Genomic DNA, 115,343 nt, shown 5'->3' on the forward strand with positions numbered 1-115,343 from the left:
CGCTCCCTCGAAAATAATTTAACAAATGAGGAGGGAAAAAGCTCATGAGTCTCGAAAAGTTCCTTAATAAGGCTGTAAGCTCTTGGATGTGTGCAGAAGGTCCAGATTCTGATGTGATCCTTAGTTCACGCATTAGGCTAGCAAGAAATCTCCGTAATTATAAATTTCCTACATTGTTTACAAATGAAGATGCTAAAAAAGTAATCAACGATATACAGGAGATTTTACACCATGGCGATTTTCAGCAATATGGTTCGATGGAATTATTAGTAGTGGATGAGTTAAAATCATTGCAAAAAAGAGTGCTTGTTGAAAAGCACTTAATTAGTCCTCGTCTTGCAGAGCATGCTTCTCATGGAGCGGTGCTCTTATCCGACAATGAGGACATAAGTATTATGATTAATGAAGAAGACCATATTAGAATACAATGCCTTTATCCTGGATTACAAATAAAAGAGGCGTTGGACAGAGCGAATGCGATTGATGACGTTTTAGAAGCTAAGGTAGATTTTGCCTTTGATGAGGATCTTGGGTATTTAACAAGTTGTCCGACTAACGTAGGAACGGGTCTAAGAGCTTCTGTAATGGTCCACTTACCAGCCCTAATTTTAACTAGCCAAATGAATCGGATTATTCCAGCCATTAATCAGTTAGGTCTTGTAGTGAGAGGCATGTACGGCGAAGGTAGCGAGGCTTTGGGAAATATTTTCCAAATTTCTAATCAAATTACATTAGGAAAGTCGGAAGAGGATATTGTTGGTGATTTAACAAGTGTGGTGCAGCAAATTATTGGACAGGAAAGATCTGCACGGGAAGCATTAGTAAAAACATCGAACATACAATTAGAGGATAGGGTTTTCCGATCATTGGGTATACTTGCTAATAGCAGAATAATTGAGACTAAAGAAGCGGCAGAATGTTTGTCAGATGTACGGTTAGGCATAGATACAGGATATATTAAGCATCTGTCGAAAAATATTTTAAATGAACTAATGATTTTAATGCAGCCGGGATTTCTACAGCAATATGCAGGAGGACCTCTCCGTCCTACTGAGCGCGACATAAAGAGAGCAGCGTTTATTCGAGAACGTTTAAAACTAGATGAAAGAGACTGTTAGGAGGAGATTATATGATGTTTGGTCGTTTTACAGAGAGAGCACAGAAAGTATTGGCATTATCGCAGGAGGAAGCGATTCGATTAGGACATAATAATATTGGTACTGAACATATATTGTTAGGGCTTGTCAGTGAAGGCGATGGAATTGCGGCGAAAGCTTTGTATGCTCTTGCACTTAGTCCAGAAATGATCCAAAAAGAAGTAGAAACATTAATTGGACGTGGGCAGGATAAAGCAGAGTCTATTAACTATACCCCGCGTGCAAAAAAAGTGATTGAGTTATCCATGGATGAGGCTCGTAAACTAGGTCATTCCTATGTCGGTACGGAGCATATTCTTTTAGGATTGATTCGTGAAGGAGAAGGAGTCGCCGCTCGTGTATTAAATAATCTTGGAGTTAATTTAAATAAAGCACGTCAGCAGGTACTTCAACTGCTTGGAAGTAACGAAGTAAATAATCATTCAGGTAGTGGTGGTTCACAAGGTGCAAGCACACCTACATTAGATAGTCTTGCCAGGGACTTAACTGCGGTCGCAAAAGAAGGAACCTTAGATCCGGTAATTGGCCGGAATAAAGAAATCCAAAGAGTGATTGAAGTGCTGAGCAGACGTACTAAAAACAATCCAGTGCTCATTGGAGAGCCAGGTGTAGGGAAAACTGCTATTGCCGAAGGGTTAGCACAGCAAGTGATAAACAATGAAGTTCCTGAGACATTGCGTGGTAAGCGAGTAATGACACTTGATATGGGGACTGTTGTGGCGGGAACAAAATATCGTGGTGAATTCGAAGATCGCTTAAAGAAAGTGATGGATGAAATCAGACAGGCGGGTAATATTATCCTGTTTATAGATGAACTTCATACCTTAATAGGTGCAGGTGGAGCAGAAGGAGCCATTGATGCTTCTAATATATTAAAGCCATCGCTAGCTCGGGGAGAACTGCAATGTATTGGTGCGACAACACTTGACGAGTACCGAAAATATATCGAAAAAGATGCAGCACTTGAACGCAGGTTCCAGCCGATTCAAGTGGATGAACCGACAGCAGAAGAATCAGTTCAAATTTTACAAGGACTTCGTGATCGCTATGAAGCTCATCACCGTGTATCGATTACAGACGATGCGATCGATGCAGCCGTAAAATTATCTGATCGTTATATTTCTGATCGGTTTTTGCCAGATAAAGCGATTGATTTAATTGATGAAGCTGGTTCCAAAGTGAGATTGCGATCTTATACGACACCTCCAAATTTAAAAGAGCTTGAATTGAAACTAGATTCTATTCGTAAAGAAAAGGATGCTGCAGTACAAAGTCAAGAGTTTGAAAAAGCAGCGTCCTTACGCGACTCAGAACAACGTCTTCGTGAAGAATTAGAAGAAACGAAGAAAACATGGAAAGAAAAGCAAGGACAAGAAAACACAGAAGTCACTGTAGAGGATATTGCATCAGTTGTGTCTAGTTGGACTGGAATCCCAGTTTCCAAACTTGCATCTACTGAAACAGAAAGGCTGCTGAAATTAGAAGAAATTTTACATTCGAGAGTGATTGGTCAAGAAGAAGCCGTGAAATCCATTGCGAAAGCAGTGAGACGTGCTCGCGCTGGGTTGAAGGATCCGAAGCGTCCGATTGGCTCATTCATATTCCTTGGGCCAACTGGTGTCGGTAAAACAGAATTAGGAAGAGCGCTTGCTGAATCTATGTTTGGTGATGAGGATGCGATGATTCGAATTGACATGTCAGAGTATATGGAGAAGCACTCAACTTCAAGACTTGTCGGATCACCTCCTGGATATGTTGGTTTCGAAGAAGGTGGGCAGTTAACTGAAAAGGTTAGACGTAAACCTTATTCCGTTATCTTGCTCGATGAAATTGAGAAAGCACATCCGGATGTTTTTAACATCCTATTACAAGTTTTAGAAGATGGTCGTTTGACGGATTCAAAAGGAAGAACAGTTGATTTTCGTAATACTGTACTGATATTGACATCAAACGTTGGTGCGCAAGCATTGCAACGTAATAAGTATGTTGGTTTTAGTATCCAAGACGGTGCACAAGATTATAAAGATATGAAAAGTAAAGTAATGGAAGAACTGAAAAAAGCATTTCGTCCGGAGTTCTTGAACCGGATTGACGAAATTATTGTTTTCCATGCACTTGAAAAACTTCATTTAAAAGAAATTGTGACTCTAATGGCAGATCAATTAATAAAACGACTGAAAGAACAAGAAATGGATCTTGAACTGACAGAGGCAGCGAAAGAGAAAATTACAGAAGAGGGATATGATCCGGAATATGGAGCAAGGCCTTTGAGAAGATCACTTCAAAAATTTGTTGAAGATCGCCTATCCGAGGAATTACTTAAAGGAAATATCGCTGCAGGGCACAAAATTGTGATTGATGTGGAGAATGGGGAATTTACAGTAAAGACGACTGAAACATCGGTTTCTTGATAATAAGAGTAAATTATATTGGCTAAAATGAAGATAGGTAGCTACTTCGACATTTTCACACTTTGTGGCAATGTCGAGGTAAACTACTTCAAATAGTTCAATATAAGTAGAGAGTTGAGAAATTTGAATTAAAATAGATGGAAAGGTTGTTGGGGATTGTCAAAGAAAAAAACAAAATTCATGTGTCAAGATTGCGGTTATGAATCCCCCAAATGGATGGGACGTTGTCCAGGGTGTGGAGAATGGAATAAAATGGTGGAGGAAACTGCGATTGTAGGCAAACAGCCGAAGCGTTCTTTTCAGCATTCAGCACCGGGTACACCTTCAAAAGCAGCCGCTATTACAACGATTGAAACAGATCAAGAACCACGTGTTACGACAAAAATGCAAGAGTTAAATCGAGTACTTGGTGGTGGTGTAGTACCGGGGTCATTAATTTTAATTGGTGGCGACCCAGGGATTGGAAAGTCAACATTGCTTTTACAAGTATCCGCTCAATTAGCGGTTTCGAGTCAAAAAGTTTTATACATATCAGGTGAAGAATCGATTAAACAAACGAAATTAAGGGCAGATCGTCTTCATGTATCCTCCCCAGAGTTATATATTTATGCGGAAACAAACTTGGAATCTATTCACCAAACAATTGAAGATATATCGCCAGATTTTGTTGTTGTAGACTCGATTCAAACGGTATATCATCCAGAAGTTACATCTGCTCCAGGTAGCGTTTCGCAAGTGCGTGAATGTACGGCAGAGCTAATGCGGATTGCAAAAACAAAAGGTATCGCTATATTTATAGTCGGACATGTGACGAAAGAAGGTGCAATTGCGGGACCGCGACTTCTGGAACATATGGTTGATACTGTACTGTATTTCGAAGGTGAGCGCCATCATACATATCGGATTTTAAGGGCTGTCAAAAATCGATTTGGTTCGACAAATGAAATGGGCATCTTTGAAATGAAAGAGGCGGGACTTGAAGAGGTAGCTAACCCCTCAGAAATTTTCCTAGAGGAGAGGTCTAAAGGTGCTTCTGGTTCTACAGTTGTTGCCTCTATGGAGGGAACAAGACCAGTCCTTGTTGAAATTCAAGCGCTGATTTCACCTACAAGTTACGGAAACCCTCGAAGAATGGCGACAGGAATCGACCATAATCGAGTGTCTTTATTGATGGCTGTTTTAGAAAAACGCGTGGGACTATTATTGCAAAACCAAGATGCATACTTAAAAGTTGCAGGAGGTGTCAAACTAGATGAGCCGGCAATTGATTTAGCGGTGTCCATTAGTATTGCATCTAGCTTTCGTGATCAACAGACAAGGGCTACAGATTGTATCATAGGAGAAGTTGGTTTGACGGGTGAGGTAAGGCGTGTCTCAAGAATTGAACAACGTGTGCAGGAAGCGGCAAAGCTTGGATTTGAAAGAGTTTTAATTCCAGCCAATAATATAGGTGGTTGGAAAATTCCAGCGGGCATTCAAGTAATAGGGGTCGGGACAGTTGGAGAAGCGCTTAAACAAGCATTTACAACATAATTATCACAGGGGAGAAATTGCTTTTCCTTGTGTAAAATTGACAATGGCAAATAATACTGCTACCTTTTTGTGAAGAAATAATTTTTATAAATGCTTAAATAAAAAAGGTTTGTTAATACTATGTTTTTTAATTGGGTTTATTGTTAATAATTACTACAAGGAGGTGACAAGATACATGTTAAAACGCATTGTACAAGTTTGTTTTTTGTTATTGGGAGGAACATTGGGCATTTTTCTAATTCCTGAAGGGTTGAAGTTGGTAAAGTTAGATGGTGTGGTCTTGATCAATAACCCCTATGTTTCGGCTATTATAGGTGCTATTATTTTTTATTTACTTACTTTTTGGGCTGTTGGTTATATCGTAAATATTGTGAAGTGGTTTGAAGATCGGCTTATTAAGGCTCCCATAACTGATATTATATTTGGAAGTCTTGGCCTTACATTTGGATTAATTGTCGCTTATTTAGCAGGACTTGCAATTAATCAAATGGAAATACCGATTTTAAAGTCATTTGTGCCTATTTTGCTCACTTTAATGCTAGGGTATCTTGGTTTTCAAGTTGGATTTAAGAAAAGGGATGAACTCATAAATCTATTTTCTATTAATCGCTCCGGAAAAAAACGTACTGAAGAAGCGGAGGAAGAAGAGAAGCCTGTTAAGAGTTTAAAAATCCTTGATACGAGTGTAATTATTGATGGGAGAATTGCTGATATCTGTCAGACTGGTTTTTTGGATGGGGTTATTGTTATCCCTCAATTTGTTCTTGAAGAGCTTCAACATATTGCCGACTCTTCTGATGCATTGAAAAGGAATAGAGGAAGACGTGGTTTAGATATTTTAAATCGTATCCAAAAAGAAATTGATATTCCTGTGGAGATGTATGAAGGTGATTTTGAAGAAATTCAGGAAGTGGATTCGAAGCTCGTCAAACTTGCAAAAATTTCAAATGGAATTGTTGTGACAAACGATTATAACTTAAATAAGGTATGCGAGTTCCAAAATGTGAGTGTTTTAAATATAAACGATCTTGCAAATGCGGTGAAACCAATTGTACTTCCTGGTGAAGAGCTCAATGTACAAGTCATCAAAGACGGCAAGGAATACAATCAAGGTGTCGCGTATTTGGATGATGGAACAATGATTGTTGTCGAAGAAGGCAGAAACTATATAGGTAAACGAATTGATGTTGTTGTAACGAGTGTTCTTCAAACATCAGCTGGTAGAATGATTTTTGCAAAGCCGAAATTACTGGAAAAGGCTTTATAAGAGGATTCCTACGCACTATATATGATAAGGGGATCAATAAAATGGATTATCAAGTAATTATTCCAGCTGCTGGATCTGGTAAGCGAATGGGTGCGGGCTATAATAAATTATTTTTAAAAATAGATACTCGCCCGATTATTCTCCATACTTTAAACGTTTTTGGAACGGATCCTCGATGTAGTAACATTATTCTGGTTATCCAGCAAGAAGAAAAGGATCTTTTTACGGAGCTACTTTTAAATAGCCGCTATCTATCGAAAATTAAGTTTGTATATGGCGGGGATGAGCGCCAGTTCAGTGTTTATAATGGATTAAAGGCAGTTGTAAATACTGAAATAATCCTTGTTCATGACGGTGCACGTCCATTTATTCGCTTAGAAACGATTGGACGTTTAGTAGATGTAGCAGCTGAAAGTGGTGCAGCTATTGCTGCTGTCCCTGTAAAAGATACGATAAAAAAGGCAGTTAACCTCGAAGTAGTTGAAACAGTGGAGAGATCCAGCTTGTGGCAGGTGCAAACCCCACAGGCTTTTCGTTTTTCTGTCTTGATGGATGCACATAGTAAAGCGAGTAAAGAAAAGTTTATAGGTACAGACGAAGCTTCTCTTGTAGAAAGAGATGGCCAGCTAGTGAAAATTGTAGAGAGTGATTATGATAATATTAAATTAACGACTCCAGAAGATCTTTATTTCGCTGAAGCGATCATGGTGAAACGGAAGCGTTTATCACAAAATTAAAGGGCAATAAACCTCAACGAATAAATTATCTAGGTGTAAGGAGAAAGGGGCATGAGTAATGTTAAGAGTTGGACAAGGTTTTGATGTACATAAGTTTGCTGAAAATCGACCATTAATAATTGGTGGTATCGAGATTCCGTATGAAAAAGGATTGATCGGTCACTCTGATGCAGATGTTTTATTACATACGGTGGCAGATGCGTGTTTAGGAGCAATTGGTGAAGGGGATATAGGACGTCATTTTCCGGATACAGATCCAAATTTTAAAGACGCTGATTCTGCAGAGTTATTGCGTCATGTTTGGAATCTTGTGAAAGAAAAAGGATATGTACTAAGCAATATTGACTGTACCATTATGGCGGAAAAACCAAAGATGGCACCACATATTGAAAAAATATGTGTGCGAATCTCGGAATTACTAGAGGCGGATCGGGGTCAAGTAAATGTTAAAGCGACTACGACTGAACGACTTGGTTTTGTGGGACGTGAAGAAGGAATTGCAGCTTTGGCCGTCGTCCTTCTTCAAAAAAGCTAGGCTAATAACGTAAGCTTTCATCATTTAATGAACTAATGTAAAATAGATAAAAGGAATTGAGATATTTGAGGAGGCATTAACATGTCAAAAGACATTCGGGTGCGTTATGCACCAAGTCCTACTGGGCATTTGCATATAGGGAATGCAAGGACAGCACTTTTTAATTACTTGTTTGCGCGTAATTTAGGCGGAACATTTATAATTAGAATAGAAGATACAGATCAAAAACGAAACATTGAGGGCGGCGAAGAGAGCCAACTTTCATATTTAAAATGGCTGGGAATGGATTGGGATGAGAGTGTAGATAAGGATGGAGGATATGGACCATATCGCCAGTCCGAACGTCTCGACATTTATAAAAAGCATTATGATGAATTATTAGAACGTGGACAAGTATATAAATGCTATTGCACAGAAGAAGAGTTAGAAGCGGAGCGGGAAGCTCAGATAGCACGTGGTGTGATGCCTCGTTATTCAGGAAAGTGTACAAACCTCACGAAAGAAAATCAGGCACAGTTTGAGGCAGATGGCAGACAACCAAGCATCCGCTTTAAAGTACCAAAGGCGAAAGTCTATACTTTTAATGACATAGTAAAAGATGAAGTTTCTTTTGAGTCGGATGGTATCGGTGATTTTGTGATCGTCAAGAAAGATGGCATTCCAACCTATAACTTTGCTGTAGCGATAGATGATCATTTAATGGAAATTAGTCATGTTTTACGTGGGGATGACCATATTTCTAACACCCCAAAACAACTAATGGTATTCGAAGCTTTTGAATGGGAGCCTCCTGTTTTTGGACATATGACGCTTATCGTAAATGACAGCCGTAAAAAGCTAAGTAAACGAGACGAGTCAATCATTCAGTTTATTGAACAATATGCAGATCTGGGTTATTTACCTGAAGCCCTTCTTAACTTCATTACATTACTCGGATGGTCACCTGAAGGAGAAGAAGAAATCTTTTCGAAAGAGGAAATTATTAAGATCTTCGATGCAGATCGCTTGTCTAAATCACCTGCAGTATTCGACAAACAAAAGCTTGCGTGGATGAATAATCAATACATGAAGAAACTTGATTTAGATAAAATTTTTGAACTATCGTTACCACATCTTGTTAAAGCGGGTCTAGTAAATGAAGAAAACCCGGAAGAAAAGGTGTGGGCAAGAAACATCATTTCTCTTTATCAAGAACAAATGAGTTATGGTGCAGAAATTGTAGAGCTATCAGAGATGTTTTTTAAAGATGCAATTGATTATGATGAAGAGGCACAAGTAATATTGGAAGAAGACCAAGTTCCAGATGTGCTCCAAGCTTTTTATGAAGAGATCAGTGCGCTTGATCCGTTTGAGGCTGGTGGCGTAAAAAAAGCGATTAAAGCAGTCCAAAAGTCAACGGGACAAAAAGGGAAAAAGTTATTTATGCCTATTAGGGTTGCTGTTACAGGGCAAACGCAAGGGCCTGAATTGCCAAATTCAATTGAATTATTAGGTAAAGAAAAAGTGAAAAGTAGGCTTGAGAGAATAAAAGGTTAACAATTAGAAGGAAATGTAATATATTAGAGATATAAATAAAAGCGTTGAAGAGGGAAAGTAAAAAAATGATGCTAATCAGAGAGAATCGCCATTGGCTGAGAGCGATTCAAGCCACTCATTTTTTGAAGTGCACCTTTGAGCCCTGAACCGAACGGTTGAAAAACCAATTAGGTGAAGGCGGGAACCTTGCCGTTAAGAAGGAGAAGCTGGGATTTTGCTGATATTATTAGTAAGGTCCAACCAGAGTGGAACCGCGCCAAAAGCGTCTCTGATTTTCAGAGGCGTTTTTATGTTGCTTTTTTCTAGAAGGGTAACTTTTAACAAGAGTTCCTTGTACTATTCGATGCCAACAAGCGTTTATATTGCCAGTGCTATTTGTTAATTTTTATTCATTCTTGACTCAAAGGCTATACACGTCGATATAGTTACATCAATAAATGCCCCGCACATACGCTGCTAGAAAGGGTGGGAAGCTATGATAAAACGAATGAAGGAAGATATTGCAACGGTATTTGATCAAGATCCGGCAGCGCGTAGTAGCCTAGAGGTTATCTTGACATACTCCGGTCTACATGCGATTTGGGCACATCGTATTGCACATGTACTTTTTAAAAGAAACATGTTTTTTATGGCAAGGGTCATTTCGCAAATGAACAGGTTTTTTACTGGAATTGAAATACATCCGGGAGCAAAAATCGGGCGTCGATTTTTTATTGATCATGGTATGGGTGTTGTTATCGGTGAAACATGTGAAATTGGAAATAATGTAACTGTTTTTCAAGGTGTGACACTCGGAGGAACAGGTAAAGAAAAAGGTAAGAGACATCCAACAATCGAGGACTTTGCATTAATAGCCACGGGAGCCAAAGTGCTTGGAAATATTGTCATTGGAGAAAACTCTAAGGTGGGCGCAGGTTCCGTGGTATTAAAAAATGTGCCACCAAATTCAACGGTAGTAGGAATCCCTGGTCGAGTGGTCATTCAAAATGGAATAAAAATGAATAGAAAACTGGATCATAATAATTTGCCTGACCCGGTTTCCGATAGGTGTTCGGAAATGGAAAACGAAATCTCTAAGTTACAGGCGGAACTCGAAAGTTTAATAGGAAAAGGAGAACAAGAAGATGGCAATCAAAATTTATAATACATTATCCCGAAAAAAAGAAACCTTTGTACCGCTAGAAGAAGGCAAGGTTAAGATGTATGTATGTGGTCCAACCGTTTACAACTATATTCATATTGGGAACGCTAGACCTGCTATTGTCTTTGATACAGTTCGCCGCTATTTGGAATATAGAGGTTATGATGTGAATTATGTATCTAATTTTACTGACGTAGACGATAAATTAATCCGTGCTGCTAATGAACTTGGAGAGGAAGTGCCTACGGTTGCGGAACGATTTATCGAGGCCTTCTTTGATGATGTAACCTCACTTGGATGTAAGGAGGCTAATCTTCATCCGCGAGTTACAGAAAATATGGATGTTATTATTGAGTTTATTGCGACGTTAATAGAAAAAGGATTTGCGTATGAATCTGCGGGTGATGTATATTACAGAACGAGAAAATTTAATGAATACGGAAAATTGTCACAGCAATCGATTGATGATTTAAAAGTAGGTGCGCGTATTCAAACCGGTGAGAAAAAAGAAGATGCGCTCGATTTCACCTTATGGAAAGCAGCGAAAATTGGTGAAATTTCATGGGATAGCCCATGGGGCGAGGGAAGACCAGGTTGGCATATTGAATGCTCCGCAATGGCGCGAAAGTATTTAGGAGACACGATTGATATCCATGCGGGAGGGCAGGATTTAACATTTCCGCATCATGAAAATGAAATTGCACAATCAGAAGCGCTGACAGGGAAAACCTTTTCCCGCTATTGGATGCATAATGGTTATATTAATATTGATAATGAAAAAATGTCTAAATCATTAGGGAACTTTGTTCTTGTACATGACATAATTAAACGTCATGATCCGCAAGTGTTACGATTTTTCATGCTTTCGGTTCATTATCGTAATCCAATCAACTACACCGAGGAATTATTATCCCATGCAGGCGCTGGACTAGAACGACTTAAAACATCCTATCAAAACTTACATTATCGTATGAATGCCAGTTCTAATTTAGCAGAAGACCAGGAGAAATGGGAAAAGGTAATATCGGAACTAAAAGCAACTTTTGTACGAGGGATGGATGATGACTTTAATACTGCAGATGGTATTTCTGTGCTTTTTGAACTTTCTAAACAAGCAAATTACTATTTAATGGAAAAGAACACGTCAGATAGTGTGATTCAATTGTTTTTGCGTGTTTTTGAGGAGTTATTTTCAGTCCTCGGTTTGCAACTTGAAGAGGAAGAATTACTGGACGAAGAGATTGATCAGTTAATCGAGCAACGTCTTGATGCAAGGAAAAATCGCAACTTTCAATTGGCCGACCAAATTAGGGATCAGCTAAAGGAGTTAAATATAATCCTAGAAGATACACCTCAAGGTACGAGATGGAAGCGAGGGTGATCTCATGTATCCTTTAGGGAAAATGATAGATTATAAACAATTAAATAGCTTAGCGCTTGCATATATGGGTGATGGTATTTATGAAGTGTATATTAGACAATACCTTCTGGAAACTGGTAAAACAAAACCAAATCGACTTCATCGCGAAGCTACACGATATGTCTCTGCCAAAGCCCAAGCATCTATCCTCAGAAAAATGGTGGAAGATAAATTTTTAAGTGAAGAAGAATTAGTCATTATGAAACGTGGTCGGAATGCGAAATCAGGAACCGTTCCTAAAAATACTGATGTCCAGACTTATCGATATAGCACCGCGTTTGAGGCGGTGCTTGGTTGGCTATACTTGGCGAATAATGTAGAACGAATGACGGAAATCATCGAAATGGCAATACAAATTGTCGACAGTAGAGGAGTGGAAACAAGATGAGTGAAGAATGGATTGCGGGGAAAAACCCAGTAATTGAAGCATTGAAATCGGAACGAGATATGAATAAAATTTGGATTTCAGAGGGATCGCAGAAGGGGCAAATGCAAGTGATTATCAAGCTTGCTAAAGAGCGGAAAGTCCTCGTTCAATTTGTACCGAAACAAAAAATCGATCAGATGAGTAAGGAAAATCACCAAGGGGTTATTGCGCAGGTTGCTGCTTATGAATATGCGGAAATAGATGATTTATTTAAAAGAGCTGCTGAGAAGGGAGAGGATCCTTTTTTTCTTATATTAGATGAGTTAGAGGACCCTCATAATCTTGGATCTATTTTAAGATCAGCTGATGCAGCAGGTGTTCATGGCATAATTATACCTAAGCGTCGAGCTGTAGGACTTACTGCAACGGTTGCTAAACTGTCGACAGGTGCGATTGAGTACGTACCTGTTGCTAGGGTGACTAATATTGCGAGAACGATTGATGATATAAAAGAGCGTGGAGTATGGGTGTTTGGTACAGATGCAAAGGAAAGTCAGGACTATCGAACGATGGACAGTACTCTTCCGCTAGCAATCGTAATTGGCAGTGAAGGAAAGGGGATAGGTCGTTTAATAAGAGATAAATGCGATTTCCGTATTCATTTGCCGATGGCAGGGCATGTGACATCACTAAATGCTTCAGTTGCCGCCGCATTGCTTATGTATGAGGTACATCGTAAACGCCACCCGTTAGAGGGTTAATATGAATATCCTTTTAGTTGATGGTTATAACATCATCGGTGCATGGCCTGAGCTTGTCAGTTTGAAAAATAAAGATCTTTCTGCTGCTCGTGACCGATTAATTGAAATCATGGGTGAATATCAAGGTTATACTGGATTTAAAGTAATTATTATTTTTGATGCCTATGAAGTAAGAGGGCTCGAGAAAAGGTATAGTAATTACAAAGTAGAAGTGATTTTTACTAAGGTAGAAGAAACTGCAGACGAACGGATCGAAAAATTGGCGATCGAGCTGAATAATATTAGAACACAAGTTTACGTTGCTACATCTGATTTCACAGAGCAATGGGCAATATTTGGACAAGGTGCGCTGAGAATATCAGCGCGCGAATTGTTAATTGAAGTGGAAAATGTAGAGCGGAAAATAATCGGTCGTGTCGTAAAAACAAGGGAAAATGCACCGACAGTTAAAATTCCATTAAGTAAAGAAGTTGCCGAAACTTTTGAAAAATGGCGACGTGGACAAAAATGAGTAGTTGACGCTTGAAAATTCTGTCATGTATAATGAACTTTATCTATTGCTTGTAAGGGCGGGGATTACAGTGATCTCGAATATCAAATTAGAGGATGACATTAGGTACGAATTAGTCGAAGATGAAAAGCTAGTTGAACTGGTCCATGAAGGGGAAAGCGATGCACTAGATTATCTCATTAAAAAATATCGTAATTTTGTCAGAGCTAAAGCCCGATCATACTTTTTGATCGGTGCAGATAGAGAAGATATTGTACAAGAAGGCATGATTGGACTTTATAAAGCAATTCGTGACTATAAAGGAGACAAGCTTGCTTCGTTTAAGGCTTTTGCCGAACTCTGCATCACGAGGCAAATTATTACCGCAATCAAGACAGCCACCCGTCAAAAGCATATTCCACTCAATTCGTATGTATCCTTAGACAAGCCTATTTTTGATGAAGAATCAGACCGAACGTTAATGGACGTTATCTCGGGATCAAAAATATTAAATCCTGAAGAGTTGCTAATTAACCGTGAAAAATTTTCTAGCATCGAAGGGAAGATGGTCGAGTTATTAAGCGACTTGGAAAGAGAAGTTCTTTCTCTTTATCTAGACGGACGTTCTTATCAGGAAATTTCTGAAATGCTAAATCGACATGTGAAGTCTATTGACAATGCATTACAAAGAGTGAAACGTAAGCTTGAGCGCTATTTAGAAATCAAGGAATTCACTGTCTAATAATAAACCTTATTGACAGAAAGAAAGTTCCATGATACTTTTTATAGGATATTCAAACAAATTTAGATGAAATAAAAAGAGCAGGTGCGATAAAGGTGAAGAAAAGAATCTCTTTGGCTTGTGCAGTCTGTGGTTCACGCAATTATTCAACTGATGGAAGATCCGCATCGACAGTAAAGCGGCTAGAAATCAAAAAACATTGCAAACGCTGCAACGCACATACGATGCATAAAGAAACAAAATAATTTTATTTATTCGTGATTATCATTTTTATACAATTGTTGGAGGTACGTCCATGACAAGCTTAACTCAATTTTTTCACAATGTAAGCTCAGAAATGAGAAAAGTAAGCTGGCCGAAGCGAAAGGAACTAACTAATTATACTATTACAGTTATAACAACTGTTGTTATATTAGCCTTGTTTTTCGCGATAGCTGACCTAGGAATATCAAAAGTGATCCGCTTTTTATTGGATTTATAGATAATAAACAGCTTATTTTAACCTACATGCTTGTATAATATGCATCCTTACATGGTATAATAAAAGTTAAATAAAAATATTTTACAAAAGCCCGGTCATCGGGTTTTTTCATTTGGTTAAAGAAAGTGAAACGAATAAGCGAATGTCGCCTAAGCCCACCGCATTACATAGCATTATGGATGCTTAAGATCTCCGCGGGAGCTAGACGAATGAAATAGTATGGGGAGGGAAGGACGAAGAGTCCTAGTAAATGGAGAAAAACTGGTATGTAGTCCATACGTATTCTGGATACGAAAATAAAGTAAAAGCAAACCTTGAAAGACGTGTAGAGTCAATGGGTATGCAGGATAAGATTTTTCGTGTCATTGTCCCGGAAGATGAAGAGACTGATATTAAAAATGGAAAAAAGAAAATAGTAAAGAGGAAGGTATTTCCTGGGTATGTTTTAGTAGAAATCATTATGACAGATGATTCTTGGTATGTTGTGCGTAACACACCAGGTGTGACAGGGTTTGTCGGATCATCAGGCTCTGGTTCTAAGCCTACTCCTATGCTGCCTGAAGAAGCTGAGTTTATTTTGAAGCGGATGGGAATGCAAGAACAGCGTGCTGAAGTAAACTTTGAACAAGGTGAGACGGTAACGGTTAATGAAGGGCCGTTTGCTAACTTCACAGGTAAGATTGAAGAGATGGATATTGACAAAGGAAAAGCGAAAGTAATGGTTAATATGTTCGGGCGCGAAACTCCTGTTGAACTAGACTTTTCGCAAATTGATAAAATATAATTTGAAACAACTTGAAATCTTAGGCTATTAGTGTTAAAATTTTTAGGTCAGTAGGTCTCAATACGAGTGACTGTACAATATATAATGATTTTCTATTCATAGGTTGAGTGGGAGGGGAAAACCCTATTACCACATCACGGACTTAAGGAGGTGTGTCTCGTGGCTAAAAAAGTTATCAAGCTTGTAAAATTGCAAATTCCCGCTGGCAAAGCGAACCCGGCTCCACCAGTTGGACCGGCACTTGGTCAAGCAGGTGTAAATATCATGGGATTCTGTAAGGAGTTTAACGCTCGTACAGCGGACCAAGCAGGACTAATTATTCCTGTTGAAATCACTGTATTTGAAGACCGTTCTTTTACATTCATCACAAAAACTCCGCCTGCAGCTGTTCTTCTTAAAAAAGCAGCTGGTATTGAATTGGGTTCTGGTGAACCGAATAAAAAGAAGGTTGCGGTTGTTAAACGCGACAAAGTACGTGAAATCGCTGAAACAAAAATGCCTGACCTAAACGCAGCTAGCGTTGAAGCGGCTATGCAAATGGTAGAAGGCACTGCGCGCAGCATGGGAATCACAATCGAAGACTGATCCCTTGTGTAAAAAGAAGTTGTTTGTTGGAGGGAGGCTGCGATAGTGTCGGCCTTCCTTTATTCGTGGGAGGTTATTCCGCTAAAACCACATTACAGGAGGAAATTAAAATGGCTAAAAAAGGTAAAAAGTACACAGAAGCTTTAAAGCTTGTAGACCGCTCAAAAGCATACTCTGTAGAAGAAGCAATTGAACTTGTAAAGAAAACGGATTATACAAAATTCGATGCTACTGTTGAAGTGGCAGTTCGTCTTGGAGTAGATCCTAAAAAAGCTGACCAACAAATTCGTGGGGCAGTTGTACTTCCAAACGGTACTGGTAAAACGCAACGTGTACTAGTATTTGCTAAAGGCGAAAAACTTAAAGAAGCAGAAGCTGCTGGTGCGGATTACGTTGGAGATGCAGAATATATTAACAAAATCAATCAAGGTTGGTTTGAATTTGATGTAATCGTAGCTACTCCAGATATGATGGGTGAAGTTGGTAAGCTTGGTCGTACACTTGGACCAAAAGGCTTAATGCCGAATCCTAAGACTGGTACTGTAACTTTTGATGTAACGAAAGCAGTGAATGAAATTAAAGCTGGTAAAGTTGAATACCGTTTAGACAAAGCTGGAATCATTCATGTGCCAATTGGTAAAGTTTCTTTCGACGAAAGCAAACTAGTTGAAAACTTTAGCGTTATTTTAGATACATTGAATAAAGCGAAACCTTCTGCAGCGAAAGGTACTTACATGAAGAACGTTACAGTGACTTCTACTATGGGACCTGGCGTGAAAGTTGACCCATCATCTAGTATCTAAAAAAAATTGACAGTTAGTGTATCATTTGATACAATTCTATCTGTTGTAAATTATAAAAAACATTTGTACCGTAGACAGCAGGGGCATAAAGCTTAATAACCTGCCGAGGTCATTGCGATATAAATCATCTGATTTGAAGGATGAGCGCATGAAACCTCCATGTCTATAAAATGTGGGGGTTTTTTGTTGGTATAAATGTCCATTTAAAAGGTTTTAGGAGGTGTAAAGATGAGCAAAGTGATTGAAACTAAAAAACAAGTTGTAAATGAAATCGCTGAAAAGCTAAAAACAAGCGTTTCTACAGTAGTTGTGGACTACCGTGGGTTGAACGTTGCTCAATTAACAGAACTTCGTAAACAGCTTAGAGAAGCGGGAATCGATTTTAAAGTTTATAAAAACTCTATGACTCGTCGTGCTGCTGATGATGTAGAATTATCTGGTCTTAACGAAGTATTAACTGGACCGAATGCAATTGCATTCAGCGCGGATGATGTTGTAGCTCCAGCTAGAATTTTGAATAACTTCGCGAAAGCAAACGAAGCTCTTGAAATTAAAGCGGGTGTGATCGAAGGAAATATCGCGACAGTGGAAGAAGTGAAAGCATTAGCTGAACTTCCATCACGAGAAGGGTTACTTTCTATGTTGCTTAGCGTTCTTCAAGCTCCTGTTCGTAATCTTGCTCTTGCTACAAAAGCAGTTGCGGATCAGAAAGAAGAAAGTGCATAATCTTAGATTCTAAAAAAACAAATAATATTAATGGAGGAAATATATCATGACTAAAGAACAAATCATCGAAGCTGTCAAAGAAATGACAGTTCTTGAACTAAACGATCTAGTTAAAGCAATTGAAGAAGAATTTGGTGTAACTGCTGCTGCTCCTGTAGCTGCTGCTGGTGCTGCTGCGGGTGAAGCTGCTGCAGAACAAACTGAATTTGATGTAGTGCTTACAAGCGCTGGTTCATCAAAAATTAAAGTTATCAAAGTTGTTCGTGAAATCACTGGTCTTGGCTTGAAAGAAGCAAAAGAACTTGTTGACAACGCTCCGAAAGCAGTTAAAGAAGGCGTATCTAAAGATGACGCTGAAGAAGTTAAAGCTAAACTTGAAGAAGTTGGCGCTGGCGTAGAAGTTAAGTAATTACTATGTGAATTAAAAGCTCGCTGATTATCCGGCGGGCTTTTTTTCGCTCATTGATAGCGGATTATAAAAAAGATCTGTTATGAAAAGATAATTGCGGTAGGAAAGATTTCTTTTTTTTAACTCGGGGAGGTGGACTCTCTTGTCTGATCATTATTATTCACACACTCCTAAGGTTGCGAGTGAGCCGAAATACTGGGATGCTGAATTGCGCGATCACACGTTTCGATTCAAAACGGACCAAGGTGTTTTTTCCAAAAAGGAAGTAGACTTTGGATCGCGTTTCTTAATTGAAAAGTTTGAGATGCCCAAAGTAGAGGGTCCTCTACTAGATTTAGGGTGTGGCTATGGTCCAATTGGTCTTAGTCTTGCAAAAGGTTTTCCAAGTAGAGAACTTCATTTAGTGGACGTGAATGAAAGAGCACTTGCACTTGCGCGGGATAATGCAGTGTTGAATGCAATTGAAAATATTGAAGTGTATGAAAGTGATCGCTTTGATGGAATTGATGTAAAAGAATTTGCAGCTATTTTAACTAACCCACCAATTCGGGCTGGAAAGCAAGTTGTTCATGATATCTTAGAACAAAGCTTTCAATATTTAATCCCTGGGGGCGAACTATGGGTTGTCATTCAAAAAAAACAAGGTGCGCCATCAGCGCAAGCGAAATTAGAGGAAATTTTCGGACGTGTAGAGATCGTGGCGAAAAGAAAAGGCTACTATATTCTTAAAACATCAAAATATTGACTCTTTAAAAACCTTGTGATAGCATTGTAAGATGCGAATATAGTGTTTTAACTTCATCCTAAACTATTCCTAATGAGTATGGAATATGGATAAGTTGGAAAAGATTATATAATATATAGTAATTATTGTAAGAAATGTGGTTTTTAAAAGAAAAACCATTTTTCTTTTTGTCTTATGTTTTCACAGTTTTTCTAGGTGAACTAGAGAAACTGATGACATTAAAACGTTTGATTTGAGGGGTGAATCAGTTGACAGGTCAACTAGTTCAATACGGACGGCACCGCCAGCGCAGAAGCTTTGCGCGTATTAGTGAAGTATTGGAGCTGCCGAACCTTATCGAAATCCAATCTTCTTCTTACCAATGGTTTCTTGATGAGGGCTTAAAGGAAATGTTCCAAGATATATCACCAATTGAAGATTTTGCCGGAAATCTTTCATTGGAATTTATTGATTACAATCTCGGCGAACCTAAGTATTCTGTTGAAGAATCAAAAGAGCGCGATGCTACATATTCCGCTCCTCTTCGTGTTAAGCTACGCCTTGTGAATAAAGAAACTGGAGAAGTGAAAGACCAGGACGTATTCATGGGGGATTTCCCATTAATGACGGAAATGGGTACTTTCATTATTAATGGAGCTGAACGGGTAATTGTATCTCAGCTTGTTCGTTCACCGAGTGTCTACTACAGTGGAAAACTCGATAAGAACGGAAGGAAAGGCTTTACAGCCACAGTTATCCCTAACCGTGGGGCATGGCTGGAATATGAAACAGATGCCAAGGACGTTGTTTACGTTCGGATTGATCGTACACGGAAACTACCGGTAACGGTTCTTTTACGTGCACTCGGTTTTGGTTCTGATCAAGAAATCATCGATTTAATAGGTGACAACGAATATCTCCAGAACACGCTTGAAAAAGATAACACGGAGAGCGTTGAAAAAGCTTTATTAGAAATTTATGAGCGACTTCGTCCGGGAGAGCCTCCGACAGTAGAAAACGCTAAAAGTTTGCTAGTGTCTAGATTCTTTGATCCAAAGCGTTATGATCTTGCGAATGTAGGTCGTTATAAACTTAATAAAAAGCTTCATATAAAGAATCGTCTATTCGGGCAACGTGTCGCTGAAACTTTGGCTGATCCTGAAACAGGCGAAATTATTGTAGAAAAAGGTACATTACTTGATCGTCGTACGTTGGATAAAATTATTCCACATCTTGAAAATGGTACAGGGTTTAAATCCTTCGACCGTCAAAGTGGAATTATAGATGATGACATTGTTATTCAGTCTATTAAAATTTTCGCTCCGTTTAGCGAAGAAGAGAATGTTATAAATGTAATTGGCAACGCCTATGTAGATGAGATAACAAAGAATATTACACCAGCAGATATCATTTCATCGATTAGTTATTTCTTCGATTTACTTTATGGAGTTGGAGATACGGATGATATTGACCATTTGGGTAATCGCCGCCTGCGTTCTGTAGGTGAATTGTTGCAAAATCAATTTAGAATTGGTTTGTCACGAATGGAGCGAGTGGTAAGAGAGCGTATGTCTATCCAAGACATTAACACAATCACCCCACAGCAATTAATTAATATCCGTCCTGTGATCGCATCAATCAAAGAATTCTTTGGTAGCTCGCAGCTGTCACAATTCATGGATCAGACAAATCCGTTAGCAGAATTAACTCATAAACGCCGTTTGTCTGCACTAGGACCTGGTGGATTAACTAGAGAACGTGCAGGAATGGAAGTTCGTGACGTTCACTATTCTCACTATGGACGTATGTGTCCAATTGAAACACCAGAGGGTCCAAATATAGGATTAATTAACTCTTTATCATCGTTCGCTAAGGTGAATCGCTTTGGATTTATTGAAACGCCGTACCGCCGAGTTGATCCTGAAACAGGCTTAGTTACGAAGCAAATCGATTATCTCACAGCAGATGAGGAAGATAATTATGTAGTTGCACAAGCGAATGCTCCTCTTTCTGATGAAGGTGCATTTATAAATGATGAAGTAATCTCTCGTTTCCGTGGTGAAAATACGGTTGTGAGAAGAGATAGAATTGATTACATGGATGTATCTCCAAAACAGGTTGTTTCAGCAGCGACAGCATGTATTCCATTTTTGGAAAACGATGACTCTAACCGTGCCTTAATGGGTGCGAACATGCAAAGGCAAGCAGTGCCGCTCATGTTACCTGAAGCTCCACTTGTTGGAACGGGTATGGAACATGTATCTGCAAAGGATTCGGGCGCAGCAGTAATTTGTAAGCATGATGGAATTGTTGAACATGTTGAATCGCGTGAAGTATGGGTGCGTCGCGTTCAAGATGTCGATGGCGAGGAAATTAAAGGTGATTTAGATAAATATCGCATGCAGAAATTTATCCGTTCTAACCAAGGGACATGCTACAACCAACGTCCAATTGTAGATATAGGTGATCGAATCACTAAAGGTGAAATTATTGGTGATGGACCTTCAATGGATAAAGGTGAGCTAGCATTGGGACGAAATGTACTCATCGCATTCATGACATGGGAAGGCTATAACTATGAGGATGCAATCATCATGAGTGAACGCCTTGTCAAAGATGATGTCTATACATCAATCCATATAGAAGAATACGAATCAGAGGCACGTGATACAAAACTAGGCCCTGAAGAAATGACACGTGATATTCCGAACGTCGGTGAAGATGCACTTCGTAACCTTGATGATCGTGGAATCATCCGTATAGGTGCTGAGGTTAGAGACGGCGATCTGCTTGTTGGAAAGGTAACGCCTAAAGGTGTTACAGAACTTACTGCGGAAGAGCGTCTGTTACACGCTATCTTTGGTGAAAAAGCGCGTGAAGTCCGTGATACATCGCTACGTGTTCCACACGGTGGTGGAGGTATCGTCCTTGACGTCAAAGTGTTCAACCGCGAAGATGGAGACGAACTCCCACCTGGAGTAAACCAACTTGTTCGTGTGTATATCGTACAAAAAAGGAAAATCTCCGAAGGGGATAAAATGGCGGGACGTCACGGAAACAAAGGTGTAATTTCGAAAATACTTCCTGAGGAAGATATGCCGTATATGCCTGACGGAACTCCAGTGGACGTCATGTTGAATCCATTAGGTGTACCTTCTCGTATGAACATCGGTCAAGTGCTTGAAATGCATCTAGGTATGGCTGCAAGACATCTAGGGATTCATATGGCATCACCTGTATTTGATGGTGCTACGGAGGAAGATGTTTGGGAAACAATTGAAGAAGCAGGCATGGATCGTGATGCGAAAACAGTTCTTTATGATGGTCGTACTGGTGAGGCTTTTGATAACCGTGTTTCTGTAGGGGTTATGTATTTAATTAAACTTGCGCATATGGTTGATGATAAACTTCACGCAAGATCAACTGGACCATACTCGCTCGTTACGCAACAGCCACTCGGAGGGAAAGCTCAGTTTGGTGGACAGCGTTTTGGAGAGATGGAAGTATGGGCACTTGAAGCCTATGGAGCTGCTTATACGCTACAAGAGATTTTAACTGTTAAATCGGATGATGTTGTTGGCCGTGTGAAAACATATGAAGCGATTGTGAAAGGTGAAAATGTTCCTGAACCGGGCGTGCCTGAATCGTTTAAAGTATTAATTAAAGAATTGCAAAGTCTTGGCTTAGATGTAAAAATCCTTTCAGGTGATGAAGAAGAAATTGAGATGCGTGACTTGGAAGATGAAGATGATACTCATCAAGCTGATACATTAAATATTGCGCCGGACGCAAAAGTGGAAGAAACTGCTGCATCTAAAGAATAATGTTGAATGCAAGCAATAAGGGTAGAACCTGTAGACGAAAAGGGAGGTAGGCCCCTTGCTGGATGTAAACAATTTTGAGTATATGAAAATCGGCCTTGCTTCACCGGATAAAATCCGATCCTGGTCTTTTGGGGAAGTTAAAAAGCCGGAAACAATCAACTATCGTACTTTAAAACCGGAAAAAGATGGCTTGTTCTGTGAGCGGATATTCGGTCCTACAAAGGATTGGGAATGTCATTGCGGAAAGTATAAACGTGTTCGCTACAAAGGTGTTGTATGTGATCGCTGTGGAGTAGAAGTAACAAGGTCTAAAGTTCGTCGTGAGCGTATGGGGCATATTGAATTAGCTGCCCCTGTCTCTCACATATGGTATTTCAAGGGAATACCAAGTCGAATGGGACTTATTCTCGATATGTCCCCAAGAGCTCTTGAAGAGATTATCTATTTTGCTTCTTATGTTGTCACTGATGTAGGTGATACAACATTGGATAAAAAACAGTTGCTATCCGAAAGAGAATACCGTGCATATCGCGAGAAATATGGTGCAACATTCCACGCAGCAATGGGTGCGGAAGCAATAAAAAAACTGTTGCAAGATATTGATTTAGAAAAAGAAGTAGGTCAATTAAAAGAAGAATTGAAAACGGCACAAGGTCAACGCCGAACAAGAGCGATAAAACGACTTGAGGTGCTTGAGGCTTTCCGTCATTCTGGTAATTATCCAGACTGGATGGTCTTAGATGTTTTACCGGTTATTCCACCTGAATTACGCCCAATGGTTCAATTGGAAGGTGGCCGCTTTGCAACTTCAGATTTGAACGATTTATACCGTAGGGTTATTAACCGGAATAATCGTTTAAAACGATTATTGGATCTTGGTGCACCGGGAATTATCGTTCAGAACGAGAAACGGATGCTCCAAGAAGCAGTTGATGCCTTGATTGATAATGGTAGAAGAGGCCGTCCAGTTACAGGGCCGGGTAATCGACCATTAAAATCCCTTTCACATATGCTGAAAGGAAAGCAAGGTCGTTTCCGTCAAAACTTATTAGGAAAACGTGTAGACTATTCGGGGCGGTCTGTAATTGTCGTTGGACCAAGCTTGAAGATGTACCAATGCGGTCTTCCGAAAGAAATGGCATTAGAATTATTTAAGCCTTTCGTTATGAAAGAGCTGGTTGAAAAAGGCCTTGCTCATAATATAAAAAGCGCTAAAAGAAAAATAGAACGGGTCCATCCAGAGGTTTGGGATGTACTAGAAGATGTGATACGTGAGCATCCAGTGTTATTAAACCGTGCACCGACGCTTCATAGACTCGGTATCCAAGCGTTTGAACCAACACTTGTTGAAGGAAGAGCAATTCGTCTTCACCCGTTAGTATGTACGGCTTATAACGCTGACTTTGATGGAGACCAAATGGCAGTGCATGTGCCGTTATCTGCAGAAGCACAAGCGGAAGCGCGTATCCTAATGTTGGCGGCTCAAAACATCCTGAACCCGAGAGATGGAAAGCCGGTAGTTACACCATCACAAGATATGGTGCTAGGTAACTACTATCTAACGTTGGAGCGCAAAAATGCTGACGGTGAAGGAATGATCTTCAAAGATACGAACGAAGCGTTGATTGCATATCAAAATGGGTATGTTCATCTTCACACACGAATAGCTATTCATGCGGATTCGTTAATTAATGAAAGATTCACGGAGGAACAGAGAACACAGCTTCTAGTTACGACTGTGGGTAAACTGATCTTTAACGAGATATTGCCGCCGTCATTCCCGTTCATTAACGAACCGACAAATGAAAATTTAGAAGTAAATACACCAGATAAGTACTTTGTAGAACCTTCAACAAACGTGCCAGAGTTTATTAAACAACAGCCGCTTATTGAACCGTTCAAAAAGAAAATTCTTGGTAATATTATTGCGGAGATCTTCAAGCGATTCCACATCACTGAAACATCAAAAATGCTGGATCGCATGAAAAATCTTGGATTTAAGTACTCAACAAAAGCTGGTATCACTGTAGGGGTTTCGGATATTGTCGTGTTAGCTGAAAAAGAGACGCTATTACATGATGCACAAGAAAAAGTTGATAATGTTCTGAAGCAATTCAAACGTGGTCTTATTACGGATGAAGAACGTTATGATCGTGTTATAGCTATATGGAGTGCTGTCAAGGATACGATTCAGAATAAGCTAATGAAAACATTAGATAATCTAAATCCTATTTATATGATGAGTGACTCTGGAGCGAGGGGTAACGCATCTAACTTCACGCAACTTGCGGGTATGCGTGGATTGATGGCTAACCCGGCAGGGCGAATTATTGAGTTACCAATTAAATCAAGTTTCAGAGAAGGTTTAACAGTACTTGAGTACTTTATTTCCACTCATGGTGCTCGTAAAGGGTTAGCTGATACAGCCCTTAAAACGGCTGACTCTGGTTATCTTACTAGAAGACTTGTGGATGTGGCCCAGGATGTAATTATTAGAGAAAATGATTGCGGAACGGACAAAGGATTACTTGTTGCATCGTTGAAAGACGGAACAGAAGTAATTGAACCTTTAGAAGAACGTCTAATTGGGCGATACGCACGTAAGAAAATCGTTCACCCTGAAACAGGTGAAATATTTGTTTCAGAAAATGAATTGATTCATGAAGATTTAGCAAAAGAGATAGTAAATGCAGGAATTGAAGAAGTCTGGATTAGATCTGCATTCACATGTAATACACGTCATGGTGTTTGTAAACAATGTTACGGACGTAACTTGGCAACTGGAACCGTAGTGGACGTAGGAGAAGCAGTAGGAATTATTGCTGCACAATCCATCGGTGAGCCAGGAACCCAATTGACAATGCGTACATTCCATACAGGCGGTGTAGCTGGGGACGATATAACTCAAGGTCTTCCAAGGATTCAGGAGTTGTTTGAGGCTCGTAATCCGAAAGGTCAAGCAGTTATCACTGAAATTTCTGGTGTCGTTACGGCAATTACAGAGGGACGCGATCGCCAACAAGAAATTGTTGTACAGAGCGAAATCGAAAGCCGCACATATAATGCTCCTTACTCGGCTCGCTTAAAAGTAGCGGTTAATGACGAAGTGGCACGCGGTGAAGAAATGACTGAAGGATCAATTGATCCGAAGGAACTTCTACGAGTTCGAGATGTTTCTGCAGTACAAGAATATTTGCTATTGGAAGTTCAAAAAGTATATCGTATGCAAGGTGTAGAAATTGGCGATAAGCACGTAGAAGTAATGGTTCGCCAAATGCTTAGAAAAGTGCGAGTGGCTGATGCTGGTGAGACAACTGTATTACCTGGAACATTGCTAGATGTACATCAGTTTACTGATGCGAACGAAAAAGCTTTGCTTAGTGGTAAACAACCAGCAACAGGCCGCCCGGTATTACTTGGGATTACAAAAGCATCACTTGAGACAGATTCATTCTTATCTGCTGCATCTTTCCAAGAAACGACACGTGTTCTAACGGATGCTGCAATTAAAGGTAAGACAGATGAATTGCTTGGTTTAAAAGAAAATGTCATTATCGGTAAACTAGTTCCAGCGGGAACCGGTATGCAACGTTATCGAAAAGCAATCTCTATCATGGCGGGAGAAGAACTACCGAACGCTGAAAGAGATGCGAATGCATAAGCTCAATACAATTAAGGTGCGGAGATAGTTTACTGGCCAAATTAGCAGGTGGACTTGTAATCTCGAGGGCTAGATGTTAAAGCTAAAGGGTATCTAAAACATATGCGCCGGCGAAAAGCCGGCGTATAATTTAAAAATATATGTTGATATCTATTGACATTAGAAATTTCAGATGTTACTATATTCAAGGTGCTCCTATCATTAACCTGTTACTTTGGAGGATATGCAAAATGTCTTATGAAAAAGTGTTACAGGCATCAAATCTAATCGTAGGAACGAAACAAACAGTAAGAGCTCTCAAATCTGGGCATGTGAAGGAAGTTTTCGTGGCTCTGGATGCAGATCCTCGTATTACGGACAATATAATTTTTATAGCTAATGAAATGGATGTACCTATTATAAAAGTGGATTCCATGAAAAAGCTTGGAAAAGCATGCGGTATTGATGTAAGAGCAACAACTGTTGCCATTATCCAATAGAGGTGTTTTTGCAGATCAATAGACTGTGAAAACTTGTTTTTTGCCCTAAAAAGAACCACCTGGATGTGTGGGCTTAAGAAAAAGAACGAAAGGAGGAATAATCATGCCTACTATTAATCAACTAGTGCGTAAACCAAGGAAGACTAAATCAACTACTTCCGATTCACCTGCACTTAATAAAGGCTATAACAGCTTCAAAAAAGCGAATACGAATGTATCTTCACCTCAAAAACGTGGTGTTTGTACTCGTGTTGGTACAATGACACCGAAGAAGCCGAACTCGGCCCTTCGTAAATATGCTCGTGTGCGTTTGACTAACGGAATCGAGGTAACAGCTTATATTCCGGGAATTGGTCATAACCTACAAGAACATAGTGTTGTGCTCATTCGTGGAGGTCGTGTAAAAGACTTACCGGGTGTACGTTATCACATCGTTCGTGGTGCACTTGACACTGCTGGTGTTGAAAATCGTAAACAAAGCCGTTCTAAATATGGCGCAAAGCGTCCAAAAGCAAAAAAGTAAATCATTGAAACTCATAGTTTCGTTTGAAAGGAGGAAATATAATGCCACGAAAAGGTCCTGTTACAAAAAGAGATGTGTTACCTGATCCGATACACAATTCAAAGATCGTTACACGTTTAATTAATAAATTAATGGTAGATGGAAAAAGAGGTAAAGCTCAATCTATTATCTATTCTGCATTCGATATTATCCAAGAACGTTCGGGTAAAGATGCAATGGAAGTATTTGATCAAGCCCTTAAAAACATCATGCCAGTTTTAGAAGTAAAAGCACGCCGAGTTGGTGGAGCGAATTATCAAGTACCAGTTGAAGTTCGTCCTGAACGACGTTCAACACTTGGACTTCGTTGGTTAGTAAGCTTCTCACGCAAGCGCGGAGAGAAAACGATGGAAGAGCGTCTTGCTAATGAGATCCTAGATGCTGCAAATAATACTGGTGCAGCTGTTAAAAAACGTGAAGAAACGCATAAAATGGCGGAAGCAAATAAAGCATTTGCTCATTATCGCTGGTAATTTGCTCTAAAAGAGTTATCAATTCATTTTCATCCCAGGAAGGAGAAATACGAGATGGCTAGAGAGTTCTCCTTAGAAAAGACGCGTAATATCGGAATTATGGCTCATATTGATGCCGGTAAAACAACAACAACCGAGCGTATACTTTTCTATACAGGACGCATTCATAAAATTGGGGAAACTCATGAAGGTGCGTCGCAAATGGACTGGATGGAACAGGAACAGGAACGCGGTATCACTATTACTTCTGCGGCAACAACTGCACAATGGAATGGCCACCGTGTTAACATCATCGATACACCTGGACACGTAGACTTCACTGTAGAAGTTGAACGTTCATTACGTGTACTTGATGGTGCTGTAACTGTACTTGACGCTCAATCGGGCGTTGAACCACAAACTGAAACAGTTTGGCGCCAAGCTACTACTTATGGCGTTCCGCGTATTGTATTCGTTAATAAAATGGACAAAACAGGTGCTGACTTCCTTTACTCAGTGAAAACAATTCATGAGCGCTTGATGGCAAACGCTCATCCAATCCAACTTCCGATTGGTGCAGAAGACACTTTTAAAGGTATGGTGGATCTCGTAGAAATGAAAGCTTGGTTTTACGAGGGAGACGAGGCACTTGATGCTGTTGAGGGAGAAATCCCAGAAGATCTTCAAGAACAAGCAGAAGAGCTTCGCGGAAGATTAATTGAAGCTGTAGCTGATTTTGATGAAGATTTAATGATGAAATATCTCGAAGGAGAAGAAATCTCCAACGAAGAGTTAAAAGCTGCAATTCGTGAAGCGACACTGAAAGTAGAATTCTATCCAGTGTTATGTGGAACTGCTTTTAAAAACAAAGGTGTTCAAAAGATGCTTGATGCAGTAATAGATTACTTACCAGCTCCAACTGACATCCTTCCTATGAAGGGTACTGTTCCTGGCACAGACGAAGAAGTAACTCGCCCTGCTGATGATAGTGCACCATTTTCAGCACTTGCATTTAAAGTTATGACTGACCCGTTTGTTGGACGTCTTACATTCTTCCGTGTATATTCTGGAACATTGGTCTCTGGATCATACGTTCAGAACTCTACGAAGGGTAAACGTGAACGAATTGGTCGTATCTTACAAATGCACGCTAACCATCGTGAAGAAATTACTAATGCATACAGCGGAGACATCGCTGCTGCAGTTGGCTTAAAAGACACTGGTACAGGTGATACTTTATGTGATGAAAAGAATTTAGTTATTCTTGAGTCTATGGAATTCCCTGAACCTGTTATCTCGGTTGCAATTGAGCCAAAATCAAAAGCGGACCAAGATAAAATGGGTACAGCGCTTGGAAAGCTTCAGGAAGAAGATCCGACATTCCGTGCGGAAACAAACCCTGAAACTGGTCAAGTTGTCATTTCGGGAATGGGTGAGCTTCACCTTGACGTTCTAGTTGACCGTATGAGACGAGAATTTAAAGTAGAAGCAAATGTAGGTGCACCACAGGTTTCTTATCGTGAAACGTTCCGTACAACTGCGGAAGTTGAAGGTAAGTTTATCCGTCAATCTGGTGGACGTGGACAATTTGGACACGTTTGGATTGAATTCTCTCCAAATGAAGAAGGGAAAGGCTTTGAGTTTGTCAACGGTATTGTCGGAGGGGTTGTTCCACGTGAATATGTCCCTGCTGTACAAGCTGGTCTAGAAGATTCAATGTCTAACGGTGTTATAGCCGGCTATCCACTGATTGATGTTAAGGCAAAACTATTTGATGGTTCATACCATGACGTTGACTCAAACGAGATGGCATTTAAAATTGCTGCTTCTATGGCGCTTAAAAATGCAGCGAAGAAATGTAACCCTGTATTGTTAGAGCCACTGGTAAGCGTTGAAATTACAATGCCTGAAGAATACCTTGGGGATATCATGGGTGATATCACTTCACGTCGTGGACGCGTAGATGGTATGGAAGCTCGTGGAAATGCGCAAGTTGTACATGCATTTGTGCCACTTGCTGAAATGTTTGGATATGCAACATCCCTTCGTTCTAATACACAAGGACGTGGAACATATTCTATGCAATTTGATCATTACGAAGAAGTGCCAAAATCAATTGCAGAAGAAATTATTAAAAAGAATAGCGGACAATAATTGATTTAAAACCGTTAATCGAGTATAACTACTATTAGATATGCATTGTGTGGCTTTATGGTTGACTCGTCAGCTTTAAAGCGCACACGCATCATTACTATTTTCTTAATTTAAAGGAGGATTTTCAAATGGGTAAGGAAAAATTTGATCGTTCCAAGGAACATGCGAATATTGGTACTCTAGGTCACGTTGACCATGGTAAAACAACTTTAACTGCTGCAATCACTACGGTTCTTGCTAAACGTTCAGGCGGAGATGCAAAAGGATACGACATGATTGACAATGCTCCAGAAGAACGCGAACGTGGAATTACAATTTCCACTTCACACGTAGAATACGAAACTGAAAAGCGTCACTATGCACACGTAGACTGCCCAGGTCACGCTGACTATGTGAAAAACATGATTACTGGTGCTGCGCAAATGGACGGAGCTATCCTTGTAGTATCTGCTGCAGATGGTCCAATGCCACAAACTCGTGAGCATATCCTTCTTTCTCGTCAAGTTGGTGTTCCATACTTCGTAGTATTTATGAATAAATGTGACATGGTTGATGATGAAGAACTTCTAGAATTAGTAGAAATGGAGATCCGTGACCTTCTTTCAGATTACGACTTCCCTGGCGACGACATTCCTGTTGTTAAAGGTTCTGCTCTTAAAGCACTAGAAGGAGAAGCTGAGTGGGAAGAAAAAGTTATCGAATTGATGGCTGCTGTTGACGAATATATCCCAACTCCAACACGTCAAACTGACAAACCATTCATGATGCCAATTGAGGATGTATTCTCAATCACTGGTCGTGGAACAGTTGCAACAGGTCGTGTAGAGCGTGGACAAGTTAAAGTCGGTGAAGAAGTAGAAATCATCGGACTTCAAGAAGAAAACAAAAAAGTTGTTGTTACTGGAGTAGAAATGTTCCGTAAACTTCTTGACTATGCAGAAGCTGGTGACAACATTGGAGCACTACTTCGTGGTGTGGCTCGTGAAGATATCCAACGTGGTCAAGTTTTGGCTAAGCCTGGTACAATCACTCCACATACAAAGTTTAAAGCGGAAGTTTATGTTCTTTCAAAAGATGAAGGTGGACGTCATACTCCATTCTTCACTAACTACCGCCCACAATTCTACTTCCGTACTACGGATGTAACAGGAATTTGTAATCTTCCTGAAGGAGTAGAAATGGTAATGCCTGGAGACAACGTTGAAATGACTGTTGAACTTATCTCTGCAATCGCGATTGAAGAAGGTACTAAATTCTCAATCCGTGAAGGTGGACGTACAGTAGGCGCTGGCGTTGTAGCAACAATCCAAGCGTAATAAATGAATGTATTGAAAGAGCAAATGGACTTTAATCCATTTGCTCTTTCTTTTTGAATCAAAAGAGAAAATACATAAATATATACTTTGTTTAACTTTGATGAGCATGAACTAATGATTATATCTAAGAACTGTTAATCAGTATTCTAGCTATTGAATTTGAAAAGACAACTCTTTTATATGATTATTAAGTGCATAGTTAAATAGGACTTGATTTTGCCTGCCTAACTCTGTATAATTGTAGGGGTGTGAAAGTGTAAATGTATGTTGTAAAAAAAATCTTGCATCTGCTTTATATTTTCTGTATAATAGACAACGTTGGTCTTTGACTGCAATGAAATGGAAGGTTGCTGACACACCCGGCCGCTTTGCCATGGCGAGTGTGTGGGAAATTTCCATGGAGTATGTCTATTTTAAAAATAGGCGAAAAGGAGGGAAAGTAATGGCAAAACAAAAGATTCGTATCAGATTGAAGGCATATGATCACAGAATTCTAGATCAGTCAGCAGAAAAAATCGTTGAAACAGCAAAACGTTCGGGTGCAAATGTCTCAGGGCCGATTCCGTTGCCAACTGAGAAAAGCATTTACACGATCCTTCGTGCGGTGCACAAATATAAGGATTCACGTGAGCAGTTTGAAATGCGCACACATAAACGTCTAATTGATATCATCAACCCTACACCACAAACAGTAGACTCATTGATGAGATTGGACCTGCCGTCAGGCGTTGACATTGAAATTAAACTTTAATAAATAAATGATAGATATTAACAGGAGGTGTGACTTATGACCAAAGGAATCTTAGGTAGAAAAATTGGTATGACGCAGGTTTTTGCTGAAAACGGAGAATTAATTCCGGTAACAGTAATCGAAGCTGCTCCAAACGTAGTTCTTCAAAAGAAAACAATTGAAACTGATGGATATGAAGCAGTTCAGTTTGGTTTTGATGATAAGCGTGAAAAGCTTGCTAACAAGCCAGCTAAAGGACATTTTGCGAAAGCAAACTCTACTCCTAAGCGCTTCATCCGTGAATTTAACGGACTAAACGTAGATGAGTACGAAGTTGGTCAAGAAGTCAAAGTTGATATATTTGCAGAAGGCGATGTAGTAGATGTATCAGGAATTTCTAAAGGTAAAGGATTCCAAGGTGTTATTAAACGCCACGGACAATCTCGCGGACCTATGTCCCATGGTTCTCGTTTCCATCGTCGACCAGGTTCAATGGGTGCTGTAGATGGTGCGCGCGTGTTTAAACAAAAATTATTGCCAGGACGCATGGGTGGAGAAAGAATTACAATTCAAAACTTACCTATTGTTAAGGTAGATACAGAACGTAACCTGATCTTAGTAAAAGGAAATGTTCCGGGACCTAAAAAGGCTCTAATTGAAATTAAAACAGGAATCAAAGTGAGATAAGAAAAGTTAAAGAAAGGAGGAAATAAGAATGCCGAAAGTAGCATTATATAATCAAGCAGGCTCAAAAGTTGGAGAAATCGAACTCAATGAATCTGTATTTGGTATTGAACCTAACAACGCAGTGTTGTTTGAAGCAATTGTGATGCAAAGAGCTTCATTAAGACAAGGGACTTCTAAAGTGAAAACTCGTGGTGAAGTACGCGGCGGCGGACGTAAACCTTGGCGTCAAAAAGGAACAGGCCGTGCCCGTCAAGGTTCCATTCGTTCACCACAATGGGTTGGCGGCGGTACAGTATTTGGACCGGTTCCACGTAGCTATAGTTATAAACTGCCTAAAAAGGTACGTCGCTTGGCAATTAAGTCTGCTCTTTCTACAAAAATTTCGGAAGAAAGTCTACTAGTATTAGATGCACTATCTTTTGATGCACCAAAAACAAAAGAATTTGCTAATGTGCTTGCTAACCTACCTGTAGGTAAAAAAGCACTAATTATAACTGATACACTCGATGAGAACGTAGCACTTTCAGCAAGAAATATTCCAGGAGTGACTGTGATTGATGCAGGTGCCCTCAACGTGTTAGATGTTGTAGGTCATAACACATTAATCATGACGAAAGCCGCAGTTGAAAAAGTAGAGGAGGTGCTTGGATAATGGATGCACGTGATGTTCTTAAGCGCCCCGTTATTACCGAACGTTCTATGGAGCTGACGGCAGAAAAGAAATATACATTCGAAGTTGATGTAAAGGCGAATAAAACACAAGTGAAAGATGCCGTTGAAAGCATCTTTGGCGTAAAAGTAGCCAAAGTTAACGTATTGAATTACAAAGGCAAGTTTAAGCGTATGGGCCGTTTTGGTGGTTATACAAATAAACGTCGTAAAGCAGTCGTTACTTTAACTCAAGACAGCAAAGAAATCGAATTCTTTGAAGTTTAATATATGCAACAACTAAAAAAGTAGAGGAGGGAAAAAAATGGCGATCAAAAAATACAAACCTACCTCCAACGGACGTCGTAATATGACAAGCTTAGATTTTTCTGACCTTACAACTGATAAACCAGAAAAAACTTTACTTGAGCCACTTCACAGAAAAGGCGGCCGAAACAATCAAGGTAGGACTACAGTTCGTCATCGCGGCGGCGGTCATAAGCGTCAATACAGAGTGATTGACTTTAAACGCGTGAAAGATGGTATACCTGGACGCGTTGCTACAATTGAGTATGATCCGAATCGTTCAGCGAATATTGCTCTTATCCATTATACTGATGGTGAAAAGCGATACATTATAGCACCGAAAAACTTGAAAGTAGGCATGGAAATAATGTCTGGCCCAGAAGCTGACATTAAAGTAGGTAACACACTTCCACTTGCAAACATTCCAGTTGGTACGGTTGTTCATAATATTGAGTTAAAACCAGGTAAAGGTGGACAATTAGTCCGCTCAGCAGGAACATCTGCACAAGTACTTGGTAAAGAAGGAACGAAGTACGTTCTTGTTCGTTTGAACTCAGGTGAGGTACGTATGATTCTTACAACTTGTCGTGCAACTATAGGTCAAGTAGGTAATGAACAACACGAACTTGTTACAATCGGTAAGGCTGGTCGCTCACGTTGGTTGGGTAAAAGACCACATGTCCGTGGTTCTGTTATGAACCCGAACGATCATCCGCACGGTGGTGGGGAAGGACGTACGCCAATTGGTCGTAAGTCACCTGTTACACCATGGGGTAAACCGACACTTGGTTACAAAACGCGTAAGAAAAATAACAAAACAGATAAATTTATTGTACGTCGTCGGAAAAAATAACGGGATTGTCCTACGGTTCAGTGGAGCCGTAGCACAGTTGCGAAGGGAGGTTCAACCATGGGACGTAGCCTTAAAAAAGGGCCTTTTGTAGATGATCACTTAATGAACAAAATCGAGAAATTGAATGAGGTAGACAAGAAACAAGTTGTAAAAACTTGGTCACGTCGTTCGACGATTTTTCCGACATTTATCGGACATACGATTGCAGTCTATGACGGCCGCAAACATGTACCTGTATATATCAGCGAAGATATGGTAGGCCATAAGCTCGGTGAATTTGCACCAACGCGCACATACAGAGGTCATGCCGCAGATGACAAAAAAACAAGACGCTAAATGAGAGGAGGGCATCCCAATGCAAGCAAAAGCTGTTGCAAGAACAGTTAGAATTGCTCCTCGTAAAGCTCGCTTAGTAGTTGATCTTATTCGAGGAAAGCAAGTGGGCGAAGCAGTTGCTATTTTAAAACTAACACCAAGAGCTGCATCACCTATTGTAGAAAAATTATTGAATTCTGCTGTTGCTAACGCAGAACACAATTATGATATGGATATTAATAACTTATTGGTAGCCGAAGTATTTGTTGACGAAGGTCCAACAATGAAACGTTTCCGCCCGCGTGCACAGGGCCGTGCTAGCCAAATTAACAAGCGCACAAGCCACATTACAATTGTGGTATCAGAAAAAAAGGAGGGATAATTCGTGGGTCAAAAAATTAATCCAATTGGTATGCGTATCGGTATAATTCGCGACTGGGAATCAAAATGGTACGCTGAAAAAGATTATGCTACTTTACTGCACGAAGACATCAAGGTTCGTGAATATATTACAAAACGTCTTGTTGATGCATCTGTTTCAAAAATTGAAATTGAGCGCGCAGCAAACCGTATCAATATTTCAATCCACACGGCGAAACCAGGAATGGTTATCGGTAAAGGTGGAAGTGAAGTTGAAGCTCTTCGTAAAGCGTTGAACCAATTAACAAACAAACGAGTTCATATTAATATTATTGAAATTAAAAGAGCAGACCTCGATGCAAAATTGGTTGCTGAGAATATTGCACGCCAATTGGAAAATCGTGTATCTTTCCGTCGTGCGCAAAAACAAGCAATTCAACGTACAATGCGTTCAGGGGCTCAAGGAATTAAAACAATGGTATCCGGTCGTCTAGGCGGAGCAGACATTGCTCGTTCGGAACATTATAGCGAAGGAACAGTTCCACTTCATACACTTCGCGCTGATATAGATTATGCACATGCTGAAGCAGATACAACTTACGGCAAACTCGGCGTCAAAGTATGGATTTATCGTGGAGAGATCCTTCCAGAAAAGAAAAAATCTGTGGAAGGAGGAAAATAATCATGTTAATGCCTAAACGCGTTAAATATCGTCGCGAACATCGCGGAAAAATGCGCGGTCGTGCAAAAGGTGGCACAGAAGTATCTTTTGGTGAATATGGTCTACAGGCTCTAGAAGCTGAATGGATTACTAGTCGTCAAATTGAAGCTGCTAGGATTGCGATGACTCGCTTTATGAAACGTGGCGGTAAAGTTTGGATTAAAATTTTCCCTCACAAACCGTATACAGCTAAACCACTAGAAGTACGTATGGGTTCCGGTAAAGGTGCTCCTGAAGGTTGGGTAGCAGTAGTAAAACCTGGGAAAATCATGTTTGAAATTGCTGGCGTATCAGAAGAGGTGGCACGTGAAGCGCTTCGTCTTGCAGCGCACAAACTTCCTATTAAATGTAAGTTTGTAAAACGAGAAGAAATTGGTGGTGACCGTAATGAAGGCTAAAGAAATCCGTGATTTGACCACTGCCGAAATCGAGCAAAATGTAAAATCTTTGAAGGAAGAACTCTTCAACCTTCGTTTCCAATTGGCAACAGGGCAGCTTGAAAATACTGCTCGCCTTCGCGAAGTTCGTAAAGGTATTGCTCGTGGGAAAACAGTGATTCGTGAGAGAGAACTCGAAGTTAACAATCGATAATTGAGAGGAGGTTTGCAGAATGAGTGAACGCAACCAACGTAAAGTATATACAGGACGCGTTGTTTCCGACAAGATGGATAAGACCGTAACTGTAATGGTTGAAACGCAAAAAAAACATTCTCTGTATGGCAAACGACTAAAGTACTCTAAGAAGTTTAAAGCTCATGACGAGCAAAACGAAGCAAAAATTGGTGATGTAGTACGTATCATGGAGACACGTCCACTGTCAGCAACAAAACGCTTCCGTTTACTAGAGGTCGTTGAGAAGGCAGTTATTATCTAATTAAAGTTTCGGATACATGCTTTCCGAAGGGAGGTAAACTAGATGATTCAACAAGAATCTCGTTTAAAAGTAGCAGATAACTCTGGTGCACGTGAAGTTTTGACAATCAAAGTCTTAGGCGGTTCAGGCCGTAAGACAGCGAATATTGGCGATGTTATCGTCTGTACAGTGAAACAAGCAACACCAGGTGGCGTTGTTAAAAAAGGTGAAATTGTAAAAGCTGTTATTGTTCGTACAAAAACAGGTGCTCGCCGTGTAGACGGTTCTTATATCAAGTTCGACGAAAATGCATGTGTTATCATTCGTGATGATAAAGCACCTCGTGGAACTCGTATCTTTGGCCCTGTAGCACGCGAACTTCGAGATAACAATTTCATGAAAATCGTATCTTTAGCTCCAGAAGTTCTTTAATAAATCAGACTCATCCATTCAAGGAGGTGCGATTCAATGCATGTCAAAAAAGGTGACAAGGTAATGGTTATCACCGGTAAAGATAAAGGTAAAACTGGTACAATTTTAGCTGCGTTCCCTAAGAAGGACCGAGTGTTAGTTGAAGGTGTTAATATTGTTAAAAAACATTCAAAACCTTCACAGGAAAACCCTCAAGGTGGAATCAACAGCCAAGAAGCATCCATTCACATTTCTAACGTGATGATAATAGATCCGAAAACCAATGAACCAACTAGAATTGGTTATAAAAAAGTACAAGTTAAAACAAAAGATGGCGAAAAGTCGGTATCTGTACGAGTAGCCAAAAAATCCGGTGAATTATTGGATAAAGTCAAAACTGTCTAAATGAAGGGAGGTACACGACATGAACCGCCTAAAGGAAAAATTTCAAAAAGAAGTTACTCCTTCTCTTATGAGCAAGTTCAATTATAAATCCGTAATGGAAGTACCGAAATTAGAGAAAATTGTTATTAACATGGGTGTTGGCGACGCTGTTCAAAACGCAAAAGTTTTGGATAATGCTGTCGAAGAATTAACATTGATCACTGGTCAAAAACCAGTTGTTACTAAAGCTAAAAGTTCAATTGCAGGATTTCGTTTACGTGAGGGTATGCCAATCGGCGCAAAAGTTACTCTTCGCGGACAACGTATGTATGAGTTCTTTGATAAGTTAGTTTCCGTATCACTACCACGTGTACGTGACTTCCGTGGAATTTCTAAAAAAGCATTCGACGGACGTGGAAACTATACACTAGGTATTAAAGAACAACTCATCTTCCCTGAGATTGATTATGATAAAGTGAGCAAAGTGCGTGGCATGGATATTGTCATCGTGACAACTGCTAACACTGATGAAGAAGCTCGTGAACTACTGACTGCATTTGGAATGCCGTTCCAAAAGTAATCGCTAAATAAGGGAGGCGAAAACGTGGCTAAAAAATCAATGATCGTGAAACAAAAGCGCACTCCAAAGTTTAAAGTACAAGGATATACTCGCTGCGAACGCTGTGGACGTCCACATTCCGTCATTCGTAAATTTAAACTTTGTCGTATTTGTTTCCGTGAACTTGCATATAAGGGTCAAATTCCTGGCGTTAAAAAAGCCAGCTGGTAAGACCGAAATTGGGAAGGAGGTAAATATAAATGGTTATGACTGATCCAGTTGCAGATTTGCTAACTCGCATTCGTAATGCGAACATGGTCCGTCACGAAAAGTTGGAAATTCCAGCTTCCAATATCAAGAAAGAAATTGCCGAAATCCTCAAACGTGAAGGTTTCGTTCGTGACGTAGAATATATTGAAGATAATAAACAAGGCATCATTCGTATTTTCTTGAAATACGGTGCAAATAACGAACGCGTTATTACAGGCCTTAAACGAATCAGTAAACCTGGTTTACGTGTATACGCAAAAGCTAATGAGGTTCCAAAAGTGCTTAACGGACTTGGTATCGCACTAGTTTCTACTTCTCAAGGCGTAGTGTCTGATAAAGAAGCAAGAGTGAAACAAGTTGGCGGAGAAGTATTGGCATACGTTTGGTAATATTCTTCTGAAGAACGGAGGTGCAGTAAAATGTCTCGTATAGGGAAAAAACCAATTGAAATTCCTGCTGGCGTAACAGTTACTTTAAATGAACAAACAGTAAATGTTAAAGGTCCAAAAGGTGAATTAACTAACACATTTAATTCAGATATGGCGATTAAAATAGAAGCTAACATCATTACGGTTACTAGACCATCTGATGCAAAAGAACATCGTTCTATTCACGGAACTACACGTTCTTTAATTGCAAATATGGTTGAAGGTGTTTCTAAAGGATTCGAAAAAACGTTAGAGCTTGTTGGTGTTGGATATCGTGCCCAAAAACAAGGTAATAAACTTGTTTTGAACGTTGGATATTCTCATCCAGTAGAGTTCGATCCAGATGAAGGCGTTGAAGTCGAAGTTCCGGTTAACACTAAAGTTATCGTTAAAGGCTACAATAAAGAAAAAGTTGGTGCCTTGGCATCTAATATTCGTGCAGTACGTCCTCCAGAGCCTTACAAAGGTAAAGGAATTCGTTACGAAGGTGAAATTGTTCGACGCAAAGAAGGTAAAACAGGTAAATAATGCCGCCTAGGCGCTGAAAGGAGTGACTCGTAAATGATCACTAAGCAAGATAGGAACAAAGTACGCAAAAAAAGACACGCACGTGTTCGTTCGAAATTAAGCGGGACTACACTACGTCCACGTCTAAACGTGTACCGTTCGAATAAAAACATCTACGCTCAATTGATCGATGATGAAAACGGCGTAACATTGGCTAATGCATCTACATTAGATAAAGAAGTGAACATCGAGTCTGCTGGAAATGTTGAAGCGGCTCAAAAAGTTGGCGAATTAATCGCTAAACGAGCAGTAGAAAAAGGTCTAAAATCTGTTGTGTTTGATCGTGGCGGATATTTGTATCACGGACGTGTAAAAGCTCTTGCCGATGCAGCTCGTGAGCATGGCCTTGAATTTTAATCGAAAAAGGAGGGACAAATTAGATGCTTCAAATTGATCCTAACAAACTAGAACTTGAAGAACGCGTTGTTACTGTCAATCGAGTAGCGAAAGTTGTAAAAGGTGGACGTCGTTTCCGCTTTACTGCACTTGTAGTTATCGGTGACAAGAATGGTCACGTTGGTTTTGGCACAGGGAAAGCGCAAGAAGTACCTGACGCAATTCGTAAAGCGATCGAAGACGCTAAGAAAAACTTAGTAGCTGTACCTATCGTAGAAACTACTATTCCACATCAAATCATCGGCCGTTTCGGCGGTGGTCAGATTCTATTGAAGCCGGCTAGTGAAGGTGCTGGTGTTATTGCAGGTGGTCCTGTTCGTGCGGTTCTTGAACTTGCAGGTATTGCAGACATCACTTCAAAATCACTTGGTTCAAGCACTCCAATCAATATGGTACGTGCAACAATGGAAGGCATTAAGAATTTAAAACGTGCTGAGGATGTAGCGAAATTACGTAATAAAACAGTAGAAGAACTGTTAGGTTAAGGAGGGAAACATAATGGCGAATAAACTAGCAATTACCCTCACTCGCAGCGTGATTGGACGTACTGAAGTTCAACGTGACACAGTAAAGGCACTTGGACTACGTAAGTTACATCAAACTGTTGAACATGATGACAACGTAGCGATTCGGGGAATGATTAGTCGAGTTTCCCATCTCATCACTGTTAAAGAGCAATAATTCATATGAAAAAATAAGGAGGTGCCAACAATGAAACTTCATGAGCTAAAACCTGCTGAAGGTTCTCGCAAAGAGCGTAACCGTGTTGGCCGAGGTATCGGTTCAGGCAACGGTAAGACGTCTGGAAGAGGCCACGATGGTCAAAATTCCCGTTCTGGCGGCGGTGTTCGTCTCGGATTCGAAGGTGGTCAAACTCCTCTATTCCAACGTTTACCAAAGCGTGGATTTACAAACATTCATCGCAAAGAGTTTGCTATAGTAAATCTTGATGCACTAAATCGCTTTGATGATGGTACGGAAGTTACACCAGAACTTCTAATCGAAACAGGTGTTGTTCGTAAAGAAAAATACGGAATTAAAATCCTTGCTAATGGCAACATCGAGAAAAAACTAACAGTAAAAGCAAACAAATTTTCCTCTGCTGCTATAGAGGCGATTGAAGCTGCCGGCGGTAAAACTGAGGTGATTTAATGTTTCGGACAATCTCCAATTTTATGCGCGTGGGTGATATAAGAAGAAAAATTATTTTCACCCTGTTAATGTTAATTGTATTTCGTATCGGAGCTTTTATACCAGTTCCTAGTGTTGATGCAAATGTACTTAAAATGCAGGACCAAGCAAGCTTGTTTGGATTCATGAATATCTTTGGCGGAGGCGCCCTGCAAAACTTTTCTATTTTTGCAATGGGGATTATGCCTTATATTACCGCATCCATCATCGTGCAACTTTTGCAAATGGACGTAGTTCCAAAGTTTACAGAGTGGTCTAAACAAGGTGAAGTTGGTCGTCGTAAGCTGGCTCAGTTTACACGATACTTCACCATTGTGCTAGCTTTAATCCAAGCTATGGGCATGTCGTATGGTTTTAATCAGATGACAGGTTTGCAACTCATTAAGAACCCAGGTATTGGTACGTATCTCACTATTGCGATCGTGCTTACAGCGGGAACAGCGTTTCTCATGTGGCTCGGTGAAGAAATAACATCAAAGGGTGTTGGCAACGGAATATCCATCATTATTTTTGCTGGGATTGTTGCAGGCATACCAAACGCTGTAAATTTAATTTATGCTGAACAATTTCAAGGTGCAGGTGAACAACTTTTCTTAAGAATTGTTGTAATGCTGCTAGTGTTACTTGCCATTGTTGCACTCGTAGTTGGTGTCGTTTTTGTTCAACAGGCTTTACGTAAGATTCCGATCCAATATGCTAAGCGCATGGATGGACGCAGTCCGGTTGGCGGACAATCCACTCATTTGCCATTAAAAGTGAATGCGGCTGGGGTTATTCCAGTCATTTTCGCAAGTGCATTTATGGTGACTCCGCAAACGATCACGACGTTTTTTGGTTCTAGTAAGGTTGCAGGTACTATTCAACGTATTTTCGATCATACAGAGCCAATAGGAATGGTTATATTTGTAGCATTAATTCTTGCATTTACTTATTTTTACGCATTTGTTCAAGTTAATCCTGAGCAAGTAGCAGAAAATTTAAAGAAGCAAGGTGGGTATATACCGGGGATTCGTCCTGGGAAAAATACTCAAGACTATTTAACTCGAGTACTATACCGGTTAACCTTTGTAGGAGCAATTTTCTTAGCTGGTATATCTGTTATTCCAGTCTTTTTCATTAAATTTGCAGGATTACCCCAAGCAGCACAAATTGGGGGAACCGGATTGCTAATTGTAGTAGGGGTTGCACTTGATACAATGAAGCAATTAGAAGCCCAGCTAGTGAAGCGACACTACAAAGGCTTCATTAAATAATTGAGATGGTTTAGGAACAATTTGTTTGTTCCTGAATCCATTTAGATGCTTGGGGGCGTTGCGGGTGAACTTAGTATTAATGGGTCTTCCGGGTGCTGGAAAAGGCACGCAGGCCGATAAAATTGTAGGGAAATATGGTGTGCCCCACATTTCAACTGGGGATATGTTCCGACTTGCTATGAAGGAAGGAACAGCGCTAGGTCTAAAAGCTAAGTCCTTTATGGATCAAGGTGAACTTGTTCCGGATGAAGTGACAATTGGTATTGTCCGAGAGCGATTGAGCAAAGAAGATTGCGAAAAAGGTTTTCTGCTTGATGGGTTTCCAAGAACAGTTGCCCAAGCGGAAGCACTTGAAAGCATACTTGCCGATTTAGGTAAGAAGATCGACTATGTTATCAATATAGATGTTGATCAAAGTATTTTGATGGAACGTCTTACAGGTCGACGTATTTGTAAAACTTGTGGTGCTACTTATCATTTAGTATTCAACCCACCGGCGAAAACAGGTATTTGTGATCGTTGTAATGGTGAGTTGTATCAACGACCAGATGATAATGCTGATACAGTTCAAAATCGACTTGATGTAAATGTAAAGCAGACACAGCCATTACTTGATTTTTATAATGCAAAAGGCTATTTGAAAAATATCAATGGACAAAAGCATATTGATCAAGTTTTTTCAAATATTGATGAATTGCTTAAAGGTTTGAAGTAATGATTATTTCAAAAACGCCTCGCGAAATGGAAATCATGCGTGAAGCTGGTAAAATTGTTGCTTTGACTCATCAAGAACTTCAAAAGCATATACAACCAGGAATAACGACGTTAGAACTGGATGCAATTGCTGAAGGGTTTATCAAAAAGCATGATGCCACTCCATCCTTTAAAGGATATAATGGTTTTTCTGGCAGTGTTTGTGCTTCAGTCAATGAAGAGCTTGTACATGGCATACCAGGTAGCCGCATTCTTAAAGATGGTGACATTATTAGTCTTGATATCGGAGCTTATTACAATGGCTACCATGGAGACTCAGCTTGGACGTATCCAGTCGGGACCATTGATGAAGATACTCAAAAACTTTTGGACGTCACAGAAAAATCTCTCTATCTCGGCTTGGAAGAAGCAAAACCAGGCGAACGTCTTTCTAATATATCTCATGCGATTCAAACATTTGTTGAATCACATGGCTTGTCTATTGTTCGTGAATACGTCGGACATGGCATTGGTCAGGATTTGCATGAAGATCCGCAAATTCCTCATTATGGTCCACCTAATAAAGGACCTCGTTTAAAACCCGGCATGGTACTTTGTATTGAACCTATGGTGAATGCTGGAAGTCGCTATGTTAGAACATTGGCGGATAATTGGACCGTCGTTACGATGGACGGAAAAATGTGCGCACATTTCGAGCATACAGTGGCAATAACAGAAACAGGTTACGAGATACTAACAAGAATTTGAGTGCAGGTGATCAAGTTGAATGAGTTTGATTCAACGCATATAGGTCAAATCGTACTTGTTAACAGAGGGCGAGATGCCGGACAATTCGCAGTTATTATCCAACACATCGATGAACGGTTTGTTCTTATTGCGGATGGTGATAAAAGAAAGTTCAATAGTCCAAAGAAGAAGAACATCCAACATCTTACATGTTATGACTATGTTTCGTCGGTCATTCAAAATAGCATGATCGAATCCGGCCGAGTCACAAACGGGAAATTACGGTGGGCACTTGAGAAGTTTGTAGAAGAAGTAGTTGATGAGAAGGGAGACGAATTTGATGGCGAAAGAAGATGTAATTGAAGTAGAAGGTAAAGTAGTAGATACTTTGCCAAACGCAACATTTAAGGTAGAATTAGAAAATGGTCATACGGTACTTGCTCATGTTTCGGGCAAAATCCGCATGCACTTTATTCGCATTCTTCCTGGTGATAGAGTTACTGTAGAATTATCCCCGTATGATTTAACACGCGGAAGAATAACATATCGGTTTAAATAAATAATGCACTCCGGACTACTAAGGAGGTTATAAACAATGAAAGTAAGACCATCAGTAAAGCCAATCTGTGAGAAGTGCAAAATCATTCGCAGAAAAGGTAAAGTCATGGTTATCTGCGAAAACCCAAAACATAAACAAAAACAAGGATAAGAAGGAGGTGCGTTTATACAATGGCACGTATTGCTGGTGTAGACATTCCACGTGAAAAACGTGTAGTAATAGCTTTAACTTACATTTTCGGAATTGGAAAAAATACAGCTTCGAAGATTTTAGCCGAAGCAGGTGTTTCAGAAGATACACGTGTTCGTGATCTTACAGATGATGAACTTGGTAAGATCCGTGATAATATCGATAAATTAAAAGTCGAAGGTGATCTTCGTCGTGACATTTCTTTAAACATCAAACGTTTGATGGAAATTGGCTCATATCGTGGGCTACGTCATCGTCGTGGGCTCCCTGTTCGCGGACAAAACACAAAAAACAATGCTCGTACGCGTAAAGGTCCTAGTAGAGCTGTAGCAGGCAAGAAAAAATAATTTGTAAAGGAGGTTGCTTTCTAACATGGCACGTAAAACTAATACTCGTAAACGTCGTGTGAAAAAGAATATTGAAACTGGTATTGCACACATTCGTTCTACATTTAATAATACAATCGTAACTATTACTGATTCACAAGGTAATGCACTTTCTTGGTCTTCAGCTGGAGCTCTTGGGTTCAGAGGATCACGTAAATCTACTCCATTCGCTGCACAAATGGCTGCTGAAACAGCTGCTAAAACTGGAATGGAACATGGTTTGAAATCACTAGAAGTAACAGTTAAAGGGCCTGGTGCTGGACGTGAAGCTGCTATCCGTGCTTTACAGGCTGCAGGACTTGAAGTTACAGCGATCAGAGATGTAACTCCTGTTCCTCATAACGGATGTCGTCCACCAAAACGTCGTCGTGTTTAATGGTTCTGTATAAATTCTGTATTACTAGGGTATAATTGGGTATTATGTGAATTTATATACGTAGGAATCAATTCTTCAACCAGTTGTTGCACAAGTGGGAATGAACATGGGGAATTTCGGAAAGGTTATTTTCAATATAAAATAAACACCGAGATTTCGACGTTTTGAAGGAGGTATAATTGAATGATCGAAATTGAAAAGCCAAAGATTGAAACGATTGAGATCAGCGATGATGCTAAATACGGAAAATTTGTTGTAGAGCCACTTGAGCGTGGATATGGTACAACGTTAGGTAACTCCTTACGTCGTATATTATTATCTTCTCTTCCAGGAGCGGCTGTCACATCCATTCAGGTGGAAGGTGTTCAACACGAGTTTTCTACAGTTGAAGGCGTCGTTGAAGATGTTACTAATATCATCCTTAACATCAAGAAGTTAGCTTTGAAAGTGTATTCTGATGAGGAAAAAACTTTAGAGATAGATGTACAAGGCGAGGGCATAGTTAAAGCTTCTGATATCATGCATGATAGTGATGTGGAAATTCTTAATCCTGATTTGCATATAGCTACATTAGGTGAGAATGCCAATTTCCGAGTGCGTATGTCAGCAAGACGAGGCCGCGGTTATACACCGGCAGATCAAAACAAACGTGATGATTTACCAATTGGTGTTGTACCAATCGACTCTATTTACACTCCAGTATCGCGTGTAAACTATCAAGTTGAAAATACACGTGTAGGTCAGATGACTAACTACGATAAGCTTTCATTAGATGTTTGGACAGATGGAAGTATTGGCCCGAAAGAAGCAATTTCTTTAGGTGCTAAAATCCTTACAGAGCATTTGAATATTTTCGTTGGTTTAACTGATGAAGCACAAAATGCTGAAATTATGGTAGAAAAGGAAGAAGACCAAAAAGAAAAAGTTCTAGAAATGACAATTGAAGAGCTGGATCTTTCGGTGCGTTCATATAACTGCCTAAAACGAGCGGGAATCAATACGGTTCAAGAGCTGGCTAACAAGACAGAAGAGGACATGATGAAAGTTCGTAACTTAGGAAGAAAATCTTTAGAAGAAGTAAAAGCCAAACTAGAAGATCTAGGTCTTGGACTTCGCAAAGATGACTGACTTTATCTCCTGAAAGAAAATGTTCAAACATTAGCATTCTGTGCGTCGAATTTTGTGGAACGGAGTCTTGAGCACCATAATGTATTTTTAATACGTAAGGCAGTAGAGATGAAGTGATAGAAGATATTCGGCAACCATTTTTCCCGGACTGTTTGAACAACCTCTGAATTGGATGATGACATATACTAATATCAACAAAGGAGGGAAACTTGATGTCTTATAGAAAATTAGGACGTACGAGCTCTCAAAGAAAAGCTATGCTTCGTGATTTAACAACAGATTTAATCATCAGTGAACGCATTGAAACGACAGAAGCACGAGCAAAGGAACTTCGCTCAGTTGTGGAAAAAATGATCACTCTTGGGAAACGCGGAGATTTGCATGCGCGTCGTCAAGCTGCAGCATTCATCCGCAATGAAGTTGCTAATGCTGAATTGAATCAAGATGCAGTTCAAAAGCTTTTTGCTGACATCGCTCCACGTTATTCAGAGCGCCAAGGCGGTTATACTCGTATCATGAAACTTGGACCACGCCGTGGTGACGGTGCTCCAATGGTTATCATCGAATTGGTATAATAGTACAAAGTTGAAAGGGCAGGGCAAATGCTTTGCCCTTTTTCTTAAAAATAATGAAAATCTAGCAGTAAGTACATCGGTTCTATCACATCCGAATAGATATGAAAGCAGTGCCACCTATTGGAAATTAAAGAAGTAGCATGTATCTTTTGTATTGCCGATGTACAGGTAGATTTCGATTTAAAGCTAAAAAAGAGCGTTACGATAGGCACTATATTAGTTGGGTGATCCTGTCTAGCTCAATGCGCCTCCTCCCTCAATTCTGAGCAGATCCGCTTAAGGATCGGAAACTTATTGTAGTTTCTTGGATTGGGGCGCAGGCTTTTTTCTATTTTATGGACTTTTTTGACAAGTTAAGTGTTTGTCTGGGTAAATAGAGGGGGGAATAATAGTGACAAGTCCGGCAATTTCCATAAACGATATTTCATTTCGCTATGAGGGGCAGGATGATTACGCACTCAAAAATGTAACATTTTCCATTAGTAATGGAGAGTGGTTAGCAGTAGTGGGACATAATGGGTCAGGTAAATCTACGTTAGCTAAAATTTTAAACGGATTGCAATTTCCGGAGAGCGGATCGATCACAGTTAAGGATCTACCTTTATCTGAAGAAACAGTTTGGGATATTCGAGGAATGGTAGGAATGGTATTTCAAAGTCCTGATAATCAATTTGTCGGATCAACAGTACAAGATGATGTGGCTTTTGGTCTAGAGAACAACGGGATCCCACATGAGGAAATGACAAAGCGGGTGAAAGATGCGCTTGAGCGCGTGCATATGGCTGACTTTCTTGATCAAGAGCCACACCATCTTTCTGGAGGGCAAAAACAGCGTGTCGCCATTGCTGGTATTATTGCATTAAGTCCTGAGGTTATTATTTTGGATGAAGCAACCTCTATGCTTGACCCATTAGGTCGAGAAGAAGTTCTAAATACAGTTAGAGAGCTAAAGACCGAGCAGAATTTAACTGTCATCTCTATTACTCATGATCTAGAGGAGGCGGCAAAAGCTGATCGAATTATTGTCATGAATAAAGGGCAAGTATATACAGAAGGAAGTCCTGATGATATTTTTAAGATGGAAGCGGAACTGCTGGAACTAGGGCTTGATATCCCATTTCAAATAAAAATGGCAAATGCTTTAAGGGAAAAGGGTCTAGAGATTTCAAAAAGCTATTTGACGGATGAAGAGTTGGTGAATGAGCTATGGACATTGCACTTCAGCAAGTAGAGTATAAATATCAAGCGAATACGCCATTTGAGCGGCTTGCTATACAAAATGTTGATATTTCTATTCCTGATGGATTGTTTCTAGCACTTATTGGACACACAGGATCAGGTAAATCTACTGTTATTCAACATTTAAATGCGCTTTTAAAGCCAACAAAAGGTCAAGTTATCATTGGTGATCGGACTATTACTGCGGGAAAGAAGGAAAAGAACCTACGGCCAATTCGGCAAAAGGTAGGGATTGTCTTTCAATTTCCTGAGCATCAGCTCTTTGATGAAACGGTAGAGAAGGATATATGTTTTGGTCCTATGAACTTTGGTGTGTCAGAAGTAGAAGCAAAAGAACGTGCAAGAAGATTAATTGTAGAAGTTGGACTCACAGAGGAAATTCTACAAAAGTCTCCTTTTGATTTATCAGGTGGACAAATGCGGCGGGTCGCCATTGCGGGTGTATTAGCGATGGAACCAGAAGTCCTAGTGTTGGATGAACCAACTGCGGGATTAGATCCAAGAGGTCAAACGGAGATCATGGACATGTTTCATCGTTTACATCAAAAAAAAGGCTTGTCGACCATACTTGTCACCCATAGCATGGAGGATGCAGCCAAATATGCCGATGATATCGTTATTATGCATCAAGGTCAGGTGAAGAAAACAGGTGATCCAAGGACGATTTTTTCTATGCCCGAGGAACTGCTCGCATTAGGTCTCGACGTTCCGAAAGTTGTAAATTTCCAATATAAACTGGAGCGAAAGTTAAATAGGAAATTGGGGAAAACGTGTTTGTCTATTGAAGAGCTTTCGGAAGCGTTACAAGTATTAAAAATGCGAGGTGACTCGCTATGATGGAAAAAATGATCTTTGGAAGGTATATTCCTGGGGATTCCATCCTACATCGCCTTGATCCACGGGCTAAATTATTGTTTGTTTTTGGTTTTATTTGTGTTGTTTTCTTCGCTAATAATTTGTACACATATGGATCGCTACTACTATTTGTTGGGGCAATTATTTTATTATCAAAAATGAACATAATATTTTTACTAAATGGATTGAAACCAGTACTATATCTTGTTATCTTCACCTTCTTTCTTCAGTTATTTTTCAATAAAGAAGGAGAAATAATACTATCCTTAGGTGCTATTAATATATATGAAGAAGGTCTTAGACAAGGGATATTTATTTCCATGCGCTTTTTATTACTTGTATTTGTTACGTCGCTACTAACACTTACTACGACTCCAATCACATTAACAGATGGATTAGAAAGTATCTTACAGCCATTGAAAAAAATAAAATTCCCTGTCCATGAACTTGCTTTAATGATGTCAATCTCATTACGGTTTATTCCTACATTAATGGATGAAACGGAGAAAATCATGAAAGCGCAAATGGCAAGAGGTGTCGAATTTTCTAGTGGGCCGATAAAAGAAAGGGTCAAAGCGATTATTCCGCTGTTAATACCTCTTTTTGTCAGCTCCTTTAAAAGGGCCGAGGAACTTGCAACTGCAATGGAAGCAAGAGGTTACAGAGGCGGAGAAGGACGAACAAAATATCGTGTCCTTGAGTGGAAGCTACGTGATACAGTAGCAGTTAGTTCATTGATTGTACTTGCGATAATACTAGTTTTATTCAGATCCTAAAATGAGGGTTGAAAAAAATGCAACGTTATAAAGGAACCATTGCCTATGATGGCTCAGGGTATTCTGGATATCAGATTCAGATAAACGGAAAAACTGTTCAAGAAATGCTCGAAAAAGCATTAAAAAAAATGCATAAAGGGATAGAGATTAAAGTGACAAGCTCTGGTCGAACAGATGCAGGTGTACATGCATACGGCCAAGTATTTCATTTTGATTCACCTCTTATTCTATCATCAGACAGATGGGTAAATGCATTAAATGGCTTACTTCCCCAAGACGTGGCTCTTCAGTCTATGGAAAAGGTGAGCCAAGACTTTCATGCGCGCTATGATGTCGTTGGAAAAACATATAAATATTTTCTTTATACGGGTAAAATAAGAGATCCACTCAAACGTAAATTCACCTCTTATTATCCATATAAACTGAATATCGATCATATGCGTGAAGCTATTAGCCATTTTATAGGCACATATGATTTCACTAGTTTTTGCTCTGCAAAAACGACGAAGGAAAACCGAGTTAGAACGATTTCTACCCTTCATATGGAGGAATGTGAAAATGAAATTATTTTCACGTTTACTGGAAATGGGTTCCTATATAATATGGTGAGGATTATTGTTGGAACGCTCTTACATGTAGGTAATGGGAAAATTGCACCGTCCGATATTCCTGATATTTTGGCTGCATGTGATAGGAAGCGAGCTGGACAAACTGCTCCAGCTGAAGGGCTTTATTTGTGGGAAGTATATTACAAGTAAGCTAAGAGGAAACCCTTGGATTTGCAAATAGGCATGTGTAACGACAAATAGAATCGTTGTAAGGGCAAATAGATCTGTGCGTTGCAAGTAGAATCACTTCTACTATCAATATAATGCATTTTATACGATTATCTTGAATTTACAGATATTCATGCCCCTATTTTCTTACAATAGATAACAACTTCACCTGGTGTATAAAAATCTCTTGACTTTTCTTGTAAAAAACGATAAGATATCCAATGGTATTGTTTTTAATCCCACGATAAGCCCCGGAAACTTATTGTGATCAAAATAAATACGAAAAATGAAATTTTTAATTTTTGGGAGGGTAATAAATGCGTACTACGTATATGGCTAAAGCCAGCGAAATCGACCGTAAATGGTACGTTGTAGACGCTGAAGGCAAAACGCTTGGTCGTCTTGCAACTGAAGTCGCGTCCATCTTGCGCGGTAAACATAAACCAACTTTCACACCGCATGTTGATACAGGCGATCATGTGATTATTGTTAACGCTGAAAAAATTGAATTAACTGGTAAAAAACTAACAGACAAAATTTACTATCGCCACACAGGATTCGCAGGTGGTATTAAAACAAGAACTGCACTTGAAATGCGTACAAAATATCCAGAGAAAATGCTTGAGCTTGCTGTTAAAGGCATGCTTCCAAAAGGTTCTTTAGGACGTCAAATGTATAAAAAGCTTCATGTTTATGCTGGAGCTGAGCATCAACAACAAGCACAAAAACCGGAAGTATACGAACTTCGCGGATAATTAAAGGAGGGCATTATATTGGCACAAGTTCAATACTATGGTACAGGTCGTCGTAAAAGCTCTGTTGCCCGCGTACGTTTAGTACCAGGCGAAGGCCGTATCATCATCAATGATCGTGAAGTAGAAGAATATATCCCATTCGCTGCTTTGCGCGAAGTAATTAAACAACCACTAGTAGCAACTGAAACATTAGGTAACTATAATGTATTAGTATCTGTAAATGGTGGCGGCTATACAGGACAAGCTGGAGCAATCCGTCACGGAATCTCTCGTGCATTGCTTGTAGTAGATCCTGAATATCGCGGTACACTAAAACGTGCAGGATTATTAACACGTGACTCACGCATGAAAGAACGTAAAAAGCCAGGTCTTAAAGGCGCGCGTCGTGCACCACAGTTCTCAAAACGTTAATCTTAATAAAAATATGGATATATCAACGTTTACAGGCTATTTCATTTATGATGAGATAGCCTGTTTTTGTTTGTGGAAAAGTTAGCGAATGTAAATGAATGTAATTTTTTCGGGAATAAAATATCCGTTGTTGAAATGCTTGTTCTTTTATACATTTCCTGACTATATCAATCAACTTTTTGATAAGGTACTCCAACACCTTCATCGATAAGTAATTGATTCGCAATATCCACATCGTATTTCCAATAATACGACTCATCTATTTTAAAAAGAGGTACAGACAACTGATGATCAAATTAATTCATAAATTGTCTAGCCTTTTTATTTGTCAATCTTGTGCCAAGTCCATCTGCTAATTTATATCTACCTGTAATATCATTTTTATTAATGAGCAATAAAATTACTACATGTTGCTTCTACAGTATATTGTTTTCTATGTCTTAAAGACGCACGTCGTGCACCACATTTTTCAAAACGTTAATATCGTTGGCATATCAATGTTTACAGGTTATCTCATTTATGATGGGATAACTGTTTTCTTAAAAGGTAGGAAACTCCTCTGTCAGATGGCGTTTTTTTACATCCTTTTATCCTGCTTGGATATGGGATCATACAATTATACGCCAGACCAGGTAATTGTGAATCTAACTCATTTTAATTTATATAATTTCCCCGTTGTTCATGTATGTTTTCGTGTGTTTTTTTGGAAATTGAGTTACGATAATGATAGTCAGTTTTAAATAGGGAGGTATGGAAAAAATGAGTGCGTTTCCTAAAGATGCGATGCGTATGCTAAAAGAGACGAGTCGTACATTTTATATACCAATTACTTTTTTGCAGAAGGAGTTAAAGTACTCGGTTGCAGCTGCTTATTTAGTATTTCGGGCCATTGATGAAATTGAGGATCATGAAGAGCTGAACAATGAGGAAAAATGCACGATCTTAATGCAAGTAAGTGAATTATTTAAACAACCATTTGATAACGAACAATATGTAAGAATTCTTGGACGGACAAGGGATGGAATGCCAGAGGTTACACTTCGTTTAGAAGAATGGCTGCAAGCTTGTCCAAAGGATGCCCTGCCGATAGTTATGAACGCTGCTTGTGAAATGGCATATGGTATGGCAAAATGGGCAAATGCAAATTGGGAAATCCACACGCCTGAAGATTTGGATGACTATACATATTACGTTGCAGGAATTGTCGGAGTCATGCTTTCGGACCTTTGGGAGCACTATGGCGAAGAAAAAACAGACCGGGAACTGGCCATCGGTTATGGGCGCGGGCTTCAGGCCGTAAACATTCTGCGTAATGAGCAGGAGGATTTGGTTGAACGCGGTGTAAGCTTTGTACCCGATGGATGGACTCGTGCTGATCTGTTCGTATATGCAGAAGAAAACCTGGCAAAAGCAGATGAATATATGAAGTTTCTCAAGAGGAAAAGCATATTATTATTCTGCCGTCTGCCGCTCGCCCTGGCCCACAAAACGTTAAATGCGATGAAAGAGGGACGAGGAAAAATGACACGTGCAGAAGTAGAACAAACGGTGGAAGAAGTTCAAATCGATTAATTCCATGCTATGCAGGTGTAGAGGACGCAGAAAAAACGCTTTTATATTTTGCAATTTGCCGTCTACAACATAGAGCAGCGGTGAAATCTTTAAGAATTATGATGGTAAAGGCAGGTGTTGGTGATGGCCAACTCAATTGAGCAAAGAAAATCTGATCATATTCAAATTACGTTGAACGAAAAGGTTACGGGGGAGTCGATCTCTACAGGTTTGGAGTCGCTTGCGTTCATCCACAATGCGCTTCCCGAAATTGCCTTTGATGAAATATCCATTGAAACCACATTCCTCGGCTTTGAATGCAAAACGCCGTTCCTCATCAGTTCCATGACGGGCGGGACGGCCCTCGCTGGGACAATTAACCGGAACCTGGCAGTAGCAGCCGAAGAAAGGGGCTGGGCGCTTGCGCTCGGGTCCACCCGGGCGCTGCTCGACAGCGACGGACATCCCTCTTCTTTCCTGATGAGGAAGTACGCACCGAGTGTCCCGATCATTGCTAACTTGGGCGCTGTTCAGTTCAATTACGGATACGGTGTCGAGGAATGCAGGAAAATTATCGGGATAACCGAGGCGGATATGCTCGTCCTTCATTTGAACAGCATCCAGGAAGTGATTCAGGAAAAGGGAGATACGAATTTTAAAGGGTTATTAAAGAAGATTGAACAACTGTGCAAAACGCTGGAGGTTCCGGTCGGAGTAAAGGAAGTCGGATGGGGAATCGATGGTCAGACAGCCAAAAGGTTAAGCGAGGCCGGTGTTGCGTTTATCGACGTCGCAGGAGCGGGAGGCACTTCCTGGAGCCAGGTGGAAAAGTTCCGCGCCAAAGACCCAATCCGACGTGTTGCCGCCGAAGCATTCAGCGAATGGGGGATTCCGACGGTGGAATCAATCAGATTGGTTCGCGGAGAGATTGGGAACCGTCCGCTGATTGCCAGCGGCGGGATGCGGACGGGACTGGACGGCGCCAAGACCATCGCGCTGGGTGCCGAACTAGTCGGATTCGGGCGATCTATCCTGAAAGAAGCGACCCTGAGCACGGAAGATGTCCTTGAAGTGATGAAAATTCGGGAAATGGAACTTCGGATGTCGATGTTCGGAATCGGGGCGCAGACGATTCAGGAATTGAAGGACACCCCGCGCTTGAAGGAAAGATGATAATTGGTATGGAAACCTCGTAAAGCAAAGCCACGCGTCTTGTGCGGCTTTTGAAATGAACAGTCACTGCGAAAGCGATCGAGTAGTCGGGTGTTATTACTACTAAATAGTCAGTTTGGCTACAAGATAAAGATACTTTATACATACCTAATAAGACATGAGTTGTTGAAAATAACTTTTTAACCAGAACGAATTAGTCACCCGATTCGTTCTGGTCCAACTTTAGATACAAGTATGTGTTTTAAAGTAAAAACCAGGTCTACAGGAGTAATTTCATTTATAATGAAATAGCCTTTTTGCTTTGTCAAATAGTTATTGATTGTAATTATTCAATGAAAAATTGTGGTCAGTTTCCACATTTTTTATTAATAGTTAAAAAACGCTGTTCAAATGTAATTGTTTGAGAATCAACTTATATACAATCAATTAGTGTTATAGTAACCTTTCATTTTGAAATCTTTTGTTATGCGTGTTTTATCACCTTATACATGTGAAAAAGTTGGTGGAAGAAATTTGTGAGAAACATCAGTTGCCATATGGAAGTGGGTAGTAAAAGTGCACATTATTAAAAAAATCGCTAACAAATTATGTACCGATATATTTTTTAGATATTGAAATTAAAGTGAAAAGCGTAAAGGTTTGCAGGTCGCACAAGAGATGCGCAAGGCTTTATTGCGTTATTTAGGGGGAGTATTTTTACAATATTTGTATAATTGTTTTGTTAAACATAATTATTTACAATTTAATCCCAAATTAACAATACGAAAGTTTATCGTTTCAACCCCCGAATTATATAATGGCTTTACGAAAGATGTATAAACAGGCAGTTCGACGAATAGCATTATTATCCAAATAGAGTGATAATGAGGTTTAGCATGTTGAAGGAGGATAGTATGAATAAAATTAAAACCAGTACTACATTTTTATTAGCGGTTTTATTAATTTGGTTTTCTTGCTCAACAGGGAAAGTATATGCAAATGAAGGGTCTTATCAAGTTGGCGCTAGTTCACTTAATATACGAACCGAACCGGATCAAGATGCTGAGGTCATCGTCTCTTTGCCTAAAGGGACAATTGTACATGTGTCCGAAATTAAATACGGTTGGGCAAAAGTTGACTACCGAGGGAAAACAGGTTGGATTGCATCACAATATTTATTTCAATCGATTTCTGCTGGAGGAGAGAAAATAGCTATAAGCTCCGCTAAGTCTGTCACGGTTGCAGCTGACGGTGTTCGTTTAAGAAGTGGACCGGGAACAGCCTTTTCCATTGTTGGGTATACTTCATACGGTGAATCTTTTGAAGTGATAGAAACGAGTGGTCAATGGCAGCGAATTCGTTTGGATAATGGACAAACAGCATGGCTTGCATCTTGGCTTGCTACCACATCATCTACATCAGCTTCACCGGTCAAAGCGAATGGACAAGCTAAACAAACGAATGTTAAAAAGGATGGAAGCCTTACTGGAAAGACAATCGTTATCGATGCGGGCCATGGAGGATATGACCCCGGAGCAATCGGGATTGAAGGAATATTTGAAAAGGAGTACACGCTACGGACCGCCCGATTAGTTGTAGATAAACTTAAAAGTGCAGGAGCACAAGTGATTTTGACAAGATCAGGTGATGAATATTTAAATGTAAGTAAAAGGGTGGATATTAGTCGCGCATATCCTTCCAGTGTTTTTATTAGTCTTCATTATAACGCTCATGAAAATGCGACAGCTCAAGGTATTAGTACATATTATTATCATGGCAGTGATAAAGCCATTTCTTCAGCAATACAAAAGCAATTAGTTGGACAAACTTCGTTACGAAATGCCGGTGTGCGTTTTGGGGATTTTTATGTATTAAGAAATAACCATCAACATTCCCTATTATTAGAACTTGGATTTATCACAAATCAATATGATTTTTCTACTATCCGGACACAGAACTATCAGCATCAAGTAGCAGATGCGATTACTCAAGGACTTATCAATTATTTTAATTAATCTTGCAGATTTTGAAAAAAGATTCAAAATTAATATTTATAACAAAGCTCTCGATGGATTAGATCGAGAGCTTTGTTATTTGTTAGGCTATTTCCGTGGTCAACAACTCATCTTCCGAAAAATAAGTTTTAAAAAGCTACGGAATTTGCAGGTTTATATGATAGAAATATAGAAGGAATAAGATAATCGAAAATTAATGTAGAAAAATGATATGAGTTTTTGTGGAAAAGGGTGAATTAAGTGGTTTCTTGCGTATTACGTAATGTAAGACGAATTTCCGAGGAAGAAGTAGATATCGTTATTGAATCAGGGAAAGTTAACGCAATTGTAAGTGCCGGGAGCGGTCGAGGTAAAATAATCGATTGTTCGGGAATGTATGTATCAAGTGGTTGGATTGATATGCATGTTCATGCTTTCCCCGAATTTGATCCGTATGGTGATGAAATAGATGTGATTGGAATAAAACAAGGTGTAACTACTATAGTAGATGCTGGAAGTTGTGGCGCAGATCGTATATCTGATTTGGCTGCAAGTGGTGCAACAAGTAAAACAAACGTCTTCTCATTTTTAAACATATCAAAAATAGGTTTAAGTAGGGTGGATGAATTATCTAATCTGGAATGGATAGACAAAGATCAGGTTTTGCAGGCAGTAAACGAACATAAAGACTTTATCATTGGGTTAAAAGCTCGGATGAGTAAAAGCGTTGTTGGTAATTGCGGTACTGAACCACTTTGCATCGCTCGCAAGCTTTCCGATGAAACAGCATTACCGATCATGGTCCATATAGGGTCAGGTCCTCCTCATATAGATGATATTGTCTCACTTTTACAAAAAGGTGATATCATCACGCATTATCTCCATGGAAAGCCTAATAATCTTTTTGATAACGATGGGAAGGCGCTTCAAGTACTAACCGATGCAGTGAATCGTGATGTACAGTTAGATGTGGGTCATGGAACAGCGAGTTTTTCTTTTAAGGTAGCGGCACTTGCAAAAGCAAATCACATAAAACTAGGAACAATTAGTACAGATATATATCGTGGTAACCGATTAAGTGGACCAGTATATAGTATGGCTAATGTCCTTTCTAAATTTTTATACCTGGGATATTCGCTTCAAGAGGTAATCGATGCTGTTACGATCAAGCCCGCTATATGGCTTGATAAACCAGAGCTTGGCAGGATAGAAATTGGTGAAAGGGCGAATTTGACTTTATTTACAATTCATTCTGGGCCAGTGGAATTTATTGATTCAGAAGGTGATAAACGATTAGGAAATAGAATAATAGAAACAAAAGGAGTGGTGATGAATGGAGAGTTCATTAAATGCTAAGTATGGTTTGAAGCGTGTAATTAATGCAAGTGGAAGGATGAGTATTCTAGGCGTTTCTGCACCAACAGATACAGTGATGGATGCGATGAAAACAGGCGGACAAAATTATGTTGAAATTGCTGAATTAGTTGATAAAGCCGGGGAGTACATAGCGAATAAACTAGGATCAGAATCAGCTGTCATTGTTAATTCGGCTTCAAGTGGAATTGCTTTATCGGTTGCAGCTTTAGTCACAAAAGGAAATCAGCGCATAAGTGAACGTCTGCATCAAGAAGTTATTCCTCAAAATGAGATTATTATGTTAAAAGGTCATAATGTTCAATATGGTGCTCCAGTCGAAACGATGATTTATTTGGGAGGCGGAAAACTTATTGAAGTTGGTTACGCCAATGAAGGAAAGTCAGAGCATATAGAACAAGCAATATGCGAAAATACAGCGGCTATACTGTATGTGAAGTCGCATCATGCAGTCCAAAAAAATATGATTTCGGTGGAAGAGGCATGGGAAGTTGCACAAAGGCATGATGTTCCCTTAATTGTCGATGCAGCTGCTGAGGAAGATTTGCAACGATATGTAAAATGCTCAGATCTTGCTATTTATAGCGGCTCAAAAGCGGTGGAAGGACCAACCTCCGGGATAGTAGGTGGAAAGAAAGAATATATTGAATGGTTGAAGGTCCAATTGCATTGTATTGGCAGAAGTATGAAAGTGGGCAAAGAAGCAGCTTTCGGATTACTTCAAGCGCTCGATGAATATGAAGTAAAAGGGGATAATAGCGAAGCCGAAAGGGCAGTATTGCAAACTTTAATATCATTAAATGATGTCCAGGGAATACATGTATCGATTGTGCAAGATGAGGCAGGACGAGCTATTTACCGAGCCCGTATTCATATTGATACAAATCAGACTGATACTACAGCTGAAATTGTCGTTGCTCAATTGCGTGAAGGGAAAATCGCTATTTACACACGTGACTACGGTGTTAGACAAGGATATTTTGACATCGATCCAAGACCACTTCAAGGGGATGATATTCATATCATTGAATCCGAAATTCGTAACTTATTAAGGGGTGAATAAAATGGCAAATATAAATAATCGCTTATATAAAAAGAGGGCTGGATTAAATGTATTAGCAAATAGTATGGATAATGCCAGGGAGGTATTTGAGGCTGCGGAAGGCTATGTATTAGTTGGCGTTCTTTCAAAAGACTATGAAACGGTTGAAGAAGCGGTAAAAGCGATGAAAGCATATGGGAAAGAAATCGATGAAGCAGTGTCAATTGGATTAGGCGGTGGTGATAATCGTCAAGCAGCGGCTGTTGCAGAAATTGCGAAGCATTATCCTGGCACTCATATTAACCAGGTATTTCCGGCAGTCGGTGCGACCCGAGCAAATTTAGGTGGAAAAGATAGTTGGATAAATAGTTTAGTCTCTCCAACAGGAAAAGTGGGATTTGTAAATATTTCAACCGGTCCGTTTAGTAGCGTCCAGGAAGAAAAAGCGATCGTACCAATTAAAACCGCGATTGCTCTTATCCGTGATATGGGTGGTAATGCGTTAAAGTATTTTCCTATGAACGGGTTAAGTTGTGAAGATGAATACCGCGCGGTCGCGGAAGCATGTGGAGAAGAGCAATTTGCCTTAGAACCCACTGGTGGCATTGATAAAGAAAATTTTGAACCAATCCTACGGATCGCTTTGGAAGCTAATGTTCCGCAAATTATACCTCATGTTTATTCGTCGATTATTGATAAAGATACGGGAAAAACAAATATAGTAGATGTTCGTGAACTTTTGGAGACGATGAAAAGGTTGGTTCATCTGAATGTGTAAAAAAATTTTAGCTTTTGGAGAGGTGATGATGCGCCTCCAAGTACCAGGGCATGAATTATTACAGCAAGCAAGCACGTTAAACTATTCCTTTTCTGGTACTGGTGTGAACATTGCTTCATCTTTAGCGCGCTTTGGTCATAAAGGATATTTGATGACAAGCTTGCCGGAAAATGCAATCGGTGATGCAGCAGTATCCTCACTGCAAAAGTTAGGGATCAATCCCTCGTTTATTCATCGTGGTGGCAATTTTGTTGGCATGTATTTTTTAGAGAATGGCTTTGGTATGCGATCAAGTCGTGTTACATACACGAACCGAAAAGAAAGTAGTTTTAATACAGCCACTGAAGAGGTGTATCATTTTACTGAAGCAGCAAAACAAATAGATATCGTCCATTTTTGCGGTATTACACTTGCAATGAATGACCATGTTCGTAAACAAATGAAGGATTTTGCGAATGCAGTTAAAGAAAGCGGTGGAAAAGTTGTTTTTGACTGTAATTATCGCCCTTTACATTGGGGAGAAAATGGTTATGAGAAGGCAAAACCGCATTATGAAGAAATGCTCCTTTTGGCCGATATTGTAATGATGAATGAAAAGGATGCTATGCTTGTCTTAGGGGTGCATACAGAAAAACTTGATAGAGCAGAACAGCTGATGGATTTAATTCCCGTTGTTGCGCAAAAATACGATATCGATGTAATAGCTGGCACGCATCGCTACATAAACGAGGATAATTCGCATTCACTACAAGGCTATATGTATAAGGATCAGACATTCACATTTTCTGAAGTAAAGAGATTCCCAGTTCTCGATCGAATTGGTTCTGGAGATGCTTATACAAGTGGGATCATTCATGGTGAATCGAAGAAGTTTCCACCAGAAAAGTCCGTTGCATTTGCAGTAGCTGCCGGAATGTTAGCTCATTCAGTTATAGGCGATACGCCCTTGTCTACGGAAGGTGAAGTTTTACGGGCGATGACGGAGTCGGTTGGTGACATAGAAAGATAATATAAAATGAGGTTATTCTGTAGGGGCTTAGCTCATATGGAATAACTTTGTTTAGTCTCTAGCACAATACTTTTTATATGCATTTTACTAGAGTATATAACATAGCAATCGAAATCGGTAATACTTTGAAAGTATATGATTATATTTTCTTAATAGATGTTTTTGATTACAATAGATATAGGGAATTGATCTACTTTTTATAGTAGATTAACGTGCGGCACCCTCACAGAAATTTCATTTTATCAGTAAATTAAATCAAAAGACAAAGAGGTAAAATAATTGATTACTAAAGACATTTATCAAGAGTTAGTAAACATTTGCGGTGAACAAAATGTATTGCTGGCTGAACCATTAAAAAACCATACTTTAGTAAAATTGGGCGGGGAGGCAGACTTTTTCGTCATGCCTGAAACGTATGAAGCAGTGGCAGCGGTGATTCGCTTCAAAGAAAAGTTTCAATTACCATTTACACTTTTAGGCAATGGGTCCAATATAATTGTGCGAGATGGTGGTATTCGGGGAATTGTCATGCATTTTGAGCATCTAGCTGGTTTGCGTGCCGAGGAGAATAAAATTATCGCACAGGCAGGCGTGAATATAAAAGATGCCTCCCAGCTTGCTTTAGATCAAGGGTTAGCAGGGCTGGAATTTGCCTGTGGCATACCGGGATCGATTGGTGGTGCAATGATAATGAATGCTGGTGCTTACGGTGGAGAAGTAAAGGATGTCATTGATTATGTGAAAGTTGTCACGAAAACAGGTGAATTGCGTCAGATAGAAAAGGTTGAGCTAGAGCTTGGCTATCGCACAAGCATCATAAGTATGAATAAAGACATCGTATTGGAAGCAATTTTTGCCCTGAAAGTTGGCGATAAAAATACAATTAAAGAAGCGATGGATAATTTCACATTTCAAAGAGAATCTAAACAGCCGCTAGAATACCCATCTGTTGGCAGTGTATTCAAAAGGCCACCAGGTTATTTTGCTGGAAAATTGATTCAAGACAGTGGATTGCAAGGTAAAGGAGTTGGCGGTGCTGAAGTTTCAGAAAAACATGCCGGTTTTATCGTCAATAAAAACAACGCCACAGCCGCAGAGTATATTGCAACAATTGAGATGGTACAAAAAAAGGTAAAAGAAACATTCGGTGTTGAGTTGGAATTGGAAGCGAAAATTGTTGGTGAGGATTTGTAAAGTTCAAGTGAACCCAATTTGGAAAGCAAAAATATGGAGTTGCCTCAAAAGGACGTTGAAAGACGCCTTTTTAAGGCAACTTTTGTTTTGTAATTATATGTTGACATTCTTGTATATACAAGTTAGAATGAAAACGTAATCAAAATATGTATATACAAGATAAAATTAATTGCTAAGGGGAATATAGAAAGTGCTTTAAGCTTTTCATACTTCCAAGGTGAGGAGGAAAATAAATGAGTAAATACACAGAACAAGCGAAAGAACTGCTTGAACATATTGGCGGCAGTGAAAATATTTCAGTTGTTACCCATTGTGTGACAAGAATGCGGTTCGTGTTAAAAGATTCAACGAAAGCCGATGTAGAAAAGATTGAGGCGATTAAGCTTGTGAAAGGAACATTCACTCAGGCGGGACAGTTCCAAGTGATTATTGGAAATGAAGTTTCTTCTTTTTATAATGAGTTTGTTAAAATAGCGGGTGTAAGCGATACATCAAAGGATGAGGCAAAAGAAGCGGCTAAGCAAAATATGAACTTTCTGCAAAGAATGATTGCCCATCTTGCTGATATTTTTACGCCACTCATCCCTGCGCTTGTCGTTGGGGGATTAATTCTCGGATTTAGGAATGTTATAGGTGAAATCCCAATGCTCGAAGGTAAAACGAAGACACTTGTTGAAGTATCTCAATTCTGGGCAGGTACAAATGACTTTTTGTGGTTGATTGGGGAAGCAATATTTCATTTCTTACCGGTCGGGATCACCTGGGCGGTTGCTAGAAAGATGGGCGCCACACCGATACTTGGAATTGTGTTAGGGATTACGCTCGTATCACCGCAACTGCTTAATGCTTATGGTGTAGCAGAGGCGACAGAAGTTCCAGTCTGGGATTTTGGTTTCGCTACGGTTGAAATGATCGGTTATCAAGCACAAGTGATTCCAGCTATTTTAGCAGCGCTTTTATTATCTTTCTTAGAATTAAAATTACGTAAAATTATTCCGAATGCGATTTCGATGATTGTTGTACCATTTTTAGCTTTAGTTCCAACTGTATTGCTTGCTCATATCATTTTAGGGCCAATCGGTTGGAAAATTGGATCTGTCATTTCTGATGTTGTATATTCAGGATTAACCTCTTCATTTGGCTGGTTGTTTGCCGCTATTTTCGGTTTCGCTTATGCACCGTTAGTTATTACTGGCTTACACCATATGACGAATGCGATTGATCTTCAATTAATGAGTGAATTTAAAGGAACGAACTTATGGCCGATGATAGCATTATCTAATATTGCGCAAGGCTCTGCAGTTCTCGCGATGATCTATATCAATAGAAAAAATGAACAAGAGAAGCAAGTTTCTATTCCAGCGGCAATTTCCTGTTATCTTGGGGTAACCGAGCCAGCGATGTTTGGGATTAACTTAAAATATGGATTCCCTTTCTTAGCAGCGATGATCGGTTCTTTAGTGGCAGCAGTCATCTCCGTTGGAAACAGTGTCATGGCCAACTCGATTGGTGTCGGCGGATTGCCGGGGATTCTTTCCATCCAGTCTAAGTACATTCCCGCTTTTGCAATTGCAATGGTTGTCGCGATTGTTGTGCCATTCCTATTAACAATAATCTTCTCAAAAATGAATATGGGAAAAGTTGCGTTTAAAAGAGTACGCGCAAATTAATACATTTGAATAATGCAGAGGGACATTAAATTGTTCCTCTTTTGCTATTACCATTAAGAAGAGCGCAATGCGCCCGTCTATTGGCGACAAGCACAAGACGAATTGGAGGAGGCAGATCCTCAGTCACCACAGCAATTTGGCTTGTGACCTGGAGTCTGAACAAGAAATAAAAAATAGTATTTTCTTATCTCATTTAAAAAATATTAAAGGTGTGTAAATAATGACTCAACCATGGTGGAAAAAATCAGTAGTATATCAAATTTATCCGAAGAGTTTTAAAGATACGACAGGCAATGGAACAGGAGATTTACAAGGGATCATTGAGAAGCTTGATTACTTAAAAGAGCTTGGTGTAGATGTGCTGTGGTTAACTCCTATCTATAATTCGCCACAACATGATAATGGCTATGATATTAGCGACTATTATCAAATTTATCAGGAATACGGAACGATGGAGGACTTTGAGCGTTTGCTTAAGGAAGTCCATAGCCGTGATTTAAAGGTTATTATGGATATTGTCGTGAACCATACGTCTACAGAACATGAGTGGTTTCAAATGTCCCTTTCTTCAAAAGACAGTCCATATCGTGATTTTTATATTTGGAAAGATGGAAAGTCAGAAGAAGCGCCGACGAATTGGCAATCGAAGTTTGGTGGTTCAGCATGGAAGTATGATGAAGAATCGAAACAATATTACTTACATTTATTCGATGTGACACAAGCCGATTTAAATTGGGAAAATGAACAGGTTAGAACATCTGTATATGAAATGATGACATTCTGGCTTGAAAAAGGCGTGGATGGTTTTCGACTGGATGTCATCAACCTTATTTCCAAAGATCAAGGCTTCCCAAATGATCGTTCAGGAGACGGGAGAAAGTTTTATACTGATGGACCGCGGGTACATGAATATCTTCATGAGATGAACGAAAAAGTATTTTCTAAATATGAGATAATGACGGTTGGAGAAATGTCTTCAACATCCATTGATAACTGTATTAAATACACAAGACCTGATCGGAAAGAACTGGATATGACGTTTAATTTTCATCATCTGAAAGTGGATTATCCGAATGGTGAAAAGTGGACGAAAGCCGACTTTGATTTTTTACAATTGAAAGGAATTTTAACTGAATGGCAAGTGGAAATGACTGATGGCGGTGGTTGGAATGCACTATTCTGGTGTAATCATGATCAGCCAAGGGCAGTATCCCGATTTGGTGATGATGGTAAATACCATTTGGAATCAGCGAAAATGCTCGCAACAACACTGCATATGATGAGGGGTACTCCTTATATATATCAAGGGGAAGAGTTTGGGATGACAGATCCTAAATTCGCACGAATGGAAGATTATCGCGATGTTGAGTCGTTAAACATGCACAGAATCAAGAAAGAAGAAGGAATGTCTGAAGAGCAAATACTAGACATTCTAGAGCAAAAATCCCGTGACAACTCCAGAACACCAGTCCAGTGGGATGAGAGTGCACATGCAGGGTTCACAACAGGTACTCCTTGGATAAAGACAGCTGAAAATTACCCAACTATTAATGCGAAAAAAGCAATCGCAGATCATAACTCTGTTTTTTACCATTACCAAAAGTTGATTCAATTAAGAAAAGAATATGATATTATCACAGAAGGCGATTATGAATTAATATTACCAGATGATAAAGCCATTTTTGCTTACACGCGCAATAAAGGCAATGAAAAATTACTTGTCATTAATAACTTTTATGCAGATGAAACGACATTTGCACTTCCGGAAAATGTCGAGGTTACGGGATTCACAGGTAGTATTTTATTATCTAACTACGCTGATTCCTCTGTAGAGTTCAATCAAATAAATTTAAGACCGTACGAGTCAATTGTTTATCACTTGAAAAAGTAACTGGGGATATGAACATGACAAATAAGTATTTAATCATTCATAATGATCTTGTAAATCAAATTGATGCAGGAGAATTTGCGCCGCGTGCGCTCCTGCCATCTGAACATGAGTTAAAAGATCATTATGACACATCGAGAGAAACAATTCGCAAAGCATTAAATTTATTGGCGCAGCAAGGCTATATTCAAAAAGTTAGGGGGAAAGGTTCGATCGTAATTAAAAATACGAAATTGGACTTTCCTGTTTCTGGTTTGGTTAGTTTCCATGAGCTTGCCCAGAAAATGGGTAATAAACCCAAGACGATTGTCCATGAACTTTCGCTAAAGAAACCTGAGCAGTATATTAAGAAACAACTTAATTTATCTGGAAAAGACCAAGTGTGGAATATCAGCAGAATTAGAGAAATCGGTGGAGAGAAAGTTATTTTAGACAAGGATTATTTGTCTGAAAAATTTGTACCTCATATTACGAAGGAAATCTGTGAACATTCCATTTATGATTATTTAGAGAATGAATTAAACCTATTAATCAGTTTTGCCAAAAAGGAAATTATCGTGGAAGAGCCAGAAGAAGAGGATAGACAACTACTTGATCTAGAAGGCTTCCATAGTATTGTTATTATCAAAAACTATGTGTATCTTGAAGATGCAAGTCTTTTTCAATATACAGAGTCGAGGCATAGACCCGATAAATTTAGATTCGTCGATTTTGCTAGAAGAAATCCTTTATAAAACGAGGTCGTCCTAAAAGCTGAAATGGGCTTGAGGACGACTTCTTTTTTACGATTTTTTCTATTGTTCGATATGAATCATTTTTCAGTCGATATTGTTGTTCCATAATGCATAATATTCCCTATATTTTAAAGTCTCTTCAAATTTTTTGGAACCTACCGATACTTATATATAGTACATATGCAAAATGGTATAGTCGTTGGAACCGATTGTACCGATTGTTTATGTAGCAGATTATAAAGAAATGAAAGGATTATGCAATGAAAAAGATATTTAGGTTTAAAAGTATAAGACAAAAAATGCTCATGGGCTTTTCTTTAGTTATTTTGCTAGTTATTATTTTAGGGGTTTATAACTTTACTGTGATCCAAACAAGCAATAAAGAAGCTAAAAATATTGCAAATAGAGAGCTTCCACTGCTAACGGCCAACGAAGGCTTGTCCAATACTATGGCAAATAGACTGGCAACAGCCCGTGGCTATGTGTTACATGGCGGCAATTATAAAGAACGATTTAATGAATACACAGAACAAGGTGAACATTATGAAGCGATTGTTAGGGAGATAGGAGTCTCAGAGGAATTTGACCGTTTGGTAAAAAAGACAGTTTCATGGCGAGAGATGATTTCTAATGATGTATTTGCTGAATATGACAAAGGGAATAAAGAAATAGCAACTAAAAATTTAGCAGAATCGGCTTCTGTTGCGCGTGAATTAATGGATGGTTATGATCAAATGGCTGAGGATAGTCGCACCTTAATTAATGGGATAGAGCAAGAGATTGTAGCAAACGGAGAAAATGTATTGCGTGTAGTAACGATCGTAACGGTGCTGGTAATAGTGGTAAGTATTGCAACAGCACTCATTACTTCAAACATGATTTCGAGACCAATAAATGTTGTAATGGGACGGATGAATGTAATAGCTAGGGGGAACTTAAGTGGTGAACCGTTAAAAACAAAATCAATTGATGAGATAGGTCAGCTTATTACGGCAACAAACGAAATGGCGAATGGCACACGCAAATTATTACAACAAATTAACGGTGTTTCCGAATCTGTAAACGGTCATAGCGAAGAATTAACACAAGCGACAGATGAGGTGAATGCTGGTTCGCAACAAATTGCTATGACAATGCAAGATTTGGCGGCTGGATCTGAGAGACAGGCTACTAGTGCAAGCGAATTGGCGTCAATTATGGGATCCTTTACTACAGTGGTAGGAGAGGCAAATGAAAATGGTGAAAAAATTAGAGGATATTCTAATTGGGTTCTGGAAATGACTAACGAGGGCAGTAAATTGATGGAATCCTCGGATAGGCAAATGGCTAAAGTAAATGAAATTGTATATGATGCAGTTGAAAAAGTGCAAGGATTAGACGAACAGTCACAGGAAATTTCCACATTGGTCTCCGTCATTCAGGATATTTCAGCGCAAACGAATCTGTTGGCATTGAATGCAGCGATTGAAGCTGCTAGAGCGGGTGAACATGGCCGTGGTTTCGCCGTGGTGGCAGACGAAGTAAGAAAACTTGCGGAACAAGTATCTGTTTCTGTAACCGAGATTACAGGTATTGTAAATAGTATCCAAAATGAATCAGGTATTGTAGCCGAATCATTAAAAGCCGGATATAAAGAAGTAGAATTAGGAGAAAGTCAAATAAAAACAACAGGTGAAACTTTCGCCGGTATTAGCTCTGCTATTTCGGAAATGACTAACAATATAAAAACAGTCTCTACAAACCTATCTGATATTGCGGATCAGAGCCAAAAGATGAGTAGCTCAATTGAAGAAATTGCAGCTATTTCCGAAGAATCGGCTGCCGGAGTGGAGCAAACTTCTGCTGCTGCCCAACAAACGAGTAGTTCGATGGAAGAAGTAGCAGGAAGCTCAGAGCAGCTCGCCAGTTTAGCAGAAGAACTAAATGGACTAGTTGGGCAATTTAAACTGTAATGATATCTTTATGATTTGCTATGTTCAACAATATTGTTATAAAACGATTTTGGGCTCATTCATGAGAAACACAGTTTTTAACGCCTTTCAGATCAAACAAGGCATAAAATAAAAAAGAAGTTGTCCAAGCGCTGAACGCTTAAGGCAGCTTCTTTTTTGTTTAATCATAAGGACGTAGGGGGAGCTATAGCGACAAAAGTAGCTTAGAAACGTATAAAATACAAAGGTGGTGTTTTATATGTCAGAACAAAACAAAGAGTTGAGAGAAAGAAAATTTGCTTTGGTTGAGAATGGGCTAGGATGACTGGTTAACGCGCGAAAATTGATGCAAAAGTTAATGACCCATATAGTGTAGTTTATGAAACAGAAAATGGACTTGTAAAAGAATATCCTAATGGGAAAATTAGTGAGCTCGATGAGAAAACCATGGATGGAAACCAATGATTCTTAATACCTTTTCCCCGGTAATGTACGTTTTCCCGGAAACAAAAGGAGTTGAAAAGGTAAACATGTGTTAAAGAATAACTATTTCTTGAAGACGAAGAAATACCCGAGAAAATATTAATTACAATTGAAATTATCTTTTGAAACGGTTTCTAATGGGAAATTTCAGCTAATATATTTTCCGGTTTTACGATATACTAAGTAAGGATAGTAAATGCCTCTGTAGCTCCAGAAGGGAAGAGCGCCGGAAAACATTGTAGCCACCGGGTCGCAAGGCAAAGGTTTCAGAAGCACCGAAAAGCAAATTAGCTGAGACAGGTGGAATTCCTGTCGGTGAAAACCCGTAGGGAAGCGTGTTCTCCCTTAGCCTATGCTTAGGAAACGAGAGCGGGTTCGAATCCCGCCAGAGGCTTTTTTTACATAGAGAGATAAGGGGGAAGAAAATCCTTTTGAAATTTTTTTATTTGTTATTGTATACCATACGGAGGTATGGTACTATTAAATTGTAGGAGGGGAATTAATTGGCGATAGAATTTGATAAAAATCTAATTAATGACGAGTCTAGTTGTGAAACTTCCTCTAATCGAAAAAGCCATCATTCAGATCAGGTGAAGAAGAACCTCGTGACGAGGCTGAACCGAATTGAAGGTCAGATTCGCGGTATAAAGGGTTTGATTGAACGTGATACGTATTGTGATGATGTGATTACACAAATTTCAGCTACGCAGTCAGCGTTAAATAGTGTAGGCAGAATTTTGCTTGAAGGCCATATGAAACAGTGTGTTGCGGAAAGAATTCAGGAAGGCGACATGGAAGTATTAGATGAAGTGTTGGTTACTATTCAAAAGTTAATGAAAAAATAAAGGGGTTAATAAATATGCAAACAGTAACATTGAATGTAGAAGGTATGTCTTGTGGTCATTGTGTGAAATCAATCGAAGATAGTGTAAGTAAATTACAAGGTGTTTCTAGTGTAAAAGTAAATCTAGAAAATGGCTTAGTAGATGTGGCGTTCAATAAGGGTGAAGTTGGTGTTGATGCTATTAAAGAAAAGATTGTTGACCAAGGCTATGACGTAAAATAAATGGAAATGTGCTTAGTTATAGCACATTTTATTTTTCAAAATAATATACCCCATGTAGGTATAAGGAGTTTTTATAATGAGTGAAAAGAAACTATTAGAAAGTCAATTCCAAATAACTGGTATGACATGTGCCGCCTGTTCGACAAGGATTGAGAAGGGTCTGAATAAAATGGAAGGAGTGGAGCAGGCGAATGTAAATCTGGCACTGGAAAAAGCGACTATACAATATGATGCCACATTGAATCCCGAAGCTATTCAGGAGAAAATTAGGGATCTTGGCTATGATGTAATAACAGAAAAGACAGAGTTATTATTAACCGGTATGACATGTGCTGCTTGTTCAACAAGAATAGAAAAAGGCCTTAATAAAATGGCGGGTGTAACAAAGGCATCAGTCAATCTAGCTTTGGAGAAAGCGACGGTTGAGTATAATCCTTCTGCAATTTCTCCGAAGGATTTAACGAATAAAGTAGAGGGTCTTGGATACGGCGCTACAGTGAAAAGAGATGGGGATGAAAAGGAAACTACTGACTATCGTTTGAAAGAGATTCAAAATCAGAAAAGGAAGTTTATACTTTCTTTGGTTTTCTCACTGCCACTACTTTGGACAATGTTTGCGCATTTTAGCTTTACATCTTTTATGTATGTACCAAGTGGTTTAATGAATCCATGGGTGCAAATGGCTTTAGCAACACCGGTGCAATTTTATATTGGCAGGCAATTTTATGTTGGAGCATACAAGGCATTACGAAATAAAAGCGCCAATATGGATGTGCTTGTCGTACTTGGAACATCTGCCGCTTATTTCTACAGTGTATATTTGACTATCCAATCAATCGGCTCAGATGTTCATGGAACCGGGCTCTACTTTGAAACAAGTGCTGTGCTAATCACATTGATCATTCTCGGAAAATTGTTTGAAGCTAAGGCAAAGGGAAGATCTTCAGAAGCGATTAAAAAGTTAATGGGATTACAAGCAAAGACAGCAATGGTTTTAGAAAATGGGCGAGAGAAGGAAATCCCTCTAGAAGATGTTATCGTGGGACAGATTCTGCTCGTCAAGCCAGGTGAAAAGGTACCAGTTGATGGAGTGATCGCAGAAGGTCAAACCGCTCTTGATGAATCAATGATCACAGGAGAGAGTGTCCCAATTGATAAAACTGTAGGTGATCCGGTAATTGGTGCGACTATCAATAAAAATGGCTTTATTAAAATAGAAGCGACGAAAGTAGGTAAGGATACTGCACTTGCCCAGATTATAAAAGTAGTAGAAGAGGCTCAAGGCTCGAAAGCGCCAATTCAGCGCATGGCTGATTTAATTTCGGGAATCTTTGTTCCAATTGTTGTAGGCATTGCGATAATTACATTTTTCATCTGGTATTTATGGGCTGACCCAGGTGATTTTGCTGGGGCGTTAGAAAAAATGATTGCTGTTCTCGTAATTGCCTGTCCTTGTGCACTAGGGCTAGCAACACCAACATCTATTATGGCTGGATCAGGTCGGTCTGCTGAGCACGGTATCTTGTTTAAAGGTGGCGAGCATCTCGAAACGACTCACCAAATCGACACAGTTATATTAGATAAAACTGGAACAATTACAAACGGAACCCCCGTTTTAACAGATGTATCGGCAGTAATGCATGAAAGGGAATTTCTATCCTTGGTGGGCTCCGCCGAAAAAGGATCAGAACATCCACTGGCGCAGGCGATCGTTCAGGGAATTAATGAAAAGAATATTGTATTGCGGGATGTATCCGAATTTGAAGCGGTTCCGGGATTTGGGATTCAAGCAATTGTTAGTGGAAAAAGGGTTTTAATTGGAACTAGACGTTTAATGAAGCAACATAATATACATGTTGAAAAACAAGCGTTTGATGAGATGAATTTGCTTGAAAGAGAAGGGAAAACAGCAATGATAGTAGCAGTAGATAGTGTATATGCAGGGTTGATCGCAGTTGCTGATACAATAAAAACAACATCTGTAGCAGCAATCAAACGTTTAAAAGAAATGGATCTTGATGTTATTATGATCACTGGTGATAACAAGCAAACTGCCCAGACAATTGCGAAAGAAGCGGGTATTGAGCATGTGATCGCGGAAGTATTACCAGAAGGAAAAGCGGAAGAAGTGAAAAAGTTACAGCAACAAGGGAAGAAAGTGGCGATGGTCGGGGACGGGATCAATGATGCTCCAGCTCTTGCCATTGCTGATATCGGTATGGCGATTGGTACGGGCACGGATGTGGCGATGGAAGCAGCCGATATTACGTTAATTCGCGGAGACTTAACCAGCATTGCTGATGCGATTTTGATGAGTAAAAAAACGATTAGTAATATCAAACAAAACCTATTTTGGGCCTTTGCTTATAATACGATCGGCATTCCGATTGCAGCATTAGGATTTTTGGCACCATGGCTAGCTGGGGCCGCCATGGCATTTAGCTCCGTATCAGTTGTTTTGAATGCATTAAGATTACAGAGAGTAAAACTATAAATTAAAGCTGCAGCAAAGACGCTGCAGCTTTTGATTTTTAAAAAGGTAAGTACCTCCACGTCAAGCGATGACTGAGCATGCATAGTACACAACTTTTTTTCTTGAACTTTCTTTAACCTAATTCTCTGATGTTTCAACTTGCTGGAACGAGTTCATTACTATTTAAAAAGTTCGCTATTTCTGAAGGTAAGACTTCACTGTCCCATGGCGACCATGAGTATCTCTCTCCATCGAAAAAGATCGAATATTTTCTGGCAACAGATGATGATGTATATAATAAGATTGCGTATGATTGGAATTGTGGATTATTATCATTATAACCATTAGTGGCTCCAGGTCGTCCCGATTGTAAATTGTTCATAATTTGTTCTATTTGTTCATGATCAGTGATGCTTCTATTTAAATCAAATTGTTTGTAGGAAGTTTCAAAAAATATATCTGCTTTAATAATGTCATTCTTTGCGAACATTGCAAAATCGTTAAGTTCTGCGGGATTTTTCTTTGTGTAGATTTTATACCCATTAAGTGTATCTGGATCTTTAATCGCAACGAGATTACCTTCATTATTTACACTAAAAACTTCTGTGCCTGGTAAAAGATAAGTGGCATCTCCATTTTTAGACCGATATTCTGAGTCATGTATATTATCGGCTATATTAAATGTGATCTCCCCCAATTTTCCTCCAATTAATATAGGATCAGCGATTTCTAGCCGGTAGGCTACTTCATATATTTCATCATTTATATGGATAAAATCAACCCATTCAATCATAAGATTAGGGGTTGTATTAGTACAACCAGTTAATAGAAGTAGACAAAAGAATAAGACCTTCTTCATTATAACACCATCCTTATTAAGTTAAGACGTTTGACAAGCGAAAATGTTTCATATTAATGCTAAAAATTTTATATGCATGGTTTTTCTTATTGGTTGAAAGCTATCAATATGGAGGCTGAATAGGTATGAGTGTGATAACAAGTTTTACAGAGAGAAAACGCGAAAAGCAATTAATAAATGAACGTAAACTTTTAAGCGACTTGTCCATACATTCGCTGAAAAAAAGTGTATTACTGCACTTTTATGCAGCAAGACTTGCATCGGATTTGCTTGATGAAGGAATTGAGGATGCTTGCCTGGATGTTGCGATTGAAGCATATTTAACAGGAGCCGATTATGGCAGGTTTATTGTTGGTGGTGAAACAATGGAAATGACTAGAAAACGATGCCAACAGGAACTAGCTCATTTCGCAGAAACCTTATATCACTTGTGGCTGTATCTCGATTATGGTAGGTGTACATTGCAAGACGAAGCTATTTTTTTAGTCTGTGAAAAATTTGTGGACTACTGGTGGAAGGAGGGATATGAAAAAGCGAAGCGCCGTTATAAATTACGGTTACATTAGAAAAATGAGAGTTCTAAATCTATATCTCGTCCCATATCCTTTTATGACTGATGCATGAAGGGGAAGATGAAATGGGGAGAAAAGTAAAGTGGACTTTATTTATACTTGGAGCAGCGGTGCTGTTTCTTCTTTTTCAATATCAAATGATTCCAAAAGATACATTTCGATCTTGGAATCTTCCGCTGTCAGGGAAAATTATTTATATTGATCCTGGACACGGCGGACCTGATGGAGGTGCGGGAGACAGTAAAGCCTTGGAGAAAGATATTGCATTGAATGTCTCGGACAAACTTCGTGATTATTTGCAGGAACAAGGTGCGCTCGTTTTAATGACAAGAGAAACGGATACAGATTTAGCTAATCCGGATATTAGAGGATATAGCAGGCGAAAGACGGATGACTTGAAAACAAGACTGAAAATGATTAATCAATCAGAAGCTGACTTTTTTATTAGTGTACATTTAAACTCAATACCTTCACCACGTTGGAGTGGGGCACAAACCTTTTATGCTCCACATTTGGTGGAAAATAAGCGGGCAGCAAAATTTATTCAGGAGGAATTGATAGGAAATCTGGGAAATACAACAAGAGAGGCAAAAACAATCGAAAATATATATTTATTGAAACATGCTGAGAAACCAGGTGTATTGGTTGAAATAGGATTTTTATCAAATCCGACCGAACGGGCTTCCCTCTTGAAGGAGGACTATCAAAAACAAGTAGCGGAATCTGTTTACAGAGGACTACTCAGATTTTTTACAGAGGAAAAAGTAAAAGAGTAAAACAGCGATCTGAAATATCAGTCGCTGTTTTGTTTTTCCATATTAAAAGCGGATATTCTTTAGAAAAAAGCACGATATGTTATACTTGAAAAGAAGCGAGACCATAATAAGGATGGTGTGATTAATTGGTTACTGAACAGCAAGCCGTTGAGTTATTGAAAGATGTAAAGGATCCAATCTTACATAAAACATTAGAAGAAACGAATGGAATTCTTGAAGTAAAAGTAAAAGAAGAGAAATCACATATAAGCGTTAAAATAGCACTTGCAAAAACAGGGACACCTGAACAACTTCAGTTACAAATGAAAATTGTGGAGATGCTCAAAGAGGCAGGGGCAGCCACTGTCGGAATCCGCTTTGCTGAATTATCGGAGGAAGAATTGGAAAAACATCGTGCAACAGGTGACCTTGCAGGGGAAGATGAAAACAATCTCCTCTCTCCGAATAATAAAGTGAAATTTATTGCCATTGCTAGTGGAAAAGGTGGAGTAGGAAAGTCAACTGTATCTGTTAACTTAGCCATTTCGTTAGCTCGCCTTGGAAAAAAGGTCGGATTGATTGACGCTGATATTTATGGTTTTAGTGTTCCTGATATGATGGGGATCACATCAAGACCCGTTGTAAATGGTCCGAAGATTGTTCCGGTTGAACGATTTGGAGTTAAGGTAATCTCGATGGGCTTCTTTGTTGAGGATAACGCCCCAGTAATTTGGCGTGGGCCAATGCTTGGAAAGATGTTAAATAACTTTTTTTCAGAAGTAGAATGGGGAGAACTAGATTATTTATTGCTTGATTTACCACCGGGAACTGGGGATGTGGCACTTGATGTGCATACGATGCTTCCGAGTTGTAAAGAGATCATCGTTACGACGCCACATCCGACAGCTGCTTTTGTAGCGGCGCGAGCCGGAGCGATGGCACTCCGGACGGACCATGAAATTATTGGTGTGATTGAGAATATGTCCTACTTTGAAAGTCGTTTAACACGAGAGAAAGAATATGTCTTTGGTCAAGGTGGCGGAGATAAGCTATCTGAAGAGTTAAGAACAGATTTACTAGGTAGACTCCCATTGCAACAACCTGATTGGAACGAAAATGATTTTGCGCCATCCGTGTATGCTGCCGAGCATCCAACTGGACAGATATATCAAGAAATATCAGAGGAAGTTATTAGGATTTTAGACAAGTAAAGAAAAAGACCGTCATATACAAAATGACGGTCTTAACTTTTATTATTAAGGACTGGTTCCCCCGGATCCTGATCCTCCCTCTTGTTTTCCACCTTGCTCCGTACCGCCTGATTCTTCTTTTTGTTTTCCGCCTTCCATTTCTTCTGCTGCTTTTAATAATATTTCTTGGATCTTTACTTTATAGAGTGGGCTTTCTATAGTTTCTGTAACAACTTTACGAAGATGCTCGCGAAATTCTTTGCTTTTAAGTGATTCTGCAATATCATCTTTTAAGGATGGGTCTTTCAAAAGGTCGATCATCATCCCTTGATATTCGGGATCCTTCATTAAGCCCTTTAATAGTTGTTCATTTTCCTTTTTCATACTTTTAGCGATGGATTCTGCAAATTTTGGATCTTCAAAGGATTTTTTCCAGAATTTAGTTCCCTTTTCGGAAGTTAGTGTTTTCTCAATCGTTTCCTTAATGACTGCTTGATCCATAGCAACTTCCTGCATTATTTCTTGATCAGCTAAAATATCTTTAATTGCCTTTTTTCCTTCATCTGTCTTTAATATATCGACAATCATCTTTTTTGTTTGTTCGTAATCAAGCTTTTCACCACCAGACTCACTGCCATTACAGGATGATAGTAAAAAAACAACTGATAACAGGAGTAAACAGCCTATTTTTTTCATCGGAAATGCTCCTTTCCATGTCGCAGTGCTCCTTACCTTTAATATGGGACTTTGTGAAGAATTTATGCACAATTGGAACAGACATAGATTTTTATTCTTAATATTGATAAAATCGATTTAATTAGGATATTTGACTATTGGAGGAAAACAATCAGTGACCATTCGAAACTTAATTAAGTTTTTATTTAACTCCCTCATGTTGGGTGGTTTGACTACAGGGATATTAGGATTTTTTATTCGTTGGAATGAGTTTCAGCCTTATTTCATGGAACTAAACTTGGGCGCGATTCTATCCACATTTATTTGGCTTGTTGGTGTAGGATTCATCTTCGCTGTTGTCAGCCAAGTTGGCTTTTTTGCATATTTGTTCATACATCAATTCGGGCTCGGGATATTCCGCTCCATATCTTTATGGAGTGCCGTACAGATTGTACTTATTATTATCGTTTTATTTGATTTAGTTTACTTCCGATTCCAAAAGTTTGCAGGAGAAGGAGAAAGTATTTTACCCTATGCGGGTCTGGCACTATTCATTTTGGTATCCGGTTTGATTGTTGCCTTTATAAAAGCCAAAATGACTAATCGGACTACGTTTGCTTCTGCGCTGTTTTTTATGATAGTCGTGACAATCCTGGAGTGGCTTCCAGTATTAGGTCCTAATGATGAAAGCTGGATTTATTTAATGATCTTCCCTTTGATTGCATGTAATGCATATCACATTTTAATGCTACAAAAGTATAATCAACTTTCTGCGGAAGAAATGGCAAAACGCGCTCCAAAAAAAGCTGAACCAAAAGTAAAAAGTAAAAAACCAAAAGCGAGCCGCTAATTAATTGGCTCGCTTTTGGTTTTTTTATTATCACATCTACCTACAGGAAATGGGGCACATTGGCGTTTTCACCTCAAACGTGGCTCTTCCACATTTCTTATGGTATAAGCTTTGTTTTCACTTTTCCGTTTGCAATTAGTCCTGTAACTGTTGTTGGATCTCCTTTATCTTTAATATGTGAAATTACTTTTGGTAGTGCTTCAGCTGTTTGAAGTGCCGAATCAGATGCATGCATTAAGATGATATCCCCACTTTTTGCCTTTTCAACTTGTTTTGTAATTGCTTCAACACCTGGATTCTTCCAATCTTGGGAATTTAGACTCCAATGTACAACTGTTAATCCTATACTTTCTGCAATAGATAACGTTCGTTTATCAAAGTGACCAGTTGGTGATCGAAGCAATGTAATATCATTGATATCGAGTTTATTGAGCGCCTCAAGTCCTTTTGTGATATCACGTCTTACTTTGGTATCTTCTAAGTCTGTATAATCTTCATAGGCATAACCAAGGCTACCGATCTCAAACCCCATTTCTTTTATCCTTTTCACTGTCTGCGGATGTCTTTCAGCCCAAGCACCTGATAGAAAAAATGTGACGGACCTAATTTCTTGTTTTTCTAAAACGTCAAGAATCGGTTCCGCCTGCACATCACCCCAACCAATATTAAATGTGAGTGCAATTCCTTTTTCCCCTTTATAAATTGCTTTTGGTCCATCTTTCGTACCAAAAACCGGAATATGGACGGTGGACTGGGAGTAAAAGAGCAAAGCAGTAAAAAGTGAAATAATAACAACAAACATTCCTTGTTTTATTCTTTTAGCATTTAGTGTTATAAAAAAATCCATATACACCCCTCCATATTTGCCTGTCCGTATTATTCTATGCTTCTTATTCTTCTATATATGAGTGTGGAAAGTGATAAGAGATAAAATAGTGAGGGGGTTTCTAAAATTAACTTAGGAAATAGATGAAAATATTGTCATAAATTATTATTTATTGGAAATACCTATGTATACGTAAAATTTTAGGAGTGTGTATATGATAGGGATATTGATTACTAATGATGAAAAAGAAGAAATTGTTTATTTACTTAAAAGAGAAATGGATGAGATTCTTTTTGATATAAATGATCCCAGAATGGAACAGACAATAATCAAGTCAATGGAAGTAAGATATAAAACTTTATTCAATCTCTTTAAACGAGTTGCGTCTGAATATGAATGCATGAACTATATATTACGAGGTAAGAAGTCGAATGGATAATAAAAATTAAACTTTTTTTGAAAAAGGATTGACACTATATAAAAACCTTGTTATATTAATAAACGTCGCTGCAAACGAAAGTCGCAGAGATCGCAAGAATAAAAAATAAATTTTAAAAAACTCTTGACTAACTCAGTGACAATGAGTTATGATGGTTAAGTCGCTGTCAGAAACTAGCGAACAAGTTTGATCTTTGAAAACTGAACGAAACAAAACGTCAAAAAGTAATACATGTAAGACCAGCAAATGAGCTACAAACACTTTAACGAGAGTTTGATCCTGGCTCAGGACGAACGCTGGCGGCGTGCCTAATACATGCAAGTCGAGCGAATGGAAGGGAGCTTGCTCCCGGAAGTTAGCGGCGGACGGGTGAGTAACACGTGGGCAACCTGCCTGTAAGACTGGGATAACTTCGGGAAACCGGAGCTAATACCGGATAATTTCTTTCTTCTCATGGAGGAAGGTTGAAAGATGGCTCCGGCTATCACTTACAGATGGGCCCGCGGCGCATTAGCTAGTTGGTGAGATAACGGCTCACCAAGGCAACGATGCGTAGCCGACCTGAGAGGGTGATCGGCCACACTGGGACTGAGACACGGCCCAGACTCCTACGGGAGGCAGCAGTAGGGAATCTTCCGCAATGGACGAAAGTCTGACGGAGCAACGCCGCGTGAGTGATGAAGGTTTTCGGATCGTAAAACTCTGTTGTCAGGGAAGAACAAGTATCGGAGTAACTGCCGGTACCTTGACGGTACCTGACCAGAAAGCCACGGCTAACTACGTGCCAGCAGCCGCGGTAATACGTAGGTGGCAAGCGTTGTCCGGAATTATTGGGCGTAAAGCGCGCGCAGGCGGTCCTTTAAGTCTGATGTGAAAGCCCACGGCTCAACCGTGGAAGGTCATTGGAAACTGGGGGACTTGAGTGCAGAAGAGAAGAGCGGAATTCCACGTGTAGCGGTGAAATGCGTAGAGATGTGGAGGAACACCAGTGGCGAAGGCGGCTCTTTGGTCTGTAACTGACGCTGAGGCGCGAAAGCGTGGGGAGCAAACAGGATTAGATACCCTGGTAGTCCACGCCGTAAACGATGAGTGCTAAGTGTTAGAGGGTTTCCGCCCTTTAGTGCTGCAGTTAACGCATTAAGCACTCCGCCTGGGGAGTACGGCCGCAAGGCTGAAACTCAAAGGAATTGACGGGGGCCCGCACAAGCGGTGGAGCATGTGGTTTAATTCGAAGCAACGCGAAGAACCTTACCAGGTCTTGACATCCTCTGACCACCCTAGAGATAGGGATTTCCCCTTCGGGGGACAGAGTGACAGGTGGTGCATGGTTGTCGTCAGCTCGTGTCGTGAGATGTTGGGTTAAGTCCCGCAACGAGCGCAACCCTTAATCTTAGTTGCCAGCATTCAGTTGGGCACTCTAAGGTGACTGCCGGTGACAAACCGGAGGAAGGTGGGGATGACGTCAAATCATCATGCCCCTTATGACCTGGGCTACACACGTGCTACAATGGATGGTACAAAGGGTTGCAAGACCGCGAGGTTTAGCTAATCCCATAAAACCATTCTCAGTTCGGATTGCAGGCTGCAACTCGCCTGCATGAAGCCGGAATCGCTAGTAATCGTGGATCAGCATGCCACGGTGAATACGTTCCCGGGCCTTGTACACACCGCCCGTCACACCACGAGAGTTTGTAACACCCGAAGTCGGTGGGGTAACCCTTACGGGAGCCAGCCGCCGAAGGTGGGACAGATGATTGGGGTGAAGTCGTAACAAGGTAGCCGTATCGGAAGGTGCGGCTGGATCACCTCCTTTCTAAGGAAACTGTTGGCCGCGGTGCCAACATAAACAGACGTTTTTGTTTCGTTCAGTTTTGAGAGGTTAAACTCTCTTATTATTCGTTCTTTGAAAACCAGATAAAATGAGAAGCAATAAACCGAGAAACATCACCTTATGGATTGTATCCGTAAGTATGTATGACCTTTTTTATGATCAGGCAATGAGAAGCTGACGCAGCAATGCATCGCTTATCATGGACCAAATGATTAAGTTAGAAAGGGCGCATGGTGGATGCCTTGGCACTAGGAGCCGATGAAGGACGGGACTAACACCGATATGCTTCGGGGAGCTGTAAGCAAGCGTTATATCCGAAGATTTCCGAATGGGGAAACCCACTGCTCGTAATGGAGTAGTATCTATTTCTGAATACATAGGAAATAGAAGGCAGACCCGGGGAACTGAAACATCTAAGTACCCGGAGGAAGAGAAAGAAACATCGATTCCCTGAGTAGCGGCGAGCGAAACGGGAAAAGCCCAAACCAAGAGGCTTGCCTCTTGGGGTTGTAGGACACTCTATACGGAGTTACAAAGGAACGGGGTAGACGAAGAGGCCTGGAAAGGCCCGCCAGAGAAGGTAACAGCCCTGTAATCGAAACTTCGTTCCCTCCAGAGTGGATCCTGAGTACGGCGGGACACGAGAAATCCCGTCGGAATCTGGGAGGACCATCTCCCAAGGCTAAATACTCCCTAGTGACCGATAGTGAACCAGTACCGTGAGGGAAAGGTGAAAAGCACCCCGGAAGGGGAGTGAAATAGATCCTGAAACCATGTGCCTACAAGTAGTCAGAGCGCGTTAATGCGTGATGGCGTGCCTTTTGTAGAATGAACCGGCGAGTTACGATTTCATGCAAGGTTAAGTTGAAGAGACGGAGCCGCAGCGAAAGCGAGTCTGAATAGGGCGAATAAGTATGAGGTCGTAGACCCGAAACCAGGTGATCTACCCATGTCCAGGGTGAAGGTAAGGTAACACTTACTGGAGGCCCGAACCCACGTACGTTGAAAAGTGCGGGGATGAGGTGTGGGTAGCGGTGAAATTCCAATCGAACCTGGAGATAGCTGGTTCTCTCCGAAATAGCTTTAGGGCTAGCCTCATGGTTAGAGTCTTGGAGGTAGAGCACTGTTTGGACTAGGGGCCCTCAACGGGTTACCGAATTCAGACAAACTCCGAATGCCAAAGACTTATCCATGGGAGTCAGACTGCGAGTGATAAGATCCGTAGTCGAGAGGGAAACAACCCAGACCGCCAGCTAAGGTCCCAAAGTATACGTTAAGTGGAAAAGGATGTGGAGTTGCTTAGACAACCAGGATGTTGGCTCAGAAGCAGCCATCATTTAAAGAGTGCGTAATAGCTCACTGGTCGAGTGACTCTGCGCCGAAAATGTACCGGGGCTAAACGTATCACCGAAGCTGCGGATTGACACCTCTGGTGTCAATGGTAGGAGAGCGTTCTAAGGGCTGTGAAGCTAGACCGGAAGGACTAGTGGAGCGCTTAGAAGTGAGAATGCCGGTATGAGTAGCGAAAGAAGGGTGAGAATCCCTTCCACCGAATGCCCAAGGTTTCCTGAGGAAGGCTCGTCCGCTCAGGGTTAGTCGGGGCCTAAGCCGAGGCCGAAAGGCGTAGGCGATGGATAACAGGTTGATATTCCTGTACCACCTTATTTCCGTTTGAGTAATGGGGGGACGCAGGAGGATAAGGTAAGCGCGCTGCTGGATATGCGCGTCCAAGCAGGTAGGCTGGAGTGGAGGTAAATCCTTCACTCTAAGGCTGAGCTGTGATGGCGAGGGAAATTTAGTACCGAAGTTCCTGATTCCACACTGCCAAGAAAAGCCTCTAGCGAGGAAATAGGTGCCCGTACCGCAAACCGACACAGGTAGGCGAGGAGAGAATCCTAAGGTGATCGAGAGAACTCTCGTTAAGGAACTCGGCAAAATCACCCCGTAACTTCGGGAGAAGGGGTGCTCATTTGGGTGAATAGCCCAGATGAGCCGCAGTGAATAGGCCCAGGCGACTGTTTAGCAAAAACACAGGTCTCTGCGAAGCCGCAAGGCGAAGTATAGGGGCTGACGCCTGCCCGGTGCTGGAAGGTTAAGAGGAGCGCTTAGACTTCGGTCGAAGGTGCGAATTGAAGCCCCAGTAAACGGCGGCCGTAACTATAACGGTCCTAAGGTAGCGAAATTCCTTGTCGGGTAAGTTCCGACCCGCACGAAAGGCGCAACGATCTGGGCACTGTCTCAACGAGAGACTCGGTGAAATTATAGTACCTGTGAAGATGCAGGTTACCCGCGACAGGACGGAAAGACCCCGTGGAGCTTTACTGCAGCCTGATATTGAATGTTGGTGCAGCTTGTACAGGATAGGTAGGAGCCGTAGAAACCGGAGCGCTAGCTTCGGTGGAGGCACTGGTGGGATACTACCCTTGCTGTACTGACATTCTAACCCGCAGCCGTGATCCGGCTGGGAGACAGTGTCTGGCAGGCAGTTTGACTGGGGCGGTCGCCTCCTAAAGAGTAACGGAGGCGCCCAAAGGTTCCCTCAGAATGGTTGGAAATCATTCGCAGAGTGTAAAGGCACAAGGGAGCTTGACTGCGAGACCTACAAGTCGAGCAGGGACGAAAGTCGGGCTTAGTGATCCGGTGGTTCCGCATGGAAGGGCCATCGCTCAACGGATAAAAGCTACCCCGGGGATAACAGGCTTATCTCCCCCAAGAGTTCACATCGACGGGGAGGTTTGGCACCTCGATGTCGGCTCATCGCATCCTGGGGCTGTAGTCGGTCCCAAGGGTTGGGCTGTTCGCCCATTAAAGCGGTACGCGAGCTGGGTTCAGAACGTCGTGAGACAGTTCGGTCCCTATCCGTCGTGGGCGCAGGAAATTTGAGAGGAGCTGTCCTTAGTACGAGAGGACCGGGATGGACGCACCGCTGGTGTACCAGTTGTTCCGCCAGGAGCATCGCTGGGTAGCTATGTGCGGCAGGGATAAGTGCTGAAAGCATCTAAGCATGAAGCCCCCCTCAAGATGAGATTTCCCATAGCGCAAGCTAGTAAGATCCCTGAAAGATGATCAGGTTGATAGGTCCGGTGTGGAAGTGTGGTGACACATGGAGCTGACGGATACTAATCGATCGAGGACTTAATCAAATATGAATTAAATCGATGTTTCACAAGTTTACCTTCTCATTTATCTGGTTTTGAAAGAATGAAAAGTTCTTTTCAATGATCTTCTGTTAAGATCGCCACGTCATGTGGCAACACAGAAGTCAGCACATCCGTGTGCAAGTCTGGTGGCGATAGCGAAGAGGTCACACCCGTTCCCATCTCGAACACGGTAGTTAAGCTCTTCAGCGCCGATGGTAGTTGGGGGTTTCCCCCTGCAAGAGCAGGACGTTGCCAGGCTATAATTATTCCGCAGTAGCTCAGTGGTAGAGCTATCGGCTGTTAACCGATCGGTCGTAGGTTCGAATCCTACCTGCGGAGCCATGCTTCCATAGCTCAGTTGGTAGAGTGCTTCCATGGTAAGGAAGAGGTCACCGGTTCAACCCCGGTTGGAAGCTCCAGGAGAACATTTACATAGTGGCCCCTTGGTCAAGCGGTTAAGACACCGCCCTTTCACGGCGGTATCACGGGTTCGAATCCCGTAGGGGTCACCATTATTTTACTTAGTACAAATATGAGGCTGTTGCATAAATGCACCGCTTATTCTTTTTGAAAAAATGGAGGATTAGCTCAGCTGGGAGAGCATCTGCCTTACAAGCAGAGGGTCGGCGGTTCGAACCCGTCATCCTCCACCATTTTGTGTTGTTAGGCCGGCCTAGCTCAATTGGTAGAGCAACTGACTTGTAATCAGTAGGTTGGGGGTTCAAGTCCTCTGGCCGGCACCATTTTTTTATTTGCATATTTTTAGGTGGGGTAGCGAAGTGGCTAAACGCGGCGGACTGTAAATCCGCTCCCTCCGGGTTCGGCGGTTCGAATCCGCCCCCCACCACCATTTTCCGTAATATGCATATTTATCTGATTTAAGGAAAATATACATAATATTATTTAATCAGTGGGCTATAGCCAAGCGGTAAGGCAACGGACTTTGACTCCGTCACTCGTTGGTTCGAATCCAGCTAGCCCAGCCATTGAGCCATTAGCTCAGTTGGTAGAGCATCTGACTTTTAATCAGAGGGTCGCAGGTTCGAATCCTGCATGGCTCATTAAAAAAATTAATGATATGAAAGATTTAACTTAAGAGTATCTTAAGCTAATACAATTAATTGCCCTGTTATTGAACAGGGCTTTTTGTTGTATATAAATAGTTAATTCCTCTACTGAATTTCTGTTGTTTTCTCGCATATATTCATATATATGTGAGCCTGAGTCAATCTTTCCTTTGCATATAAATGATAGATAACAAAAGAGTGAGGGGGAAGACTTCCGTGAAAACGCGACTTTCGATATTAGGAGTACCTATGGATTTAGGTCAAATGCGTAGAGGTGTGGATATGGGGCCGAGTGCAATCCGCTATGCAGGTGTTATTAGTAGACTAGAAAATTTGCATTTTGAAGTGGAAGATCTCGGGGATATCCCTGTTAGAAAACGAGAAAAGAATGTAGAGAATATCTCTTCTTTAAGAAATTTAGATTCAGTTGTATTAGCTAATATTAGTCTTGCGAAAGTAGTGGATGAAGTTATCGGAAAGGGGAATTTTCCTCTCGTAATAGGCGGTGATCATAGCATTGCAATTGGTACTATAGCTGGTGTTGCGAGACATTATAATCAACTCGGAGTTATTTGGTATGATGCACATGGGGACTTAAATACGCAAGAAACTTCTCCATCTGGAAATATCCATGGAATGCCACTTGCTGTAAGTTTAGGGATAGGACATCCTTCACTCACGAATATTGGTGGATATAAGCCTAAAATAAGGCCAGAAAATATAGTTATCATTGGCGCAAGGGACCTAGACCAAGGTGAAAAGGAGCTAATAAAAGAAAAAAACATTAAAGTATATACAATGCATGAAATTGACAGGTTAAGCATGACAAAGGTAATAGAGGAAGCCATTATTTATTTAAAAGGGCGGACAGATGGTGTTCATTTATCATTTGATTTAGATTGCCTAGATCCGCATGATGCTCCAGGTGTTGGAACCCCAGTACTTGGGGGTGTTAGTTATCGTGAAAGTCATTTGGCGATGGAAATGTTTGCGGAATCAGGATTAATAACATCTGTGGAGTTTGTAGAAGTAAATCCAATTTTAGATGAAAGAAATAAAACAGCTGAAATTGCAGTGGCATTGGCGGGTTCACTTTTCGGGGAGAAGTTATTGTAAAAGATGGCAGTAGTTCCTTTCATGAACTACTGCTCTTTGAAATCCAGTGTTAATGCTTGATATATGTTCAACAGCTTGTCCAAGTGATCGCTAATTCGTACGACTCTTTCATCTATAAATGAAGTCGCTAATCCGAGTTCTACCATTTTTCGTCTATTCTCTTCTATTATCATTAATAATTCACTTTTTCCCATAGTTATTAATACCCCTTTCTATCCGATTTATTATTGTATAGCCCATCTTTTAAAAAAGTAAACCAAAAACAGTAAAAATTTGTTAAGATAGAATGGTGAGTGTTTTTTTATGTTATCCTCAATTCTTTCTATGTAGGTCAAGAGTGAGGAACGACATGATGTTTTCTATAGTATACATCTGTAGAAAACTAAGGCAATTTTTATTTTTTTATTTTGAAACTTTTCTTGATTATATACGTATAAATGGATAACCGCATAGAGCGGGAGGTAGAGTGAGAAATGGATGCGATCGTTAACGAAAGAATAAAGCAAGTGTTGAAAGGCGATCAAGAAGCTTTTGGTGACATTGTGGAAATATATAAAGATAGATTATTCCAACTGAGTTACCGTATGCTTGGAAACAGGCATGAAGCAGAAGATATAGCTCAAGAAGCGTTTGTTAGGGCATATGTTAATATTCACAGTTTTAATCAAAGTAAAAAGTTTTCTACATGGATTTATCGAATTGCTACGAATCTTTGCATTGATAGAATCAGAAAGAAAAAACCCGATTATTTTTTAGATGCAGAGGTCTCGGGGGCCGAAGGCTTAACGATGTATTCAAAAATTGCTGCTGAAGGTAAGTCCCCAGACAAAGAAGTAGAAACGATGGAGTTGCAAGAGATTGTTCAAAGAGAAATTTTACGATTACCTGATAAATATAGGACTGTGATCGTATTAAGATATATGGATGAGCTGTCGTTAAATGAAATCAGTGAAGTATTGGAAATCCCACTGGGTACAGTGAAGACCCGTGTATATCGAGGCCGGGAAGCGCTGCGTAAGCAGCTGCATAATTTTTAGTAAAGGTGGGAAGGAAATTGAAGGCATGTCCTGAAGAGATCGTTCTCTATATGCAAGAATATTTAGATGGTGATTTGTCTCGGGAAGATGAGCAAGTGTTAAAAGAACATTTACAGAAATGTTCTTCTTGCCAAACACATTTCCAAGAATTAAAAAGGACGATTGCTTATGTTAAGAGCACATCACATATACGAGTGTCTAAAGATTTCACTGCTAACGTGATGGGAAGATTGCCAAAGGAAAAGAATAGTATTGGCATGAAACGTTGGCTTCGTCACCACCCCTTACTTGCGGCCGCATCTTTATTTTTAATTCTAATGGCTGGAAGTGTTTTAGGTATGTGGAATGATGATCAAAAGTTTTCTGTTACTACGCGGGAGAACCTTATAGTTGAAAATGGTGTAGTAATTGTTCCCGAGGGTGAAGTAATAGAGGGGAATATTACAGTGAAAAATGGAAGCCTAAGAATAGAAGGAATAGTAAATGGTAGTGTAACGATCATAAATGGAGAACGGTATATGGCTTCTGCTGGTAATGTTACAGGAGACATAGAAGAAATTGACGAAATGTTTGAATGGATATGGTATAAAATGAAAGCTGGTAGCAAGAAAGTAATCAACCTCTTTGAAGAGAAATAGCCTATAAAGGAGAGACTTAATAAGAATTGGTCAAATTTGGCCATATTCTTGTTAAGTCTCTAGTTTTTTCTAAATAGCGAACAATAGATAGGATATGTTATAATAAATAGGTTATTTGAAGATAATCATAAATGAATGAATTGAAGTGTTAGATTGAAAAAATAGATGGGGGAAAGAATATGCCGTTTGCAGATTTTACCATCATGGACTATTTGTCCCGCATTATAGATATATTCCTCGTTTGGTTTGTCATATATAAACTTATTATGGTAATTCGCGGAACAAAGGCCGTTCAGCTTTTAAAAGGTATTTTTGTCATCATTATTGTATTTATGTTAAGTGACTTCCTCCATTTAAACACATTAAACTGGATAATGGAAAGAGTGATTGATTGGGGTTTCCTAGCTATCATTATCATATTTCAGCCCGAATTACGGCGCACACTTGAACAAGTGGGGCGTGGGAAGATATTTTTAAGAAGCGGATTAAATGAAGATGAGGAAAGAAAGCAAATGGTTGATTCTATTGCAGAGGCAGTTAATTATATGGCGAAACGTCGAATAGGTGCATTAATCTCATTAGAAAGAGAAACAGGGATGGGAGATTATATTGAAACGGGCATCCAGTTGAACTCTAACCTAACACCTGAATTATTAATTAACATTTTCATTCCAAATACTCCACTTCATGATGGGGCGGTCGTTATTCAAAAAGCACAAATTGCCGCAGCAGCGTGCTACTTACCATTATCTGAAAGTCCGTTTATTTCAAAAGAGCTTGGCACAAGGCATAGGGCGGCACTTGGAATTAGTGAAGTAACAGATAGCCTAACGATCATCGTTTCAGAAGAGACAGGTAGTGTGTCTGTTGCGCAAAATGGAGAACTAAATCGAGAATTATCTTCGGAAAAGTTCCATCAGCTTTTAACGAAGGAATTAATTGTTGATAATAAAACGAAACAAACCTCCACATCAAGATGGAAAAGAAGGGAGAAACCTAAAAATGGATAATTTTATGGAGAATCCCTGGTTTATTCGAATTATTGCATTGTTACTAACTTTATTGTTATTTGTTTCAGCCAATGATCTTGGAAAATCATCTGGCACAACACCTAATGGTATGGAAAATAGTGATACTGACACGATTATAGATGTACCGGTAGAATTGATTTACGACTCTGAAAACCTTGTCGTTTCAGGTGCCCCCAAAACAGTCGATGTGAAAATTGAAGGACAACGGAGATTTGTTGAAGCGACAAAGAGGCAAAAGAATTTCAGTGTATACATAGATTTATCTGATGTGGAAATTGGAAAGCATCGTGTAGATATCAAATATAAAGATATTTCCGAAAAGCTAAAGGTTAATATCGATCCAGTCTACGCTGAAATTTCACTGCAAGAAAAAGTAACCGAAGAATTTCGAGTTGAAGCCGAGTTTAACCGAAGTATTTTAGCTGAAGGATTTGAAGCAGAGCATCCAGAAGTGGAGCCTAAAACGGTCAATATTATTGGTTCAAAAGAGATGATTGAAAAAATTACTTATGTGAAAGCGACAATTGATGCTAGTGGATTGATTAATGACACGATTAAAAGGGCTGCAAACGTAACCGTGCTTGATCGCGATTTGAACAAGCTTGATGTTATCGTTGAACCACCTTCAGTGTCTGTTACGATACCGGTTAAAAATCCGAGGAAAAATGTCCCTGTTAAAATAAAAGAAACAGGAACACCTCCCGAGGATATCGTCATTAAAACGGTTAGTACTAATACACCGGAAGTCTTAATTTTCGGTACAACAGAAGTGCTACGCGATTTAAATGAAATTGAACTTTCTGTTGATGTTGGTGACATTCATGAGGACACGGAAGTAGAAGTTCCCATAAAGTATCCAGACGGAGTAAATAAAATCACACCTAGTACAGTTATAGTAAAGATTACTACAGGAAAAAAATTGGAAGAAACAATTATAAATGATGTCCCTTTGGGAAACAAAGGACTAAAGTCGAATCTCAATCTTGAATTACTAGATGCGCCTGATAATACCGTTTCTGTTAAGGTTACCGGCGAAAAGGAAGATTTGAAAAAGGCGTTAGAAAGTGACATTAAAGTTTATTTACAATTGGAAGGTCTAACTACTGGAGAACATGAAGTGGAACTAAAAGTAGAGGGACCAGAAAATGTAGAATATGAATTATCAGTGAAACAAGTAAAGGTAAGATTATCTGAAAAGGAAAATGTCTAGCAAAGACATTGTTCAAAGAAGGAGCGATAGATAGAATGGGTAAATATTTTGGAACTGATGGAGTAAGAGGGATTGCAAATGCGGAGCTAACACCGGAATTGGCATTTAAATTAGGCCGATTTGGTGGATATGTTTTGACAAAAAATGCGGAGCGCCCAAAAATTCTCATCGGCCGTGATACCCGTATTTCCGGTCACATGCTCGAAGGAGCGTTAGTATCGGGATTACTTTCCATTGGGGCTGAAGTAATGAGACTTGGTGTCATTTCTACTCCTGGGGTTTCTTATTTGACAAAAGTATTGGGTGCGCAAGCGGGAGTTATGATTTCAGCCTCACATAATCCAGTCTCTGATAACGGCATTAAATTTTTTGGGCCGGATGGCTTTAAGCTTTCTGATGAGCAGGAAAAAGAAATTGAGGACCTTCTTGACCTGGAAGAAGATACATTACCGCGTCCGGTTGGTGCTGATTTAGGACTCGTAAATGATTATTTCGAAGGTGGACAAAAATATCTCCAGTTTTTGAAGCAGACGGTAGAGGAAGACTTCTCTGGTATTCATGTAGCGCTTGATTGTGCACACGGAGCTACTTCTTCATTAGCGACTCATTTATTTGCAGACCTTGATGCAGATATTTCAACCATGGGCTCTTCACCGAATGGTTTAAATATTAATGAAGGTGTTGGATCAACCCATCCTGAAGTATTAGCTACATTCGTAAAGGAAAAAAATGCGGACGTAGGGCTTGCTTTTGATGGTGACGGTGATCGTTTAATTGCAGTTGATGAACTGGGTAACATTATCGATGGTGATCAAATTATCTACATCTGTGCACAGCATTTGAAAGAGGAAGGTCGATTAAAACAATCAACGGTTGTGTCGACTATTATGAGTAATCTAGGATTTTACAAGGGGTTAGAAGAACTTGGAATTAATAGCGTACAGACCGCTGTTGGCGACCGTTACGTAGTAGAAGAAATGAAAAACAATGGATTTAATCTCGGTGGAGAACAATCGGGACATATAATTTTTCTAGAACATAATACGACAGGTGATGGTCTTTTAACCGGATTACAGCTCGTTAATATTATGAAGCTAACAGGAAAGCCTTTATCAGAACTTGCCAAAGGTATGAAAAAATATCCGCAAAAACTTGTTAATATTAAAGTGACGGATAAACATCATGTGACGGATAATGAAAAGGTAAAAGAGATTATCGAGATTGTTGAAGCTGAAATGAATGGAAATGGTCGGATACTCGTTCGCCCTTCAGGAACGGAGCCATTGGTTCGAGTCATGTGCGAGGCTTCAACAGAAGAACTTTGCGAGGAGTATGTAGACCGTATTGCAGCAGTTGTAAAAGCAGAAATGGGATTAGAGATTTAAATAAAAAGGCATGAGACCACACATAAAGTGGTCTCGTGCTTTTTTTATATTAGATTTGAGTTGTTCTCAGAGTTGCAGGATATTCCGTAAAAGGTATGATTACTTAAAAGTGTAACTAAACATATCAATCTAGATAATAATAATACTGTAAGAGGTTTTCGAGATATTAACGGTATTTGTTAATCCGCAGGTTGAATGAAAATGCTGTGCTGCTAAGGCTTTCCAAGAACCTAGGCGATAAAACTAGTTATTAATAAATATCAAAAAAAGACATATGTATGTAATGAAAATAGGCATGCATCATATAGTTTATAAGAACATGCTACCGCTTATGCAGTTATAAGATGATTCGATATTATGCGAGGGCACTGAAGAAGTCCTCCTAATGCAAAGATCTATTAATACTGTTGGTTTCCGCTCCAATCAACGGAACATGCTTAAAATAGCGAATTAAACAAAGACACGGATATAATGTTGATTATCTGGTCTAAATGGCATGGAATTACAAGGTGACATAGCTATATTTACAGTCCATCTCAAAGGAATATAAAATGATGAGCACTTGATGGATAAGACGACTCAAATTCTTTTTAGAATTTTAGAGTCGTCTTTTTTGGTACCTACCATCCAGTACCTTTAAAAATAGAAAGATTTTCAGTGCCCTCGTATTATGCTAGGATCATTTTTTGTTTTTCTCAGAACTATTAGTGAAGAAAGTTATTGGATATCCCAAATGCACAAAACCCTCCAATCTACTTCTATACTAATAGACTAAAAGTTTACGAATATACAATATAACTTAACACTAACCTTACACTGGCTTTATATTTGAGGTTCATACTGAAAATATATCATATTGATTGGGGGATAAGTGATGATTTCCAAACGGCTGGTATGTTCTATTATGCTAATGGTGAGCTTTATAGCAATCTTATCGGGGTGTAACAATCAAAAAGCAAGTGGCCAGGATAAGGAAGTGGTTGAAATTGAGTACTGGCATGTCAACAATCAAGACTGGGGTGGCGAAACAATTAAAGAGCTTGTAAAGCAATTTAATGAAGAACATCCGGAAATAGTAGTAACTGAAAAGTTTCAACCTGGTAATTACACAGGGCTTCTGCAAAATGCACAGGCCGGAATTAGCGCGAAGAATCCACCAGATGTAGCTCAGATTGGTTATAACTTTATTCAATATGTAGAGGAAAATGTACCATATACACCGATTGAAAAACTGGAATCTGAGTATGATTCAGGATTTATTAAAGAACAGTTTGAGAATAATATCGCTGCGCTAGGTCAAGGAGCTGATGGCGTTCAAGCTGGTCTGCCATATGCTTTAAGTAATCCTATTTTATATTATAATGCGGATTTATTAAAAGAAGCAGGCTTTAATCCTGATGAAGCTCCTAAAACATGGGACGATGTAAAGAAAATCAGTGCAGCAGTAAAAGAAAAAACAGGTGCTTATGGTTTGTACGTACAGGAACCACCTGATAACTGGGCACAATACGCACTTGTAAAATCGAATGGCGGCAATTGGATGAAGGAGAATGGACAAGTAGATGTAGATTCCTCAGAAGCAGCTGAAGCATATGACATGCTAGGTGAATTGGCGAAAAAAGAAGAGGCGCTACATATTACTTGGGAAGAAGGAATTCAGGCATTTACGAGTGGAAAAGTAGCAATGATGATGACGACAATTGGCCGCCGAGGCAATATTGAAAGTGAAAGTAAATTTGATTTGCGTGGTGCCTCCATTCCTACTTTTGGTAATAAAGAGCGCCAAGTAGCAGCAGGTGGAAATGCATTGTTCGTATTTTCGCAAGATAAAAAGAAGCAAGAAGCTGCTTGGGAGTTCATTAAATTTTTGGAATCAGAACAGGCGTTGACAAAATGGGTGAAGGCAACAGGTTATTTGCCACCTGTCAAAGGGGTAGCCGAAAGTGAAACAGGCCTAAAATCATTTTTTGAAGGAAATCCACTCATGCAAATAGCTATTGGACAAATGAATGATATTGTACCATGGTTTAACTTTCCGGGGACAAATGGACTTCAAGCAGAACAAGCATTGTTAGATGCACGGGATCAAGTCATGTCAGGAAAGAAGTCTGGCGAAGATGCATTGAAAGAAGCAGCGGAAAAAATTAAAAAACTTATTCAATAAAAAGGGGCTAATAACATGCAGACATTTATAAATTTATTGCCGTTTTTAGAAAATCCAGATCGTATTCCTACATTTCTTACGGAGTGGCAGGGGGGGATTGAAGTCTCCATGGATGGGCCCCGCTGGAATGAAAATGTAGATTTAAAAAGGGAAAAGGGAGTCTTTGCTCAGTATACGGGTGGAATCGGTGTTCATTTGCCGATTTTTGAACTAGATATAGCGAATGCACGACATGCGGTGATCCGTAATTATTCTGTGGAAGAGTATGCACGCTCTATTGAGTGGGCTGCTGAAATTGGTGCAAAACATGCCGTGTTACATACACATTTATATAATAATCCGCTTTATTCAAAAAAGCTATCACAACAATATGCGGTTGAAAATATTGCGATTTTGGCACAGAAAGCAGAACAGTGTGGTGTGCAACTCCTTGTAGAAAATGTTGGTTTTCATTCCATGATGTTATTTGATGAAGAGGAATTTGTTTCGCTGTTCGAACGGATTTCATCTATTCAGGCACTAGTTGACACTGGACATGCACATATAAATGGTTGGTCGATTCCGCGAGTTATTGAAAAATTAGGAGAACGGCTCGGTGCTGTTCACCTTCATGATAATGATGGTGTTCGTGATCTCCATCAAACGATTGAAGAAGGCACGATCGAATGGCAACCTGTTTGGGACGCGCTAGGTAAATTAAAACATGATTGGAAGGCGATTATTGAATATAAGGAAGGTACGGATGCACAGAAGGTCATCGATGATGCTCAATTAATTCATGGCCTCGTAGCAGGAGCGGTGGTTCAATGAGCGGAGTTTCTATAACTTTGGGAATCACTGATGTGCGGAGGCGCTCGATACTTCGCACAGTACTTCCTTATCTATACATATTACCAGCTTTTATACCACTGTTCATTTTTGTGTTTTATCCACTCATAAATTCAGTCTATATTAGTTTTCTTGATTGGAATATGGTGAGCAGCAATCCAAAGTGGGTCGGAGCTTCAAACTATATGGAGCTAATAAAGAGCAGTGAGTTTTGGACTTCTGTTTGGAATACGGTAAAATATGCCGCTTGGCTTTTATTATTTCTAGCTGTGGCACCGTTTTTTGCAGCCTTTGGTGTAACACGTGTTGGGAAAAAGGCACAGCAATTTTATAAAACAGCTTTATTTATACCAACGGTTTTATCTTTAGCTGTCGCATCTCTTATTTTCCTTTGGCTATACAATCCAGTTATTGGTGTCTTTAATGCCATGCTAGAGGTCGTTCATCTACCTCGGGTAAACTGGTTAACAAGCCCGACCTGGTCGCTGTTATCCGTATCTTTAATTATCGCTTGGAAAATATTTGGCTACCATTTTATTATTATGTACTCTGCATTACTTTCTGTACCAGCTGATATTTTAGAATCATTACGTGTGGATGGTCTGAAAAGCAAAACAAAATTGATCAGAAAATTTTTACTGCCGCTTACAGGTGGGACAGTACTTTATATTGTTGTCATGACGATAGTTAACGGTATTCAGAGCGCATTTATTCCGATTCAAATGTTAACGAATGGTGGCCCAGATCAGCAGACAAACAATTTAGTGTTTTTGACTTACCAGTACGCTTTTCAATTTTTTAGAAGTGGACTTGCATCTGCTGCGGGTATTTTAACCTTTTTGTTTTTCTTAATTGTTATTGCTATTCAAGCATTTGTTATAGATAGGAAGATACATTATGAAAGTTAAATTAAGCCTTTGGCATATTCTACTTGTTATTTGTTTAGTAGCTAGCTTCTTCCCGATGATTTGGATGATTAGTACAGCCTTTAAACAGCCGGACCAGCTATTCAGTGACTTTTTAAATCCTATTCCAGAACCAGCTGTATTTTCAAACTTCGTGCATGCATGGACATCCGTACCACTAGGGCGTTATTTAGCCAATTCATTCTTTGTATCTATTACCGTAACTGCATTTCAGTTGTTTACTAGTGTTTTGGCAGCATATGCATTTACACAATATGAATTTAAAGGGAAAAACATGCTGTTTTATCTCGCTGTAGCAAGTATGCTTGTGCCTATTCAAGTGACGATGCTGCCGAATTATATCATGATGAGTGAAGCGAACCTTGTTAACACATATGCAGGTCTAATTTTACCTCAGTTAGCAAACGGGATGGGTATTTTTCTATTACGTCAGGCTTTTCGATCCGTCCCTAAAAGTTTAATGGAATCAGCCCGTGTGGAAGGTGCTCGCGATTGGAAGCGGCTATGGCTTATTTTATTCCCAGCTGTGAAACCAACTGTTATTTCACTTGGTATTTTATTCTTCATTAACACATGGAATGAATATTTATGGCCATTATTGATGATTACAAATGAAGATATGCGTACGATACCTCTTGCTCTGCAGATGTTCATTAGTGCTGAAGGTGGTACTTCTTGGGGCCCAATGATGGCAGTTGCTGTACTTGCTTCCTTACCGCCAATTGTTGCATTCTTGCTTGTACAAAAACATGTCATCAGCAGTTTTATGCATAGTGGTGTGAAAGGATAATGGATGAAAGGAATGAGTGATTTGCAGAAGGATGATAATATGATTCAATTTGAGCAGGTAAATAAGACATTCGGTTCATTTCAAGTAATCAGTGACTTAAACTTATCTGTGCGAAAAGATGAGCGGCTCGTTTTACTTGGTCCATCAGGTTGTGGAAAAACAACAATCATGAGGATGATTGCGGGGCTTGAAAAGCCGACAGCAGGCACGATTCGGATGGCAGGTCAAACGGTAAATGAAGTAGAAGCGGAAGATCGAAATGTATCTATGGTGTTTCAAAATTATGCACTGTATCCACATTTAAATGTATTTGAAAACATTGCATTCTCTTTGACATTAAGAAAAGTGAGCAAATCGATTGTACGAGAGCGTGTGGAAGAAGCAGCGAAGCTAACAGAAATACATCATCTCTTGGACCGAAGACCATATGAATTATCAGGGGGGCAGCGTCAACGAGTTGCACTTAGCCGCGCCCTTGTTAGGGACACAGCTGTTTTTTTATTGGACGAGCCATTGTCTAATCTTGATGCCTTGCTTCGGGTAAGTGCACGAAATGATTTAATTGAACTACACGAGAAGATGCCGTCAACGATGGTCTATGTTACACATGATCAAACCGAGGCGATGACAATTGGAGAGCGAATTGCAATCATAAATAAAGGTAAATTACAGCAAGTTGGCACACCATCACAAATTTATAATGAACCAGCAAATCAATTTGTTGCACGCTTTATCGGCAGTCCGCCAATGAATCTTCTGCCAGTGGAGTTTTATAATAGTGTGTTGCGAATAGGTGCCCAGCTTTTTCGATTATCATCTGAAGTATATTTAAATACGGAAGCGGATCTAACAGAAGAGGATATTATATTGGGCATTCGACCAGAGCTGATTAGTTTAGTAAAGGACGAGAAGGAAAAGAGCGGAAAAGGACTCAGTTTTCAAGCCTCTTATATTCGAAGCGAATATTTAGGTAATCATTACGTCCACCATTATGAATTAGAAGGTATACGGATTTTACAAATGTCTACTTATCCAGCTGATTGTAAGCAGGGTCAATCTGTTATTTTATTTATGCCATATGTATCTATTCACCTTTTTGAAAATAATGAAGCTGGAAAAAGAATAACTGGGCTTAACGATTATTCTAATTCAGTATCATATATGTACTAGGGTCTAAAAGTTCATAAATATTACTGGGTCATGATAGCCATAGAAGTTTCTCTAATTTTTCATATAAATGTCAAAATTTAAGTACTTTCCTTAATAGTAGATTGGACAGGCTACCCCTCTCCAACTATTATAAGGATTTTTTTATTTTGAATTTTAATAGTGAAAATACAAATAATTGGTATAGTATAGTAAGAAATATGGTTAGGGGACCAGGTCAGGATTTGGGAACCGCCACATTGTATAACCTAAAGGGAGTGTAAAAGGGTGTCAATAAATTATAAACCCGCAATCCATTTTAATGAAGTTAATTATTCTGTAGATAATATTCATATTTTAAAAGGTATTACAGGGTCTTTCCCACAAGGTAAGATTACTACTTTAGTTGGTCCTTCTGGAGCGGGGAAAACGACATTGCTTAAATTATGTAATGGATTGAAATCTCCTACTGCGGGCGATATTTATATAAGTGATAAACAAATTAGTGAATATAATCCGGTTGAATTACGCCATATGGTTGGAATAGCACTTCAAAATGCTCCGATGATTAATGGAAGTGTATTTAAAAATTTAGCATTGCCTTTAGAACTGCAAGGAAAACAGATGTCAGAAAAAGAGGCGATTAACTTTTTGGTTGATGTCGGTTTGGATGAAGAAATTTTACATAGGAACATTAGAGATTTATCAGGGGGGCAACGCCAAAAGGTATCGATTGCTCGTACACTTGTCAATCGCCCGCAAATATTATTATTAGATGAAATTACTTCTTCCTTAGATAAAGCATCGTTAAATGAAATTGAAGAACTAATAGTGAAAATTAATCAAAAGTATGAAGTTTCGATTATTTGGATTACACATAATTTGCATCAAGCGCAAACGATAGGAGATTACACTTGGGTGATGATGAATGGTCAGGTCATTGAAACGGGAGAAAGTGCACTACTTATCTCACCTTCAAATGAAAAAGTAAAACGCTTTGTAGAGGGGGCAATTGAATGAGTTTTGCTACCTTATCGATTACACTTATATTTGTCATGATACCGTTAATTCTATCAAAAACATTTAGACTAGGATTGGAAAAAGATACAATCATTGCAACGATGCGATCAATCATTCAACTATTGGCTGTCGGTTACATACTTAAATTTGTGTTTGAAGCAGAGAATGTAATGTATATCATTTTAATGGTAACACTGATGATTGGCGCAGCAACCCAAAATGTGCGTAAAAAAGGGAAAGCCATAAAAGGAATTACTTGGAAGGTTGCCATCACATTCATAGTTATTGAGATATTGACGCAGGGTATTTTAATTGGTTTCGATATTACGCCACCGACTGCTCAATATATTATATCAATTAGTGGGATGGTCATCGGAAATTCAATGGTGTTATCGATTCTTTTTCTTAACCGATTCACAGCGGAAGTGGAAGCGCATCAGGATGAAACAGAATTAATATTGTCACTTGGTGGAACACCGAAACAAGCAATACATACACAATTAATCCAATCGATTAAAGCAAGTATGATCCCGACAATTGAAAGTCAGAAAACAATTGGATTAGTCCAATTACCTGGGATGATGAGTGGCCAAATTATCGCAGGGGCAGATCCAATCAGGGCGGTGCAGTTTCAGCTATTAATTGTCTTTCTTATTTTAACAAATGCAGCTGTCACAAGTGTGATGCTCGGATTTTTATCCTATCCAAGTTTATTTAATCAGCGCATGCAACTGCTAAGGGGAAAAAAATAGATCAAAGGGATTGGAAAGATGGAATCCAATCCCTTTTGAAAAAATCTATCTGTTAGCGTTTTCCATATCTCGTTTTTCAGCTAGAAGCCTTTGAAACTCAACTTCTAGTTCTTCTGAAGGTTCAATACTGAGTTGCCCGAGAACAGCGGTGATCTTGGTTTCTAATAAAAGGCGCTCATCTTCTTTCACATTTCGTTCTTTAGATGGTTCATAGTGGACATACTCATCATAAGTTCCTGCAAATATGTGAATTTCTTGCTTCTCAATCGCTAAAATTTTCGTGGCAATGGATTGAATAAAACGACGGTCATGAGAAACGAGTAATATGGTGCCTTCATAGTCTCTAAGTAGACCTTCAAGTGCTTCCACTGCCTCAATATCAAGAAAATTTGTAGGTTCATCTAAAATCAATGTGTTGATTTCACTTACAAACAATTTTGCAAATGCTACTTTTACTCGTTCTCCGCCACTCAAGACGCCAACCTTTTTATAAACATCTTCCCTAAAGAAATGTAGCCTAGCTAGGACGGTACGAATAAAGGTCTCATCCTGGTTGGAAGTAGAGCGAACATTTTCTAAAATCGATTCATTTATATTCAATACGTCTAAATTTTGACTAAAATAACCAATCTTCATCGCAGGAGAGATATTTACACCAATTTCTTCATTCATTATTTTCTTAATGAAGGTTGTTTTTCCACTACCATTTTGCCCAATAATGGCGAGTTTATCTCCACCCCTAATCTCAAAGCTTGCCTCATTCCAAAGTATCCTTTTGCCAATTGTTCCAGATAGATCTTTTACTCGTAAAACAATTCGACCTTTAAACGTTTCCTCGTTTGCTAGCTTCATCTTAACTTCAGGTAATTCTTTTGCTTTCTCCACTTCTTCCAACTTATCTAAACGTGTTTCAATCGCTTTTGCTGCTTTACGAAGTTTTTTTTGCTTATTCGCAAAATAAGGCTTAGCCCCTGTAATTTTTGCCTCCGAACGACTTACCTTTTTTGGCGTTTTCGTTGCTCTGGCAGCCTTTTGTTCCTTCACTATGAGCGCTTCTTCCAACTGTTTTTTCTTTTTTTCGTATTGTTCAAAGGCATTTTCCTGTTGTCTTCGCTCCAGATCTTTTTGAGCAACATAATCTGAATAATTCCCCTTATACTCCTTCACCTGTCCGTCATTTATTTCCCAAATGATCGTACAAAGTGAATCTAAAAAGGCGCGGTCATGCGAGACGATCACGATGGCGCCTTGCAATCTCATAAGTTGCTTTTCAAGTTTTTCGATATTTACTGTATCAAGATTTGTCGTAGGTTCATCCGCTAATAAAACCTCGGGTTTCTTTGAAAGTGCGTGATTAATATAGACCTGTGTCACCTCACCACCACTTTTTGTTGTATCGGTCCGCTTCAGCTGAGGTAATAGTTCACATTTCGCATACGAAACAACTGTTCCGGAGCTTTGCTGTTTCTTATTAGCTAATAGCTCTAATAAAGTCGTTTTTCCACTGCCGTTTCTTCCAACTAAACCGATGCGATCCCGACTTTGAATAATCAAGTGTTTTGCATCAATTAATAATCGATCCTTTACATCCAGTTTTAACTGAGTAGCTTCTAATAAAATCATCTAATCATCCCCATTTGATCATGTGATGGAGACAAAAATGCCTCCTATCCATTTTCAGAATAGGAGGCACAGGTGCACAACAAAAAGAGACTCCTCCCTTTTTGTCCAACCATGTTAAACCAATCCTATCCTGAAAAACTTCGTTAAATGGCATATTGAAAAAGCACAGATAAATAAAGTCTGTTAGTCAAAATGCCATAATCGATTGTTTTCAAAAAATAGGATTAGTACTTCATGTAATTGGGTCACCCTTCCGTTTTAAGTTAAGGTCATTATAAACTACATAAATTCATCTGTCTATAACTAGAATTATTAATTTTATTGCAAAGTGATGATGTGAAGCATCTATAAGTATAACGGCAACCATAAATAGGAGAGCAATGACAAACAAGTGAAGAGCAAATTTTTACCATATAATCTTTTATTTTTACCATTGTAATATCTCTAACTTTTCCTTAAGGTTAATGTAATAAACATCAGCTGAGTGCAGGACAGGTATCAAATTTGGTAAGAGTATGATTAAGTCAATTAGAAATGCATATTTGATCATCTATCATCAAATCAATGCACCGACTAAGTTTCTAGTAAAAAGGCTATATTTCTTTAAACTAAGGGTTCCACTATTTTAATTGTTTACCTTATTTAAATGCCGAATATCTAAAAAAATTTAGAACAAGCAGTTTCAATTCTTTTTTTGAAAGCGTTAACATATTATTGAGCACTACCATCATTGTCCATATTAATGACGAATGATGGTAGTGATTAGGTACATATCAAAAAGTGATTGATAAAAAGGGGGGACATTTATCTTTTTCTGCAAATTTTTCCTACATTAACTTAAAAAAAGAGAAGGGGAATAAAAATGCCATTAAACAAGAATTGGATTGCCTATACTATGCTCTTTGTGTTGGTTCTTTTTTTATTAGTTGGCTGCAGTAAGGAAAAAGACGTTGCAACGAGTGTGAATGAATCTGATGAAAATGTTACCTTAACGGTGATGATGTGGGATGATTGGGGTCAAGATTATGGAAAATATATTAAAGAAGCAGTTGAGGAACAGTTCCCTCACATTACTTTGGAAAATGTCGGTGGGGATACTGGTAACAAAGAGTGGATAGAAAATGCGCTTGCTGCAGATGTAGTACCGGATATTATATTTGCACATCGGCAATACCATGTAGATCTATTGAAAGAGTACGAGTTAGGGTATGATATGACGGAATTAATGGAAAGACATGAATTTGATTTATCACGATATGATCAGGGGCATTTAGATGAATGGAAATCTTGGTCAAATGGTGAAACCTGGTTATTACCTTTTATGACTGACAGGTATGTTTTGCAATATAATAAAGATGTTTTTGACACGTTTGGGGTAGATTATCCGACTGATGGAATGAATTGGCAAGACGTGATTGATTTAGCTGCCAAGGTGACTGGGGAAAGAAACGGCGTTCAATTCCAAGGACTAAGTATAGAGGGTAATGCCCATCTACCTTTAACTCAAATAATAGGTCAAACCCAATTAATCGATCCTGATACAGACGAAGTTTTATGGACAAAGAATCCTTATGTTAGCCAATGGCTACAAATGGTAGAACAGGTTAATAAAATACCTGGGAACATTCCTCCAGAAGGGGGCGAGGATATATGGTCAGTAGCAAGAACACTTGCAATGAGGCCTCTGTGGCTGGATATGAGTACTCCGGAAGATTTAAATTGGGATATAGTCACTTACCCGCAATGGAAGGAAGCACCGAATATCGGACCGCTTGCAGGAGGATGGGCGTTAGGAGTAACCGCCGCAAGTAAGCACAAAGATGAAGCCATGGAAGTAATGAAATTTTTATACTCTGATGAGCATATAGGAAATTTAGGAGAGACTCCGATTCATGCACCGTTTCCACATTTATTTGAGAACATCAATATAAGTGAAAAATTGGAAGGTGAAAATTTTGCCAAATTTACCGATAAGAATTTGGAGTCACTTTTTAAATTAAAAGCCGCAGGAGGGCCAAAGAGTAGATCTAAATACGATGTTGGAGCTTTTCTTCAAATAGAACATGTAGGAACCGACTTTCTTAAATCAGGGTTGGATGTCAACGACTTCTTACGGGAACTTACTGAAAAAGAGGAAATAAGAATTAAGGATGAGAAAGGAATGGACTAGGAATGAGGAGAAGATGACAACGATAGAAACTGAAAAAACAAGGTATACAATCTTTGACATCTAAGTTTTTAAACAATTAAGCTAGTGTTAAAAGGCTCATGATTAGACATTAATAGAAAAGAGGAAACAGTACAAAATTGTTTCCTCTTTTGCCTATTTCCCTTCTGCAACAACAAATTCCTTTTTTCCCGCACGCATGCCCGAAATAAACAGAGCCACTGTTGCGATGAAAAAGAGTGATAAAGGGATGGTCCAGCCATATGTTACATCATGCAAGAAGCCAAACAGTACTGGACCGATTGCTGCGAGACTGTATCCGAAAGATTGTGCCATGCCAGATAATTCAGCCGCTTCATGCGGTGTATTGGTGCGAAGCGTGAAAAACATCATCGCAAGCCCAAAGGCGGAACCACCAGCTATCCCGAGAAAGATCATCCATAGTGGAATCAATGCTACACCACCAATTAAAATTCCTCCAAAACCAATCATGAAAAAAGCTGCAGTTAATACAACGAGTATTCTTTGATCTTTTAACTGTCCCGCAATAACTGGAATGATAAATGTCATCGGTAGTTGAGCAAATTGCATTAAAGAAAGCATCCAACCAGCCTGGCCTGCGTGGACACCTTGCACTTTTAACACTTCAGGCAACCAAGCGGAAGTTGTATAAAATATAAATGATTGCAAGCCCATAAATAATGTGATGTTCCATGCTAATGGAGAGCGCCAAAGAGCAAGTGATTGCTGCTTTTTAGTTGGAATATTTGATATATCTGCTTGTTTTTTATTGTTCAATTGGGGTAACCAAACAATAGCGGCAATGAATGATAGAAGGGCCCAACATCCTAATGCACCTTCCCACCCAAAGCGTGCACCACTTGCAAGGGGAACACTAATACCGGCAGCTATTGCACCGGATAAATTCATCGCTACGGAATAGAAACCCGTTAATAAACCAATATGGAGAGGAAAATTGAGCTTGATCAAACTTGGTAATAATACATTACCAAACGCAATAGAAAGACCTAAAAGAAATGTGCCTATCAGTAAATACGGTGTTGTACCTATTGACCGTATAACAATACCTAAAGTTAACAAACAAAGAGAGGCAAATAATGTCCTTTCCAAGCCAAATCGCCGAGCAAGTTTCGGTGCGAATGGAGAAATAAGTGCAAATGCGAGTAATGGAATGGTAGTTAGGAAGCCTGCTAGCACATTTGAAATATTCAAGGAATCTCGTATCGAGGAAATTAATGGCCCAACAGAGGTTAAAGGTGACCGAAGTGTAGAGGCAATAAAAATAACCCCGATAATAAGAATCCAATAGTGACGTGTGAATTGTATTTTTCTACTTGTGTGTACTGATTGTTGAACTGCCAAGATGATGCCCCCGAAAAATTAGTAGTAAAATGAATATCCGTTCTTAATAAGCGTACCATTGCAATCGTTTATTGTAAAAATTAAAAAGGTGGATGAAGCATTCATATTCAAAGTTTTCATCAGAAGTAAGGGAGATTGACACTTACCTACTAGTAAGTTAATATGAAAAAATGGAAAATAGAAAGTCACAAATTATTGATTTAACACTCAAAATCATTCGAGAAAAGGGTTATTTATCTTTTAGCTATGATGACATATCAAAACAACTTGGAATAACGAAAGCAAGTATACATTATCATTTTGTAAAAAAGGAAGACTTAGGGAGCGCCATTTGTGAGAGAATAAAGGAGGGGCTGGAAAAATCATTTTTGGAGGTTAGTCGAACTTCAATTAAGATAGAAGACAAGCCACTAGAATTTATATTAAGGAGAGCCGGAAGTATAGGTAGGGATGAAGTATGTCCCCTCACCTCTTTGCAAGCAGATTTTAATTTCTTACCTGTACCAATGCAAAAGAGTGTGCAACAATTGAGTCAAATGGAAATCGACTTTTTAGTTAAACTGGTAGAGGAAATGAAAAGCAATGGAATGCTTCAATCAGCTCAAGATCCACAGGCATTGGCAATCCTTATTATATCTAGCACCAAAGGGGCACTTCAGTATAGACGGGCACTAGGAAATGATGCTTTTTCACTAGTATTTGATCAATTGAAGCATCTCTTAAAATAATAAACTAATGATGAGTATAAAGGAGTTTTTCATATGGACCGTCGAGTTGTCGTAACAGGATATGGAGTAGTATCACCATTAGGCAATGATATAGGAACCTTTTGGAATAATATTAAGGCAGGAAAATCGGGTATTAAAAAAATCGAATCAGAAGATTATAAGGACATTAATACCAAGATAGGCGGTTATATTGATGATTTTGCCGCAGAACAATACCTCGATAAAAAGGAATTAGGAAAATACGATTTATTTGTACAATATGCTTACGCTGCTGCGAAACAGGCGCTAGATCAAGCGCAATTGGATTTAGAAAAAATGAATAAAGAACGATTTGGCGTTTATGTTGGTTCTGGTATTGGTGGGATTGACACCACATTAGAAAACCATAAACTTTTAATAGAAAGAGGTAGTAGAAGAGTATCTCCATTCATGGTTCCAATGATGATTAGTAATATGGCCACTGGTATTATTGCTATAAAAACAGGTTTTAAGGGTCCAAGTTTTTCACCAGTTTCGGCTTGTGCAACGGGGAATCATGCCATTGGTGAGGCATACTTAAATATCAAGCATGGATATTCTGATGGGATACTAGCTGGAGGCGCAGAAGCCACGATTAACCCATTATCTTTCGCTGGTTTTTCAAGAATGAGAGCTATGTCCACTCGTAATGATTTCCCAGAAAAGGCTAGTCGACCTTTTGATCGTGATCGTGATGGCTTTGTGATGTCAGAAGGCTCTGGAGTTTTATTGCTTGAAGAGTATGAACATGCTAAGCAAAGAGGGGCAACAATTTTAGGAGAGATCGTCGGTTATGGTTCAACAACGGACGCATATCATATTACTTCTCCTGATTATGAAGGAGCGGCAAGAGCGATGAAGCTAGCTCTAGATATGGGGGAAATCAATCCTAAAGATGTGGATTATATCAACGCTCACGGTACAAGCACACCTGAAGGAGATAAGTCTGAAACAAGAGCAATCAAAAGTGTCTTCGGTTCTCATGCTTATGACTTAAAGGTAAGTTCGACAAAATCAATGACAGGGCACCATTTCGGAGCAGCAGGCGGAGTCGAAGCTATCATCACGCTTAAAAGTGTGATGGAGAATATAGCACCACCTACGATTAATTTTGAACATCCCGATGAAGAATGCGATCTTGATTATGTTCCAAATGAAGCGATACAAACAGAAATTAAATATGCCGTCTCAAACGGTTTTGGTTTTGGTGGACATAATGCAGTCTTAGCATTTAAAAAGTTTGAAGGTTAATCGGTATAACAAGTCTTCGTAGGAATGTTTTACCCAAAATAGTATATTTAAATCCGGTCTTGTAAATGTGGAGGAAATACAAGGAAGTCTAGTCATGAAAAAGAAAGGCTTTGGAACATGCACCGACATGTATAGGAGTTCCTAACTATCGATGCGTGTTTTAACTATAGTCCTAAGAGAGATAGCATATTATCCCAATCATTACTAAGACCGGACGTTTTGTTTTGTAGGCGCTATAAGTAAATTTCTCAATCTCTCAGCCGCAAAGAGAATAACTAAGACTCGCAGTGACAGCCACAGATATTCTTTCCAATCTGTTGTATTATTTTTTAATAGCGGTATCTGGTTGTATATTAAGTAGCTAAAAAATAGAAGTATCGCAATATTAACCAAGACAAACATCCATTTCCACAAATGTAACACCCTCCTTATCCATTCAAGAAAAAATATCCTCAAGATTTGGTTGATTGGCAGAAATACGATGGACGCCAATTCCAGCTTGAACAAAAAGCATAACCACTTCTCCGATCGCTTCATCATTCTGTGCAGTGAAATGGACCAAATTATCTTCTAATTCAATAGATCCCACTAGATTGCCGACTGTAGAAAGTAGTAGATTATCAGGCGTTTTAGCGACTTGCATCGAGACATATAATGTTTCCATATATTTCGCCTGTAGTGCAGCTAGTGTTCCTTCGTTAACAATGACCCCGTCTTTCCTAATGGCGATCCGTGTACAGATTTTTTCCACGACGTTACTCGATATGAATGATTTTCCGGGAGAAAAAATTACAAAAGCCTATGACCTAGATTTTAAAATGATGGATATTGTAGAAAAAGAGTTTATTGGACTTGTAGAAGTGTTGCATTTGGTATTAAGTGGAGAGTTTAGAGGATGGTATAAAGGATCTTTTATACGAAAAAGTATAGTCGTTTTATTGATAATAAGTTTTTGGCAGAAGCAAAAAACAACCACTTTACGTATAATTCCATTATTTGTGAAAAAATGTGAAACCTCCTTACTGATTATTCGTACCTAATAAGAGGGGGTGTTGGGATGAGATCCGACATACACGAACGACAAATGGATTTAATGATGAAACGTAACGAGCGAAATAGAGTGAAGCGGCGACTGGATGGGTCAGAAGCACATTTGAAGGAAGCCTATGTATTACGCGAAAGACTACACAAACAGCTGACGAAGGAGCAGCAGGATGTTGCAAAACTTGGTAAATTTTCATTCGTTAATAAAATAAATGCGTGGACCGGCAAATGGGATGAAAAAATGGAAAAGGAAATGGCGGAAGCCATGGAATCTGAGTTGAAATTTAATGAGGCCCAAAAAACAGCACTTGATCTAGAAGCCGAAACGAAAAGATTGCGGAAAGAGATGCAAAATCCCGATTTTCTCTATATTGAGGAAGAATGGGAAGACTTTTTAAAAGAAAAAGAAAGATGGATTAGACAAAATGATTCAGTTGCGAACAGTACTTTGCAAAAAATTGCTGATGAGCGTGTGACTCTACGCTCCATGCAGCGTGAAATCGATGAAGCACATGATGCTGGCCACCAGGCAATTCGTACGCTCAATTCTGCTCTTGATAAGCTCGGTTCTGCGGAAGGAATGTCTGTGTGGGATACATTTCTTGGAGGTGGTTTACTTGTGTCCGCAATAAAGTATTCTGAGATAAACAGTTCAGGTGACCTTGTTCACCGTGCACAGCGAGCATTACGCCACTTCGAAACGGAACTGATGGACGTTCAGAACATTGCTGCAGAAATATTTACGATTAACAAGAACGATATTTTCACCTTTACGGACTTGTTCTTCGACAATATCTTTTCAGATTGGATGGTTCATTCTCGGATTACAGATGGAAAAAGTAAGTTGAATGGTGTACTTCGAGACGTCCGCCGAGTACAAGATCAGCTTGCTCGAAAGCGTGACAAAGTGAATCACGAACTAGAAAGGCTTGATATACAGGAGCAGGAAATCATTGTTTCGTAATTTAAATATAGGTCTGCGGAACCCCAAATGATGTTAGCTTTCTATTGTTCTGATTCTGTTTTTTTTGAACACCCTAAAAGGAGAGGAGCTTATAGTGCTTATTCTCCTTATTTTATTGTCAACTTTAAGAAGTTCATGGGTATGTATAAAAAGATTCAATCTATATGATGGCTTCTTGAGAAGCAAAACTTTATCTATGACGTAGTCGGATTGGGTGATCGATATGGGACCAGAAGGAGGTGTAGCTAGACCGGAAGAGGTATCGGAATACAATGATTCTTATACTGGTGCATTTAAAAGGTGAAAATTTCAAAGGGATCAGTACAAAAAGGAGTGCTAAATTATAATGATTTAGTACTCCTTTTCACTCAGAGTGAGCTCTTTATTAATTTTCAGAGATATCTTTTATAGCTTGTACATATTTCGGATACCATTTTTCCCATTCGGCTTTTCGGTCCTCTATAGACTTGCCAGCGAGTAATGCTTGGATGACATCAAGGCATACATGCCATCCCGCAAGGTCTCTGGGTGTATGATCTGTAATCGTATTGATCTTCTCTTTTAATATAAGGCGGCACCCTTCTTGCTCTGGATACAGTTCAAATCGAACAACATCCTTGTCCCATGTAAATTCTAATATAGATGTCATTTCGAGCTCGATAATTTTCATCTCTTCGAAAGTCCCATCCTGCATATCAAATTTTATAAGTCCACCCACGCTAAGATCATCAACTCGGAGCTCAGAAAACCATTTCTCCAACTTCTCGTTTTCCGTCAGCATAGCCCATACTTGTTCAACTGAATGCTTTAAATGGCGTTCATATTTAGCGATATAACCGTTTTCAACTCGATTTAAAGTAGCTATCATTTGTAATCCTCCCATTTTTCTTGGAATACTAAGGTATTTTGGATATATCATACATGATTAATCAACTTAAGCGTTAAAAAAGAGACTTATCTTAGGAAAAGAAATTAATGGTTTATAAGTGAAATCGAATGATAGCTTCTTAAGTAACATTTTTCGCCAGTGGTATTTAACTTGTGTGGTTATAGTGTTTCTATTGTAAAAGATTATATAACTATCAATATAATTATTTGCTTCTTCATCAAATCAGTTATAATAGAGTAGGATACGTTAGTAGATCAAGGATAATATTTGTTATTAATTTGATGATAGGGAGTACAAGTATGACGTTAATTCAAAATTTAATCAGTTTTATCTTGCATATAGATGAACATCTGGTCGATATTATACAAATATTTGATGTTTGGTCTTATGCGATTTTATTTTTAATTGTTTTTGTGGAAACAGGTATTGTTATTTTTCCTTTTTTACCTGGGGATTCATTATTGTTTGCCAGTGGTGCCTTTGCAGCAATAGATGCTTTCAATATCGGACTTCTAGTTATTGTCTTTTTTGTCGCAGCAGTCTTAGGTGACACAGTCAATTATCAAATCGGAAAAAAAGTGGGGACATCCATTCCACCAAATAGTTGGTTAGGAAAAGTGATTAACCAAGAGAAAATGAAAAAGGCAGAGGATTTCTTTAATAAACATGGTGGTAAAACGATTATCATCGCCCGTTTTATGCCATTTATTCGTACATTTGCCCCGTTTGTTGCAGGGGCTAGCCGAATGAACTATCGTTATTTTATCATTTATAATGTAGTTGGAGCGGCGCTTTGGGTTGGATTATGTACGATGGCAGGCTATTTCTTCGGGAATTTCCCTATCATTAAAGATAACTTTTCAACCGTCCTTTTAATGATTATCTTTTTATCTGTTCTACCTGCTTTAATTGGTTTTATTAAAAGCCGTCTAGCAAAATAACGCTAAGATCCTCATATTCTTTGATTAAAATAGACATCTTCGTTTAGGAGGATGTCTATTTTCTATCATTATTTTATAAAGGTCTTATTTATAGCCTGTGCATATTTCAGATAGCTATTAAACCATTGGCTTTTCGGTCCCCGGTTATGAGCCACTCACTGAATTACTGTCCACATATCCCTTTTCTAAAGGGTATTCCTACGGGCCTTGGTTTTCTTTTCCGAACTATGTGCTGATCAAGATCTCCCAGGTGTTAGTCCGCTCATTAAGAATTGTATCGTTCTTTCCAATTCCTCATTTTCATTCCAATCGGCCCCGGGCGCAATGACATACTTGGTCATGAAATAGCCAATAATTGTCGAAGCTGTTAAGCGGATTACAGTATCGCTCGGCAGATCAATAATTTGTTCTTTCGCTTGGTAGTGTTCAATAATTTCTTTAAAGCGCGTCATGACTTTAATGCCAATATGCTCGATAAATTGCTCTTTTAACTCAGGGTGAAATGGAATTTCTTGTATTAAAATGCGAACGATCGGTAAATTATTTTTAAGAAACTTCGCACGGTTTTCAATCATGGCACGCACGAATGCTTCAAAGTTTTCATAGCGATGATCTAATACCTTATTTAAATCTTTAATGACGATGGGAGCCATCAACTTTACCATCATCGGCGAGACAATCGACAACAATAAATCCTTTTTCGTTTTATAATGTCTGAAAATTGTTCCTTCTGCTACCCCAGCTTTTTTGGCGATTTCACTTGTTGAGGTAGCAGCGAAGCCTTTTTCAGCAAAGGCTTCAGTTGCGGCAGCTAAAATGTTCTGTTGTTTTTCCGTTAAGCCTTCTTTTTGTAAAAAAATTTCTTCTAAGTTTTGATCTTGTTTAGACATTTGTCTACTCCTTTATGCCTTCTATCTTTTTAATATTAAAGCATTTCCGGATAGGATGGAATAACAGTCTATGTTATATCTTCCTATACTTACGGAGTGCCAAGATGTTCAACGTCACAAATAAAAGAGAGAAGCCGATTAACGCTAGAATATTCATGTAAATATCTCCCCAGCCATATCCTCTAACCATAACATTTCTTAATGCATCAGCGGCGTAATATAAAGGGGTGAATGGTCCAATCCAGCTCAGCCATTTAGATATAGTATCCAGGTTAAACAACCCGGAAAAGAAAATCTGTGGAATAACAATGATCGGAATAAATTGCATCATTTGCAGCTCATTATTGGCAAAAGCAGATAATAAAATACCGAGTGTGAGTGCAGTTAATGAGAGAAGTAAGGTAATCAATAATACATAGCCAAATGAACCTTCCATGACCATCCCAAGCACATAAATGACGTACGTAGCGATGATTGTTGATTGAATCGTCGCAAAGATACCAAAACCAAGCAGATATCCAGTTACGATTTCCCATCTGCGTAGCGGGCTAGAAAGCAGCCTGTCAAGTGTTCCAGTTGTACGCTCACGCAAGAATGAAACTCCTGCGATGAGAAAAACAAAGAAGAATACAAAAAAGCCAAGCAGCACAGGTCCAAAGTAATCGAATTGTCCCAACTCACTAGAACCGTGCAAATAGTCGATTTTTAGCTCAGCAGAAGAATTTTTTGCCTGTTCCGATGGTAAAGCAGTTTGCAACCATTTCATGACAGACCCAGTTACACTTGGGTCGCTACCTTCAAGAAAAATAGCTGGATACTTGTTTTCAAATGTAAGATAGACATCCAAATCTTGATTGACCAAGTCTTTCTTTGCCTCATTTACATTGCTGTATTCCGTAATATCTGCATCTTCAAAACTTATCTGATCTGCAAGTATTTCCGGGATATTGACTAATCCAATTTTCGGAACGTAGTCATCGCCATTAAATACTAAATGCATCATTGATAAGACAAGGATGGGAGCGAAAATAAGCAATCCCATCGTGCGTTTATCCCTCACGATTTGGCGCAGTATTCTTATAACTAAAGCAATAACTCTCATGCTTGAGCACCTCCATAGACAAGAAAGGCTTCTTCAATAGTATCTGAATTTGTCTGTTCTTTAAGTTCATTAGGAGTTCCTATTGCAATAAGTCGTCCTTCCCGCATAAGGGCTAATCGGTCACATTTTTCGGCTTCATCCATGACATGAGTAGTCACAATTAACGTCGTCCCTTTTTTCTTTAATTTATAAAAGGCATCCCAAATGCTTTTCCTTAAAACTGGATCGATGCCAACTGTAGGTTCATCTAGAATCAACATCTCAGGTTCGTGAAGAAGTGCGATTGCCAGTGAAAGTCTTCTTTTCATTCCTCCAGAGTAGTTAGAGACTAACTTGGTAAGATGATCTGAAAGTTGGACAAGTTCCATCACTTCTTTTATTCTTCGAGATTGTTTCTCACCTTTTAGTCCATATAAAGTTGAGAAAAATTGTAGGTTTTCCTTGGCAGACAGTTCTTCATATAAAGCATCAGATTGAGCCATATACCCAATTCTGTTAATGAGACTTAATGTTGGCATTTTCTCTTGAAAAATAAAATTTTCACCTGACGTAGGGTTATCTAGTCCAGATAACTGCTTTACTAATGTAGTTTTTCCAGCACCTGATGGTCCGAGAAGTCCAAATATTTCACCTTTGTTAATTTCTAAGTTAATATCTTCGAGTACTTGGTGTTTACCAAACCTTTTTGAAACTTGACGAATAGATACACAAATATTATCTGTATTCATTTGATCCGCCTCTTTTCTATAGTGAGTAATCACTCACTATTATAGTAACGTTTCTGTTAATGGGTGTAAAGTGATTACTCACATTGATATAAACTTTCATAAATGAGGAGAATAATATTTGGATAAGTGTTCCAATTGCCTTAATATAAAAGAATATACCTAAAATAAAAAAACGAGGTGAAGAAATTGAAGTTGGTTGCAATAGTTGGTAGTTTACGGAAAGATTCTTATAATAAAAAGCTTGCTTCTTTTATGAAGGAACATTTTCAAAATAGGGTTGAGATTGAGATTCTGCCGATTGAAGAGATTCCGATGTACAACCAAGACAAAGAACTCACGCCACCCGATGTTGTTATAGACATCAAAAGTAAAATTGCTGCCAGTGATGGGGTGTTAATAGTAACACCCGAGTATAATCACTCAATTCCTGGCGTATTGAAAAATGCAATTGACTGGTTTTCTAGGGTAGATAAAGTAATGGTTAATAAACCAGTCATGGTTGTTGGTGGATCTGGAGGTGCCTTAGGTACAGTACGCGCGCAAATGCAACTACGACAAATCTTGAATTCACCCGGAGTATCGGCACTTACCTTACCAGGTAATGAGGTATTTATCGGAGCGATCCATGAAAGGCTGGATCAATCCGGAAAACTTATTCACGAACCTACCATCAACTTCTTAAATACAGTAATGGAAAACTTTATTGATTGGATACAAAAAACGAATAACTGATTATTTGAATGGCATGCAGGCTATCTGTATGCTTTTTTAGTCTTTTGTTTAGCATAGATGATTAATAAAAAGGGAATATAAGTACTGTAGCAAACTCCATAAAACACAAGGGGGCTAATGGAATGAATAAATCATTTAAACGTTTCTATTCATATTTAGCATCCGCATTTTTCATGGTGAATCAGGCTTTTGAAATGAGGAAAGCACCTATACCGTGGATAAAAGCGATTAGCGCAGGAGTGTGTGCCGCACTGCCACCTTTAATTGGATTATTAGTTGGGAATCTACAATATGGTTTGTTAGCTGGCATTGGAAGTTTCACTTATTTATATATATTTAATGAACCATATGCTCAAAGAGCCAAGAAATTGCTATGTGTATTACTCGGAATGAGTTTAGCCGTAGGGTTAGGGACTCTATTTGCTCCTTTACCAATCCTATCAGCTGTCACCGTGGGGATGATTGGGGCAATCGGGACATTTATCTTTGGAGCGTTAAAAATTCCAGGACCTGCTGCAATCTTTTTTATTTTAGGTTTTTCCATGGCTACTGGTATGCCAATTGATCCAACTCTTGCTCTTATGCGTGGGGGACTTGTTTTTCTAGGTGGTGTCTTAGCATGGTTGATCGGAATGGCAGGCAGATTGATAGAACCTCATGGACCAGAGAAGAAAGCTATGAAAGGGGTTTGTCAGGAGTTAGCTTCACTTTTAGAGTCAGTCGGAACAGAAGACTTTCCTGAGGCGAGATGGAAAACGGTTCTACAAATGAAAACAGCAGATGATACCCTTTTAGCTGGGTACAGTTCTTGGCGCACTTCTAACCTTTATAAACGATTGTTTCTACTAAATCACCAAGCTAACTCAATATTGTTGGATATATTCAAATTTGATTCACAAGATAGTCCGACACTTCCCCCAGAATTAAGTCAGTCAGTCCGAGATTTAGCAGAGGTTATTGAAAATAGGAATAAAAGGAATGGATTAAAAATGTCTAATTTTCAACATGAGAATGAAGATGTCCGACATTTATTTTTAAAAATTGATGATGCTTATCTTCTTATGTCTGAACCAGTTTCTCAACTTAATGGAGAAATGAAGATTTCCAAGCCATCCTTAAAAACTGTTCTTGGAGGAGCACTTGATCATAATTCAATTGTTCTATTAAATGCGATAAGATATGGGATTGTCCTAACAATAGCTGCTATCATCGCCTTTTCTTTTGACTTTAATCGTTCCTATTGGATTATTTTATCTTGTGCAGCTGTCATGTTGGGATCTACTGTCATGGCAACTTTCCATCGCGCGATTCAAAGGACATTTGGGACAATCATTGGCATTCTTGCGGCGAGTCTTATTCTTTCGCTGGAGCCTACAGGAATGGTAATCATTACTCTCATCATGATAATGACTTTCTTCACCGAGCTTTTTATTGGGAAAAATTATGCGATTGCTGTAATGTTTATTACGCCAAACGCTTTGCTACTTGCAGAAAGCACAACACGGATGCATAATGTTAGCTATTTTGCCACAACGAGAATTACGGATATTTTCATGGGCTGTGTGATAGGTTTAATAGGGACAATATTGCTTGGTAGGCGGTCCGCCTCGAGTCGTCTTCCTCGCTCAATAGCCAGGACAATCCGAAGCCAAACACAATTGCTCCTCATGTTGTTTTCAGAAAAAAGAAGTGATTTGTCGTGTGAAGAAATCAGAGAGCAAGAAATGCAAACGAATCTTACTAATTTAAAAATTTTATATTCAACAGCTCTTGGTGAGATTCCAACTAATATCACAATGGGAAATCTCAGACCTGCTATCACTTCTATTGAACATATTGGATATTTGCTTCACTACTACTTGAAAATTTCTATATACTCTTCTTTATCTGATGAGGAGCTGGCACAATTAATGCTTGTTTTTGAAAATATGGCAATGGCTGCTGAGCAAAAACAGCCACTTGCTAAAATGACAGTACCTTATTTAGAAAAATATCCACTTTTACAAAAGGAAACTTCAAACTTGCAGGAAGCACTTCAAATCTTCGGTACGAATAAATGATTGTGGGAAGAACTCCATAAATACATAAAACCTGCCCTAAATAAAGCGTCCATTTTTATCGTCTTATTTAGAATATGGGATGGGACGATGCCTTTATTATTTTAAAGGTCCATTATTTATTTCAGTTAAGCTCGTATTTATGTCAAATATTTTTGCATTTACGTTTTTTACGCCAAATCCGCTTAAGCGTTTTAAATGTTTGGCTAGGTATTTTTCAGCATCCTCTTTTGTTTCAAAGGCATAAATTCCACCGGCTTCGTTAGTTTGAGCATTTTCAGTCCAAATTTTCCAAAGGAATCCGTTTTCCTCATTGATGCTTTTCGTTAAATCGGAAAAAGCGGCGGTCATTTCTTCACCAAACGGCCCAGTATGAGTGAAATCCATCTGTAAAATATATGCCATGTTTATACGCTCCTTTTTACTCATGTTAGTTGTACAATCTAATATCCCATTGTTGTAAGGTAACTTTGGCGTTTGTAAAGAAGAATCAGAGTTACGGAATTACCCTCTAAAGTTACGGGAATATTTCTAAAATCACGGAATAAATGACCAAAGCTACGGAGTAGGCTGACTTACACTAATATAGTGGCGTGGAAGTCATTACTCTCCATAAGAATTCCATGCTAAAAGGATTTACTTGCATGAAAAAAAGCTTTTATCCAATAAGTGATTCATATTTTCAACGTATATAGATTAATTATTTCTTTTCGATATATTTTTCACCGAGAACTTCTTTTAGCTCATACGTATCAGCCGAAAGTTCTTTTTGAATAAAACCGTCAA

General features: G+C 39.4%; 120 protein-coding genes, 8 tRNA genes, 3 rRNA genes and 2 other annotated features (2 of these 133 cut by a window edge). Of the genes, 118 read left to right on the forward strand and 13 right to left on the reverse strand.

Translation table 11 applies throughout. The features are described from left to right. From MHB53_RS16465 to MHB53_RS16865, 81 genes are all read left to right on the forward strand, one after another. Positions 1-48, forward strand: partial view of a UvrB/UvrC motif-containing protein gene (locus MHB53_RS16465; protein ID WP_340924783.1) — the end only. Its footprint begins 501 nt before the window's first position; only the last 48 of its 549 coding nucleotides appear in the window; its start codon lies off the left edge, out of view; it ends in the stop codon at positions 46-48. Next, positions 45-1,118, forward strand: a complete 1,074-nt coding sequence (locus MHB53_RS16470) for a protein arginine kinase (RefSeq protein ID WP_340920312.1) — start codon at positions 45-47, stop codon at positions 1,116-1,118. The genes MHB53_RS16465 and MHB53_RS16470 overlap by 4 nt, the downstream gene beginning before the upstream one ends. An 11-nt stretch (positions 1,119-1,129) precedes the next feature. After that, positions 1,130-3,568 carry an ATP-dependent protease ATP-binding subunit ClpC gene (gene clpC / locus MHB53_RS16475; RefSeq protein ID WP_340920314.1) on the forward strand — a complete coding sequence of 813 codons (2,439 nt, stop codon included), beginning with the start codon at positions 1,130-1,132 and terminating at the stop codon, positions 3,566-3,568. A gap of 156 nt (positions 3,569-3,724) precedes the next feature. Beyond that, on the forward strand, positions 3,725-5,101 hold the full coding sequence (gene radA, locus MHB53_RS16480; protein ID WP_340920316.1) for a DNA repair protein RadA: 1,377 nt from the start codon (positions 3,725-3,727) through the stop codon (positions 5,099-5,101). 175 nt (positions 5,102-5,276) lie between these two features. Next, on the forward strand, positions 5,277-6,368 hold the full coding sequence (locus tag MHB53_RS16485; RefSeq protein WP_340920318.1) for a PIN/TRAM domain-containing protein: 1,092 nt from the start codon (positions 5,277-5,279) through the stop codon (positions 6,366-6,368). A gap of 41 nt (positions 6,369-6,409) precedes the next feature. After that, the gene (ispD, locus tag MHB53_RS16490; protein ID WP_340920320.1) at positions 6,410-7,105 is read left to right on the forward strand and encodes a 2-C-methyl-D-erythritol 4-phosphate cytidylyltransferase; all 696 of its coding nucleotides are present in this window, start codon (positions 6,410-6,412) and stop codon (positions 7,103-7,105) included. A gap of 58 nt (positions 7,106-7,163) precedes the next feature. Continuing rightward, positions 7,164-7,640 (forward strand): 2-C-methyl-D-erythritol 2,4-cyclodiphosphate synthase, encoded by a 477-nt coding sequence (gene ispF / locus MHB53_RS16495; RefSeq protein WP_340920322.1) that lies wholly within the window; start codon positions 7,164-7,166, stop codon positions 7,638-7,640. An 81-nt stretch (positions 7,641-7,721) separates the two neighbouring features. After that, positions 7,722-9,176, forward strand: a complete 1,455-nt coding sequence (gltX, locus tag MHB53_RS16500) for a glutamate--tRNA ligase (RefSeq protein ID WP_340920324.1) — start codon at positions 7,722-7,724, stop codon at positions 9,174-9,176. 35 nt (positions 9,177-9,211) lie between these two features. Beyond that, positions 9,212-9,449: a binding site (T-box leader), on the forward strand. Between the two features lie 202 nt (positions 9,450-9,651). Then, entirely contained in the window at positions 9,652-10,320 is a 669-nt protein-coding gene (cysE, locus tag MHB53_RS16505) for a serine O-acetyltransferase (protein WP_340920326.1), read from the forward strand. Then, positions 10,301-11,698 carry a cysteine--tRNA ligase gene (gene cysS / locus MHB53_RS16510; protein WP_340920329.1) on the forward strand — a complete coding sequence of 466 codons (1,398 nt, stop codon included), beginning with the start codon at positions 10,301-10,303 and terminating at the stop codon, positions 11,696-11,698. The genes cysE and cysS overlap by 20 nt, the downstream gene beginning before the upstream one ends. Before the next feature lie 4 nt (positions 11,699-11,702). Further along, positions 11,703-12,125, forward strand: a complete 423-nt coding sequence (locus MHB53_RS16515) for a Mini-ribonuclease 3 (protein WP_340920331.1) — start codon at positions 11,703-11,705, stop codon at positions 12,123-12,125. Continuing rightward, on the forward strand, positions 12,122-12,865 hold the full coding sequence (rlmB, locus tag MHB53_RS16520) for a 23S rRNA (guanosine(2251)-2'-O)-methyltransferase RlmB (protein WP_340920332.1): 744 nt from the start codon (positions 12,122-12,124) through the stop codon (positions 12,863-12,865). The genes MHB53_RS16515 and rlmB overlap by 4 nt, the downstream gene beginning before the upstream one ends. A gap of 1 nt (position 12,866) precedes the next feature. Continuing rightward, entirely contained in the window at positions 12,867-13,376 is a 510-nt protein-coding gene (locus MHB53_RS16525) for an NYN domain-containing protein (RefSeq protein ID WP_340920336.1), read from the forward strand. 70 nt (positions 13,377-13,446) lie between these two features. After that, positions 13,447-14,097: an RNA polymerase sporulation sigma factor SigH gene (sigH, locus tag MHB53_RS16530; RefSeq protein ID WP_340920338.1), complete on the forward strand. Its 651-nt coding sequence runs from the start codon at positions 13,447-13,449 to the stop codon at positions 14,095-14,097. Positions 14,098-14,192: 95 nt separating this feature from the next. Further along, positions 14,193-14,342 carry a 50S ribosomal protein L33 gene (gene rpmG, locus MHB53_RS16535; RefSeq protein WP_340920342.1) on the forward strand — a complete coding sequence of 50 codons (150 nt, stop codon included), beginning with the start codon at positions 14,193-14,195 and terminating at the stop codon, positions 14,340-14,342. A gap of 50 nt (positions 14,343-14,392) precedes the next feature. Then, on the forward strand, positions 14,393-14,578 hold the full coding sequence (gene secE, locus MHB53_RS16540) for a preprotein translocase subunit SecE (RefSeq protein WP_340920344.1): 186 nt from the start codon (positions 14,393-14,395) through the stop codon (positions 14,576-14,578). A 250-nt stretch (positions 14,579-14,828) separates the two neighbouring features. Then, positions 14,829-15,362, forward strand: coding sequence for a transcription termination/antitermination protein NusG (gene nusG, locus MHB53_RS16545; protein WP_340920346.1), 534 nt, complete (start codon positions 14,829-14,831; stop codon positions 15,360-15,362). 159 nt (positions 15,363-15,521) lie between these two features. Continuing rightward, positions 15,522-15,947 (forward strand): 50S ribosomal protein L11, encoded by a 426-nt coding sequence (gene rplK / locus MHB53_RS16550; RefSeq protein WP_340920347.1) that lies wholly within the window; start codon positions 15,522-15,524, stop codon positions 15,945-15,947. Between the two features lie 110 nt (positions 15,948-16,057). Then, complete coding sequence (gene rplA / locus MHB53_RS16555) at positions 16,058-16,750, forward strand: 50S ribosomal protein L1 (protein WP_340920349.1); 693 nt, start codon at positions 16,058-16,060, stop codon at positions 16,748-16,750. Positions 16,751-16,800: 50 nt separating this feature from the next. Next, positions 16,801-16,945: a sequence feature (ribosomal protein L10 leader region), on the forward strand. Positions 16,946-16,978: 33 nt separating this feature from the next. Continuing rightward, complete coding sequence (rplJ, locus tag MHB53_RS16560) at positions 16,979-17,476, forward strand: 50S ribosomal protein L10 (protein WP_340920351.1); 498 nt, start codon at positions 16,979-16,981, stop codon at positions 17,474-17,476. Between the two features lie 46 nt (positions 17,477-17,522). Beyond that, complete coding sequence (rplL, locus tag MHB53_RS16565; protein WP_340920353.1) at positions 17,523-17,885, forward strand: 50S ribosomal protein L7/L12; 363 nt, start codon at positions 17,523-17,525, stop codon at positions 17,883-17,885. Between the two features lie 142 nt (positions 17,886-18,027). Then, a complete protein-coding gene (locus tag MHB53_RS16570; protein WP_340920354.1) occupies positions 18,028-18,630 on the forward strand; it encodes a class I SAM-dependent methyltransferase in 603 nt (200 codons plus the stop codon). A gap of 248 nt (positions 18,631-18,878) precedes the next feature. Beyond that, positions 18,879-22,433 (forward strand): DNA-directed RNA polymerase subunit beta, encoded by a 3,555-nt coding sequence (gene rpoB / locus MHB53_RS16575; RefSeq protein ID WP_340920356.1) that lies wholly within the window; start codon positions 18,879-18,881, stop codon positions 22,431-22,433. 55 nt (positions 22,434-22,488) lie between these two features. Continuing rightward, positions 22,489-26,094, forward strand: coding sequence for a DNA-directed RNA polymerase subunit beta' (gene rpoC, locus MHB53_RS16580; RefSeq protein WP_340920359.1), 3,606 nt, complete (start codon positions 22,489-22,491; stop codon positions 26,092-26,094). Positions 26,095-26,324: 230 nt separating this feature from the next. Then, on the forward strand, positions 26,325-26,573 hold the full coding sequence (locus MHB53_RS16585) for a 50S ribosomal protein L7ae-like protein (protein ID WP_340920362.1): 249 nt from the start codon (positions 26,325-26,327) through the stop codon (positions 26,571-26,573). A gap of 103 nt (positions 26,574-26,676) precedes the next feature. Further along, positions 26,677-27,096, forward strand: a complete 420-nt coding sequence (rpsL, locus tag MHB53_RS16590) for a 30S ribosomal protein S12 (protein WP_340920364.1) — start codon at positions 26,677-26,679, stop codon at positions 27,094-27,096. Positions 27,097-27,137: 41 nt separating this feature from the next. Next, positions 27,138-27,608 (forward strand): 30S ribosomal protein S7, encoded by a 471-nt coding sequence (rpsG, locus tag MHB53_RS16595; RefSeq protein ID WP_340920366.1) that lies wholly within the window; start codon positions 27,138-27,140, stop codon positions 27,606-27,608. 54 nt (positions 27,609-27,662) lie between these two features. Continuing rightward, positions 27,663-29,741, forward strand: a complete 2,079-nt coding sequence (fusA, locus tag MHB53_RS16600) for an elongation factor G (RefSeq protein WP_340920367.1) — start codon at positions 27,663-27,665, stop codon at positions 29,739-29,741. A gap of 128 nt (positions 29,742-29,869) precedes the next feature. Continuing rightward, complete coding sequence (tuf, locus tag MHB53_RS16605; RefSeq protein ID WP_340920370.1) at positions 29,870-31,057, forward strand: elongation factor Tu; 1,188 nt, start codon at positions 29,870-29,872, stop codon at positions 31,055-31,057. 442 nt (positions 31,058-31,499) lie between these two features. Then, complete coding sequence (rpsJ, locus tag MHB53_RS16610) at positions 31,500-31,808, forward strand: 30S ribosomal protein S10 (RefSeq protein ID WP_340920372.1); 309 nt, start codon at positions 31,500-31,502, stop codon at positions 31,806-31,808. 36 nt (positions 31,809-31,844) lie between these two features. Continuing rightward, positions 31,845-32,474, forward strand: coding sequence for a 50S ribosomal protein L3 (rplC, locus tag MHB53_RS16615; RefSeq protein WP_340920375.1), 630 nt, complete (start codon positions 31,845-31,847; stop codon positions 32,472-32,474). Positions 32,475-32,502: 28 nt separating this feature from the next. After that, positions 32,503-33,126 (forward strand): 50S ribosomal protein L4, encoded by a 624-nt coding sequence (gene rplD / locus MHB53_RS16620; protein ID WP_340920376.1) that lies wholly within the window; start codon positions 32,503-32,505, stop codon positions 33,124-33,126. Further along, complete coding sequence (gene rplW, locus MHB53_RS16625) at positions 33,123-33,410, forward strand: 50S ribosomal protein L23 (protein ID WP_340924786.1); 288 nt, start codon at positions 33,123-33,125, stop codon at positions 33,408-33,410. The genes rplD and rplW overlap by 4 nt, the downstream gene beginning before the upstream one ends. Before the next feature lie 37 nt (positions 33,411-33,447). Continuing rightward, a complete protein-coding gene (gene rplB / locus MHB53_RS16630; protein ID WP_340920378.1) occupies positions 33,448-34,281 on the forward strand; it encodes a 50S ribosomal protein L2 in 834 nt (277 codons plus the stop codon). Positions 34,282-34,338: 57 nt separating this feature from the next. Then, a complete protein-coding gene (gene rpsS / locus MHB53_RS16635) occupies positions 34,339-34,617 on the forward strand; it encodes a 30S ribosomal protein S19 (protein WP_340920380.1) in 279 nt (92 codons plus the stop codon). 19 nt (positions 34,618-34,636) lie between these two features. Continuing rightward, positions 34,637-34,978: a 50S ribosomal protein L22 gene (gene rplV / locus MHB53_RS16640; RefSeq protein ID WP_340920382.1), complete on the forward strand. Its 342-nt coding sequence runs from the start codon at positions 34,637-34,639 to the stop codon at positions 34,976-34,978. Positions 34,979-34,981: 3 nt separating this feature from the next. Continuing rightward, complete coding sequence (gene rpsC, locus MHB53_RS16645; RefSeq protein WP_340920385.1) at positions 34,982-35,638, forward strand: 30S ribosomal protein S3; 657 nt, start codon at positions 34,982-34,984, stop codon at positions 35,636-35,638. 2 nt (positions 35,639-35,640) lie between these two features. After that, positions 35,641-36,075: a 50S ribosomal protein L16 gene (rplP, locus tag MHB53_RS16650; RefSeq protein WP_066145233.1), complete on the forward strand. Its 435-nt coding sequence runs from the start codon at positions 35,641-35,643 to the stop codon at positions 36,073-36,075. Further along, complete coding sequence (gene rpmC, locus MHB53_RS16655; RefSeq protein ID WP_066145236.1) at positions 36,065-36,268, forward strand: 50S ribosomal protein L29; 204 nt, start codon at positions 36,065-36,067, stop codon at positions 36,266-36,268. Before rplP ends, rpmC begins: the two co-directional genes overlap by 11 nt. A gap of 19 nt (positions 36,269-36,287) precedes the next feature. Beyond that, positions 36,288-36,551, forward strand: coding sequence for a 30S ribosomal protein S17 (rpsQ, locus tag MHB53_RS16660; RefSeq protein ID WP_340920394.1), 264 nt, complete (start codon positions 36,288-36,290; stop codon positions 36,549-36,551). Positions 36,552-36,593: 42 nt separating this feature from the next. Continuing rightward, positions 36,594-36,962: a 50S ribosomal protein L14 gene (rplN, locus tag MHB53_RS16665; RefSeq protein WP_066145242.1), complete on the forward strand. Its 369-nt coding sequence runs from the start codon at positions 36,594-36,596 to the stop codon at positions 36,960-36,962. 36 nt (positions 36,963-36,998) lie between these two features. Beyond that, positions 36,999-37,346, forward strand: coding sequence for a 50S ribosomal protein L24 (rplX, locus tag MHB53_RS16670; protein ID WP_340920396.1), 348 nt, complete (start codon positions 36,999-37,001; stop codon positions 37,344-37,346). A 19-nt stretch (positions 37,347-37,365) separates the two neighbouring features. Continuing rightward, complete coding sequence (gene rplE, locus MHB53_RS16675) at positions 37,366-37,905, forward strand: 50S ribosomal protein L5 (RefSeq protein ID WP_340920398.1); 540 nt, start codon at positions 37,366-37,368, stop codon at positions 37,903-37,905. A gap of 24 nt (positions 37,906-37,929) precedes the next feature. After that, positions 37,930-38,115, forward strand: coding sequence for a 30S ribosomal protein S14 (gene rpsN / locus MHB53_RS16680; RefSeq protein WP_066145251.1), 186 nt, complete (start codon positions 37,930-37,932; stop codon positions 38,113-38,115). Between the two features lie 29 nt (positions 38,116-38,144). Further along, positions 38,145-38,543: a 30S ribosomal protein S8 gene (rpsH, locus tag MHB53_RS16685; protein WP_340920400.1), complete on the forward strand. Its 399-nt coding sequence runs from the start codon at positions 38,145-38,147 to the stop codon at positions 38,541-38,543. Positions 38,544-38,573: 30 nt separating this feature from the next. Next, entirely contained in the window at positions 38,574-39,110 is a 537-nt protein-coding gene (gene rplF / locus MHB53_RS16690) for a 50S ribosomal protein L6 (protein WP_340920403.1), read from the forward strand. Between the two features lie 33 nt (positions 39,111-39,143). Further along, positions 39,144-39,506, forward strand: coding sequence for a 50S ribosomal protein L18 (gene rplR, locus MHB53_RS16695; protein WP_340920405.1), 363 nt, complete (start codon positions 39,144-39,146; stop codon positions 39,504-39,506). 23 nt (positions 39,507-39,529) lie between these two features. Beyond that, positions 39,530-40,030 carry a 30S ribosomal protein S5 gene (gene rpsE / locus MHB53_RS16700; protein ID WP_340920407.1) on the forward strand — a complete coding sequence of 167 codons (501 nt, stop codon included), beginning with the start codon at positions 39,530-39,532 and terminating at the stop codon, positions 40,028-40,030. A 13-nt stretch (positions 40,031-40,043) separates the two neighbouring features. Next, a complete protein-coding gene (rpmD, locus tag MHB53_RS16705) occupies positions 40,044-40,226 on the forward strand; it encodes a 50S ribosomal protein L30 (RefSeq protein WP_340920409.1) in 183 nt (60 codons plus the stop codon). A gap of 30 nt (positions 40,227-40,256) precedes the next feature. After that, positions 40,257-40,697 (forward strand): 50S ribosomal protein L15, encoded by a 441-nt coding sequence (gene rplO / locus MHB53_RS16710; RefSeq protein WP_340920412.1) that lies wholly within the window; start codon positions 40,257-40,259, stop codon positions 40,695-40,697. Continuing rightward, positions 40,697-41,989 carry a preprotein translocase subunit SecY gene (gene secY / locus MHB53_RS16715; RefSeq protein ID WP_340920414.1) on the forward strand — a complete coding sequence of 431 codons (1,293 nt, stop codon included), beginning with the start codon at positions 40,697-40,699 and terminating at the stop codon, positions 41,987-41,989. Before rplO ends, secY begins: the two co-directional genes overlap by 1 nt. Before the next feature lie 64 nt (positions 41,990-42,053). Next, positions 42,054-42,704 (forward strand): adenylate kinase, encoded by a 651-nt coding sequence (locus MHB53_RS16720; protein WP_340920415.1) that lies wholly within the window; start codon positions 42,054-42,056, stop codon positions 42,702-42,704. Then, the gene (map, locus tag MHB53_RS16725; RefSeq protein WP_340920418.1) at positions 42,704-43,450 is read left to right on the forward strand and encodes a type I methionyl aminopeptidase; all 747 of its coding nucleotides are present in this window, start codon (positions 42,704-42,706) and stop codon (positions 43,448-43,450) included. Before MHB53_RS16720 ends, map begins: the two co-directional genes overlap by 1 nt. 15 nt (positions 43,451-43,465) lie before the next feature. After that, positions 43,466-43,792, forward strand: coding sequence for a KOW domain-containing RNA-binding protein (locus MHB53_RS16730; RefSeq protein WP_340920420.1), 327 nt, complete (start codon positions 43,466-43,468; stop codon positions 43,790-43,792). Beyond that, on the forward strand, positions 43,770-43,988 hold the full coding sequence (gene infA, locus MHB53_RS16735; protein WP_066145280.1) for a translation initiation factor IF-1: 219 nt from the start codon (positions 43,770-43,772) through the stop codon (positions 43,986-43,988). Before MHB53_RS16730 ends, infA begins: the two co-directional genes overlap by 23 nt. Positions 43,989-44,024: 36 nt before the next feature. Then, the gene (rpmJ, locus tag MHB53_RS16740; protein ID WP_016205879.1) at positions 44,025-44,138 is read left to right on the forward strand and encodes a 50S ribosomal protein L36; all 114 of its coding nucleotides are present in this window, start codon (positions 44,025-44,027) and stop codon (positions 44,136-44,138) included. 20 nt (positions 44,139-44,158) lie between these two features. Continuing rightward, positions 44,159-44,524 carry a 30S ribosomal protein S13 gene (rpsM, locus tag MHB53_RS16745; RefSeq protein WP_340920453.1) on the forward strand — a complete coding sequence of 122 codons (366 nt, stop codon included), beginning with the start codon at positions 44,159-44,161 and terminating at the stop codon, positions 44,522-44,524. Between the two features lie 25 nt (positions 44,525-44,549). Continuing rightward, positions 44,550-44,939, forward strand: a complete 390-nt coding sequence (gene rpsK / locus MHB53_RS16750; RefSeq protein ID WP_066145285.1) for a 30S ribosomal protein S11 — start codon at positions 44,550-44,552, stop codon at positions 44,937-44,939. Positions 44,940-45,122: 183 nt separating this feature from the next. Beyond that, positions 45,123-46,067 (forward strand): DNA-directed RNA polymerase subunit alpha, encoded by a 945-nt coding sequence (locus MHB53_RS16755; protein WP_340920457.1) that lies wholly within the window; start codon positions 45,123-45,125, stop codon positions 46,065-46,067. 212 nt (positions 46,068-46,279) lie between these two features. Further along, positions 46,280-46,642, forward strand: a complete 363-nt coding sequence (rplQ, locus tag MHB53_RS16760) for a 50S ribosomal protein L17 (RefSeq protein WP_340920460.1) — start codon at positions 46,280-46,282, stop codon at positions 46,640-46,642. Between the two features lie 391 nt (positions 46,643-47,033). Further along, positions 47,034-47,873 (forward strand): energy-coupling factor ABC transporter ATP-binding protein, encoded by an 840-nt coding sequence (locus MHB53_RS16765; RefSeq protein WP_340920464.1) that lies wholly within the window; start codon positions 47,034-47,036, stop codon positions 47,871-47,873. After that, positions 47,849-48,718, forward strand: coding sequence for an energy-coupling factor ABC transporter ATP-binding protein (locus tag MHB53_RS16770; RefSeq protein ID WP_340920466.1), 870 nt, complete (start codon positions 47,849-47,851; stop codon positions 48,716-48,718). Before MHB53_RS16765 ends, MHB53_RS16770 begins: the two co-directional genes overlap by 25 nt. Continuing rightward, positions 48,715-49,512 carry an energy-coupling factor transporter transmembrane component T family protein gene (locus MHB53_RS16775; RefSeq protein ID WP_340920469.1) on the forward strand — a complete coding sequence of 266 codons (798 nt, stop codon included), beginning with the start codon at positions 48,715-48,717 and terminating at the stop codon, positions 49,510-49,512. Before MHB53_RS16770 ends, MHB53_RS16775 begins: the two co-directional genes overlap by 4 nt. Before the next feature lie 17 nt (positions 49,513-49,529). After that, a complete protein-coding gene (gene truA / locus MHB53_RS16780; RefSeq protein WP_340920472.1) occupies positions 49,530-50,270 on the forward strand; it encodes a tRNA pseudouridine(38-40) synthase TruA in 741 nt (246 codons plus the stop codon). A 335-nt stretch (positions 50,271-50,605) separates the two neighbouring features. Further along, the gene (gene rplM, locus MHB53_RS16785; protein WP_340920474.1) at positions 50,606-51,043 is read left to right on the forward strand and encodes a 50S ribosomal protein L13; all 438 of its coding nucleotides are present in this window, start codon (positions 50,606-50,608) and stop codon (positions 51,041-51,043) included. Between the two features lie 18 nt (positions 51,044-51,061). Then, positions 51,062-51,454 (forward strand): 30S ribosomal protein S9, encoded by a 393-nt coding sequence (rpsI, locus tag MHB53_RS16790; protein ID WP_340920476.1) that lies wholly within the window; start codon positions 51,062-51,064, stop codon positions 51,452-51,454. Between the two features lie 759 nt (positions 51,455-52,213). After that, on the forward strand, positions 52,214-53,026 hold the full coding sequence (locus MHB53_RS16795) for a squalene/phytoene synthase family protein (protein WP_340920478.1): 813 nt from the start codon (positions 52,214-52,216) through the stop codon (positions 53,024-53,026). A gap of 123 nt (positions 53,027-53,149) precedes the next feature. Continuing rightward, positions 53,150-54,178, forward strand: a complete 1,029-nt coding sequence (gene fni, locus MHB53_RS16800; protein WP_340920480.1) for a type 2 isopentenyl-diphosphate Delta-isomerase — start codon at positions 53,150-53,152, stop codon at positions 54,176-54,178. An 893-nt stretch (positions 54,179-55,071) separates the two neighbouring features. Continuing rightward, positions 55,072-56,172: an N-acetylmuramoyl-L-alanine amidase gene (locus MHB53_RS16805; protein ID WP_340920482.1), complete on the forward strand. Its 1,101-nt coding sequence runs from the start codon at positions 55,072-55,074 to the stop codon at positions 56,170-56,172. Positions 56,173-56,412: 240 nt separating this feature from the next. Beyond that, the gene (locus MHB53_RS16810) at positions 56,413-57,507 is read left to right on the forward strand and encodes an amidohydrolase/deacetylase family metallohydrolase (RefSeq protein ID WP_340920484.1); all 1,095 of its coding nucleotides are present in this window, start codon (positions 56,413-56,415) and stop codon (positions 57,505-57,507) included. After that, positions 57,485-58,588 (forward strand): DgaE family pyridoxal phosphate-dependent ammonia lyase, encoded by a 1,104-nt coding sequence (locus tag MHB53_RS16815; RefSeq protein WP_340920486.1) that lies wholly within the window; start codon positions 57,485-57,487, stop codon positions 58,586-58,588. The genes MHB53_RS16810 and MHB53_RS16815 overlap by 23 nt, the downstream gene beginning before the upstream one ends. A 1-nt stretch (position 58,589) precedes the next feature. Further along, positions 58,590-59,345, forward strand: coding sequence for a 2-dehydro-3-deoxy-phosphogluconate aldolase (gene dagF, locus MHB53_RS16820; protein WP_340920488.1), 756 nt, complete (start codon positions 58,590-58,592; stop codon positions 59,343-59,345). Beyond that, on the forward strand, positions 59,338-60,354 hold the full coding sequence (locus tag MHB53_RS16825; protein WP_340920490.1) for a sugar kinase: 1,017 nt from the start codon (positions 59,338-59,340) through the stop codon (positions 60,352-60,354). Before dagF ends, MHB53_RS16825 begins: the two co-directional genes overlap by 8 nt. A 279-nt stretch (positions 60,355-60,633) precedes the next feature. Beyond that, positions 60,634-61,548 (forward strand): UDP-N-acetylmuramate dehydrogenase, encoded by a 915-nt coding sequence (gene murB, locus MHB53_RS16830; protein ID WP_340920492.1) that lies wholly within the window; start codon positions 60,634-60,636, stop codon positions 61,546-61,548. Positions 61,549-61,781: 233 nt separating this feature from the next. Then, positions 61,782-63,218 (forward strand): PTS system trehalose-specific EIIBC component, encoded by a 1,437-nt coding sequence (gene treP, locus MHB53_RS16835; RefSeq protein ID WP_340920493.1) that lies wholly within the window; start codon positions 61,782-61,784, stop codon positions 63,216-63,218. A gap of 220 nt (positions 63,219-63,438) precedes the next feature. Then, on the forward strand, positions 63,439-65,109 hold the full coding sequence (gene treC, locus MHB53_RS16840; RefSeq protein ID WP_340920495.1) for an alpha,alpha-phosphotrehalase: 1,671 nt from the start codon (positions 63,439-63,441) through the stop codon (positions 65,107-65,109). A 14-nt stretch (positions 65,110-65,123) separates the two neighbouring features. Further along, positions 65,124-65,840 (forward strand): trehalose operon repressor, encoded by a 717-nt coding sequence (treR, locus tag MHB53_RS16845; RefSeq protein ID WP_340920497.1) that lies wholly within the window; start codon positions 65,124-65,126, stop codon positions 65,838-65,840. Positions 65,841-66,100: 260 nt separating this feature from the next. Next, positions 66,101-67,792, forward strand: coding sequence for a methyl-accepting chemotaxis protein (locus MHB53_RS16850; protein ID WP_340920499.1), 1,692 nt, complete (start codon positions 66,101-66,103; stop codon positions 67,790-67,792). A 965-nt stretch (positions 67,793-68,757) separates the two neighbouring features. After that, a complete protein-coding gene (locus MHB53_RS16855; protein WP_340920501.1) occupies positions 68,758-69,099 on the forward strand; it encodes a metal-sensitive transcriptional regulator in 342 nt (113 codons plus the stop codon). A 14-nt stretch (positions 69,100-69,113) separates the two neighbouring features. Beyond that, positions 69,114-69,320: a copper chaperone CopZ gene (copZ, locus tag MHB53_RS16860; RefSeq protein ID WP_340920504.1), complete on the forward strand. Its 207-nt coding sequence runs from the start codon at positions 69,114-69,116 to the stop codon at positions 69,318-69,320. A 76-nt stretch (positions 69,321-69,396) separates the two neighbouring features. Then, a complete protein-coding gene (locus MHB53_RS16865; RefSeq protein ID WP_340920506.1) occupies positions 69,397-71,814 on the forward strand; it encodes a heavy metal translocating P-type ATPase in 2,418 nt (805 codons plus the stop codon). A 133-nt stretch (positions 71,815-71,947) separates the two neighbouring features. Here the strand turns inward: MHB53_RS16865 and MHB53_RS16870 are convergent, their stop codons facing one another. Further along, on the reverse strand, positions 71,948-72,652 hold the full coding sequence (locus MHB53_RS16870) for a hypothetical protein (protein ID WP_340920509.1): 705 nt from the start codon (positions 72,650-72,652) through the stop codon (positions 71,948-71,950). A 125-nt stretch (positions 72,653-72,777) separates the two neighbouring features. Between MHB53_RS16870 and MHB53_RS16875 the strand changes: the two genes are divergently transcribed. The 3 genes from MHB53_RS16875 (at position 72,778) to MHB53_RS16885 (ending at position 75,190) form a co-directional block, all read left to right on the forward strand. Further along, the gene (locus MHB53_RS16875) at positions 72,778-73,218 is read left to right on the forward strand and encodes a DUF2521 family protein (protein ID WP_340920512.1); all 441 of its coding nucleotides are present in this window, start codon (positions 72,778-72,780) and stop codon (positions 73,216-73,218) included. 71 nt (positions 73,219-73,289) lie between these two features. Next, entirely contained in the window at positions 73,290-74,000 is a 711-nt protein-coding gene (gene cwlD, locus MHB53_RS16880) for an N-acetylmuramoyl-L-alanine amidase CwlD (protein WP_340920515.1), read from the forward strand. A 125-nt stretch (positions 74,001-74,125) separates the two neighbouring features. Then, positions 74,126-75,190 carry a P-loop NTPase gene (locus tag MHB53_RS16885; protein ID WP_340920518.1) on the forward strand — a complete coding sequence of 355 codons (1,065 nt, stop codon included), beginning with the start codon at positions 74,126-74,128 and terminating at the stop codon, positions 75,188-75,190. Positions 75,191-75,235: 45 nt separating this feature from the next. On the opposite strand, the gene gerD is transcribed toward MHB53_RS16885, so the two are convergent. Then, on the reverse strand, positions 75,236-75,865 hold the full coding sequence (gerD, locus tag MHB53_RS16890) for a spore germination lipoprotein GerD (protein WP_340920521.1): 630 nt from the start codon (positions 75,863-75,865) through the stop codon (positions 75,236-75,238). A 154-nt stretch (positions 75,866-76,019) separates the two neighbouring features. On the opposite strand from gerD, the gene MHB53_RS16895 reads away from it, so the two are divergent. After that, positions 76,020-76,694, forward strand: a complete 675-nt coding sequence (locus MHB53_RS16895) for a KinB-signaling pathway activation protein (protein WP_340920522.1) — start codon at positions 76,020-76,022, stop codon at positions 76,692-76,694. A 97-nt stretch (positions 76,695-76,791) separates the two neighbouring features. Here MHB53_RS16895 and MHB53_RS16900 read toward each other — a convergent pair whose 3' ends face one another. Then, positions 76,792-77,541, reverse strand: coding sequence for a polysaccharide deacetylase family protein (locus MHB53_RS16900; protein ID WP_340920525.1), 750 nt, complete (start codon positions 77,539-77,541; stop codon positions 76,792-76,794). 193 nt (positions 77,542-77,734) lie between these two features. Here MHB53_RS16900 and MHB53_RS16905 point away from each other — a divergent pair, with 193 nt between their 5' ends. The 13 genes from MHB53_RS16905 to rocF all read left to right on the forward strand — a co-directional run bounded on the left by MHB53_RS16905 (position 77,735) and on the right by rocF (position 85,113). Next, the gene (locus MHB53_RS16905; RefSeq protein WP_340920527.1) at positions 77,735-77,959 is read left to right on the forward strand and encodes a hypothetical protein; all 225 of its coding nucleotides are present in this window, start codon (positions 77,735-77,737) and stop codon (positions 77,957-77,959) included. A 261-nt stretch (positions 77,960-78,220) separates the two neighbouring features. Beyond that, a 16S ribosomal RNA gene (locus tag MHB53_RS16910) occupies positions 78,221-79,772 on the forward strand. Between the two features lie 228 nt (positions 79,773-80,000). Continuing rightward, positions 80,001-82,933, forward strand: a 23S ribosomal RNA gene (locus MHB53_RS16915). 139 nt (positions 82,934-83,072) lie between these two features. Next, positions 83,073-83,188: ribosomal RNA gene (gene rrf / locus MHB53_RS16920) — 5S ribosomal RNA — on the forward strand. The 16S, 23S and 5S rRNA genes sit together here with 8 tRNA genes alongside, the layout of an rRNA operon. A 9-nt stretch (positions 83,189-83,197) precedes the next feature. Next, positions 83,198-83,272 (forward strand) — tRNA-Asn (locus MHB53_RS16925). Between the two features lies 1 nt (position 83,273). After that, positions 83,274-83,349 (forward strand) — tRNA-Thr (locus tag MHB53_RS16930). An 18-nt stretch (positions 83,350-83,367) separates the two neighbouring features. Next, positions 83,368-83,442: transfer RNA gene (locus MHB53_RS16935), tRNA-Glu, on the forward strand. Positions 83,443-83,507: 65 nt separating this feature from the next. Next, positions 83,508-83,583: transfer RNA gene (locus MHB53_RS16940), tRNA-Val, on the forward strand. Positions 83,584-83,597: 14 nt separating this feature from the next. Beyond that, a tRNA-Thr gene (locus MHB53_RS16945) sits at positions 83,598-83,673 on the forward strand. Positions 83,674-83,695: 22 nt separating this feature from the next. Next, a tRNA-Tyr gene (locus MHB53_RS16950) sits at positions 83,696-83,780 on the forward strand. A gap of 61 nt (positions 83,781-83,841) precedes the next feature. Continuing rightward, positions 83,842-83,916, forward strand: a tRNA-Gln gene (locus MHB53_RS16955). A gap of 2 nt (positions 83,917-83,918) precedes the next feature. Continuing rightward, positions 83,919-83,991: transfer RNA gene (locus MHB53_RS16960), tRNA-Lys, on the forward strand. 186 nt (positions 83,992-84,177) lie between these two features. Further along, entirely contained in the window at positions 84,178-85,113 is a 936-nt protein-coding gene (rocF, locus tag MHB53_RS16965; RefSeq protein WP_340920530.1) for an arginase, read from the forward strand. 26 nt (positions 85,114-85,139) lie between these two features. Here the strand turns inward: rocF and MHB53_RS16970 are convergent, their stop codons facing one another. Continuing rightward, positions 85,140-85,307 (reverse strand): aspartyl-phosphate phosphatase Spo0E family protein, encoded by a 168-nt coding sequence (locus MHB53_RS16970; RefSeq protein ID WP_340920533.1) that lies wholly within the window; start codon positions 85,305-85,307, stop codon positions 85,140-85,142. 279 nt (positions 85,308-85,586) lie between these two features. Between MHB53_RS16970 and sigW the strand changes: the two genes are divergently transcribed. The 12 genes from sigW (at position 85,587) to MHB53_RS17030 (ending at position 98,040) form a co-directional block, all read left to right on the forward strand. Next, the gene (sigW, locus tag MHB53_RS16975; protein WP_340920535.1) at positions 85,587-86,150 is read left to right on the forward strand and encodes an RNA polymerase sigma factor SigW; all 564 of its coding nucleotides are present in this window, start codon (positions 85,587-85,589) and stop codon (positions 86,148-86,150) included. Between the two features lie 17 nt (positions 86,151-86,167). Next, positions 86,168-86,788 carry an anti-sigma factor gene (locus tag MHB53_RS16980; protein ID WP_340920536.1) on the forward strand — a complete coding sequence of 207 codons (621 nt, stop codon included), beginning with the start codon at positions 86,168-86,170 and terminating at the stop codon, positions 86,786-86,788. Between the two features lie 179 nt (positions 86,789-86,967). Continuing rightward, the gene (cdaA, locus tag MHB53_RS16985; protein WP_340920538.1) at positions 86,968-87,798 is read left to right on the forward strand and encodes a diadenylate cyclase CdaA; all 831 of its coding nucleotides are present in this window, start codon (positions 86,968-86,970) and stop codon (positions 87,796-87,798) included. Continuing rightward, entirely contained in the window at positions 87,791-89,029 is a 1,239-nt protein-coding gene (locus MHB53_RS16990) for a CdaR family protein (RefSeq protein ID WP_340920540.1), read from the forward strand. The genes cdaA and MHB53_RS16990 overlap by 8 nt, the downstream gene beginning before the upstream one ends. Before the next feature lie 35 nt (positions 89,030-89,064). Continuing rightward, positions 89,065-90,414 (forward strand): phosphoglucosamine mutase, encoded by a 1,350-nt coding sequence (gene glmM, locus MHB53_RS16995; protein WP_340920543.1) that lies wholly within the window; start codon positions 89,065-89,067, stop codon positions 90,412-90,414. 874 nt (positions 90,415-91,288) lie between these two features. Then, positions 91,289-92,578, forward strand: coding sequence for an ABC transporter substrate-binding protein (locus MHB53_RS17000; RefSeq protein WP_340920545.1), 1,290 nt, complete (start codon positions 91,289-91,291; stop codon positions 92,576-92,578). A 15-nt stretch (positions 92,579-92,593) separates the two neighbouring features. Further along, complete coding sequence (locus MHB53_RS17005) at positions 92,594-93,388, forward strand: sugar phosphate isomerase/epimerase family protein (RefSeq protein WP_340920546.1); 795 nt, start codon at positions 92,594-92,596, stop codon at positions 93,386-93,388. Then, complete coding sequence (locus MHB53_RS17010) at positions 93,385-94,314, forward strand: carbohydrate ABC transporter permease (protein ID WP_340920547.1); 930 nt, start codon at positions 93,385-93,387, stop codon at positions 94,312-94,314. The genes MHB53_RS17005 and MHB53_RS17010 overlap by 4 nt, the downstream gene beginning before the upstream one ends. Continuing rightward, positions 94,304-95,122, forward strand: coding sequence for a carbohydrate ABC transporter permease (locus MHB53_RS17015; RefSeq protein WP_340920549.1), 819 nt, complete (start codon positions 94,304-94,306; stop codon positions 95,120-95,122). Before MHB53_RS17010 ends, MHB53_RS17015 begins: the two co-directional genes overlap by 11 nt. Positions 95,123-95,134: 12 nt before the next feature. Beyond that, positions 95,135-96,292, forward strand: coding sequence for an ABC transporter ATP-binding protein (locus MHB53_RS17020; protein WP_340920550.1), 1,158 nt, complete (start codon positions 95,135-95,137; stop codon positions 96,290-96,292). Between the two features lie 264 nt (positions 96,293-96,556). Continuing rightward, positions 96,557-97,288: an ABC transporter ATP-binding protein gene (locus MHB53_RS17025; protein WP_340920552.1), complete on the forward strand. Its 732-nt coding sequence runs from the start codon at positions 96,557-96,559 to the stop codon at positions 97,286-97,288. After that, positions 97,285-98,040: an ABC transporter permease gene (locus tag MHB53_RS17030; protein ID WP_340920555.1), complete on the forward strand. Its 756-nt coding sequence runs from the start codon at positions 97,285-97,287 to the stop codon at positions 98,038-98,040. Before MHB53_RS17025 ends, MHB53_RS17030 begins: the two co-directional genes overlap by 4 nt. 45 nt (positions 98,041-98,085) lie before the next feature. Here MHB53_RS17030 and MHB53_RS17035 read toward each other — a convergent pair whose 3' ends face one another. Beyond that, positions 98,086-99,663 (reverse strand): Vga family ABC-F type ribosomal protection protein, encoded by a 1,578-nt coding sequence (locus MHB53_RS17035; protein ID WP_340920557.1) that lies wholly within the window; start codon positions 99,661-99,663, stop codon positions 98,086-98,088. A gap of 862 nt (positions 99,664-100,525) precedes the next feature. Here MHB53_RS17035 and MHB53_RS17040 point away from each other — a divergent pair. Then, complete coding sequence (locus MHB53_RS17040; RefSeq protein ID WP_340920559.1) at positions 100,526-101,833, forward strand: ABC transporter substrate-binding protein; 1,308 nt, start codon at positions 100,526-100,528, stop codon at positions 101,831-101,833. Positions 101,834-101,986: 153 nt separating this feature from the next. Here MHB53_RS17040 and MHB53_RS17045 read toward each other — a convergent pair whose 3' ends face one another. Further along, entirely contained in the window at positions 101,987-103,213 is a 1,227-nt protein-coding gene (locus tag MHB53_RS17045) for a CynX/NimT family MFS transporter (protein ID WP_340920561.1), read from the reverse strand. A 170-nt stretch (positions 103,214-103,383) separates the two neighbouring features. Between MHB53_RS17045 and MHB53_RS17050 the strand changes: the two genes are divergently transcribed. After that, positions 103,384-103,941: a TetR/AcrR family transcriptional regulator gene (locus MHB53_RS17050; RefSeq protein ID WP_340920563.1), complete on the forward strand. Its 558-nt coding sequence runs from the start codon at positions 103,384-103,386 to the stop codon at positions 103,939-103,941. A gap of 33 nt (positions 103,942-103,974) precedes the next feature. Further along, positions 103,975-105,210: a beta-ketoacyl-ACP synthase II gene (fabF, locus tag MHB53_RS17055; RefSeq protein WP_340920564.1), complete on the forward strand. Its 1,236-nt coding sequence runs from the start codon at positions 103,975-103,977 to the stop codon at positions 105,208-105,210. 436 nt (positions 105,211-105,646) lie between these two features. On the opposite strand, the gene MHB53_RS17060 is transcribed toward fabF, so the two are convergent. Then, positions 105,647-105,961 (reverse strand): hypothetical protein, encoded by a 315-nt coding sequence (locus MHB53_RS17060; RefSeq protein ID WP_340920566.1) that lies wholly within the window; start codon positions 105,959-105,961, stop codon positions 105,647-105,649. A 13-nt stretch (positions 105,962-105,974) separates the two neighbouring features. Here MHB53_RS17060 and MHB53_RS17065 point away from each other — a divergent pair, with 13 nt between their 5' ends. Continuing rightward, positions 105,975-106,250 carry a hypothetical protein gene (locus MHB53_RS17065; protein ID WP_340920568.1) on the forward strand — a complete coding sequence of 92 codons (276 nt, stop codon included), beginning with the start codon at positions 105,975-105,977 and terminating at the stop codon, positions 106,248-106,250. Between the two features lie 17 nt (positions 106,251-106,267). Then, positions 106,268-107,218 (forward strand): hypothetical protein, encoded by a 951-nt coding sequence (locus MHB53_RS17070; protein ID WP_340920570.1) that lies wholly within the window; start codon positions 106,268-106,270, stop codon positions 107,216-107,218. A 385-nt stretch (positions 107,219-107,603) separates the two neighbouring features. Here MHB53_RS17070 and MHB53_RS17075 read toward each other — a convergent pair whose 3' ends face one another. Then, positions 107,604-108,086: an SRPBCC family protein gene (locus MHB53_RS17075; RefSeq protein ID WP_340920572.1), complete on the reverse strand. Its 483-nt coding sequence runs from the start codon at positions 108,084-108,086 to the stop codon at positions 107,604-107,606. 320 nt (positions 108,087-108,406) lie between these two features. On the opposite strand from MHB53_RS17075, the gene MHB53_RS17080 reads away from it, so the two are divergent. Beyond that, positions 108,407-109,048, forward strand: coding sequence for a DedA family protein (locus MHB53_RS17080; protein WP_340920575.1), 642 nt, complete (start codon positions 108,407-108,409; stop codon positions 109,046-109,048). A gap of 236 nt (positions 109,049-109,284) precedes the next feature. Here MHB53_RS17080 and MHB53_RS17085 read toward each other — a convergent pair whose 3' ends face one another. The 3 genes from MHB53_RS17085 to MHB53_RS17095 all read right to left on the reverse strand — a co-directional run bounded on the left by MHB53_RS17085 (position 109,285) and on the right by MHB53_RS17095 (position 111,768). Continuing rightward, complete coding sequence (locus MHB53_RS17085; RefSeq protein WP_340920577.1) at positions 109,285-109,938, reverse strand: TetR/AcrR family transcriptional regulator; 654 nt, start codon at positions 109,936-109,938, stop codon at positions 109,285-109,287. A gap of 73 nt (positions 109,939-110,011) precedes the next feature. Next, complete coding sequence (locus tag MHB53_RS17090; protein ID WP_340920579.1) at positions 110,012-111,040, reverse strand: ABC transporter permease; 1,029 nt, start codon at positions 111,038-111,040, stop codon at positions 110,012-110,014. After that, on the reverse strand, positions 111,037-111,768 hold the full coding sequence (locus MHB53_RS17095; protein ID WP_340920581.1) for an ABC transporter ATP-binding protein: 732 nt from the start codon (positions 111,766-111,768) through the stop codon (positions 111,037-111,039). The genes MHB53_RS17090 and MHB53_RS17095 overlap by 4 nt, the downstream gene beginning before the upstream one ends. Positions 111,769-111,954: 186 nt before the next feature. Here MHB53_RS17095 and MHB53_RS17100 point away from each other — a divergent pair, with 186 nt between their 5' ends. Together MHB53_RS17100 and MHB53_RS17105 are read left to right on the forward strand one after the other, a co-directional pair. After that, positions 111,955-112,500 (forward strand): NADPH-dependent FMN reductase, encoded by a 546-nt coding sequence (locus MHB53_RS17100; protein WP_340920583.1) that lies wholly within the window; start codon positions 111,955-111,957, stop codon positions 112,498-112,500. Positions 112,501-112,622: 122 nt separating this feature from the next. Further along, complete coding sequence (locus tag MHB53_RS17105; protein WP_340920585.1) at positions 112,623-114,560, forward strand: FUSC family protein; 1,938 nt, start codon at positions 112,623-112,625, stop codon at positions 114,558-114,560. 96 nt (positions 114,561-114,656) lie between these two features. Here MHB53_RS17105 and MHB53_RS17110 read toward each other — a convergent pair whose 3' ends face one another. Together MHB53_RS17110 and MHB53_RS17115 are read right to left on the reverse strand one after the other, a co-directional pair. Further along, the gene (locus tag MHB53_RS17110) at positions 114,657-114,962 is read right to left on the reverse strand and encodes a monooxygenase (RefSeq protein WP_340920587.1); all 306 of its coding nucleotides are present in this window, start codon (positions 114,960-114,962) and stop codon (positions 114,657-114,659) included. A 295-nt stretch (positions 114,963-115,257) separates the two neighbouring features. After that, positions 115,258-115,343, reverse strand: the 3' end of a protein-coding gene (locus tag MHB53_RS17115; RefSeq protein ID WP_340920589.1) for a DsbA family protein. The gene runs 835 nt beyond the window's last position; only the last 86 of its 921 coding nucleotides appear in the window; the start codon falls outside the window, past its right edge; the stop codon is at positions 115,258-115,260.

This window comes from Bacillus sp. FSL K6-3431, assembly GCF_038002605.1.
Taxonomy (GTDB): Bacteria; Bacillota; Bacilli; order Bacillales; family Bacillaceae_C; genus Lederbergia.

Coding starts and splice junctions, on each gene's coding strand:
- MHB53_RS16905 (WP_340920527.1), top strand. CDS start 77,735: ATGATAGGGATATTGATTACTAATGATGAAAAAGAAGAAATTGTTTAT.
- gerD (WP_340920521.1), bottom strand. CDS start 75,865: ATGAAAAAAATAGGCTGTTTACTCCTGTTATCAGTTGTTTTTTTACTA.
- rplF (WP_340920403.1), top strand. CDS start 38,574: ATGTCTCGTATAGGGAAAAAACCAATTGAAATTCCTGCTGGCGTAACA.
- MHB53_RS17095 (WP_340920581.1), bottom strand. CDS start 111,768: ATGAATACAGATAATATTTGTGTATCTATTCGTCAAGTTTCAAAAAGG.
- MHB53_RS17085 (WP_340920577.1), bottom strand. CDS start 109,938: ATGTCTAAACAAGATCAAAACTTAGAAGAAATTTTTTTACAAAAAGAA.
- rplN (WP_066145242.1), top strand. CDS start 36,594: ATGATTCAACAAGAATCTCGTTTAAAAGTAGCAGATAACTCTGGTGCA.
- rplR (WP_340920405.1), top strand. CDS start 39,144: ATGATCACTAAGCAAGATAGGAACAAAGTACGCAAAAAAAGACACGCA.
- treP (WP_340920493.1), top strand. CDS start 61,782: ATGAGTAAATACACAGAACAAGCGAAAGAACTGCTTGAACATATTGGC.
- rplP (WP_066145233.1), top strand. CDS start 35,641: ATGTTAATGCCTAAACGCGTTAAATATCGTCGCGAACATCGCGGAAAA.
- MHB53_RS17105 (WP_340920585.1), top strand. CDS start 112,623: ATGAATAAATCATTTAAACGTTTCTATTCATATTTAGCATCCGCATTT.
- MHB53_RS16865 (WP_340920506.1), top strand. CDS start 69,397: ATGAGTGAAAAGAAACTATTAGAAAGTCAATTCCAAATAACTGGTATG.
- MHB53_RS17015 (WP_340920549.1), top strand. CDS start 94,304: ATGAAAGTTAAATTAAGCCTTTGGCATATTCTACTTGTTATTTGTTTA.
- rpsM (WP_340920453.1), top strand. CDS start 44,159: ATGGCACGTATTGCTGGTGTAGACATTCCACGTGAAAAACGTGTAGTA.
- MHB53_RS16470 (WP_340920312.1), top strand. CDS start 45: ATGAGTCTCGAAAAGTTCCTTAATAAGGCTGTAAGCTCTTGGATGTGT.
- MHB53_RS17040 (WP_340920559.1), top strand. CDS start 100,526: ATGCCATTAAACAAGAATTGGATTGCCTATACTATGCTCTTTGTGTTG.
- MHB53_RS16815 (WP_340920486.1), top strand. CDS start 57,485: ATGGAGAGTTCATTAAATGCTAAGTATGGTTTGAAGCGTGTAATTAAT.
- MHB53_RS16585 (WP_340920362.1), top strand. CDS start 26,325: ATGTCTTATGAAAAAGTGTTACAGGCATCAAATCTAATCGTAGGAACG.
- MHB53_RS16875 (WP_340920512.1), top strand. CDS start 72,778: ATGAGTGTGATAACAAGTTTTACAGAGAGAAAACGCGAAAAGCAATTA.
- rplM (WP_340920474.1), top strand. CDS start 50,606: ATGCGTACTACGTATATGGCTAAAGCCAGCGAAATCGACCGTAAATGG.
- MHB53_RS16775 (WP_340920469.1), top strand. CDS start 48,715: ATGATGGAAAAAATGATCTTTGGAAGGTATATTCCTGGGGATTCCATC.
- MHB53_RS17110 (WP_340920587.1), bottom strand. CDS start 114,962: ATGGCATATATTTTACAGATGGATTTCACTCATACTGGGCCGTTTGGT.
- MHB53_RS16870 (WP_340920509.1), bottom strand. CDS start 72,652: ATGAAGAAGGTCTTATTCTTTTGTCTACTTCTATTAACTGGTTGTACT.
- rpsE (WP_340920407.1), top strand. CDS start 39,530: ATGCTTCAAATTGATCCTAACAAACTAGAACTTGAAGAACGCGTTGTT.
- MHB53_RS16970 (WP_340920533.1), bottom strand. CDS start 85,307: ATGGGAAAAAGTGAATTATTAATGATAATAGAAGAGAATAGACGAAAA.
- dagF (WP_340920488.1), top strand. CDS start 58,590: ATGGCAAATATAAATAATCGCTTATATAAAAAGAGGGCTGGATTAAAT.
- MHB53_RS16850 (WP_340920499.1), top strand. CDS start 66,101: ATGAAAAAGATATTTAGGTTTAAAAGTATAAGACAAAAAATGCTCATG.
- MHB53_RS17065 (WP_340920568.1), top strand. CDS start 105,975: ATGAATGATTTTCCGGGAGAAAAAATTACAAAAGCCTATGACCTAGAT.
- MHB53_RS17080 (WP_340920575.1), top strand. CDS start 108,407: ATGACGTTAATTCAAAATTTAATCAGTTTTATCTTGCATATAGATGAA.
- nusG (WP_340920346.1), top strand. CDS start 14,829: ATGGAGAAAAACTGGTATGTAGTCCATACGTATTCTGGATACGAAAAT.
- MHB53_RS16990 (WP_340920540.1), top strand. CDS start 87,791: ATGGATAATTTTATGGAGAATCCCTGGTTTATTCGAATTATTGCATTG.
- truA (WP_340920472.1), top strand. CDS start 49,530: ATGCAACGTTATAAAGGAACCATTGCCTATGATGGCTCAGGGTATTCT.
- infA (WP_066145280.1), top strand. CDS start 43,770: ATGGCGAAAGAAGATGTAATTGAAGTAGAAGGTAAAGTAGTAGATACT.
- rplJ (WP_340920351.1), top strand. CDS start 16,979: ATGAGCAAAGTGATTGAAACTAAAAAACAAGTTGTAAATGAAATCGCT.
- rpsG (WP_340920366.1), top strand. CDS start 27,138: ATGCCACGAAAAGGTCCTGTTACAAAAAGAGATGTGTTACCTGATCCG.
- rpmD (WP_340920409.1), top strand. CDS start 40,044: ATGGCGAATAAACTAGCAATTACCCTCACTCGCAGCGTGATTGGACGT.
- rlmB (WP_340920332.1), top strand. CDS start 12,122: ATGAGTGAAGAATGGATTGCGGGGAAAAACCCAGTAATTGAAGCATTG.
- rplV (WP_340920382.1), top strand. CDS start 34,637: ATGCAAGCAAAAGCTGTTGCAAGAACAGTTAGAATTGCTCCTCGTAAA.
- MHB53_RS17075 (WP_340920572.1), bottom strand. CDS start 108,086: ATGATAGCTACTTTAAATCGAGTTGAAAACGGTTATATCGCTAAATAT.
- rpsJ (WP_340920372.1), top strand. CDS start 31,500: ATGGCAAAACAAAAGATTCGTATCAGATTGAAGGCATATGATCACAGA.
- sigW (WP_340920535.1), top strand. CDS start 85,587: ATGGATGCGATCGTTAACGAAAGAATAAAGCAAGTGTTGAAAGGCGAT.
- rpmC (WP_066145236.1), top strand. CDS start 36,065: ATGAAGGCTAAAGAAATCCGTGATTTGACCACTGCCGAAATCGAGCAA.
- tuf (WP_340920370.1), top strand. CDS start 29,870: ATGGGTAAGGAAAAATTTGATCGTTCCAAGGAACATGCGAATATTGGT.
- MHB53_RS16900 (WP_340920525.1), bottom strand. CDS start 77,541: ATGGATTTTTTTATAACACTAAATGCTAAAAGAATAAAACAAGGAATG.
- treR (WP_340920497.1), top strand. CDS start 65,124: ATGACAAATAAGTATTTAATCATTCATAATGATCTTGTAAATCAAATT.
- cwlD (WP_340920515.1), top strand. CDS start 73,290: ATGGGGAGAAAAGTAAAGTGGACTTTATTTATACTTGGAGCAGCGGTG.
- rplQ (WP_340920460.1), top strand. CDS start 46,280: ATGTCTTATAGAAAATTAGGACGTACGAGCTCTCAAAGAAAAGCTATG.
- rplO (WP_340920412.1), top strand. CDS start 40,257: ATGAAACTTCATGAGCTAAAACCTGCTGAAGGTTCTCGCAAAGAGCGT.
- MHB53_RS16755 (WP_340920457.1), top strand. CDS start 45,123: ATGATCGAAATTGAAAAGCCAAAGATTGAAACGATTGAGATCAGCGAT.
- fni (WP_340920480.1), top strand. CDS start 53,150: ATGGCCAACTCAATTGAGCAAAGAAAATCTGATCATATTCAAATTACG.
- MHB53_RS17020 (WP_340920550.1), top strand. CDS start 95,135: ATGAGTGATTTGCAGAAGGATGATAATATGATTCAATTTGAGCAGGTA.
- MHB53_RS17035 (WP_340920557.1), bottom strand. CDS start 99,663: ATGATTTTATTAGAAGCTACTCAGTTAAAACTGGATGTAAAGGATCGA.
- rplD (WP_340920376.1), top strand. CDS start 32,503: ATGCCGAAAGTAGCATTATATAATCAAGCAGGCTCAAAAGTTGGAGAA.
- treC (WP_340920495.1), top strand. CDS start 63,439: ATGACTCAACCATGGTGGAAAAAATCAGTAGTATATCAAATTTATCCG.
- MHB53_RS17030 (WP_340920555.1), top strand. CDS start 97,285: ATGAGTTTTGCTACCTTATCGATTACACTTATATTTGTCATGATACCG.
- rplE (WP_340920398.1), top strand. CDS start 37,366: ATGAACCGCCTAAAGGAAAAATTTCAAAAAGAAGTTACTCCTTCTCTT.
- MHB53_RS17090 (WP_340920579.1), bottom strand. CDS start 111,040: ATGAGAGTTATTGCTTTAGTTATAAGAATACTGCGCCAAATCGTGAGG.
- MHB53_RS17000 (WP_340920545.1), top strand. CDS start 91,289: ATGATTTCCAAACGGCTGGTATGTTCTATTATGCTAATGGTGAGCTTT.
- MHB53_RS16825 (WP_340920490.1), top strand. CDS start 59,338: ATGTGTAAAAAAATTTTAGCTTTTGGAGAGGTGATGATGCGCCTCCAA.
- rplA (WP_340920349.1), top strand. CDS start 16,058: ATGGCTAAAAAAGGTAAAAAGTACACAGAAGCTTTAAAGCTTGTAGAC.
- cysE (WP_340920326.1), top strand. CDS start 9,652: ATGATAAAACGAATGAAGGAAGATATTGCAACGGTATTTGATCAAGAT.
- map (WP_340920418.1), top strand. CDS start 42,704: ATGATTATTTCAAAAACGCCTCGCGAAATGGAAATCATGCGTGAAGCT.
- MHB53_RS16795 (WP_340920478.1), top strand. CDS start 52,214: ATGAGTGCGTTTCCTAAAGATGCGATGCGTATGCTAAAAGAGACGAGT.
- rpsL (WP_340920364.1), top strand. CDS start 26,677: ATGCCTACTATTAATCAACTAGTGCGTAAACCAAGGAAGACTAAATCA.
- rocF (WP_340920530.1), top strand. CDS start 84,178: ATGATAGATAACAAAAGAGTGAGGGGGAAGACTTCCGTGAAAACGCGA.
- MHB53_RS16485 (WP_340920318.1), top strand. CDS start 5,277: ATGTTAAAACGCATTGTACAAGTTTGTTTTTTGTTATTGGGAGGAACA.
- ispF (WP_340920322.1), top strand. CDS start 7,164: ATGTTAAGAGTTGGACAAGGTTTTGATGTACATAAGTTTGCTGAAAAT.
- cdaA (WP_340920538.1), top strand. CDS start 86,968: ATGCCGTTTGCAGATTTTACCATCATGGACTATTTGTCCCGCATTATA.
- rpsK (WP_066145285.1), top strand. CDS start 44,550: ATGGCACGTAAAACTAATACTCGTAAACGTCGTGTGAAAAAGAATATT.
- MHB53_RS16770 (WP_340920466.1), top strand. CDS start 47,849: ATGGACATTGCACTTCAGCAAGTAGAGTATAAATATCAAGCGAATACG.
- ispD (WP_340920320.1), top strand. CDS start 6,410: ATGGATTATCAAGTAATTATTCCAGCTGCTGGATCTGGTAAGCGAATG.
- secY (WP_340920414.1), top strand. CDS start 40,697: ATGTTTCGGACAATCTCCAATTTTATGCGCGTGGGTGATATAAGAAGA.
- cysS (WP_340920329.1), top strand. CDS start 10,301: ATGGCAATCAAAATTTATAATACATTATCCCGAAAAAAAGAAACCTTT.
- rpsQ (WP_340920394.1), top strand. CDS start 36,288: ATGAGTGAACGCAACCAACGTAAAGTATATACAGGACGCGTTGTTTCC.
- gltX (WP_340920324.1), top strand. CDS start 7,722: ATGTCAAAAGACATTCGGGTGCGTTATGCACCAAGTCCTACTGGGCAT.
- clpC (WP_340920314.1), top strand. CDS start 1,130: ATGATGTTTGGTCGTTTTACAGAGAGAGCACAGAAAGTATTGGCATTA.
- MHB53_RS17050 (WP_340920563.1), top strand. CDS start 103,384: ATGGAAAATAGAAAGTCACAAATTATTGATTTAACACTCAAAATCATT.
- rpsH (WP_340920400.1), top strand. CDS start 38,145: ATGGTTATGACTGATCCAGTTGCAGATTTGCTAACTCGCATTCGTAAT.
- rplL (WP_340920353.1), top strand. CDS start 17,523: ATGACTAAAGAACAAATCATCGAAGCTGTCAAAGAAATGACAGTTCTT.
- rplC (WP_340920375.1), top strand. CDS start 31,845: ATGACCAAAGGAATCTTAGGTAGAAAAATTGGTATGACGCAGGTTTTT.
- copZ (WP_340920504.1), top strand. CDS start 69,114: ATGCAAACAGTAACATTGAATGTAGAAGGTATGTCTTGTGGTCATTGT.
- rpmJ (WP_016205879.1), top strand. CDS start 44,025: ATGAAAGTAAGACCATCAGTAAAGCCAATCTGTGAGAAGTGCAAAATC.
- secE (WP_340920344.1), top strand. CDS start 14,393: ATGACAAGCTTAACTCAATTTTTTCACAATGTAAGCTCAGAAATGAGA.
- rpsS (WP_340920380.1), top strand. CDS start 34,339: ATGGGACGTAGCCTTAAAAAAGGGCCTTTTGTAGATGATCACTTAATG.
- fabF (WP_340920564.1), top strand. CDS start 103,975: ATGGACCGTCGAGTTGTCGTAACAGGATATGGAGTAGTATCACCATTA.
- rplB (WP_340920378.1), top strand. CDS start 33,448: ATGGCGATCAAAAAATACAAACCTACCTCCAACGGACGTCGTAATATG.
- rplX (WP_340920396.1), top strand. CDS start 36,999: ATGCATGTCAAAAAAGGTGACAAGGTAATGGTTATCACCGGTAAAGAT.
- MHB53_RS16805 (WP_340920482.1), top strand. CDS start 55,072: ATGAATAAAATTAAAACCAGTACTACATTTTTATTAGCGGTTTTATTA.
- MHB53_RS17070 (WP_340920570.1), top strand. CDS start 106,268: ATGAGATCCGACATACACGAACGACAAATGGATTTAATGATGAAACGT.
- MHB53_RS17010 (WP_340920547.1), top strand. CDS start 93,385: ATGAGCGGAGTTTCTATAACTTTGGGAATCACTGATGTGCGGAGGCGC.
- MHB53_RS17005 (WP_340920546.1), top strand. CDS start 92,594: ATGCAGACATTTATAAATTTATTGCCGTTTTTAGAAAATCCAGATCGT.
- glmM (WP_340920543.1), top strand. CDS start 89,065: ATGGGTAAATATTTTGGAACTGATGGAGTAAGAGGGATTGCAAATGCG.
- MHB53_RS16525 (WP_340920336.1), top strand. CDS start 12,867: ATGAATATCCTTTTAGTTGATGGTTATAACATCATCGGTGCATGGCCT.
- MHB53_RS16515 (WP_340920331.1), top strand. CDS start 11,703: ATGTATCCTTTAGGGAAAATGATAGATTATAAACAATTAAATAGCTTA.
- fusA (WP_340920367.1), top strand. CDS start 27,663: ATGGCTAGAGAGTTCTCCTTAGAAAAGACGCGTAATATCGGAATTATG.